95 protein-coding genes and 1 pseudogene are annotated in these 104,953 nt (G+C 73.2%); 61 read left to right on the forward strand and 35 right to left on the reverse strand.

Features of this window, described 5'->3' with window-relative positions:
- A partial coding sequence (locus CK505_RS09525) for a sigma factor-like helix-turn-helix DNA-binding protein (protein WP_141246801.1) occupies positions 1-170 on the reverse strand: 170 nt, incomplete at its 3' end.
- A gap of 323 nt (positions 171-493) precedes the next feature.
- Between CK505_RS09525 and CK505_RS09530 the strand changes: the two genes are divergently transcribed.
- The gene (locus CK505_RS09530; protein ID WP_095650914.1) at positions 494-856 is read left to right on the forward strand and encodes a Sec-independent protein translocase TatB; all 363 of its coding nucleotides are present in this window, start codon (positions 494-496) and stop codon (positions 854-856) included.
- Between the two features lie 323 nt (positions 857-1,179).
- Here CK505_RS09530 and tatA read toward each other — a convergent pair whose 3' ends face one another.
- Positions 1,180-1,452 (reverse strand): Sec-independent protein translocase subunit TatA, encoded by a 273-nt coding sequence (tatA, locus tag CK505_RS09535; RefSeq protein ID WP_095650915.1) that lies wholly within the window; start codon positions 1,450-1,452, stop codon positions 1,180-1,182.
- Between the two features lie 167 nt (positions 1,453-1,619).
- Complete coding sequence (locus tag CK505_RS09540) at positions 1,620-3,050, reverse strand: alkaline phosphatase PhoX (RefSeq protein WP_095650916.1); 1,431 nt, start codon at positions 3,048-3,050, stop codon at positions 1,620-1,622.
- 287 nt (positions 3,051-3,337) lie between these two features.
- Here CK505_RS09540 and CK505_RS09545 point away from each other — a divergent pair, with 287 nt between their 5' ends.
- Positions 3,338-4,183, forward strand: a complete 846-nt coding sequence (locus CK505_RS09545; RefSeq protein ID WP_095650917.1) for a phosphatidylinositol-specific phospholipase C/glycerophosphodiester phosphodiesterase family protein — start codon at positions 3,338-3,340, stop codon at positions 4,181-4,183.
- Between the two features lie 417 nt (positions 4,184-4,600).
- Here CK505_RS09545 and CK505_RS09550 read toward each other — a convergent pair whose 3' ends face one another.
- The 5 genes and pseudogenes from CK505_RS09550 to CK505_RS09565 form a co-directional block, all read right to left on the reverse strand.
- Positions 4,601-4,942, reverse strand: coding sequence for a TspO/MBR family protein (locus CK505_RS09550; RefSeq protein WP_095650918.1), 342 nt, complete (start codon positions 4,940-4,942; stop codon positions 4,601-4,603).
- Between the two features lie 98 nt (positions 4,943-5,040).
- Complete coding sequence (locus CK505_RS09555) at positions 5,041-5,469, reverse strand: MarR family winged helix-turn-helix transcriptional regulator (protein WP_095650919.1); 429 nt, start codon at positions 5,467-5,469, stop codon at positions 5,041-5,043.
- 679 nt (positions 5,470-6,148) lie between these two features.
- Positions 6,149-6,448 (reverse strand): low molecular weight phosphatase family protein, encoded by a 300-nt coding sequence (locus tag CK505_RS18870; RefSeq protein WP_369680087.1) that lies wholly within the window; start codon positions 6,446-6,448, stop codon positions 6,149-6,151.
- Between the two features lie 194 nt (positions 6,449-6,642).
- Positions 6,643-6,759 (reverse strand): annotated as a pseudogene (locus tag CK505_RS19060) (hypothetical protein); the annotation flags it as partial.
- The gene (locus CK505_RS09565; protein WP_095650920.1) at positions 6,756-7,415 is read right to left on the reverse strand and encodes a low molecular weight phosphatase family protein; all 660 of its coding nucleotides are present in this window, start codon (positions 7,413-7,415) and stop codon (positions 6,756-6,758) included. The gene CK505_RS09565 and the pseudogene CK505_RS19060, both read right to left, overlap by 4 nt.
- 1,209 nt (positions 7,416-8,624) lie before the next feature.
- On the opposite strand from CK505_RS09565, the gene CK505_RS09570 reads away from it, so the two are divergent.
- From CK505_RS09570 to CK505_RS09580, 3 genes are all read left to right on the forward strand, one after another.
- A complete protein-coding gene (locus CK505_RS09570; protein WP_095650921.1) occupies positions 8,625-9,938 on the forward strand; it encodes a heparan-alpha-glucosaminide N-acetyltransferase domain-containing protein in 1,314 nt (437 codons plus the stop codon).
- A 177-nt stretch (positions 9,939-10,115) separates the two neighbouring features.
- A complete protein-coding gene (locus CK505_RS09575; RefSeq protein WP_095650922.1) occupies positions 10,116-10,892 on the forward strand; it encodes an HAD-IIA family hydrolase in 777 nt (258 codons plus the stop codon).
- Between the two features lie 67 nt (positions 10,893-10,959).
- Positions 10,960-11,499, forward strand: a complete 540-nt coding sequence (locus CK505_RS09580) for a DinB family protein (protein ID WP_095650972.1) — start codon at positions 10,960-10,962, stop codon at positions 11,497-11,499.
- Between the two features lie 216 nt (positions 11,500-11,715).
- Here the strand turns inward: CK505_RS09580 and CK505_RS09585 are convergent, their stop codons facing one another.
- On the reverse strand, positions 11,716-12,837 hold the full coding sequence (locus CK505_RS09585; RefSeq protein ID WP_255250922.1) for an MFS transporter: 1,122 nt from the start codon (positions 12,835-12,837) through the stop codon (positions 11,716-11,718).
- Positions 12,838-13,140: 303 nt separating this feature from the next.
- Here CK505_RS09585 and CK505_RS09590 point away from each other — a divergent pair, with 303 nt between their 5' ends.
- Both CK505_RS09590 and CK505_RS09595 read left to right on the forward strand, forming a co-directional pair.
- A complete protein-coding gene (locus tag CK505_RS09590; RefSeq protein WP_095650924.1) occupies positions 13,141-13,887 on the forward strand; it encodes a B3/4 domain-containing protein in 747 nt (248 codons plus the stop codon).
- A gap of 71 nt (positions 13,888-13,958) precedes the next feature.
- Entirely contained in the window at positions 13,959-14,858 is a 900-nt protein-coding gene (locus CK505_RS09595; protein ID WP_095650925.1) for a dihydrodipicolinate synthase family protein, read from the forward strand.
- A gap of 313 nt (positions 14,859-15,171) precedes the next feature.
- Here the strand turns inward: CK505_RS09595 and CK505_RS09600 are convergent, their stop codons facing one another.
- The gene (locus CK505_RS09600; RefSeq protein WP_255250923.1) at positions 15,172-15,531 is read right to left on the reverse strand and encodes a PadR family transcriptional regulator; all 360 of its coding nucleotides are present in this window, start codon (positions 15,529-15,531) and stop codon (positions 15,172-15,174) included.
- Positions 15,528-16,529, reverse strand: a complete 1,002-nt coding sequence (locus CK505_RS09605; RefSeq protein ID WP_095650926.1) for a hypothetical protein — start codon at positions 16,527-16,529, stop codon at positions 15,528-15,530. Before CK505_RS09605 ends, CK505_RS09600 begins: the two co-directional genes overlap by 4 nt.
- Positions 16,530-16,889: 360 nt before the next feature.
- Between CK505_RS09605 and CK505_RS09610 the strand changes: the two genes are divergently transcribed.
- Both CK505_RS09610 and CK505_RS09615 read left to right on the forward strand, forming a co-directional pair.
- A complete protein-coding gene (locus tag CK505_RS09610; RefSeq protein ID WP_035928606.1) occupies positions 16,890-17,171 on the forward strand; it encodes a hypothetical protein in 282 nt (93 codons plus the stop codon).
- Positions 17,172-17,306: 135 nt separating this feature from the next.
- A complete protein-coding gene (locus tag CK505_RS09615; RefSeq protein WP_095650928.1) occupies positions 17,307-17,744 on the forward strand; it encodes a VOC family protein in 438 nt (145 codons plus the stop codon).
- Between the two features lie 122 nt (positions 17,745-17,866).
- Here the strand turns inward: CK505_RS09615 and CK505_RS09620 are convergent, their stop codons facing one another.
- Both CK505_RS09620 and CK505_RS09625 read right to left on the reverse strand, forming a co-directional pair.
- The gene (locus tag CK505_RS09620; RefSeq protein WP_095650929.1) at positions 17,867-20,413 is read right to left on the reverse strand and encodes a PEP/pyruvate-binding domain-containing protein; all 2,547 of its coding nucleotides are present in this window, start codon (positions 20,411-20,413) and stop codon (positions 17,867-17,869) included.
- 238 nt (positions 20,414-20,651) lie between these two features.
- Positions 20,652-21,344: a LysE family translocator gene (locus tag CK505_RS09625; RefSeq protein ID WP_176475318.1), complete on the reverse strand. Its 693-nt coding sequence runs from the start codon at positions 21,342-21,344 to the stop codon at positions 20,652-20,654.
- 112 nt (positions 21,345-21,456) lie between these two features.
- On the opposite strand from CK505_RS09625, the gene CK505_RS09630 reads away from it, so the two are divergent.
- Positions 21,457-22,377: a LysR family transcriptional regulator gene (locus CK505_RS09630; RefSeq protein WP_035928597.1), complete on the forward strand. Its 921-nt coding sequence runs from the start codon at positions 21,457-21,459 to the stop codon at positions 22,375-22,377.
- A gap of 74 nt (positions 22,378-22,451) precedes the next feature.
- Here the strand turns inward: CK505_RS09630 and CK505_RS09635 are convergent, their stop codons facing one another.
- The 5 genes from CK505_RS09635 to CK505_RS09655 form a co-directional block, all read right to left on the reverse strand.
- Positions 22,452-22,838, reverse strand: coding sequence for an MmcQ/YjbR family DNA-binding protein (locus tag CK505_RS09635; RefSeq protein WP_031282371.1), 387 nt, complete (start codon positions 22,836-22,838; stop codon positions 22,452-22,454).
- Positions 22,839-22,845: 7 nt separating this feature from the next.
- Positions 22,846-23,421: a dihydrofolate reductase family protein gene (locus CK505_RS09640; protein WP_095650931.1), complete on the reverse strand. Its 576-nt coding sequence runs from the start codon at positions 23,419-23,421 to the stop codon at positions 22,846-22,848.
- 82 nt (positions 23,422-23,503) lie between these two features.
- Entirely contained in the window at positions 23,504-23,833 is a 330-nt protein-coding gene (locus tag CK505_RS09645) for a hypothetical protein (RefSeq protein ID WP_095650932.1), read from the reverse strand.
- 295 nt (positions 23,834-24,128) lie between these two features.
- Positions 24,129-24,620 carry a carbonic anhydrase gene (locus CK505_RS09650; RefSeq protein ID WP_095650933.1) on the reverse strand — a complete coding sequence of 164 codons (492 nt, stop codon included), beginning with the start codon at positions 24,618-24,620 and terminating at the stop codon, positions 24,129-24,131.
- 210 nt (positions 24,621-24,830) lie between these two features.
- Positions 24,831-25,526 carry a hypothetical protein gene (locus CK505_RS09655; RefSeq protein ID WP_255250924.1) on the reverse strand — a complete coding sequence of 232 codons (696 nt, stop codon included), beginning with the start codon at positions 25,524-25,526 and terminating at the stop codon, positions 24,831-24,833.
- A gap of 243 nt (positions 25,527-25,769) precedes the next feature.
- Between CK505_RS09655 and CK505_RS09660 the strand changes: the two genes are divergently transcribed.
- The 4 genes from CK505_RS09660 to CK505_RS09675 all read left to right on the forward strand — a co-directional run bounded on the left by CK505_RS09660 (position 25,770) and on the right by CK505_RS09675 (position 30,752).
- Entirely contained in the window at positions 25,770-26,465 is a 696-nt protein-coding gene (locus CK505_RS09660) for a FadR/GntR family transcriptional regulator (protein ID WP_095650974.1), read from the forward strand.
- 184 nt (positions 26,466-26,649) lie between these two features.
- Positions 26,650-27,648 (forward strand): asparaginase, encoded by a 999-nt coding sequence (locus CK505_RS09665; protein ID WP_095650935.1) that lies wholly within the window; start codon positions 26,650-26,652, stop codon positions 27,646-27,648.
- A 125-nt stretch (positions 27,649-27,773) separates the two neighbouring features.
- Complete coding sequence (locus CK505_RS09670; protein WP_095650936.1) at positions 27,774-29,177, forward strand: aspartate ammonia-lyase; 1,404 nt, start codon at positions 27,774-27,776, stop codon at positions 29,175-29,177.
- 42 nt (positions 29,178-29,219) lie between these two features.
- Positions 29,220-30,752: an amino acid permease gene (locus CK505_RS09675; protein ID WP_255250925.1), complete on the forward strand. Its 1,533-nt coding sequence runs from the start codon at positions 29,220-29,222 to the stop codon at positions 30,750-30,752.
- A gap of 37 nt (positions 30,753-30,789) precedes the next feature.
- On the opposite strand, the gene CK505_RS09680 is transcribed toward CK505_RS09675, so the two are convergent.
- The 3 genes from CK505_RS09680 to CK505_RS09690 form a co-directional block, all read right to left on the reverse strand.
- Positions 30,790-31,386, reverse strand: coding sequence for a hypothetical protein (locus tag CK505_RS09680; RefSeq protein WP_141246799.1), 597 nt, complete (start codon positions 31,384-31,386; stop codon positions 30,790-30,792).
- A gap of 208 nt (positions 31,387-31,594) precedes the next feature.
- A complete protein-coding gene (locus CK505_RS09685) occupies positions 31,595-31,987 on the reverse strand; it encodes a glyoxalase/bleomycin resistance/extradiol dioxygenase family protein (protein WP_095650939.1) in 393 nt (130 codons plus the stop codon).
- Between the two features lie 354 nt (positions 31,988-32,341).
- Positions 32,342-32,644, reverse strand: a complete 303-nt coding sequence (locus CK505_RS09690) for a hypothetical protein (RefSeq protein WP_017832256.1) — start codon at positions 32,642-32,644, stop codon at positions 32,342-32,344.
- 162 nt (positions 32,645-32,806) lie between these two features.
- On the opposite strand from CK505_RS09690, the gene CK505_RS09695 reads away from it, so the two are divergent.
- The 10 genes from CK505_RS09695 (at position 32,807) to CK505_RS09740 (ending at position 44,280) form a co-directional block, all read left to right on the forward strand.
- Entirely contained in the window at positions 32,807-34,114 is a 1,308-nt protein-coding gene (locus tag CK505_RS09695; RefSeq protein ID WP_095650940.1) for a Mur ligase family protein, read from the forward strand.
- A gap of 11 nt (positions 34,115-34,125) precedes the next feature.
- Positions 34,126-34,848 carry a type 1 glutamine amidotransferase gene (locus CK505_RS09700; protein ID WP_172604865.1) on the forward strand — a complete coding sequence of 241 codons (723 nt, stop codon included), beginning with the start codon at positions 34,126-34,128 and terminating at the stop codon, positions 34,846-34,848.
- Between the two features lie 141 nt (positions 34,849-34,989).
- Positions 34,990-35,751 carry a YebC/PmpR family DNA-binding transcriptional regulator gene (locus CK505_RS09705; protein WP_017832259.1) on the forward strand — a complete coding sequence of 254 codons (762 nt, stop codon included), beginning with the start codon at positions 34,990-34,992 and terminating at the stop codon, positions 35,749-35,751.
- A 26-nt stretch (positions 35,752-35,777) separates the two neighbouring features.
- Complete coding sequence (ruvC, locus tag CK505_RS09710; protein ID WP_095650941.1) at positions 35,778-36,374, forward strand: crossover junction endodeoxyribonuclease RuvC; 597 nt, start codon at positions 35,778-35,780, stop codon at positions 36,372-36,374.
- 90 nt (positions 36,375-36,464) lie between these two features.
- Positions 36,465-37,109, forward strand: coding sequence for a Holliday junction branch migration protein RuvA (gene ruvA / locus CK505_RS09715; protein ID WP_017832261.1), 645 nt, complete (start codon positions 36,465-36,467; stop codon positions 37,107-37,109).
- A 2-nt stretch (positions 37,110-37,111) separates the two neighbouring features.
- On the forward strand, positions 37,112-38,233 hold the full coding sequence (ruvB, locus tag CK505_RS09720; protein ID WP_052133035.1) for a Holliday junction branch migration DNA helicase RuvB: 1,122 nt from the start codon (positions 37,112-37,114) through the stop codon (positions 38,231-38,233).
- Positions 38,234-38,339: 106 nt separating this feature from the next.
- Complete coding sequence (yajC, locus tag CK505_RS09725; RefSeq protein WP_095650942.1) at positions 38,340-38,792, forward strand: preprotein translocase subunit YajC; 453 nt, start codon at positions 38,340-38,342, stop codon at positions 38,790-38,792.
- 90 nt (positions 38,793-38,882) lie between these two features.
- Positions 38,883-40,724: a protein translocase subunit SecD gene (secD, locus tag CK505_RS09730; protein WP_095650943.1), complete on the forward strand. Its 1,842-nt coding sequence runs from the start codon at positions 38,883-38,885 to the stop codon at positions 40,722-40,724.
- Positions 40,724-41,743, forward strand: a complete 1,020-nt coding sequence (gene secF, locus CK505_RS09735) for a protein translocase subunit SecF (protein WP_170122830.1) — start codon at positions 40,724-40,726, stop codon at positions 41,741-41,743. The genes secD and secF overlap by 1 nt, the downstream gene beginning before the upstream one ends.
- A 251-nt stretch (positions 41,744-41,994) precedes the next feature.
- Positions 41,995-44,280, forward strand: coding sequence for a bifunctional (p)ppGpp synthetase/guanosine-3',5'-bis(diphosphate) 3'-pyrophosphohydrolase (locus tag CK505_RS09740; RefSeq protein WP_255250930.1), 2,286 nt, complete (start codon positions 41,995-41,997; stop codon positions 44,278-44,280).
- 18 nt (positions 44,281-44,298) lie between these two features.
- Here CK505_RS09740 and CK505_RS09745 read toward each other — a convergent pair whose 3' ends face one another.
- Together CK505_RS09745 and CK505_RS09750 are read right to left on the reverse strand one after the other, a co-directional pair.
- Positions 44,299-44,895, reverse strand: coding sequence for a type IV toxin-antitoxin system AbiEi family antitoxin (locus CK505_RS09745; RefSeq protein ID WP_095650945.1), 597 nt, complete (start codon positions 44,893-44,895; stop codon positions 44,299-44,301).
- A gap of 91 nt (positions 44,896-44,986) precedes the next feature.
- Entirely contained in the window at positions 44,987-46,414 is a 1,428-nt protein-coding gene (locus tag CK505_RS09750; protein WP_095650946.1) for a DUF349 domain-containing protein, read from the reverse strand.
- Positions 46,415-46,802: 388 nt separating this feature from the next.
- On the opposite strand from CK505_RS09750, the gene hisS reads away from it, so the two are divergent.
- Positions 46,803-48,161 (forward strand): histidine--tRNA ligase, encoded by a 1,359-nt coding sequence (gene hisS, locus CK505_RS09755; protein WP_095650947.1) that lies wholly within the window; start codon positions 46,803-46,805, stop codon positions 48,159-48,161.
- Positions 48,162-48,176: 15 nt separating this feature from the next.
- Here hisS and CK505_RS09760 read toward each other — a convergent pair whose 3' ends face one another.
- Positions 48,177-49,475 (reverse strand): APC family permease, encoded by a 1,299-nt coding sequence (locus tag CK505_RS09760; protein ID WP_095650948.1) that lies wholly within the window; start codon positions 49,473-49,475, stop codon positions 48,177-48,179.
- Positions 49,476-49,619: 144 nt separating this feature from the next.
- Between CK505_RS09760 and aspS the strand changes: the two genes are divergently transcribed.
- Positions 49,620-51,422: an aspartate--tRNA ligase gene (gene aspS, locus CK505_RS09765; protein ID WP_095650949.1), complete on the forward strand. Its 1,803-nt coding sequence runs from the start codon at positions 49,620-49,622 to the stop codon at positions 51,420-51,422.
- Between the two features lie 80 nt (positions 51,423-51,502).
- On the opposite strand, the gene CK505_RS09770 is transcribed toward aspS, so the two are convergent.
- From CK505_RS09770 to CK505_RS09785, 4 genes are all read right to left on the reverse strand, one after another.
- A complete protein-coding gene (locus CK505_RS09770; RefSeq protein ID WP_255250926.1) occupies positions 51,503-52,762 on the reverse strand; it encodes a winged helix-turn-helix domain-containing protein in 1,260 nt (419 codons plus the stop codon).
- Between the two features lie 123 nt (positions 52,763-52,885).
- On the reverse strand, positions 52,886-54,178 hold the full coding sequence (locus CK505_RS09775; protein WP_176475319.1) for an amino acid permease: 1,293 nt from the start codon (positions 54,176-54,178) through the stop codon (positions 52,886-52,888).
- Entirely contained in the window at positions 54,175-55,413 is a 1,239-nt protein-coding gene (locus CK505_RS09780; RefSeq protein WP_095650952.1) for a glutathionylspermidine synthase family protein, read from the reverse strand. The genes CK505_RS09775 and CK505_RS09780 overlap by 4 nt, the downstream gene beginning before the upstream one ends.
- Complete coding sequence (locus tag CK505_RS09785; RefSeq protein ID WP_126346302.1) at positions 55,413-55,841, reverse strand: hypothetical protein; 429 nt, start codon at positions 55,839-55,841, stop codon at positions 55,413-55,415. Before CK505_RS09785 ends, CK505_RS09780 begins: the two co-directional genes overlap by 1 nt.
- A 341-nt stretch (positions 55,842-56,182) precedes the next feature.
- Here CK505_RS09785 and CK505_RS09790 point away from each other — a divergent pair, with 341 nt between their 5' ends.
- Positions 56,183-56,809, forward strand: coding sequence for a maleylpyruvate isomerase N-terminal domain-containing protein (locus tag CK505_RS09790; RefSeq protein WP_095650953.1), 627 nt, complete (start codon positions 56,183-56,185; stop codon positions 56,807-56,809).
- 90 nt (positions 56,810-56,899) lie between these two features.
- On the opposite strand, the gene CK505_RS09795 is transcribed toward CK505_RS09790, so the two are convergent.
- Positions 56,900-57,499, reverse strand: a complete 600-nt coding sequence (locus CK505_RS09795; RefSeq protein WP_095650954.1) for a phosphoesterase PA-phosphatase — start codon at positions 57,497-57,499, stop codon at positions 56,900-56,902.
- A 55-nt stretch (positions 57,500-57,554) separates the two neighbouring features.
- Between CK505_RS09795 and dtd the strand changes: the two genes are divergently transcribed.
- Positions 57,555-58,007, forward strand: coding sequence for a D-aminoacyl-tRNA deacylase (gene dtd, locus CK505_RS09800; protein WP_095650955.1), 453 nt, complete (start codon positions 57,555-57,557; stop codon positions 58,005-58,007).
- A gap of 21 nt (positions 58,008-58,028) precedes the next feature.
- Here the strand turns inward: dtd and CK505_RS09805 are convergent, their stop codons facing one another.
- A complete protein-coding gene (locus CK505_RS09805; protein WP_095650956.1) occupies positions 58,029-59,333 on the reverse strand; it encodes a cation:proton antiporter in 1,305 nt (434 codons plus the stop codon).
- Positions 59,334-59,514: 181 nt separating this feature from the next.
- Here CK505_RS09805 and CK505_RS09810 point away from each other — a divergent pair, with 181 nt between their 5' ends.
- Positions 59,515-60,987 carry a replication-associated recombination protein A gene (locus tag CK505_RS09810; RefSeq protein ID WP_095650957.1) on the forward strand — a complete coding sequence of 491 codons (1,473 nt, stop codon included), beginning with the start codon at positions 59,515-59,517 and terminating at the stop codon, positions 60,985-60,987.
- 9 nt (positions 60,988-60,996) lie between these two features.
- On the opposite strand, the gene CK505_RS09815 is transcribed toward CK505_RS09810, so the two are convergent.
- Complete coding sequence (locus CK505_RS09815; protein ID WP_095650958.1) at positions 60,997-61,953, reverse strand: sugar-binding transcriptional regulator; 957 nt, start codon at positions 61,951-61,953, stop codon at positions 60,997-60,999.
- A 68-nt stretch (positions 61,954-62,021) separates the two neighbouring features.
- Here CK505_RS09815 and CK505_RS09820 point away from each other — a divergent pair, with 68 nt between their 5' ends.
- The 31 genes from CK505_RS09820 to CK505_RS09970 all read left to right on the forward strand — a co-directional run bounded on the left by CK505_RS09820 (position 62,022) and on the right by CK505_RS09970 (position 95,869).
- Complete coding sequence (locus CK505_RS09820; protein WP_095650959.1) at positions 62,022-63,821, forward strand: glycerol-3-phosphate dehydrogenase/oxidase; 1,800 nt, start codon at positions 62,022-62,024, stop codon at positions 63,819-63,821.
- Between the two features lie 112 nt (positions 63,822-63,933).
- Positions 63,934-64,716 carry an MIP/aquaporin family protein gene (locus CK505_RS09825; protein ID WP_095650977.1) on the forward strand — a complete coding sequence of 261 codons (783 nt, stop codon included), beginning with the start codon at positions 63,934-63,936 and terminating at the stop codon, positions 64,714-64,716.
- Between the two features lie 59 nt (positions 64,717-64,775).
- Positions 64,776-66,299, forward strand: a complete 1,524-nt coding sequence (gene glpK / locus CK505_RS09830; RefSeq protein ID WP_095650960.1) for a glycerol kinase GlpK — start codon at positions 64,776-64,778, stop codon at positions 66,297-66,299.
- 379 nt (positions 66,300-66,678) lie between these two features.
- A complete protein-coding gene (gene rpsD / locus CK505_RS09835) occupies positions 66,679-67,311 on the forward strand; it encodes a 30S ribosomal protein S4 (protein WP_017832285.1) in 633 nt (210 codons plus the stop codon).
- Between the two features lie 192 nt (positions 67,312-67,503).
- Positions 67,504-67,932, forward strand: a complete 429-nt coding sequence (locus CK505_RS09840) for a DUF948 domain-containing protein (RefSeq protein WP_095650961.1) — start codon at positions 67,504-67,506, stop codon at positions 67,930-67,932.
- Positions 67,929-68,300, forward strand: a complete 372-nt coding sequence (locus CK505_RS09845) for a hypothetical protein (RefSeq protein ID WP_052133033.1) — start codon at positions 67,929-67,931, stop codon at positions 68,298-68,300. The genes CK505_RS09840 and CK505_RS09845 overlap by 4 nt, the downstream gene beginning before the upstream one ends.
- Positions 68,300-70,996 carry an alanine--tRNA ligase gene (alaS, locus tag CK505_RS09850; protein WP_035928515.1) on the forward strand — a complete coding sequence of 899 codons (2,697 nt, stop codon included), beginning with the start codon at positions 68,300-68,302 and terminating at the stop codon, positions 70,994-70,996. Before CK505_RS09845 ends, alaS begins: the two co-directional genes overlap by 1 nt.
- Complete coding sequence (gene ruvX / locus CK505_RS09855) at positions 70,993-71,685, forward strand: Holliday junction resolvase RuvX (protein ID WP_229588678.1); 693 nt, start codon at positions 70,993-70,995, stop codon at positions 71,683-71,685. The genes alaS and ruvX overlap by 4 nt, the downstream gene beginning before the upstream one ends.
- The gene (mltG, locus tag CK505_RS09860) at positions 71,682-72,905 is read left to right on the forward strand and encodes an endolytic transglycosylase MltG (protein ID WP_052133031.1); all 1,224 of its coding nucleotides are present in this window, start codon (positions 71,682-71,684) and stop codon (positions 72,903-72,905) included. Before ruvX ends, mltG begins: the two co-directional genes overlap by 4 nt.
- Complete coding sequence (locus tag CK505_RS09865; protein ID WP_255250927.1) at positions 72,902-73,789, forward strand: shikimate dehydrogenase; 888 nt, start codon at positions 72,902-72,904, stop codon at positions 73,787-73,789. The genes mltG and CK505_RS09865 overlap by 4 nt, the downstream gene beginning before the upstream one ends.
- A 63-nt stretch (positions 73,790-73,852) precedes the next feature.
- Positions 73,853-75,181, forward strand: coding sequence for a chorismate synthase (gene aroC / locus CK505_RS09870; protein WP_095650963.1), 1,329 nt, complete (start codon positions 73,853-73,855; stop codon positions 75,179-75,181).
- Positions 75,178-75,789, forward strand: coding sequence for a shikimate kinase (locus tag CK505_RS09875; protein WP_017832293.1), 612 nt, complete (start codon positions 75,178-75,180; stop codon positions 75,787-75,789). Before aroC ends, CK505_RS09875 begins: the two co-directional genes overlap by 4 nt.
- On the forward strand, positions 75,786-76,901 hold the full coding sequence (gene aroB, locus CK505_RS09880) for a 3-dehydroquinate synthase (protein WP_095650964.1): 1,116 nt from the start codon (positions 75,786-75,788) through the stop codon (positions 76,899-76,901). The genes CK505_RS09875 and aroB overlap by 4 nt, the downstream gene beginning before the upstream one ends.
- A gap of 77 nt (positions 76,902-76,978) precedes the next feature.
- Positions 76,979-77,542, forward strand: coding sequence for an elongation factor P (gene efp, locus CK505_RS09885; protein ID WP_017832295.1), 564 nt, complete (start codon positions 76,979-76,981; stop codon positions 77,540-77,542).
- Entirely contained in the window at positions 77,539-77,949 is a 411-nt protein-coding gene (nusB, locus tag CK505_RS09890; RefSeq protein WP_031282389.1) for a transcription antitermination factor NusB, read from the forward strand. The genes efp and nusB overlap by 4 nt, the downstream gene beginning before the upstream one ends.
- A 71-nt stretch (positions 77,950-78,020) precedes the next feature.
- Positions 78,021-78,407, forward strand: coding sequence for an ATP-binding cassette domain-containing protein (locus tag CK505_RS09895; protein ID WP_095650965.1), 387 nt, complete (start codon positions 78,021-78,023; stop codon positions 78,405-78,407).
- Positions 78,397-78,690, forward strand: coding sequence for a hypothetical protein (locus CK505_RS18180; RefSeq protein WP_141246800.1), 294 nt, complete (start codon positions 78,397-78,399; stop codon positions 78,688-78,690). The genes CK505_RS09895 and CK505_RS18180 overlap by 11 nt, the downstream gene beginning before the upstream one ends.
- A gap of 127 nt (positions 78,691-78,817) precedes the next feature.
- On the forward strand, positions 78,818-79,441 hold the full coding sequence (pyrR, locus tag CK505_RS09905; RefSeq protein ID WP_017832300.1) for a bifunctional pyr operon transcriptional regulator/uracil phosphoribosyltransferase PyrR: 624 nt from the start codon (positions 78,818-78,820) through the stop codon (positions 79,439-79,441).
- On the forward strand, positions 79,438-80,436 hold the full coding sequence (locus CK505_RS09910) for an aspartate carbamoyltransferase catalytic subunit (RefSeq protein WP_017832301.1): 999 nt from the start codon (positions 79,438-79,440) through the stop codon (positions 80,434-80,436). Before pyrR ends, CK505_RS09910 begins: the two co-directional genes overlap by 4 nt.
- A 6-nt stretch (positions 80,437-80,442) precedes the next feature.
- A complete protein-coding gene (locus CK505_RS09915; RefSeq protein WP_017832302.1) occupies positions 80,443-81,759 on the forward strand; it encodes a dihydroorotase in 1,317 nt (438 codons plus the stop codon).
- A 40-nt stretch (positions 81,760-81,799) separates the two neighbouring features.
- The gene (locus tag CK505_RS09920; protein WP_017832303.1) at positions 81,800-82,303 is read left to right on the forward strand and encodes a hypothetical protein; all 504 of its coding nucleotides are present in this window, start codon (positions 81,800-81,802) and stop codon (positions 82,301-82,303) included.
- A 61-nt stretch (positions 82,304-82,364) separates the two neighbouring features.
- Positions 82,365-83,621 (forward strand): glutamine-hydrolyzing carbamoyl-phosphate synthase small subunit, encoded by a 1,257-nt coding sequence (gene carA, locus CK505_RS09925; RefSeq protein WP_017832304.1) that lies wholly within the window; start codon positions 82,365-82,367, stop codon positions 83,619-83,621.
- A 1-nt stretch (position 83,622) separates the two neighbouring features.
- Complete coding sequence (gene carB / locus CK505_RS09930) at positions 83,623-86,943, forward strand: carbamoyl-phosphate synthase large subunit (protein ID WP_095650967.1); 3,321 nt, start codon at positions 83,623-83,625, stop codon at positions 86,941-86,943.
- Positions 86,936-87,853 carry an orotidine-5'-phosphate decarboxylase gene (pyrF, locus tag CK505_RS09935; protein ID WP_017832306.1) on the forward strand — a complete coding sequence of 306 codons (918 nt, stop codon included), beginning with the start codon at positions 86,936-86,938 and terminating at the stop codon, positions 87,851-87,853. Before carB ends, pyrF begins: the two co-directional genes overlap by 8 nt.
- 176 nt (positions 87,854-88,029) lie before the next feature.
- Positions 88,030-88,344 (forward strand): integration host factor, actinobacterial type, encoded by a 315-nt coding sequence (mihF, locus tag CK505_RS09940; RefSeq protein WP_017832307.1) that lies wholly within the window; start codon positions 88,030-88,032, stop codon positions 88,342-88,344.
- Between the two features lie 68 nt (positions 88,345-88,412).
- On the forward strand, positions 88,413-89,012 hold the full coding sequence (gmk, locus tag CK505_RS09945; protein WP_031282390.1) for a guanylate kinase: 600 nt from the start codon (positions 88,413-88,415) through the stop codon (positions 89,010-89,012).
- Between the two features lie 29 nt (positions 89,013-89,041).
- Positions 89,042-89,599 carry a DNA-directed RNA polymerase subunit omega gene (rpoZ, locus tag CK505_RS18875; RefSeq protein ID WP_017832309.1) on the forward strand — a complete coding sequence of 186 codons (558 nt, stop codon included), beginning with the start codon at positions 89,042-89,044 and terminating at the stop codon, positions 89,597-89,599.
- 34 nt (positions 89,600-89,633) lie between these two features.
- Positions 89,634-90,866, forward strand: a complete 1,233-nt coding sequence (gene coaBC / locus CK505_RS09955) for a bifunctional phosphopantothenoylcysteine decarboxylase/phosphopantothenate--cysteine ligase CoaBC (RefSeq protein ID WP_017832310.1) — start codon at positions 89,634-89,636, stop codon at positions 90,864-90,866.
- A gap of 70 nt (positions 90,867-90,936) precedes the next feature.
- Positions 90,937-92,142 carry a methionine adenosyltransferase gene (gene metK / locus CK505_RS09960; RefSeq protein ID WP_035928490.1) on the forward strand — a complete coding sequence of 402 codons (1,206 nt, stop codon included), beginning with the start codon at positions 90,937-90,939 and terminating at the stop codon, positions 92,140-92,142.
- A gap of 2 nt (positions 92,143-92,144) precedes the next feature.
- On the forward strand, positions 92,145-94,259 hold the full coding sequence (locus CK505_RS09965) for a primosomal protein N' (RefSeq protein ID WP_095650968.1): 2,115 nt from the start codon (positions 92,145-92,147) through the stop codon (positions 94,257-94,259).
- 128 nt (positions 94,260-94,387) lie between these two features.
- A complete protein-coding gene (locus CK505_RS09970; protein ID WP_017832312.1) occupies positions 94,388-95,869 on the forward strand; it encodes a glutamate--cysteine ligase in 1,482 nt (493 codons plus the stop codon).
- A gap of 46 nt (positions 95,870-95,915) precedes the next feature.
- Here the strand turns inward: CK505_RS09970 and betT are convergent, their stop codons facing one another.
- The 4 genes from betT to CK505_RS09990 form a co-directional block, all read right to left on the reverse strand.
- Entirely contained in the window at positions 95,916-98,174 is a 2,259-nt protein-coding gene (gene betT / locus CK505_RS09975) for a choline BCCT transporter BetT (RefSeq protein WP_095650969.1), read from the reverse strand.
- A gap of 495 nt (positions 98,175-98,669) precedes the next feature.
- Entirely contained in the window at positions 98,670-99,566 is an 897-nt protein-coding gene (locus tag CK505_RS09980) for a LysR family transcriptional regulator (RefSeq protein ID WP_017832314.1), read from the reverse strand.
- Positions 99,567-99,631: 65 nt separating this feature from the next.
- Entirely contained in the window at positions 99,632-100,753 is a 1,122-nt protein-coding gene (locus CK505_RS09985) for a glycosyltransferase family 1 protein (protein WP_017832315.1), read from the reverse strand.
- Complete coding sequence (locus tag CK505_RS09990; protein ID WP_095650970.1) at positions 100,750-101,907, reverse strand: alpha/beta fold hydrolase; 1,158 nt, start codon at positions 101,905-101,907, stop codon at positions 100,750-100,752. The genes CK505_RS09985 and CK505_RS09990 overlap by 4 nt, the downstream gene beginning before the upstream one ends.
- A 221-nt stretch (positions 101,908-102,128) precedes the next feature.
- Here CK505_RS09990 and leuS point away from each other — a divergent pair, with 221 nt between their 5' ends.
- A complete protein-coding gene (gene leuS / locus CK505_RS09995) occupies positions 102,129-104,621 on the forward strand; it encodes a leucine--tRNA ligase (RefSeq protein ID WP_095650971.1) in 2,493 nt (830 codons plus the stop codon).
- The last annotated feature ends 332 nt before the right edge of the window (positions 104,622-104,953 follow it).

A 104,953-nucleotide genomic window follows, 5' to 3' on the forward strand; every position in this document is an offset into this window, starting at 1 on the left:
ACCTCGCTGAAGGCCCCCTCCACCGGCGGGCGCGGTGCGTAGGACGGCGGGTCCGTGGAACGGAGCGCCTTCGCGACCGTGTTCCGCGACAGCGACAACCTCCTGGCAATCGCCGCCTGCGACAAGCCCTCCACCCGATGCAGCTGACGGATCAGCGCCCAATCCTCCACAGTGATCACTCTCCAATCGTTGGACGAGCTGCTCACTTTTCGACCGGAACTTCAGCTACCTATTCGACCGGAACCGACAGGTGGTGATTGCCACGGGGACGCAGCACCCGTCGGCGCGCGAGCTCCACAACTACCTGTGCTGATTCCAGGGAAGAGACTGGCTCCATCGACCGGCCTGTGGTCTCCATCGCTGAAAGGAAGGTCTATGTCTGCCTGGATACTTCGCCACGGGATCAGGGCTGCGCGCCACGGCTCAGAGGTGTCGGGATCCCTCCGGCCGTGGCGGTACCGGATGAACTTGCCGATTGAGCGGGCCTGATTCCGTGTTCGGGATCAACGGTGTCGAAGCGATCGTGCTGGTGCTCGTGGTCTTGTTCCTGGTCGGACCGGAGCGGCTGCCGGAGTACGCGCAGAAGCTCAAGGACCTCGTCAAGGCAGCCAAGCGCTACGCCACCGGCGCCACGGAGGACTTCAAGGAGACTCTGGGCCCCGAGATCGCCGAGGTTGATTGGCGCAAGTTCGACCCCCGTCAGTACGACCCGCGCACCATTGTGCGCCAGGCGTTGCTCGAGGACGACGACGCGCCGGCAGCGTCTTCTGCCTCGATCCCTGACCGTCGTGACGAACTCGTGAGCGCCCGCCTGGCCCCGGGCGAGAGGGCGCCCTTCGACGGCGAATCCACCTAGCAGCTGCTGCGATGCTTCGCGGTCGGGTACGCGCCTGTCCGCACCACGAGCAGCAGGACAGCCATGCGGCTTCGACCCCTTCGGGACGAGTGATAAGCCCAGGGTTGCGTCAGGATCCCCTGGGACTTGATCGCGTCCACCCTCGACGGGAATCCCAGCATCGTAGGGTTCCGCTGCGATCGCTCCCGGGCCGCGCGATGGTGGGCTCCCTCCTCTTCCCTGGTGACCGCTCGGCAGTGTGGTCACAGGCCTCCGGGTGGACGGGTCGGCCACGCTGGACGGCAGCGGCTGGGGGTGCCGCGGGCCCTCAGCCTCGGGGGCGGTCAGGCAGACGCGGAGTGGGAAACACCGGAGCTATCGTGCGCGGGACGGTCGTGACCGTCGGGGTGGGAGCCTGTGATCTGGTGCTCCCCCTTGGCCTCCTCCTTGTGGCCGTGCTGGCCGTCCTTCTTCATTTCCTTGACCTCGGTCTTGAAGATGCGCATCGACTGGCCGAGGCTGCGAGCCATCCCCGGCAGTCTCGGCGCGCCGAACAGCAGCACGATCACCAGCAAGACGATCAGCAGCATCATGGGGTTGTCGAACAGTCGGGCCATGGGGGATTTCCTTTCGTTCAGCCAGTGGGCTCGGATCATCGAGGTGATGAGGTCGTGCCACCCACAGGGCAGGGCCTGGCCGGGCCGTTGTCCGGCGTGACCGGGATCATCCGCGGCGGTCCCTACCCACCGAGGTGGGCGGGGACCGCGGGCGGTCTCAACCCCGGTTACTGGGCCGCCGTGGTGGAGGCGTTGGAGGGGCGGGTCCAGGGGCCGGTGATGGCCAGGGTGAAGCCGGGGGACTGGATGTTGGCGAACAGCCACTTCCCGTCTTTGGAGAAGGCCGGGCCGCAGAATTCGGAGTTGTTGTACTCGTTGCGCGCCAGCGGGTAGGACTTGCCCTGATCGGTCACACCCACCAGGTGGGAGACCCCGGAGCCGTCCTCGGCCAGGATGAGCCCGCCCTGGGGGGCCACGGTGATGTTGTCGGGGCCGTCGAATTGCCCCTCCTGGGCTGGGTCGGGATTGACTCCGAAGATGGTGCTCAGCGTGATGGTCTCCGTGGCGGGGTCGTAGAGCCAGACCTGGCCGTCGTGCTCGTGGACAGACCCGTCGGAGGTGCGGGCGAAGCTGGAGACGAACCAGGCCCCGCCGTCGGCCCACCACTGGCCCTCGAGCTTGCGGGCCCGGGTGATCTCATCGTCCGTGAACTGCTTGCGCACCGAGGTGGTGCGCGCGTCGCGGTCGGCGACGTCGACCCACTGGACCTTGTAGCGGGTGCCCACCCGGGTGGCCTCGGAGAGGTCGCGGATGTGGGTGTTGCCCTGGAAGCACTTCATGGCCTGCAGCCGCCCGGCGGTGTCCCCGCCGGGGGCCTGGGCGAGGGTGCGCAGGGCGTCCTTGCCGGGGACGAAACCAGCCGGCGGCGTCCACCGCAGATAGAGGCCGTTGGGGTTCGAGGCGTCCTCGGTGAGGTAGATCTGGGTGGTGCCCGGGTCGATGGCCACGGCCTCGTGGGAGTAGCGTCCCAGGAACTTCAGCGGGACGGCGGACTTGCCGAGGTTGGCCTCACGGCTGGTGGGGTCGACCTCGAAGACGTAGCCGTGATCCTTGGTGTTGGTGCCTGTGCCGGCGCGGGCCTCGGTCTCCTCACACGTCAGCCAGGTGCCCCAGGGAGAGATCCCGCCGGCGCAGTTGTTGTTGGTGCCGGCCACTGAGGTGTACTGGCTGATCCGGTTGCCCTCAGCGTCCACCACGATCGTGGAGGTCCCGCCGATCGCTCCGGGGTCGTAGGTGAGGCCCTCCACGACCGGCACCGGGTGGGGCTCCTTGCCGCTGTTCTCGTGGTTGCAGATCAGCACGGACCCGCCATCGGGAGCCTCGAAAACACCCATACCATCAGGGTCGGAGGGATGGGTGCCCTCGGCCGTGGGCGTCTGCCCGGAACGGGCCAACAGCTTGTAGGAAAAGCCTTCGGGCAGGGCAAGGATGCCCTTGGGGTCGGACACCAGGGTGCCGTAGCCCACGGCGTTGCGGGTGGCGGCGTTGGCCGGGCGGGCGAAGGGGGCGAGACTGCCGGCGCCGGCGAAGGCGAAGCCCAGGGCGGCAGCACCGGCACCGGCGCCCAGGAAACCGCGGCGGGAAACAGGAGTGGACATGGAGGTGCACCTCAGAAATCAGTGGATCGTCGGGGGACGCCCCTACCGTCCGCCGGGCGGGTGAACAAAAACTAACGACAGGTCAACACGGAACTAATGGCACCGACCCGAACAACCGGCCGGGACGGGTATAGAACCGCACGGCACTCAGGAGCACTGCAGCCGAGAGAGCGTCCCTGGGGGCTTTGTTGAGTATTCGGCGCGTGGTCACGTATTCGCGGGGCGCCGGTTACCGGGAACCAGCACGGTGGGGCGGACTGCTCCCTGCGACGAAGGATCACACCCCCATGACGACGATTGCCCACACCCTGGCCACCGGCACCACGGTCCTCACCCTGCTGGCGGCCCCGCAGGCGGCCACCGCCGCTCCCGCTGCCGAGGTGGTGGAGCTGGGTGCCCCGTTGGCCCAGGCGCACGCCCACAACGACTACGAGCACGATCGGCCGCTGCTGGATGCCCTCGAGCACGGCTTCACCTCCGTGGAGGCCGATGTGTGGCTGGTCGAGGGGGAACTGCGGGTGGCCCACGACGCCTGGGAGCTGGCCGATGCCCCGACCCTGGAGGAGGCCTACCTGGACCCGCTGGCGGAACTGGTCTCGCCCAACGGCAAGCAGCTCTATCCCGGTTATGACGGGGACTTCCAGTTGCTGATCGACATCAAGAGCGAGGGTCCCGCCACGTGGGCGGCGATCGAGGAGGAGTTGGCCGAGCACAAGAAGTTCATGACCAGCTACCACCAGGGGCAGGTCAAGGACCGGGCCGTGGAAGCGGTGATCAGCGGCAACCGGCCCCTGGGCGACATGCAGGCCGCGAAGACCCGGTACTCCTTCTACGACGGGCGCTCCACCGACCTGGGCTCCGGGGCGGACCCGGAGTTCATGCCGCTGGTGAGCGAGAACTGGACCCAACTGTTCACCTGGCAGGGCGTAGGGGAGATGCCGGCCGCTGAGCGGGAGGCTCTGCACGACTACGTCGAGCAGGCCCATGCCGCCGGGTACCGGGTGCGGTTCTGGGCCACCAACGACATCGCCGGGCAGGCCCGGGAGAACCTGTGGTCCGAGCTGCAGGCGGCCGGGGTCGACCACATCAACACTGACGACCTTCCCGGCCTCCAGGAGTTCCTCGCCCGCTGAGGAAATTCGAGCACGACGTCCCCGACCAGGTTCTGCCGCTGCATGTGGCGAGCCTCTCGCGTGCGTGACGGCGGGCACGCACGGTGGCGCCGAGCGTTCATTTGCTGTTGGACGGAGGTCACAGCGTTTCCCTACGATGTCGGAGGCCGACAGGACCCCCCCCAAGTCCTGTCTGACCAGCACGGATGCACCCCCGGGCAACCGTGCCGAGTGCCCCAGGTGTGCAACCTCAGTCCAGCTGGGGCACTCCACTGTCACCGTCGCGGTCGGCCCCTCGTCCCGGGGGTGGGTTGCCGGCCTGCGGGGCGCGAGGCCGGTCATGCGCGGCCCGGCTCCCGGCCGAGGAACTCGTCCCGGTTGTGGGCGGCGCTGACGGTGGAGACGTAGGAGGCATGGGCCAGCCAGAGCAACCGGGGGTCAACGCCAGGCGGCACGGCGGTCAAGACCTGCCGTGACCACGACGCTGGCGGCGGTGACCCCCAGAGAGGCCACCGTCACGGTCGCTCCGAGCACGGGGCTGCGCAGACCGAAGTACAGCGCGGAGAAGGAGGCGAACAGGGCCCAGTCCAAGCCCTCCAGCACCAGGACCGTGGTGCGTCCCGGGGTGCCGGAGGGCAGATTGGCGATGCGCAGGCTGCTCCACAAGGTGGTGGCATTGTTGAACGCCCACACCGGGGGGAACAGCCAGCCGGGAGGAGCCCCCGGCGGGGTCTGGAGGTCGTTGTAGAAGGAGGAGTCACCGTTGAAGCCCGCCGGCAGGGCACTGGTGGCGTTGGCGGTGAGCCCGACCGCGGCGACGTGTCACCAGCGGTAGCGGCGGGCCGGGGCCGGTGCGGCGGCCCGGAGGGCAGTCGTGGTCATGGTGCGGGGTCCTTGCTCGTGCCCGGGGCGGGGTGCTCCTGCACCGGGGGTACGTGGGCGACATCGAAGAAGTGGCCGGTGGCCGCGCGCAGATAGCGCTCGATCACCGACTGCTCCTCGGGGGAGAACGTCTCCACGAGTCCGTCGAGACGTTCGAACAAGGACTGCAGGGCGCCCAGGGTGGCCTCGAGGGCGGCGTCGGGGGGTTCGAGCACCTTCCGCCGCCGATCTGAGGGGTGGGCACGGCGTTCCAGATGCCCGGCCTGCTCCAGCCGGTCCACGAGTTCGGTGGCCGATCCGGTGGAGATGCCCAGCCGCCCGCTGAGCTCGGCCGCACCGAGGCGGTCCTCGCTGCTCATCACGTGGTTCATAGCGGTGTAGTCCAGGGGCCGCAACCGGAGCCGGTGGGCCGGCTGCTGGTCCACCTCCGCGGTCGCGAGCGTCGAGCTCGCCGAGGACGTCCTGGAGCCGGTCGGTGGTGCAGGGGTGCGGCCCGTGCGGTTCGGTGAGATATTACTGGTCGAGCTGGCGGCACATGCAGGAGTGCAGCACTTGCAGCTCGGTCATGCTCAGCGCCCCCAGCTCAGCCGGGAACGCCTCGACCGGGCGGGGCTCAGGGGTCGGCACGGGTCTGCTCCGTGCTGGACGCGAAGTGAAGGTGCGCTCATGATCGTGTCCATGCGCGGGGCTCAACTGGGGGGCGGTCATTCGCGATGCGTAGGGCGCTGTGCAGAGACGGACAAGGAGCCGCCGTGGTTGATCTTCCAGGCCCTGATCCGAAGAAGGAACCGGGGTCGAAGGTGACACTCTGCGCCCTCTCGGTACCAACGCCTCCGGTGGTGGGGTCAGCGCAGGCGCAGGTCGTAGCTGAGTGTGTCGAGCATTTCGCGCTGACCGTTCCGGGGCCTGTACCGCGGCTGATGGGGTGCGGTTGCTCACACCGCACCGAGACCACAGAGATGTCGGCCTCCGGCCGCAGGCAGACCCCAGCTGGGGGTGGATCGCCCGCAAGGCCCAGTTGAGTTCCTCAACACCACCGACAACGACGATGGTGAACCGGTGCAGGCGCAGGCCTCCTCCCGCCGGAGCGGAGCCGTGGCCCCGCTATGGCACCGGTGGGTGGGCGCGGATCTGTTCGTAGAGAGCCTGGATCCGGTCGTCGAGCTCGTCGATGACGGCAGCCACCGCCGCCGGGCCGACCTCGAGCACGTCCACGACGTCCCAGTCCTGGTGGTTGGCCCCGGCCGGGACCGGGATCCCGTCGAGGGTGCCGAAGGTGATGACCCGGTCCGCCGCGGCCACCACGTCGTCGGTGACCGGTTTCGGGTACAGGTCCTCGGTGCTGACGCCGCGCTCTGCCAGCACCGTGACGACGTGCGGTTCCAGTGCCGTTCCGGGCAGCAGACCCGCCGAACGGACCGTGAGCGTGTCGCCGGCGTGGTGGCCAGCAGAGCCGCGGCGATCTGGGCGCGTCCGGTGTCGTGCTCGCCGACGAACAGCACCTGCGGCACCCCCGCATGCCCCGGGTCGGCCGTGCTGGTGGCCCGGGCGTGGGCCAGGGCCGCGTAGGACTCGAAGATCATCCGCTCCACCAGATCGGCGGAGAACACCCCGGCGTAACGCTGCGCCAGGTGCTCGGCGGTGCGCGCCAGCACATGGGCGTCCAGGGGCTGGGCCGACCCGGCAGGAACAACGGGGTCGGTGGGCTCGCTCATGTCCGCCCTCGGGCGGGTTCAGGGCCGGTGCCGGCGGTGATCTTCAACCACAGGGCCTGCACCCGGGTCTCGAGCTCGGCGATGGCCTCGGGGTCCCGGTCGGCACCCAGGGCTGGAGGTGTCGGCCAGTACTGACAGTGGGTGCCCTCGCCCACCGGCCCGAGTCGCTGGTCGCCGAAGACGATGACCCAGTCGGCGGCGGACAGGATCGGGTCGGTGAGCGGTTTCGGGGCTGCGGTGGCCGGGTCGACCCCGTGCTCGGCCAGCAGCCGCACCGCGTGCTGGTCCCGGGCGGCGCCCGGGCTGATCCCGGCCGAGCGGGTCACCACCGCCGCCCCGGCGTGTGCGGCCAGCAGGGCTGCGGCCACGGCGGCCGGACCGGTGTCGTCGTCGTCCACGAACAGCACCTGGCGCACCGACCGGCCCCGGTCCTCGTTCTCCCGGGCCAGGGCCCGCAGCCGGTCGGCGGCACCGTGCAGGGCCATCGGGGCCAAATACGTCGGGATCCTCGCCTGCCGGGCCAGATCCGTATGGCACTCGGCTACGCAGCGCTCGACCAGCTCCGGGAAGAAGACCCCGGCCCAGCGGTCGGTGAGGTGCTCGGCGGCCCGGTGCAGCACCCGCGGGTCCTGCAGATCCGTCTCCTGCTCGGTCATGGTGTCCCCCTGTGCTGATCGTCCCCCGACGTCTCGTTCCGGGTCGCGCGGCAGCTCCAGTGCACGGAGCCGCTGGTCCGATGTGGTCGTGGTGTGCCGGCACCTTGTGGTGATCGACCACAATCCGGTTCCCCGTGACAGCCTGTCCAGGACCACGAATGGCGCAGGCGGGCTCCGCCCGATGGACCCAGTCCTGGCACTGGCATCGTGCCGGCACCATCCCAGTGTGCGACGCGGCGATGACTTCCGGATGACCGGGGGATGGACAGAAGGTGACGCAGGTCACCCACGTGCCACCCCTGCTCGCCGAACCTCTTGTCCTTTCCGGTCGTCCCTCGGTGTGTCTCCGGGGCGGACGTGATCGACTGTCCGGGACCGGGCCGATCGGGTGGCCCCGGAACCGGGACGACAGGAGTGGGCTGGTCGGTGGCACTCCGGTGCTCCTGGTACAGCACGCCACCCACCACGGCCCCGGGAACCGCGATCAGGACCATGACCGCCGGGGTGTCGGTGGCCACCGCCAGGACCGCCACTGCAGTGGGGGTCGTGAACACGAACAGGCGGACCCCGGTCCGCAGACCCCGTGGATCGGTCTTCTGCTGGGTCATGGCATCCCCCCGTGCTGGCCGCCCACCAGCTTCTCGTTCGTCTCAGCACGGCAACGTCACCGCACAGGGCTGCCGGTGCGACAAGCTCGCGGTGCCCCCGCACCGTGCAGCAACGCGCCGCCAATCGGATCCCCCTGTGACAGCGGTGCCAGAGCCGCGAAAGGCGCAGACGGGTTTCACCCGGCGGGCCCCGTCCGGCACCGGCTCCGTGCCGGCACAACCCCAGTCTGCGACGCGTCGATGACCTCCCGGTGGCCACCGGATGGACAACAGGTGCCGTGCGTCACCCCGAAGTGTCCGGGGCGCCCATCCTTGCGGTCGCATCCGTGCGCCACGATGACGCTGCGCGGTAGTCGTCAGCCGGAGCGGAATGTCCATGACGGTCTGTCCACCCCCTGCGCCGACGCCGGAAGACCGACGGGGACGGGGGACTGTCCGCTCGATCCGCCCTGGTCAGCGACCGATTCCCAGCCCCGACACAGAGTTCTGATAACTGGGACATATCGGTGGCTGATCCAGTGGAGTTCGTCCTGGGCCCACCGGTCCGGGCCGGTGGGCAGGGGACTCACCGACACATCGCCCGGGGGAGCCCACACCTGTCATGACCGATTCCGACCGCCGTCCGGCCTCCGCATCCGGAGCAGTCTCCGCGGAGACCACACCGTGGGCAACCGCCCGTGCGGGGGCTCCCGCAGGCACAACCTCCGACGACGCCACGGAAGCTGCCGCCGCCGCCGGTGGCAAGCGGCGGCTGGTCGGGATCGACGCCGCCCGCGGCCTGGCACTGATCGGCATGGTCTCCATCCACATCCTGCCCGCCTGGGACCCGGAGACCTTCGCCCCCACCGCCCAGTGGACGCTCTTCGCCGGACGGTCCGCAGCCCTGTTCGCGCTGTTGGCCGGGGTGAGCCTGGCCTTCACCTCCGGAGGACGCACCGCCCACACCGGCCGGGCGATGACCGCCACCCGGGCCGGGATCCTGGTCCGGGCCGGGTTGATCACCGCCCTGGGCCTGGCGATCAACCCGCTGATCCCGGGCGCCACCGCCGAGGAGATCCCGGCGATCAACATCCTGATCTACTACGGGGCCTTCTTCGTCCTGGCCATCCCGTTCCTGAGCCTCTCCGCCAAGGCCCTCTTCGGCTGGGCGGCGGTGTTCGCCCTGGCCGCCCCGGTACTCATGCACGCCACCCGTGAGGCCCTGCCGGCCGCCGCGGCGCTCAACCCCGGCTTCGTCGACCTGGCCGCCGCCCCCGGGGCCACCCTCGCCCACCTGTTGCTGACCGGCACCTATCCGGCCCTGCCGTACCTGGCCTACCTGCTGGTCGGTCTGGGGATCGGGCGGCTGAACCTGGCCGGCCTCCAGGTGCAGGTCGGCCTGCTGCTGGTCGGCCTCGGGGTCGCCGTGGTGGCGTGGCTGGCCTACTGGGTGCTGATCCTCCAGGCCGGCGGCTACGACCAGCTCATGACCCACACCCCGGCCCTGACCGAGGACGGGATCGACGACATCATCGTCTTCGGCCCGGACCCGGTGCTGCCGACCACCACCTGGTGGTGGCTGGCGATTGCCGGGCCGCACACCAACACGCCCCTGGCCCTGGCGATGGGCCTGGGCTCGGGGGCGGCCGTGCTCGGGGGCTTCCTCCTGCTCACCCGCCGCTTCGGGAGCTGGGTGCTGCCGTTGAGCGCGATGGGCACCATGACCCTCACCCTGTACTCGGCTCATCTGCTCGCCCTGTCCGCCGAGGTGCACTACGACCAGCCCTACCTGTGGTTCTTTCTGCAGATCGGGGTGGCCGCGCTCTTCGCCACCGCCTGGCACCGCGCCCTCGGGCAGGGACCTCTCGAACGCGTCGTGGCCCGTGGCGCGGGCCTCACCCGTCGCCTGGTCCTCACCGGGCACCGCACGCGCTGACAGCACGGCATCTGAACGCCGACGGACACCGGTCGATCCGACAGGCCGGTTGCCCTCGGCGTCGATGACGGACGATGCCGGTCACCGTGCACAGGGCGTGGGAAGGACGCAGGGAGGGCATCCGGTGTCGGCAGTAGCATCGTCGACAGTTGATGACGAATCTCAGGAGGTGTGGTCATGGATCGTTCCCGCCCGGAGTGCTGGTTGACGGACATGGACGGGGTGCTCGTCCGTGAGGGCGAGGCCCTTCCGGGCGCCGCTGACTTCTTGCAGCGCCTCGTCGACCAGGAACGCCGTTTCCTGGTGCTGACCAACAACTCGATCTACACCCCCCGAGACCTCGCGGCCCGGCTGGCCAAGAGCGGCCTGACCGTGCCCGAGGAGTCGATCTGGACCTCGGCGCTGGCCACCGCCGGGTTCCTCGCCGACCAGGTCCCCGGTGGCTCGGCGTACGTGGTCGGTGAGGCAGGTCTGACCACCGCGCTGTACGAAGTGGGCTACACCCTCACCGATGTCAGCCCCGACTACGTGGTCCTGGGGGAGACCCGGACGTACTCCTTCGAGGCCATCACCAAGGCGATCCGGCTGATCGAGTCCGGGTCACGCTTCATCGCGACCAACCCGGACGCCACCGGACCCTCAGCCGAGGGGCCGCTGCCGGCGACCGGTGCGGTCGCGGCCCTGATCACTCGGGCCACCGGTGCCGTTCCGTACTTCGTCGGCAAGCCCAACCCGATGATGTTCCGCAGTGCGATGAACCGCATCGAGGCCCACTCCGAGACCACGGTGATGGTCGGTGACCGGATGGACACCGACGTCGTCGCGGGCATCGAAGCCGGGCTGGAGACGATCCTGGTGCTGAGCGGGTCCACCCGAGCCGCCGACATCACCACCTACCCGTACCGCCCCGGACGGGTCCGGGACTCGATCGCCGACGTCATCGAGCTCATCTGACCCGGCGCCGGATTCCTCCAGCCCGCGCCCTTCCAGATCCAGCACAGCGCACGAGGGGATGACCACGATGAGCAGCGATACATCGTCCACCCGTCAGGAGATCCACGACGAGCTCGAACGCGTGCGGGCCGACTTCCACGCCCTCGTGGCAGCAGCGACCCCAGCGGATCTGCGCCGGCCCTCGTCCGGCACCCGCTGGACCAACGGGCAGCTGCTGTTCCACATGTTCTTCGGCTACCTGATCGTTCGCCGTCTGATCCCACTGGCGCGCCTGATGGGTCGTCTCCCCGGGTCGGTCAGTCGCACCTTCGCCTGGGTGCTGGAGGCCGGGACCCGGCCCTTCCACCACATCAACTATCAGAGCGACCGTGGGGCGGCCCGGGTGATCCACGGTCCGCGGCTGCTCCGGTGGTTCGACCGCACCCTCGACGTCCTGCAGGCCCAGCTGGAGGCCGAGCCCGCGGCCGCATTGGCCCGTGGGATGCACATGCCCGTGTCCTGGGACCCGTACTTCCGGGAGTGGATGAGCCTGGCCGAGATCTACCACTACGGCACCCAGCACTACGACCATCACCGACAGCAGCTGACCATCGGCCGGCCATCATGAGGAGACCCTTGATGAGCTCGGTGTTGCGGTCGATGTAGCCCAGTCGGCGTTCTGCGTTCTGGGTGGGATCGCCAGTTCAGGATTGAGCCAGCTGATGCTGTGGGGTGAACACGAAGTCCGTCCCCTGCGCTTCATGTATGGCCGAGCTGCCGGCCACGGCCACGAGATTGACGTTGCAGTCGGGGTTCCTCGTCCGCGCCAGCAGTGTCTGAGGCATCAGTTCACCCGCGGCCCGGCGGTTCGACGCCGCAACGCGAGCGGCAGAGTCAGCAGTGAGATCGCTCCCGTGATCAGCAGCGCGGTGCTGAACGAGGTCCCTGCGGCGACCATGCCCACCAGGACCGACCCGAGACCGGTCCCGATGTCGAAGCCGATGTTCCACACCGCGCTGGCCGTGCCGTAGTGCGGCCGGCTGACGGCGTGGAAGGTCACGACCAGGGTGAGGTTCTGCAGGCCGCCGTAGCTGATGCCCACCATCGCTGCTCCGATCATCAACATCGGGGCCTCGGTGGCCTGGGGATCGCGGACCGCCCAGGCGATGGTCGTCATGCCGGCCGTGGTCAGCAGCACCAGCGGCGCGATGAACCGGCGTGGGCCGTACCTGTCGGACAGTGCGCCGATCCGCCAACGGGTGAGTGCGGCGGCGAGGTTCATCAGCAGCAGCGCCAGGGCGGTCAGCGCGGCACTGCTGCTCATCTGGGCCATGAAGGTGATCAGCGCGCCGCCGGCCAGGGTGACTCCGGTCAGCAGCGCCATCGGAGGGAGAAGGCGCAGGTAGGGCGCACGCTCTTCCTCCTCGTCCCCCTCCGGGACGCCGTCCAGCATCCGGGCCAGACCGATCGCGGGCACGACGGCGACAACGGGCAGGGCTGCCAGGGTGAACACGACCCAGAATCCGAGCTGTTCGGCGATCCAGGGTCCCGCCGACAGGAACAGGATCTGCGGTCCCGCGATCGCCAGGCCGTAGGCACCGATCGCCTTCCCGCGCCGCTGTGGCTCCACCAGCTCGGCCACCAGGGCACTGCCGGTCACGGTCAGTACGCCGAATCCGAGCCCGCGCACGGCGGAGAGCACCAGGGTCGGCCCCAGGGCGTCACTGACGCCGTGGGCCAGGGCGGGCAGTCCGAGCAGGAGCATGCCCGTCACGAGGACCGGCGCCCAGCCGAAGCGGCGCAGGGCCCTGGGGACGAACAGCTGGGTGAGTACGGTGAAGAGCATGAGCACGCCGTTGACCAGCCCCGCGCCGGCGGTGTCGGCGCCGCCGTGCACCGCCCACAGTGGCGCGACGGCCAGCAGCGCGGCATACCCCGAGAAGCCCAGGGCGGTCATCGTCAGCATCAGCGGCATCCCCGGCGCCCGCCAGACCGAGTTGTTCACCATCGATCGTGGCCCGTGACGACGGCCCCGCCCTCGTGGCGCGCCTCAGCGGGGGCTGTGCGGCGTAGCGGCCCTGCGGGTGACTGCTGGTCGCGGACAATGATGATCGACATGATGACGCCAGCCTATGTCCGGCATCCTTCGATCCCTCGACCTGGGGGATCGCGACAGGGCCGGTCGCCAGCACGGGTGCCGGGCCGGCCCGGTTCTCGCTGACCGTCTGCGAACCGGGCGTGGGCCCGGGACACCACCAGGAGGATTCCCGTGACTGAACCGAACACGCTGGAGCGGTTGCTCGAGGAGGCCTGGGTCGAGGCCGAGGTGTTCGCGCTGCGCCCGGACTACCGGGCCGTGCTGCTGGCCGTCGACGGGCTGATCCCGGGCCCCAGTGATGCGACCAGTGAGGCGTTGCTGCAGGAAGCCGAGGCCGCCACCGCCCGTGCCCTGGCCGACCGGCCGGTGGACCAGCTTCCGCACGTGGCCGCGTGGCGGGAGGCCTACCGGGCGTTCGGGGCGAAACCGCAGCGCACGCGCAACAGCCTGGAGGCCCTGACTCGCCGAGCGGCCTCCGGGTTGCCACGGGTGAACCGGCTGACCGATCTCTACAACGCGGTCTCGGTCCTGCACCAGATCCCACTCGGCGGGGAGGACCTGGCCGGCTACCGCGGGGCGCCGCGGCTGGTGCGCGCCACCGGGGCCGAGGCTTTCGACACGGTGGCCGGCGGTGAACCGGTGGTCGAGCACCCCGAAGCCGGCGAGGTGGTGTGGTGCGACGAGGCCGGGGTGACCTGCCGCCGCTGGAACTGGCGCCAGGGCCGGCGCACCGCACTGACCGAGGACACCACCACGGCCCTGTTCATCCTCGACGCCCTGGCGCCCATGACGGACGAGGCTCTGCACGCCGCCGCCGAGGACCTCGCCACCCGCCTGGCCGACCTCGGCCCCGACGTGCGGAGCGCCCGCCGCCTGCTCACTGCCGGCGACCGGCACACCCCAGGAGACCCGTCATGACCATTCGTCGCCCTTCCCCCACGGCGGTGCCGCCGCGATCCGCCATCCGTTCCACCGAAGGAGACAGCACCATGTTCACCGGTTTGAGCGCCTTCCCCCTGACCCCCCTGGCCGACGATGCGGTGGACGAGTCCGCTTTCGTGGGCCTGATCCGACGGCTGGCGGCGGCGCAGGTGGACTCCATCACCGCCCTGGGCTCCACCGGCTCCTACGCCTACCTCAGCACCGAGGAACGACGCCGTGTCGCCCACCTGGCCGTCGAGCACGCCGGGGACGTCCCGGTGTTCGTCGGCATCGGTGCCCTGCGCACCTCCCACGTCCTCACCCACCTCGAGCACGCCCAGCAGGCCGGAGCCGCCGCGGTGCTGCTGGCTCCGATGAGCTATCAGCCGCTGACCGACGACGACGTGGTCGGGCTCTTCGACACCGTCACCGCGCACTCCTCGGTGCCGGTGATCGTCTACGACAACCCGGGCACCACCCGCGTCACCTTCACCACCGAGCTCTACGGACGCGTCGCGGCTCTGCCCGGTATCGCCTCGATCAAGATCCCCGGCGTGCCCGCCGACCCCCAGCAGGCCCGGGCGCGGGTACGCGAGATCCGCGCGGTGGTCCCGGCCCACGTGAGCATCGGCATCTCCGGGGACGCCACGGCCGCCGCCGGACTGACCGCCGGCTGCGACGCCTGGTACTCGGTCCTCGCCGGCACCCTGCCGGACCCGGCCCTGCGCATCGCCCGGGCCGCCCTGGCCGGACGGACCGAGGAGGCCACGGCCGCCTCCGACCGGCTGGCACCGCTGTGGGAGTTGTTCGCCGAGTTCGGGAGCCTGCGGGTCGTGGCCGCGATCGCCGAGCAGCTGGGGCTGGCACCCAGATCCTGTCTTCCGCTGCCTCTGCAGGGCCTCGGCGAGGGGCAGCGCGAGCGGGTGGCCCGGGTGGTCGGCGACCTCGGACTCGACGATCAACCCTGACAACCGGCTTCTCCCAGGGCGAGATCGCCGGGGCGCAGCACTGGCACGATACGTCTTCGCCGCGACCCTGGTGCGCAGCGCCGACGGGGGAGCGGTGGTCGCCATCGTGCTCCTCACCCGGGGCGGCGGACCCCCTCATGTGCGCCCTCGCCGTCCTCGCTGCCACAGCCAGCATCGTCGATCGATCCCGCCCGCGCTGAACCAGGCCACAGCCCATGCCGCCCCCCGCTTCCCATAGGGCCCGCTGCCGGTCACTGCCCACGAGAACGACGTCACAGTCGAGGTCCCGGCATGGGCCCAGGTGTTGGCGTTGCTATGTCATGGCCTGGGGTGCGCGGTCCGAAGGAGCAGCCGGGGCGGGGCGGCCGAGGGTTTCGACCGCGGTCATGAAGGCTTCCCACTGGTCGTTCAGTTCGTGGAGCTGTTCATGTCCTGCGGGGGTCAGTTCGTAGACCTTCCGCGCGGGGCCCGGTCCGCTCTGCTCCCACCGTGCGGTGATCGCACCATCGTCCTCGAGCCGTCCGAGGGCGGGATAGAGCTGGGCCCCCTTGATGGGTTGAAGTCCTGCCGAAACGAGCGCCTGGGAGATCCCGTACCCGTGCCGTGGTGCCACCGCGAGCACGCGGAGGAGGAGCATCGGCAGGGATGCGCGTTGCCACGCGGGGAGGGTCATTGCCTCGCCCTCCAGGGTCGGTCGCCCCAAGCGGTGCCCAGCACCACGGCCGCGGACAGCACGAACGCCAGCGCGACCGGGATCGTCAGCGCCCCCCAGCTGTGGGCGTCGACGATGAGGGCGGCGATGACCAGGGGTGTGAGCGTGCCGGCGAATGTGAGGGCCCACCAGCGCCGTGTCCGAGCGATCCGATGGGTCGCGGCCAGATCGCGCGCCAGCACCAGCGGGTGCCCGAACTCGGCGTAGGCCGAGGTGCCGGACAGCTCCAGGGCCTGCTCGATCTCGGTGACGTGGTCCCGAACGGATCTGGAGGGCACCAGGCGGGTGCGCAGCCCGCTGGTGAAGCGACGCAGCCACTGCTCGTCGTTCCATTCCTGGCGAAGCACCTGTTGCGGCATCCGCTGGGAGACCGCCAGCAGGACCACCCCGGGGGTGAGCATCGCCGAGGCCAGCAGTACCACGGGGACATCGCGTGCCGCGTAGTGCCCGGATCCCAGGTTTGCCGCGAAGGCGATTCCCGCGACGACGACCGCGCCGAGGACGACAGAGACGCTGATCGTCACCCCCGCTCGGCCGGCAACGAATAGAGCTCGAAGCACCACCCACCCGAGGAAGGCCAGGAGCACACTGGCGGCGACGAGCACATGGGCGATGTCCACGTCGATGGACCACCCGTGGCGCAGGACCATGAGCAGCGCCGCGACAGCGCTGATGCCCGTCAGCCTGCCGCCGATCTCCTGCAGTACCGGCCGCAGCCCTGCGCCGAGGGAAGTTCGTACCTCTTCCTCGACTGTCGCAAGTTCAGCGGCATCTTCCGTGGCCAGTGCCGTGGGATCACCGAAGAGCTCGGCAGCAGAGACCTGGGCCACCCGGACCGCGTCGAGCAGCTCGTGCTCACGTTCCTGGAGCGAGGACTCCGGGACGTGCTTGCCCGTCATCACCGTTCGGTAGCGCGAAGCCCATCCCCGGTCCTGCGCCGACCACTGATCCGCATCCATGCTGGCCACCTTGTATCTAGGTCAAAAACGTATCTACATACAAGCACGAGGCGGCGATGTTGGCAACGTCCTGCCGGTCGGGTGTGGCGGATGGGTCTGTGGCAGGGCGTGCGCCCGATCTCCACCGACTCCCAGTTCCGCAGCGCCCTACAGTTGATCTAGAGGCGGGGAGCCGGCCACCCAGGTCGCCCGCCATCTGGACATCTCTGGAGCGGCCTTGTACCCCCGGATACTAGGATCGGCCATCTGGATGCCGCTGCGGACGCACGGCACTCCTGCGGGACCATGCCGTCCTGAGGGCCACGCACCGATTCCATCGAATACTCCACCCTCGGTGGAGCAGAGGAGGGACAACTCTTGGTGAAGGCTCCGGTTCGCGAGAAGCGGAAGCGCATCCTGGCGACGATCGCCTGGGCGTCTTTCCCGGTCTCCACCGCGCTGACGCTGATGCTCCTCGATTGGCAGGGCACGGGAGTGGCCAAGCCGCTGTGGACGTTCGCGCTGCCCCCGGTCAGTGGACTGGTGGGTGGCATTGCCGGATTCCGCGCGCAGAAGGAGATTCTGGGGGCTGTGGCTGTCGCCTTCGGTCTGCTCTGCGTTCCGGTGGCGATCTTCGTCGTCGGACTGGTCTACGGGCCCTGACCATGAGCACGATGGCGATCCGCAGCTCGGGTTCCCGACGGGTGCTGCACGGCAGTCGCCGTTGAGGGTCCGTCCTTCGGAACATGAAGACGCGTCGGCAGGACCGGATTGCCGCGGCTCGGTACGATGCACCACATGTCCATCAAGTTCGAGAACGTCGGTATCGCCGTCCGTGACCTCGACGCGGCGATCGCCTTCTTCACCGACCTCGGACTGACCGTCCTGGGCCGGGACACGGTCAGCGGGGAGTGGGCGGACACCGCCGTCGGCCTCGACGGCAACCACGTCAATATCGCCATGCTCCAGACCCCGGACGGCAACGGTCGCCTCGAGCTCTTCGAGTACATCCACCCGGAGGCGATCGAGACACAGCCCACCCGGCCTCACGAGATCGGCATGCACCGCGTCGCCTTTTCCGTCGACGACATCGACGACGCCCTCGAGATCGCTGCGAGGCACGGCTGTCACCCCCTGCGCGGGGTAGGGACCTACGGGGACGCCTACAAGCTCGCCTATGTCCGCGGCCCCAGCGGCATCATCGTGATGCTCGCCGAGGAACTGCACAGCCACTGACGACGGGTCGATCCGGACGTTGCCAGAGGTTCTCGCCCTGCAGTTCCCAGCCGGCTTCCTCGAGGGGGCCGATCGAGGGGTCCTCGATGCCGGGCACCTGCGCGAACCGTCCTGACATGCGCCTATTCTCCGGGTGCGGCCGGGCCCGGTCGCCCGGCCCGATGTGCTCGAGCGTCCGGGTCGTCCGGGTCGTCCAGGGGCTGCGCACCGCCGGCCGTGCCGTGCATCCGGATCAGACCCGTGGCGCCGTCGATGGTGACCACCTGCCCCTCGGTCAGCAGGGTGGTGGCGTCGGGCACGCAGATGACGGCCGGGATGCCGTACTCGCGGGCCACAGTCGGGCCGTGGGCGATCGTGGAGCCGGTCTCCGTGATGAGTCCGCCGAGGGTCAGGAACAGCGGGGTCCAGCCCGGGTCGGTGGTCGGGGCGACGAGGATGTCACCGGGCTGCAGCCTCGCCTCTGACGGGTGGTGGACGATCCGCACCGGCCCGGTCACGATCCCGGTGGCCGCCGGCTGGCCGACCAGCACGTCCGGCCCGTGCTCAGGCGCGGTGTCGTCGGGCAGGGCCTGGGGGTTCGTGCCGTCGGACAGCAGCAGGCCGGGGACCTGCCGCCGTCGGGCCTCGCGGTGGTGCTCCCTGCGCCGACCGGTCACCACCGCGCGCAGGTCCGCGCCGTGCGAGGCGTCGAGGGCCTCGTCCAGGGTCAGGAACATGATGTCCTCCGGCTGCTCCAGCAGGCCGCGCCCGGTGAGCTCGGCCCCCGCGGCGAGCAGCTGCCGGCGCACCTCGGCCAGCGGGGTCAGCCAGAGGAACTTCGGCAGCTCGCGCAGGCCGGCCAGCTCCCGGCTGCGGCGCAGCATGGACCCGGCAAGGCTGGCCCGCAGCGGCCGGGTGCGCCTGGCGCGTGCGACGAGGTCAGCCAGGGCGGCCTCGGCCTCGACGGCGGCGCGGGCGAACCGGGCCGGCGGGGCCTGGTCCGGGTCGGTCACCTGCAGGTACCCGGCCAGGGCGGCGAACACGGGAGTGGGGTCGTCGGCCCACCGGGGGGAGCCGACGTCGATCTCGGCGCTGCCGCGGATCCCGTACTCCGCCAGGAAGGCCGTCAGGCCGAACTCGGGCAGCTCGCCGCGCGAGAAGCGCGCGGCGAGCTCGTCCGGGGCGGCGCCGACCAGCAGATCGCGGTGCGGGCGGGCGGCCTCGGCCACGGACCAGAGCTTCAGGTCCATCTGGGTGGTGACGTTGTGGGGCATCCCGCGCAGGGTCGCGTTCAGCTCGCCGGGCTGCTGGATGCCGCCCAGCAGCCAGCCGGCCACCCCCTGGGCGATGAGCGCCGCCCACAGGGGCGGCAGGGAGCGCATCATCGGTCCGGTCATCGTCGCGTCCTGCAGACCGGCGGCGGAACGGACCCTTTCCGCCGTGTCCGCCGGTTCGGTCCGGGGCTGCCGGCGGACCTGTTCGAGCTCGTGGAACGCGCGCTCGCGGGCGGCGGCGGGCCGGGCCAGGGCCCGCAGCGCGCCGAGCAGCGAGGCGGGCACGGTGGCCAGGAGCAGCCGCGCGGTCACACCGGCGGAGAACACGCGCTGGCCGGGACGGGCGGGACGGGGCGCGTAGCGGGGGTCGTCCAGGACGCGCCGCACGCCCCGCGCCACGGCCGGACCGTAGACCTGCACCATCTCGGGGACGCGGGAGTGCAGGCGCGGGCTGCGGACGAGGCCGGTGAGGTCCATGAACAGCCGGCCGCCGATCTCGACGAGGAACGGATCCACCACGGCGTCGTCGACGCCGATGATCTGCAGCCAGCGGCGGGTCGTCTCCCGCAGCACGGACACGCCCATGGGGGTGACCGGGCGCCGCAGGCCCTGCATGTGGCCGACCTCCATGTAGACCCGCGGGTCGCCCTGCACCGGGTCGGTCCCGGCCGGGAGCGGGAAGAGCGTGGTGATGGGCCGGGACTGCAGCAGCCAGAGCGTGCCCTCGGCGTCGTAGGCGAACTCGATGTCCTGCGGGCTGCCGAGGGCGCGCTGGACCCGCTGCCCGGTCGCCTGGAGCTCGCGGAGCTGGTCGGGGGAGAGGCAGCCGTGCTCCTGTGTCCCGGGGAGCGGACCCTGGCCGGGCAGGACGTAGTGGTCGGTGTCCATGGTGCCGTCCACGACTCCGGTGCCCAGCCCCGGGACCGCGTCGATGACGGTCTCCGTGCGGGTGCCGGTCAGCGGGTTGGCCGTGAACATCACCCCGGCGGCCGCCGGGGTGATCATGCGCTGCACGACGACGGCCATCGCGAGGTCGCCGGTCTCCAGCCCCTGACCGGCCCGGTAGGCGACGGCGCGCTCGCTGTGCACGGAGTCCCAGCAGTGCCGGACGGCCTCGAGCAGTGCGTCCCCGCCCTCGACGTCGAGGACGGTGTCCTGCTGGCCCGCGAAGCTGGCGTCCGGCAGGTCCTCGGCCGTGGCGCTGGAGCGGACGGCGACGGGACCACCGCCGAGGTGCTCGTAGGCCGTCAGCACCGCCCGCTCGGGGACGGCGCCCGAGCGGTAGGCCTCGGTGGTCAGGCAGAACCCGTCCGGCACGCGCTCGTCCGCGGACAGGAGGGCTCCGAGACCGACGGCCTTGCCCCCGACGAGCGCGGTGGTCGCCGAGGTGATGTGGGCCAGGTCGATCACGTCCATGGGATGCCTCTCTGGTGCCCCGGGGCCGGCGGGAGGTGTTGAACGGGCCGCGCCATGGGGCGTCCGGTGGCCCGTTCACAGCCGATGATCCGGTCCGCCGATCGGCAGGTCAACCTCCCCGTGCCGTGAGGCACGAGCGTGACGGCGCGGCGGTGCCGGTGGTCGACACGGACCGGTTCCGCCGGCGTGGCCGGTCTGTCCGCGGGGGTCGTCCCGGTCGGCCGCGCGGGGAGCCCGCTCAGATCCAGGAGGCGAGCACGGGGACGGTGGTCATCAGTCCCAGCGCCACGAAGACCGCCCCGGAGGTGAGCTCGATCCTGCGGGCCACGGTGGGACGGTTGAGCCAGGTGCCGGCGGTGTGGGCGGCCAGGGCCACGAGCAGCAGGTAGACCCCGATGGTGGCCGCCACCGTCCCGCCCATCACCACCACGACGAACAGCGCCCCGGCCCCGGGCGGGGTGAACTGGGGCAGCAGGGCCAGGAAGAACAGCCCGGTCTTCGGGTTGGTGAGGCAGCACACCAGCCCTGCGGCGAACGCCGATCGCGCCCTCGGCTCGGAGGGCTCCCGGCGGTCCGGGGCGGCGGTGACGGTCGACCCCGCGGTCCGTGCCACGCCGACGGTCATCGGCACGGCGGCGGCCGGGGCGGGAGCGTGGGCTGTGATCGCCCGGTAGCCCAGGTAGAACAGGTAGGCGCCCCCGAGGATCCGCAGAGCCTGGAAGGCGGCCGGGGAGCTGTCCAGGAAGGCGGCCACGCCCACCGCGACCAGCCCCGCCCAGGCGAAGACCCCCACCGCGGACCCGGCGGCGGCCAGCATCCCGGCCCGGCGCTGCCGCAGGGCGTAGCCCAGGGTCAGGACGGTGTCGGGTCCCGGGGTGAGGGCCAGGACCACGGCCACGCCCAGCAGGGCCAGATAGCTCGAGGTGTCCACGGCAGCTCCTTGTCGGTCAGTGGTCTGCAGACCTCTACCGTGCCACCGCGTCACCCTTCAGCACCAGCAATGATTTCCGTGGCATTGGCAGGTGAAAGCGTACGATCGGGGCATGCTCGATCCACACCGGCTCACCATCCTGCGCGCGGTCATCGCCGCCGGCTCGATCCACGCCGCCGCCCGGAACCTCCACCTGGCCCCGGCCACCGTCAGCCAGCACCTCCGCGCCCTGGCCCGGCAGACCGGGCTGGTGCTGTTCGAGAAGAGCGGCCGGGGCATCGAGGCCACCCCGGCCGCCCGGCACCTGTGCGAGGCCAGCGCGGAGACCCTCAGCAGCCTGGAACGCCTCGAGCGCACCGTGGAGGATCTGCGGCAGGGCCGGGCCGAGCAGATCGCCGTCGCCTGCTTCGCGTCCCTGGCCCAGGCCTGGATGCCCGGGGTGGTGCTCGCCCTGCGCGCTCGGTCCCCGGACGTGGTGGTGGAAATCAGCATCAACGAGCTGCACTCCACCGGAGGCCGCCGGGCCCCCGACGTCGACGTGCGCAACGAGTCCCTCGACGGGCCCCTCGTCCACCTGGAGGGATACCAGCGCCATGCCCTGCACGAGGAGGACTTCTGCGTGGTGCTGCCGGTCGACCACCCGCTGGCCGCACGCCCCGCGGTGACGATGGCCCAGCTGCGCGACGAGCCCTGGATCGACCACGACATCCACGACGGCCCCACCGGGCGCATCATCACCCGCGCCTGTCACGCCGCCGGCTACACCCCGCACTACGTCGCCCGTCTCGACGACCACCATGCGGCCACCAGCCTCGCCGCGGCCGGGCTGGGCATCACGGTGCTGCCCCGGATCGCGCTCGCCGGGCTGCCGGCGGCTCTCACCTCGAGGCCGCTGGTCGACCCGGCCGTGCACCGGCGCATCGTCGCCCACACCCGCACCCACCCCACCCGGGCGCGGCTGATCCACACGGCCCTGACGGCGCTGCGCGAAGCCGCTCGACGGAGCCGCCCGGCACCACCGGACGAGCACTGACTTCGCGACCGCTCGGACGGACCCCGTGCTCGCATCGCGCCCCCGACGCCGGACGCGGACGGCAGGACGCCCGCTCAGGGCTGTGCTCCGGTGCGCGTGTGGCGCAGCACCGGGCGCTTGGCCCGGGGGAGTCCTTCGACGACGAGCTCGTAGGCGTTCAGCACCAGCTCCTCGACGAGGTCCGGGGTGATCCCCGGGCCGGCGGCGAGGGAGATCCAGTGCTGCTTGTTCATGTGGTAGCCGGGGGTGATCGTGGGGAACTCCTGGCGCAGCGCCATCGCGTGCGGGGGCTCGCACTTGAGCGTCACGATCGGCTTCCCGGGTGCTTCCGTGGTCATCAGGAAGATCTTGCCCACGACCTTGAACACCTCGTGGTCCGGGCCGAAGGGGCAGGTGTGCGTCACGGCCGGCAGTCCGGCGGCCGCCTCCATGGCGATCTGCTGAAGTCTCGTCCCGTCCACGCCGCTGCTATCCGCGGGACCGGGGGTGGCGGACCTCGTAGCCGACCTGGACCATGCCGTTGTCGAAGCGGCGCTCCCGGAGGAGGCGCAGCTCCAGGGACAGCCCGTCGGGGAAGACCGGGGTGCCGCCGCCCACCGCGACCGGGCACAGCAGGAGCTCGACCACGTCGACCAGCCCCAGCCGCAGGGCGCTGCCGGCCAGGGTCGGGCCCTCGATCGTGAGGTCGCCGGACGCCTCGGACCTCGCGCGCTCGAGAGCCGCGGCGCTGAACTCCCGCTCGAGCCGGGTGCGCTCGGTCCAGGTCCGGCCGAGGGAGGAGGAGAAGACGATCTTCTCGGCGCGCTTCCAGGTCTCCGCGAAGCGCGCCGACTCCGGGGACCACGTCGCCGCGGACGGGTCGGTCTCCCAGACGGCCATGGTCTCGTACATGCGCCGCCCGTAGAGGTAGGTGCTGACCGGTGCCAGGTCCGTGGTCAGGGCGGCGACGACGGCCTCGTCGGGCACGGCCCAGGAGAAGCTGCCCTGCTCGTCCGAGTTGTAGCCGTCCAGCGAGGAGGCGACGGAGTAGATCACTTTCCCCATGCCCCCACTCAACCCGCCGGAGCCGCCCGGGCACAAGAGGGGCAGCGGATCCGAGGTCCGTCGTGCGTCCAGCGGCGGGTCGTCAGCCGTGCCCGTCCCGGTCCTCGCCGCGTCGGGTCGCCTCCGCTTGCGCGGCAGCACGCACGTGCGGGTCGGTGGCGTTCTCTGCCGCGTGGCGACGGTCGGCGGCGCTCAGGTGGTCGCTGCCGAGCGCGGCAGCCGCCACGTCGACGTCGCTGTGGTGCAGGGCGATGTCGAGCAGCTCCGCCGTGTCCGTCAGCTCCTCGACCCCGTCGGTGGTCCAGGCCTGGACCCGGCGTCGGTGGTCGGCCTCCTTCTGCGCCAGCTGCCGCATCAGCTCGCCCGTGTTGATCACAGAGGTGATGGGCTGGGAGTCGTCGTGCTTCGTCACCGTGTCCTCCTGGGGGTCCGTCCGTGGTCCTTCCATTCATAGCCCACGACGCCGTCCCCTGTGCTGAATCGGCCGTCACCGGAGGCGGAAAGCAGCCCCGCGGGCCCGGGTCCGCCGCGTCGCGGAGCTCTGGGCTGCGGCTTCTGCGAGATCAGCCGCTCCCGCGTGTCGCGCCCTGGCCCGGCGATCTCCCGCCGCCGCGTCACGGTCGCCCACTGATCGCCGGACCCAGAACAGGGGCCCTCCGCCCGCTCCGGGTGGCGGGGCCCTCGGGGTGGGAGGACGGGTGCAGGAGTCAGCGGACTTCGCGGAGGGAGCCGTCGGTGACGTCGTAGACGAAGCCCCGCACGCTGTCCCGGTGCGGGACGAAGGGGTTCTCGGTGATGCGCGCCATGGACCGGCGGACGTCGTCGTCGGGATCGGTGAAGGACTCCGGTGACCACGGCGGGCGCATCCCGGTGTCGGCCTCGATCTGTGCCGTGAGGGTGTCGTCGGTGAAGGTGAGCATGCCGCAGTCGGTGTGGTGGATGAGGATGATCTCCCGGGTGCCCAGCAGTCGCTGGCTGATGACCAGGGACCGGATCTCGTCGTCGGTGATCACCCCGCCCGCGTTGCGGATGACGTGGGCGTCGCCCTCGCTCAGCCCCAGCAGTCCGTAGGGGTTGAGCCGGGCGTCCATGCAGGCCACCACGGCCACCGGCAGGGCCGGGGGCATGGGCAGATCGCCCTTGGTGAAGGCGGCGGCGTAGGCCTCGGCGTGGTGCAGGAGGTCGTCGGTGGCGCTCATGGCGGGTCCTTTCCTCGACGGGTGCGGCGGACCGCGTCCCGGGGGGCCGGCTTCGGTCCCCGGTGTCCCCGGGCGCTGCGGTCCGACCCGTCCGGAGCCGCCCGGTCCGCTCCTCACCCTAGGACCGGGCGTCGCCCGTGCACACCCCTCCCGTGGTCATCGTTCGCGACGCGGGGGCCGGTTCCGGGGCCCGGCGCTGCGACCGGCTCCTCACTCCCTACCGCCCCGCAGCACGTCCACGTGCACGTGGTCGAGGTGGCGCAGGATCTCGTTGCCGGGCTCGGGCGCGTCGTAGTCCCGCCACCGCCCCCGCGAGCTGTGCGCGCTCCAGAAGCGGTCGTCGAAGATGACGTACTGGACGTCCAGGTCCTCGGCGTGCGCGACCAGCCAGTGGGCCAGCAGCCACCCCTCGCGCCGGTTCTCCTCGGTCACGGGGCGGAAGAAGACGTCGACGGCGCGGCCGTCGTAGTGCGTCGACTCCTCGCCGTGGCCCTGGCCGACGCCGCCGGGGGCGAACCCGCCCAGACTCTGCTCTCCGAACACCTCGGTCATCGCTGCGCGCACCCGCTCGGCGCGCGGGGTCAGGCCGGTTGCGGTCAGCTGCTGCTGCGGCAGGTCGTCGGCCGCTGAGCCCCGGCAGCTCAGGCTCGCGCCGGCGTCCTCGGGTGGTCCGTCGGCCAGGCGCCGCAGCACCGCCGGGTCGAGGCCGGAGGTGTCCGGGGCCTCCACCCCGCGGGCGGCGAGCGCCACCGCGGTCGTGGCCCGCTTCGCCTCCTCGCGGTCGAGCCCGACCGCTCCGTCCGCGGTCTCGACGACGCACTCGGCACCCCAGGTCAGCCCGCCGTCTCCGGTGCGCAGGCCGCTGATCAGGCCGGGCCCGAGGAACACCAGTGCTCCCGCCAGCATCCCGAGCACGAGAAGCAGTGCGAGGAGCGAGCGCAGGGGGCGGCTCCGGTCCCGGTGCGCGGTGCCGGCGGTTCTGGCGGTTCTGGCGGTTCTGGCGGCGATGATGCACCTGCTTCCGCTCGGGGTGTGGGGATGCCTGCTCCAGCACAGCAGGCGGACCTGGCGGGAACCTGCACGAGACGTGCAGGAAACCGGCTCGTGATCCCTTGACAGCCCGGTGTGATCCGTATCATGCTGGACCCCATGAACCTGTCAGACAGCCGGACAGCCGGACAGCCGGTGGAGCGCTTCAGTGCGGCGGAGGCCGTCTTCAAGGACCTGCTCGCGCAGATCCGGGAGGGGCGCCTCGCCGTGGGGGAGAAGCTGCCCTCGGAGGCTGCGCTGGCCCAGGGGTACGGCGTGAGCCGGTCCGTGATCCGCGAGGCGCTGCGCTCCTGCGCGGCGCTGGGCCTGACCGTCAGCCGCACCGGCAAGGGGACGTTCGTCGTCTCCCAGCGGGTGGCCGAGGACCTGGCCCTGGGCGCGTACTCGGCCCGGGACCTGCACGAGGCCCGGCCGCACATCGAGGTCCCCGCGGCCGGTCTCGCCGCGCGCCGCCGCACCGAGGAGGACGTGCGCTTCCTGCAGGACGTCGTGGCGGCGATGGCGGCCGAGGACGACCCCCAGGCCTGGGTCGAGCTCGACACCAGCTTCCACGCCGCCGTCGCCCGGATCAGCCACAACCGGGTGTTCGAGAAGGTCATCGCCGACATCCGCGAGGCGCTCTTCCACCAGTCCGAGACCCTCAACGTGGTGGCGGCCCGCCAGAAGCGCTCGGACGAGGAGCACCTGCGCATCTTCCACGCGATCCGCGACGGCGCGGCCGACGAGGCGGAAGCCGCCATGCAGGGCCACCTCGCGGCCGTGCGCGGCGCCCTCGGCGCCATCACCGGCGAGTAGCCCGCCGGCCGTCCCGGCCACTGTTCCGGCCTCCCCGGCCTCCGCCCGGGCAGCCGCGGTCCTCGCCCTGCTCGCCCGTCCTCCTGCCCTCGACCCTGCCCTCCGTTCCGCGCGGGGCGCCCTCCGGCGCCTCCCTCCGGCGCGCGCCCCCGCCCGCACCGATCACCTCCAGCAAGGACCCAGCATGACCACCGCAGCCCTCGGGGCACCCCTGTCCACCGCCCGCCCGCAGCACGTGCCCGTCGCCGAACAGGTCCGCGACGGCGTCGTCGAGAGCGTCCACCACGGCTCGCTCGTGGCCACGGACGCCGCCGGGCGGATCCTGCTCGAGGCCGGAGACCCCCTGGCCCTCTTCTACCCCCGCTCCTCCCTCAAGCCGCTGCAGGCGGTGGCCATGCTCCGCGCCGGCCTCGAGCTGCCCGGGTCCCTGCTGGCACTGGCCGCGGCCAGCCACTCCGGGGCGCCCCGGCACCGGGACGGCGCGCGCCGCATCCTCGCCGGCCACGGCGCGGACGAGACCGCCCTGGAGAACGTGCCCGACCTGCCGTACGGGCCCGCCGAACGGGCCGCCGCCCTGCGCGCCGGCGAAGGGCCCACCCGCTTGGCCCAGAACTGCTCCGGCAAGCACGCCGCCATGGTCGCCACCTGCCGGGTCAACGGCTGGCCCGTGGCCGGCTACACCGACCCCGGCCACCCGCTGCAGCTGCTGATCGGCGAGGTCGTGGCGGAGCTGACCGGCGAACCGCTGGGGCCCGGCAGCACCGACGGCTGCGGCACCCCCCTGCACGCCGTCACCCTCCGGGGCATGGCCACCGCCTTCGCCCGGCTGGCCTCCGCCGCCCCGGGCACGCCCGAGGCCTGGGTCGCGTCCGCCATGACCGGGCACCCCGAGCAGGTGGCCGGCGAGGGCCGTGACGTCACGGAGCTCATGCGCAGGGTCCCCGGTCTGCTCGCCAAGGACGGCTTCGAGGGCCTTCAGCTCGTGGGCCTGCCGGACGGGCGCGGTCTGGCCGTGAAGATCGCCGACGGCGCCGACCGCGCCCGGATGCCGGTGACCGTGCAGGCCCTGCAGCGGCTCGGGGTGGACCCCGCGGCGCTCGCCGGCCTGGGCCGGGTCCCCGTGCTCGGCGGGGGCCGCACCGTGGGGTCGCTGCACGCCGTCGCCCTCGCCGCCGCCCCCTGAGCCACTGCTCGCTGTCCCTCCCGCTCCATGAGAGACCGCCCTCGACCCGCTGAACCACCGTCCCGCTGAACCACCGTCCCGCTGCCGTCCACCACCTCGTGACACCCGAGAGAACCGAGAGAACCATGACCGCTCCCGCCTTCCGCACCGAGCACGACCTGCTCGGCGACCGCCAGGTCCCCGCCGACGCCTACTGGGGCGTGCAGACCCTGCGCGCCGTGGAGAACTTCCCCATCACCGGCCTGCCCCTGGGCGGCCACGCCCACCTGGTGCGGGGACTGGCGGCCGTCAAGCTCGCCGCCGCCCGCGCCAACCACGAGCTCGGGCTGCTCGACACCGCCCGGGCCGACGCCGTCGTGGGGGCCTGCCAGGAGATCCTGGACGGGCGCCTCCACGAGCAGTTCCGCGTGGACGTGATCCAGGGCGGCGCCGGCACCTCCTCCAACATGAACGCCAACGAGGTGATCGCCAACCGGGCCCTGGAGCTGCTGGGCGCCGGGAAGGGGGAGTACACCCGGCTGCACCCCAACGACCACGTCAACCTGTCGCAGTCCACCAACGACGCCTACCCCACGGCCGTGAAGATCGCCACGATCACCGGCGTGCAGGAGCTGCTGGCGGCCCTGGAGGTGCTGGAGGACGCCTTCGCGGCGAAGTCCCGCGAGTTCCGCACCGTTGTGAAGATGGGCCGCACCCAGCTGCAGGACGCCGTGCCCATGACCCTGGGCCAGGAGTTCGGCACCTACGCCGTGATGATCCGGGAGGACCGCCAGCGCCTCGCCGAGGCGAGCCTGCTGGTCCACGAGATCAACCTCGGGGCGACGGCGATCGGCACCGGGCTCAACGCCCCGGACGGCTACGCCGCCGCGGCCTGCCGCCACCTGGCCGCCGTGACCGGCCTGCCGCTGGTCACCGCCGTCGACCTCGTGGAGGCCACCCAGGACGTCGGGTCCTTCGTGCACCTGTCCGGGGTGCTCAAGCGGGTGGCCGTGAAGCTGTCCAAGATCTGCAACGACCTGCGGCTGCTCTCCTCCGGGCCCCGGGCCGGGCTGGGCGAGATCACCCTGCCCGCCGTGCAGTCCGGCTCCTCGATCATGCCGGGCAAGATCAACCCGGTGATCCCCGAGGTCGTCAGCCAGGTCGCCTACGAGGTCATCGGCAACGACGTCACGATCACCATGGCCGCCGAGAGCGGACAGCTGCAGCTCAACGCCTTCGAGCCGATCATCGTCCACAGCCTGCACAAGAGCGTCGCCCACCTCCGGGCGGCCTGCACCACGCTCACGGAGCGCTGCGTGCGCGGCATCACCGCCAACGAGGAGCACCTGCGCGCGTCGGTGGAGCACTCCATCGGCCTGGTGACCGCGCTGAACCCCCACCTGGGCTACGCCACGGCCACCGCGATCGCCCAGGAGGCCCTGGTCACGGGCGCCGGCGTCGCGGAGCTGGTGCGCGAGCGCGGTCTGCTGACCGCCGAGGAGCTGGGCCGCATCCTGCGCCCGGAGCGCCTCGCCAACCTCACCGTCTGACCCGTCCACGAGCTCTTCCGCCACCACCCAGGAGACCGAGCCATGCCCCCTGTGTCCGTCCACCACCCGGACCGGCGCCACGCCACCCCGGCCCAGCCACCGACCGCCGCCCTCGACGTGCTCCACGCGGAGGACGAGGGCTACCACAAGGGGCTCAAGCCCCGGCAGATCCAGATGATCGCGATCGGCGGCGCCATCGGCACCGGCCTGTTCATGGGCGCCGGCGGGCGGCTGGCCAGCGCCGGGCCCGCCCTCGTGCTCGTCTACGCGGTCTGCGGCTTCTTCGCGTTCCTCATCCTGCGCGCCCTGGGCGAGCTCGTCGTGCGCCGCCCGTCCTCGGGCTCCTTCGTCTCCTACGCCCGGGAGTTCTACGGCGAGAAGGCGGCCTTCTTCACCGGCTGGCTGTACTGGCTCAACTGGGCCATGACCGCGATCGTGGACATCACCGCCGTGGCGCTGTACATGAAGTTCTTCGCCCGGTACTGGGCTCCCATCGGGGACGTCCCCCAGTGGCAGTACGCCCTGGCCGCCCTGCTGCTCGTCCTCGGGCTGAACCTCGTCTCGGTCAAGGTCTTCGGCGAGCTCGAGTTCTGGTTCGCCCTCATCAAGGTGGCCGCGCTCTCCGCCTTCCTGGTGGTCGGGATCTGGCTGGTGCTCTTCGGCACCCCGGCCGACGGCCAGGAGGTGGGCCTGTCCCTCATCGGCCAGAACGGCGGGCTCCTGCCCAACGGTCTGCTGCCGGCGGTCGTCGTGATCCAGGGCGTGGTCTTCGCCTACGCGTCCATCGAGCTGATCGGCACCGCGGCCGGTGAGACGGAGCACCCCGAGAAGGTCATGCCGCGCGCCGTGAACACGGTGATCGTGCGCATCGCGGTCTTCTACGTCGGGTCGCTGACCCTGCTGTCCCTGCTCCTGCCCTACACCGCCTACAAGGCGGGGGAGAGCCCGTTCGTGACGTTCTTCGGCTCCATCGGCGTGGCCGGCATGGACACCGTGATGAACCTCGTGGTGCTCACCGCGGCCCTGTCCTCGCTCAACGCCGGGCTCTACTCCACGGGCCGGATCCTGCGCTCGATGTCCCTGGCCGGATCGGCCCCCCGCTTCGCGGGCCGGATGAACCGGGCCGGCGTCCCGTACGGCGGCATCGTGCTGACGGCGGCGGTGGCCGTGCTGGGCGTGGTGCTCAACGCCCTGGTGCCGGCCCAGGCCTTCGAGATCGTGCTGAACCTCGCCTCGGTCGGCATCATCAGCGCCTGGGCGATGATCATGCTCTGCCACCTCCGGCTCGTCTCCTGGTCCCGGCAGGGCAGGGCGGAGCGCCCCGGCTTCCGGCTCCCCGGCGCGCCCTTCACCGGCTGGCTGACCCTGGCGTTCCTCGTGAGCGTCGTCGTGCTGATGGCCTTCGACTCCCCGATCGGGACCTGGACCGTCGCCTCCCTGCTGCTGCTCGTGCCGCTGCTGGTCCTCGGCTGGTACCGGTGCCGGGACCGGGTGCACGCGATCGCCGCGGCCCACGCCGCCGTCGCCCGGACCGCCCCGGCGACCACCGCGGAGACGGGGCCGCCCGTCCGGTAGGGCCCCGCCCCGGGAGCGCGGCACCCGCGCACCCGGCTCACGGACGTCCGGACCCCCGGCTCGCCTCCGCCCGGCCGGCGGCGATCTGGGCGGCCCAGCGCACCCGGAAGGGCCGCCGATCCGGGTCCGTCGTCCCCGGCGGCCCGACGGCCGGCTCCGCGGCCCCGGTGTCCGCCCCGGCGGTCTGCCGCCGGGGCTCAGGGGAGGCGTGGCGTCGGGCGGCCGCCACCGCCTCTGCCCGGCGCTGCTCGGCCTCCGCCGCGGCGCGCTGGTCCGGCGAGCGCATCGGAGTGCCGTCCTGGTGGGTCCAGGTGCGCAGGCGGGCGGCGAACCAGGCCCCGGGGTTCTCGATCCCGGTGACCGAGTCGTGGGTGTAGCGCACGCCCTGCGGGGTCCAGTCCAGGGCGTGCAGGACGTCTGCGACGGTCCACCCGGCCTCGAAGTGCGGCCCGGCCACGGCCACGACGTAGGCGGTGGTGATCCGGCGCAGCACCAGCGCGTGGTGCTGCAGCTCCAGTCCGGCCCGCCGCAGCACCTGTTGCCAGTCCCGCCGGGTCGGCGCCGTCGTCGTCGGCCGCACTGCCGCGTGGGCCGGCCACAGCGGAGCTGTCCGCCGGCCCAGGGCGGCCTTCACCTCCCGCCGCTGCGCGTCGGCTCCGGCAGCGGGCCGGGGCGCCGCGGGAGCCCTCGAGGCAGGCGCCGCGCGCGCGTGCGGGGGAGGGCCCGACCCCTCCGGGGGAACCGGGTCGACGTCGCGATCCACTGGCGTTGCCTCCTCTGCCGGCTCGTCGGTGGTGTTCTCCGGACCCGGGGCCGGCCCGTGGGCAGGAGCCCGGGGTCCCTCAGCCCGCGCCGGACTGGATAACCAGCAGCATCGTGCCCTCGGGATCACGGACGTAGGCGACGGTCTCGCCCCACGGCATGGCCTCCGCATCGACAGGCACGGCCGCACCGGCCCGGCGGGCGGCGTCGAGGACGGCCGGAAGGTCCTCGACGTAGACGCACAGGTCCACCGCGTGGCCGGTCGCGGGCAGCGGGGTGTCGCCGTACAGCGCCGCCGTGGTGCCGACGCCCAGGCCCAGCTGACCGTCTCCCACGCGCAGGACGAGGAAGGCCGGCTCTCCCGTCCCGGGGAACCGGTACGTCTGCTCGGCGTGGAACACCTCTTCGTAGAAGGCCCGGGTGCCGACCAGATCCGCACAGTTGACGATGGGGAACAGCTCCTGCCCGGTCATGGTCCGACAGTACCGACGGACCGTGCCCGAACGCACGCGGGTCCGTGGAGCCGGCTCCGGGATGTGCTCTACTCAGTCGCATGAGCGGCGACCTCCGCCCGGCATCCCCGCACCGCCGGCGCACTGCCGTATCCACTGGAGCAGGGACCGGAGCAGCCGGGCCGCCGCCCGCGGGCGTCAGGAGCACCGGCATGACCCACCCCTCCCTCGCACCCCCCCCCCCTGCGCAGTAGGACCGCCCTGGTCGCCGGGGTCTCCCGTCGCCGCGGCATCGGGGACGCGGCCGCCGTCGAGGACCTCGTGGACCGGGCCTGACCTGAGGGCACGGCGCGGCCGAGGTCCTCGACCCTCCGCTCACCGCCGCGAGGCGCGCCGGCCCACGAGCCAGCCGGCGCAGAAGGCCCACAGGACGAGCCCGGCCACCACACCGGCCCACCCCGCCGTGGCCTCCGGGGTCACCAGGGTCATGGCCGGGAACGCCGCGTCGCCCGGCGGGGCGTCCGCGAACCACCCGAACGACGCCTCCGCCGGGTGGAGCAGCACCAGCAGTGCCCCGCCCAGCACCAGGAGACCGCCGAGACACGCCAGGACCACCCACCAGGGCGGCATCCGGCGAGGCGGGACGGACGGAGGGGCGGCGGGGCCGGCGGCGTTCATGGTCCGACCCTACGGCCGGTGCGCCGCCCGTCCACAGCACCCCGCGGCGACACCGTGTCGTGCGTCGTCGTCGCCCGTCCCCCCTGCGGCCTGGAGGGACGCGCGGACCGCCCGCCCTCGGGGCACCCGGGTGCCCGCCGCCGCCGGGGCGCAGACCATAGGATGGAGCGCATGTCCAGACCCCACGTGCGCCTGCTCGGCCAAGGCATCCGGTACCTGACCACCCTGCGCGGCGGAGGCTCCGCCTTCCCCGGCCTCGTCATGGAGCGGCTGCACCCCGGGTTCGTGGCCGAGGAGCTCGCGAAGCTGCCGCACGGCGTGGTGCTCATCAGCGGCACCAACGGCAAGACGACCACCACCAAGATGGCCGTCCAGCTGCTGCGCTCGCAGGGCTACAAGGTCTTCACCAACCGCACCGGCTCCAACTTCGTGCGCGGCGTGGCCGCCGCCCTGCTCGGGGAGATGAGCCTCACCGGACGCCTCGACGCGGACGTCGCCGTGCTCGAGCTCGACGAGGCGCACGCCGTGCACTTCGTCAAGCAGGTCAAGCCCCGCCACGCGCTGCTGCTCAACGTGATGCGCGACCAGCTCGACCGCTTCGGCGAGATCGACACCACCCGGCGGATGCTCGCCCAGATCGCGGCGGCCACCACGGGCACCGTGGTCCTCAATCGGGAGGACCCCCGGATCGTGTCCCTCGCGGAGCACGTCCCCGAGGGCACGCAGACCCGCTGGTTCGGACTGTCCGCCCCGCTGCGGCCCATGTTCCCCTCCGACGACGACATGCGCTCGGCCGGCGGACCCGACGCCGAGGCCGACCACGAGGCGGAGCTGGCGCCCCGGCCGGCCGCCGACGTGGAGCTGACGTCCTTCGAGGCGAACCGGGTCCGGCTCACGGTGGGCGGGGAGGCCGTCGAGACCACCGTGGAGCTCTACGGCGTCTACAACATGTACAACGCGGCGGCCGCGCTGGCGCTGGCGCTCGCCGTGGCCGGCCCCGACGCGGACCGCGCCGCGCTGGTGGACGAGCTCTCCCGCGTCACCCCCGCCTTCGGCCGCGGGGAGACCATCACCGTGGACGGCCGGCCGCTGCAGCTGCTGCTCGTGAAGAACCCCGCCGGCTTCCGCCTCTCCCTGGCCTCGGCCCGGCCGGGCGACTACGCCACGATGGTCGCCATCAACGACGAGTACGCCGACGGCCGCGACGTCTCCTGGCTGTGGGACGTGGACTTCCACTCCCTGCGCTCCGGCGGCGTGGACGTGGTCTCCGGCACCCGGGCGTGGGACATGGCCCTGCGCCTGGACTACGACGAGGTCGCGGTGCGCGAGGTGGTCCCGGGCCTCGGCGACGCCCTGCGGCGCTTCGTCGCCGGGGCCGGGGACCGGCCGATGCGCGTCTTCTGCACCTACACGTCCATGCTCGAGCTGCGCCGGGAGCTGTCCCGCGTGGCCGAGGTCGCCGAGATCTGAGCGGAGCCCCCGTGACCGACCGCACCGTCCACCTCGTCCAGCTCTACCCCCGGGACATGAACATCTACGGGGACTGGGGCAACACCCTCACCCTCAAGCGCCGGCTGGAGAAGTACGGCTTCGCCGTGCGGCTGAGCGACCACAACCCCGGGGACCCCTTCCCGCCCGACGCCGACCTGCTGGTGGGCGGCGGGGGCCAGGACTCGGGGCAGTTCCGGGTCCAGGAGGACCTGCAGCGGATCGCCCCCGAGCTGCGGGCCATGGCCGCCGACGGCGTGCCGATGCTCGCGATCTGCGGCCTCTACCAGCTCTTCGGCCACGAGTTCCGCACCGGCGCCGGCGAGACCCTGCCCGGCATCGGCATCCTCGACCTGACCACCGTGGGCGGACCCACGCGCCTGATCGGCAACATCGTGCTGGAGTCCCCGGAGTTCGGGACCGTCGTCGGCTACGAGAACCACTCCGGGGTCACCCGGCTCGGCCCGGACCAGACGCCGCTGGGACGGGTGGTGAAGGGCGCGGGCAACAACGGGGAGGACGGTACCGAGGGCGCCCGCGTGCACCACGTGGTGGGCTCCTACCTGCACGGGTCGATGCTGCCCAAGAACCCCGCCGTGGCCGACCACCTGATCCGCGCCGCGGTGGAGCGCCGGTGCGGCGTCTTCGACGCCGCACCGCTGGACGACACCCTGGCTGAGCGGGCCCGGGAGGTTGCGCAGGCCCGGCCCCGCTAGGCCCCCGGCCGGGGCGGCGCGCACCCGGTAGAATGGACCGGGACTTCTCCGGCCCGTCCCGGCCATCGCCGGGGCGGGCCGTGCCGGGACCACGCACCACGCGTCCCGGCCGACCGCGAACGACTTCCCGAGGAGGGACGCATGTCAGGACACTCCAAGTGGGCCACGACCAAGCACAAGAAGGCCGCGATCGACGCCAAGCGGGCGAAGGCCTTCGCCAAGTACATCAAGGGCATCGAGGTGGCCGCGCGCATGGGCGGGCCCGACACCGCGGGCAACCCGGCGCTGGACCTCGCCGTGTCCAAGGCCAAGAAGAACTCGGTGCCGGTCGCGAACATCGACCGCGCCGTCAAGCGCGGCGCCGGCCTGACCGGTGAGGTCGTCGACTACACCGAGATCCTCTACGAGGCCCGTGGGCCGCAGGGCACGGCGCTGTACATCGAGTGCCTCACCGACAACAAGAACCGCGCCGCCTCCGAGGTGCGCGTGGCCGTGACCCGCAACGGCGGCACCATGGCCGACTCCGGCTCCGTGGCGTTCCTCTTCGAGCGCAAGGGCGTCGTGGAGGTCACCCGCACCGAGGGGCTGACCGAGGACGACGTCCTCATGGCCGTCCTGGACGCCGGCGCCGACGAGGTCGTGGAGCAGGAGGACGTCTTCGAGGTCGTCTCCGAGGCCACCGACCTGCCCGCGATCCGCGCGGCCCTCGACGAGGCCGGGCTCGAGTACAACAACGACGACCCGCAGTTCCGCCCGAGCATGCTCGTGGAGCTCGACGCCGAGGGCGCCCGGAAGTTCCTGCGCCTGGTCGACGCCGTCGAGGAGCTCGACGACGTGCAGAACGTCTACGCCAACGCGGACATCCCCGCCGAGGTCCTGGCCCAGCTCGACTCCGAGGACTGACCACGGCGACGCAGCGGATCCTCGGGGTGGACCCCGGACTGACGCGGTGCGGGTTCGGCCTGATCGACATGGCCGGCAACCGCACCGCGTCCTTCGTGGACGTCGGGGTGGCCGGCACGGACGCCGCCGACCCGCTGGACGTGCGCGTGCTGCGGATCTGGGAGGCCACCGAGCGGTGGATCGAGCGCTACCGGCCCGACGCCCTCGCCCTGGAGCGGGTGTTCGCCCAGACCAACGTGAACACCGTCATCGGCACGGCCCACGCCTCCGGCGCCGTGATCGCCTCGGCCTCCCGCCACGGCGTGCCGGTGGCCTGGCACACCCCGTCCGAGGTCAAGGCCGCGGTGACGGGGGAGGGGCGGGCCGACAAGGCGTCCGTGGCCCGCATGGTGGTGCGCATCCTCCGGCTCGACGAGGCGCCCCGGCCCGCCGACGCGGCCGACGCCCTGGCCATCGCCATCTGCCACGGCTGGCGCGGCGGCGGCACGGGCGTGGACGCCACCGCCCGGACCGAGACGCACCAGGGCGCCCGCCCCCTGGCCGCCGCCCGCTCCGGCATGACCCCCGCCCAGCGGGCCTGGGCCGAGGCGGAGCACCGTGCCAAGCGGGGCGGGCGCCGCTGAGCCGGCGCCCACTGCTAGAGTGGTCGTCATTCGTAGATCTGTTCGATCGACCGTGCACGGCCCCCGCCGGGCACGGGAAGGAGTTGCGCGGTGATCGCGTCCATCACGGGACAGGTCGAGCACGTCGGCCTCACCACCGCCGTCGTGGCGGTGGGCGGGTTCGGCGTCCAGGTGCAGGCGACGCCGGAGACCCTGTCCGGCCTGCGGATCGGCGGGGAGGTCCGGCTCGACACGGCGTACGTGGCGCGCAAGGACGAGTCCCCGCTGCTCTTCGGCTTCCGCAGCCCCGCCGAGCGCGAGGTCTTCGAGATCATGCTCGGCGTGAGCGGCGTGGGCCCCCGCACGGCGCTGGCGGTGCTCTCCGTGCTCGGCCCGGACGCCGTCCACCGCGCCATCGCGCAGGGGGACGCCAAGGCGTTCACCACCGTCCCCGGCATCGGCCCCAAGGGCGCCCGCCGGATCGTGCTGGAGCTGGCCGACAAGCTCATCGTCCCGGACCGTCCCGCCCAGCCGGCCGCCGCCGCTCCGATGGAGCCGTGGCGGGAGCAGGTGCTCGAGGCCCTCGTGGGCCTGGGCTGGAACGAGAAGGACGCCGCCCGGGGCATCGCCGACGCCCTCTCCGGCCGGGAGGAGCTCGCCGCCTCCGGTGACGTGCCCGCGATCCTGCGCACCGTGCTCGGGTGGCTCGGCGCGGCCAAGGCCGGGCCCCGGGTCCCGGCGGAGCGAGGGGCCTGAGCGTGGCCCGCGACGACGGCGCCGCCGTGAACTCCCGGGACCGGCTGGTCTCGGGGGAGGACGAGCCCGACGAGAAGCAGCTCGAGTCGGCGCTGCGGCCCGCGAACCTCGACGAGTTCGTGGGGCAGAAGCGGGTGCGCCAGCAGCTGTCCCTGGTGCTCGAGGCCTCGCGGCTGCGGGGCCGCTCCGCCGACCACGTCCTGCTCTCCGGTCCTCCCGGGCTGGGCAAGACGACCCTGGCCATGATCATCGCCGAGGAGATGGGCGCGCCCCTGCGGATCTCCTCCGGCCCGGCCATCCAGCACGCCGGCGACCTCGCCGCGATCCTGTCCTCCCTGACCGAGGGGGAGGTGCTGTTCCTCGACGAGATCCACCGCATGTCCCGGCCCGCCGAGGAGATGCTCTACATGGCCATGGAGGACTTCCGGGTGGACATCGTGGTGGGCAAGGGCGCCGGCGCCACCTCCATCCCGCTGGACCTGCCGCCGTTCACCCTGGTGGGCGCCACCACGCGGGCCGGCCTGCTGCCGGGCCCGCTGCGCGACCGCTTCGGCTTCACCGGCCACCTCGAGTTCTACTCCGTGGAGGAGCTCGAGCTCGTGCTGCGCCGCTCCGCCGGTCTCATGGACCTCGCGATGACCGCGGAGGGCTTCGCCGAGGTCGCCTCCCGCTCCCGGGGCACCCCGCGCATCGCCAACCGGCTGCTGCGCCGGGTGCGGGACTGGGCGCTGGTGCACGGCATCCAGCGGATCGACGCCCGCACCTCCTCCGCGGCCCTCGACATGTACGAGGTGGACACCCGCGGCCTCGACCGGCTGGACCGCTCGGTGCTCGAGGCGCTCGTGACGAAGTTCGGCGGCGGGCCGGTGGGCCTGTCCACCCTGGCGATCGCCGTGGGGGAGGAGACGGAGACGGTCGAGACCGTGGCCGAGCCCTACCTGGTCCGCGAGGGCCTGCTCGGCCGGACCCCCCGGGGCCGGATCGCGATGGCCGCCGCCTGGGACCACCTGGGCCTGCGCCCGCCCGAGCACGCGGCGTTCAAGGACCCCGGGCTGCGGGCCGCCTTCGGCGGCACGGCCGCGGCCCCGGCCGCCGAGGACGTCCCGCCGCTGTTCGAGGACTGAGCGCGGCCGCAGACCCGGGGGCTGCCTCCCGGGTGCCGTCCAGGACGCTGACGGGCCGGATCACCTACCATGGTGAGGACACCCACCACCGATCGAACGGAAGTCCGTGAGCCCGCTCCTCCTCGTCCAGTCCCTCCCCGCCCAGGCCGCCCAGCCCACGGGAGGCAGCACGGCCTGGCTGCTGCCCCTGATGCTCGTGGCCATGGTGCTCCTGCTCTGGCTGCCCATGCGCCGACAGAAGAAGGCCGTGGCCCAGGTCAAGGAGAAGCAGGCGGCCATGGGCCCCGGCACCGAGGTCATGACGAACTACGGCCTCTACGGCACCGTGCGCTCGATCGACCGGGACACCAACAAGGTGGTCCTCGAGATCGCCCCGGGCACCGCCGTGACCGTGCACCTGCAGACCGTCACCACAGTCGTCGAGGACGAGGCGGCCCCCGCCGCCGAGACCGAGGCGGCGCCGTCGGTGGTCGAGCCCGACGCCCCCGGCGCGGGATCGACCCCGGTCGAACCCCTCGACGACGACGCCCGGCGCGAGCCCGGGCAGCGCAACGACTGACCCCCCACACGGGACGACGGGCCGACCACTGGTCGGCCCGTTCCCATGCACAGGCCCGGCCTCACCGGGCCGTCGTTCGTAAGGAAGACCATGGCACTGACCACACGCAAGACCCCCGCTGACCCGGGGCCCGCCGCCCCGGACGGCCCGTCCGGGCGGGGCGGCTCGACCGCGCCGGCGCGCTCGGGGGTGCGGGCCGCCCTCTCGACCGCCCGGCGGTCCCTGATCGGGCTGGCCGTGCTGCTCGCCCTGCTGGCCGGGCTCCTGGCCTGGGGCGCGGGCACCGACCGCACCGGCTGGGGCCCCAAGCTGGCCCTGGACCTGGAGGGCGGGACGCAGATGATCCTCTCCCCCTCCCTGCAGGGGGAGGACGCCGGCCAGGAGATCACCGCCGAGCAGCTGGACCAGGCCGTCGAGATCATCCGCCAGCGCGTCGACGGCTCGGGCGTGGCGGAGGCGGAGATCGCCACCCAGTCCGGCAACAACATCGTGGTCTCCATGCCCGGCGTGCCCTCCGCCCAGACCCGCGAGCTCATCCAGACCTCGGCGCAGATGAACTTCCGCCCCGTGCTCACCACCGCCGCGGCGGAGCCGGTGCCCGAGGACCAGCGCGTCGCCGACGACGAGGTGCCCGAGCCCACGGCCGAGCCCACCGACGCCTCCGACCCGAACTGGATCACCCCGGACCTGTTCCGGGAGTTCGAGGAGGCCGACTGCACCGTGCCGCAGTCCCCCGAGGAGCGGGAGGCCCAGGACGCCGACGCCCCGACCATCGCCTGCGAGCCCGAGACCGGCACCAAGTACCTCCTGGGCCCGGTCGAGATCCAAGGCACCGGGATCGAGGACGCGTCCTACGGGACGGCGCAGAACTCCACCGGGGTCTCCCTGAACCAGTTCGCCGTGAACCTGCAGTTCGGCCCCGAGGCCACGGACACCTTCCGGGAGCTCTCCGAGCGGCTCTACGGCATCGGCACCGCCACGCCCGGCGACCCCCGCAGCCAGTTCGCGATCCTGCTCGACGGCCAGGTGGTCTCCGCCCCGTCGATGAACGCCGTGATCTCCGACGGCCAGGCCCAGATCACTGGTCAGTTCACCGAGGAGCAGGCGCAGTTCCTGGCCGAACAGCTCAAGTACGGCGCGCTGCCCATGAGCTTCGACATCCAGTCCGAGCAGCAGATCTCCGCGACCCTGGGCGCCGACCAGCTGCGGATGGGCATCATCGCCGGGATCATCGGCCTGGTGCTCGTGTGCGTGTACTCGCTCTTCCAGTACCGGCTGCTGGGACTGGTGACCATCAGCTCGCTCGTGGTCGCGGGCGTGCTCACCTGGCTGGCGATCACGCTGCTGGGCTGGTCCGCGAACTATCGGCTGTCCCTGGCCGGCGTGGCGGGCCTGATCGTGGCGATCGGCCAGACCGCCGACTCGTTCATCGTCTACTTCGAGCGCATCCGCGACGAGATCCGCAGCGGCCGCTCCATCCCCGCGGCGGTCGACCACGGCTGGCAGCGCGCCCGCCAGACCGTGCTCGCGTCCAAGGCCGTGAACCTGCTGGCCGCGGCGGTGCTGTACTTCGTGGCCGTGGGCAACGTGCGCGGCTTCGCCTTCACCCTCGGGCTGACCGCGATCGCCGACCTCCTCGTCGTCTTCCTCTTCACGCACCCGGTGATGGTCATGCTCGCCCGCACCCGCTACTTCGGCGGCGGCGGGAAGCACTCGGGGCTCAGCCCCGAGGCCCTCGACGCGGTGCCCCTGTACCGGGGTGCCGGACGGCTGCGCGAGCCCTCCGCGGAGCACGACGGGCTGACCATCGCCGAGCGGCGCCGGCGCGCGGGACGGACCGCGCCGCAGGACCCCCCGCCCGCGGCGGCACCGGACGGCGCGCCGGTCGGCGCGCCGTCGTCCGCCGCCCGCACCCCCGAGGAGAACGCCTGATGTCCCGGTTCGCAGATTTCGGCAACGCCCTGCACAGCGGGCGCACCTCCTACCCCTTCGTGGGCCGGGCCGAGCGGTGGCTCGCGATCGTGGGCGTCCTCGTGCTGCTCTCCCTGCTCGTGCCCGTCGCCAAGGGCGGCTTCAACCTCGGCATCGACTTCACCGGCGGGTCCGAGTTCACCGTGTCCGCCGTGGCCGACCCGGACATCGAGACCGGCCAGCAGGCCGTCGCCGATTCCTCGGACGCCGCGGAGGTCGAGGTCACCAACATCGCCCCGGAGACCGTCCGGGTGCGCACCGAGCAGCTCGACGACGACCAGACGCTCGCCGTCAAGGACGCCCTGGTCGAGGCCTACGGCGTGAGCGAGCAGGAGGTCACCTCCAACTTCGTGGGGCCCACCTGGGGCGCCGGCGTCACCAGCCAGGCACTGCAGGGCCTGGTGGTCTTCGTGGTCCTGGCCACCGCCCTGATGGCCCTGTACTTCCGCACCTGGAAGATGTCCGTCTCGGCGATCGCCGGCATGCTCGCCTCGGTCGCGATCACCGCCGGGATCTACTCGCTCGTGGGCTTCGAGGTCACCCCCTCGGCGGTGATCGGCTTCCTCACGGTGCTCAGCTACTCGCTCTACGACTCCGTGGTGGTCTTCGACAAGGTCCGGGAGAACACCGAGGGCCTGCTCGACGGCACGGCCCCGCCGGAGCGGGCCGGACGGAAGTACTCCGACCAGGTGAACCTCGCCGTCAACCAGACGCTCGTGCGCTCGATCAACACCTCCGTGGTCGGCATCCTGCCGGTGGGCTCGATCCTGTTCATCGGCTGGCTCGTCCTGGGCGCGGGCACCCTCAAGGACCTGTCCCTGTCCCTGTTCGTCGGGATCATCGTGGGCACCGCCGCCACCCTGTTCGTGGCCGCGCCCCTCTACGCGCTGCTGCGCCGCGGGGAGCCCGCCATCCAGGAGCAGGAGGCCCGTGCGGGGGCGTCCGCCGAGCGTGCCGCCGAGGAGGCGCTCGCGCACTAGACTGTAGCCACCGTAGGGCGGGCCGTGCAGGTGCGGACCGCCACAGCAGCACACGTCGGACCCGGACCGGGGACGAGGACAGGGGCGGCGGCCGCACGGCCGCCGCCCCGCGTGCATCGATTGGGAAGGAAGTCCCGGCCATGAGCTCGTCCGACGACGGGGCCGTCCCCACGGGCCAGAGCGCCGCACCGACGCCGCCGCGCCGCTCGGACATGGCCGGCACCCACTACGTGGTGCCCGCGTCCCGGCCGATGCTGGGCCGGGCCGTGTTCCCGGGCCGCAGCGACCGCACCCGCTCGAGCCTGTCCTACCTCTCCGGCCGGCCCATGGACCACTCGCCGATCCTCGAGCCGCTGCTGCACACCGTGCGCGCCACCCACCCCGAGGAGGACCTCGAGGTCCTCCAGCGCGCCTTCAAGGTCGCCGAGAAGTGCCACGAGGGCCAGAAGCGCAAGAGCGGCGACCCCTACATCACCCACCCCGTGGCCGTGACCACGATCCTCGCGGAGCTCGGCATGACGGGCGCCACCCTGGTGGCCGCCCTGCTCCACGACACGGTCGAGGACACGGACTACACCCTGGAGCAGCTGCGCGCCGAGTTCGGCGACGAGGTCGCCGCCCTCGTGGACGGCGTGACGAAGCTGGACAAGGTCCAGTACGGGGACGCCGCGCAGGCCGAGACCGTGCGCAAGATGATCGTGGCGATGGCCAAGGACATCCGCGTGCTCGTCATCAAGCTCGCCGACCGCCTGCACAACGCCCGCACCTGGCGCTTCGTCTCCCAGACCTCCTCCTCGAAGAAGGCGCGCGAGACCCTCGAGATCTTCGCCCCGCTGGCCCACCGGCTCGGGATGAACACCATCAAGTGGGAGCTCGAGGACCTCGCCTTCGCGGCGCTCTACCCCAAGGTCTACGAGGAGATCGTGCGGATGGTGGGGGAGCGCCAGCCCCAGCGCGAGCGGTCGCTGGCCAAGATCCGCGAGCGGATCGCCCTGGACCTCTCCGAGGCCGGCATCGAGGCGACCATCACCGGCCGCCCCAAGCACTACTACTCGATCTACCAGAAGATGATCGTGCGCGGCAAGGACTTCGACGAGATCCAGGACCTGCAGGCGGTCCGGGTCCTGGTGAGCACGGTGCGCGAGTGCTACGCGGCCCTGGGCGCCCTGCACGCGCGGTGGCGGCCGCTGCCGGGGCGGTTCAAGGACTACATCGCCATGCCGAAGTTCAACATGTACCAGTCACTGCACACCACGGTGATCGGCCCGGACGGGCGCCCCGTGGAGATCCAGATCCGCACCCACGAGATGCACCGCCGCGCCGAGTACGGCGTGGCCGCGCACTGGAAGTACAAGGACCAGGCCAACCAGGCGAACTCCGCGACCCCGAAGGCCATGGAGGGGGACCTCGCCTGGCTGAGCTCGCTCGTGTCCTGGCAGGAGGAGACCCAGGACTCCTCCGAGTTCCTGGACTCCCTGCGCTACCAGATCAACACGTCCGAGGTGTACGTCTTCACCCCCAAGGGCGAGGTCATGGCCCTGCCCGCCGGCTCCACGCCCGTGGACTTCGCCTACGCCGTGCACACCGAGGTGGGGCACAAGACCATCGGGGCCCGGGTCAACGGCAAGCTCGTGCCGCTGTCCTCGGAGCTCCAGCACGGGGACTGGGTGGAGGTGCTGACCTCCAAGTCCGAGCACGCCGGACCGTCCCAGGACTGGCTGAAGTTCGTGCAGTCCCCGCGGGCGCGCAACAAGATCCGCCAGTGGTTCTCCAAGGAGCGCCGCGAGGAGGCCATCGAGAAGGGCAAGGACGCCCTCACCCGCGCCCTGCGCAAGCACCACCTGCCCCTGCAGCGCACGCTCACCCAGGAGTCCCTGCTCGCGGTGGCGCAGGACTTCCACCGCACCGACATCAGCTCCCTCTACGAGGCGATCGGCTCCGACGTGGTCAGCGCCCAGGACGTGGTCGCGAAGATCGTGGGCGACCTCGGCGGGGCCGACGGCGCGGAGGAGGACTTCGCGGAGACCACCATCGCCACCCAGCCGGTGCGCCCGCGCGTGTCCGACTCGGGGGTGACGGTCCAGGGCGCCTCGGACGTCTACGTCAAGCTGGCCCGCTGCTGCACCCCGGTGCCGCCGGACGAGATCATGGGCTTCGTCACCCGCGGCACCGGGATCTCCGTGCACCGCAAGGACTGCGCCAACATGCTCGCCCTCACCTCCACCGAGCGGGTGGTCGAGGTCGAGTGGGCGCCCACCCAGTCCAGCGTGTTCCTGGTCGAGATCCAGGTGGAGGCCCTGGATCGCAAGTCCCTGCTCTCGGACGTGACCCGGGTGCTCTCCGAGAACCACGTCAACATCCTCTCCGCGTCCGTGCACACCTCGAAGTCGCGGCTGGCGATCTCCCGCTTCGCCTTCGAGATGGGCGACCCCCGCTACCTGGACCACGTGCTCAACCAGGTCCGTCGGATCGACGGGGTCTACGACGTCTACCGCACCTCGGGCAACCGCCCCATCTCGGAGCCCTCCGGTCGGTGAGCCGCCCGGCCGCCCCTGTCAGCGCAGGGGGCGGCCGACGGCGCGGGCGGCGCGGCGGACCCGCAGCAGCGCCGCCTGCCGGCCGGGCATCCGCTCGAAGCTCTCGAGCGCGGCCTGCACCAGCGGGGGCGGGCAGTGCAGGTGCGGGGCGTGCATGAGCTTCTCCAGGGCCGCGGTCCCCTCTTTTCCCGGCACGTGCAGGGCCAGGTCCACCGCGGTGCGCAGCGGCGTGGTGACGTGCACCGGCCCGGCGTCGTGGACGTCGTAGCCGCCCAGCGTGACCTGGTGCAGCGCCAGGCCCTCCGGCACGGGGGACATCGTGGTGCGGCGCAGCTTGTCCAGCAGCACCGGCAGGATGCTGGGGCGCCCGGCGCAGTCGTAGAACCACGCGGCGGAGAGCCGCCCGAGCACCCCGCGCCGCAGCAGGTGCGGCGGCAGCTGCGCCTCGAGCGCCGCGACCTTCACCGCCCGGGTCACCGGGCGCCCGCGCAGCACGTGCGCCTCCAGCACCACGGGCACGAGCACTCCGTCCGTGACGAGGGCCGAGAGCTCGGCGCGCGAGAACGGCCGTGCGGGCAGGTACAGGGTGTCGGGGTGCCAGGGCGGGGCGTCCATGGGCCCACTCTCGTCCACGGCCGCGGCACGGGAAAGGCCCCGCGGCGCGCTGTGGACAGCGCGGCCGCGGGGCCTTCCGGGGCGTCCCCGGTCAGCGCAGGTCGGCCGCCGATCGGCGCAGCGTCTCGAGCCACTGGCGGCTGGTGGCGAGCTCGCCCTCCAGCTTGGCCGCGCGCTTGGTGTCCCCGGTGGCCTGCGCCCGGGCCAGCGCGTCCTCCTGGTCCTCGATCTTCGACTCGAGCTGGGTGAGCATCGAGTTGGACCGTGCCTTCGTCTCCGGGTTGGAGCGCTGCCACTTCTCGTCCTCGACCTGGCGCACGGCGTCCTCCACGGTGCGCAGCTCGGCCTCGACCCGGCGCATGTGGGCGCGCGGGACCTTCCCCGCCTGCTCCCACCGGTCCAGGATGTCGCCCAGGGCGTGCTTGGCGGCCTTGAGGTCCGTGACCGGCAGCAGCGCCTTCGCCTCGGCGAGCAGCTGCTCCTTCACGGCGAGGTTTCCCTCGAACTCCTCGTCGATCCGGTCGTTGTCGGCCTTGCGCGCCGCGAAGAAGGTGTCCTGGGCGGCGCGGAACCGCGCCCACAGGGCGTCGTCGTCCTTCTTGGAGGCACGCTTGGACTCCTTCCATCGGTCCATCAGACGGCGGTACTCCGCGGCCGTGGCGCCCCAGTCGGTGGAGCCGGACAGGGCCTCCGCCTCGGCGATGAGGGCCTCCTTGGCCTTCTTCGCCTCGGAGTTGTCGGCGTCCAGCTGCGAGAAGAACGCACGGCGGTGCCGGTCGAACGTGGTGCGCGCCGTGCGGAACCGCTTCCACAGGGCGTCCTCCGCGGCCCGGCCCAGACGGATGCCGGACTTCTGGTGGGTCTTCCACTGGTCGAAGAGCTCCGCCATCCGGGCCGAGGACTGCTTCCACTGCGTGCGCTGCGGGTCCTGGGCGGCGATCTGCTCCGCCTCCGCCACGATCGCCTCCCGCGCCGCGACGTTCTGGGCGCGCTGCGCCTCGTGGGCGGCCCGCTCGGCGGCCTCGAGCTCCCGGATCGCCGGGCGCAGGGCCTCCAGCCGGGACTCGAGGGCCTTGACGTCCCCGAGCATCTTGCGCTGGCCGACCTGCTCGGCGAGGTGGTCCACGGTGCTCTGCATGTCGGCCGAGGGCGCGCCCGCGGCCACGCGCTGCTCGAGCAGCGCCACCTGCGCCTCGACGTCGTCGAACTTCCGGGCGAAGTAGCCCAGCGCCTCGTCCTCGGTCGCGTCCGGGAACTGGCCGCAGAGGACCTCCTCGCCGTCGACGACCACGTAGACGTGCCCGTCTTCCGTGACCCGCCCGAAGGCCCGGGCGCGGGCCACGGACTCCGGGGAGGCGAGGGCCGGCGCCGCCGCCGACGGGGCTGCGCCCGGGGTCACCGACGGGGTCGCCGCCGGGGCCGCGGACGGCGGGACCGCCGCGGGGGTGGGGGCCGGGCCGGGGGAGGCCTGCGCCGGCGCCGCGGGGGCGCCCGGCCGGGGGACCCCCGGCTTCGGCACGGGTCCCGGGGCGGGGACGGGGCGGGGCGTGGGCTGGTCGTCGGATTCGAGACGTTCTGTCACCGCTGGAACTCTTTCGCTCTCGCCGGGTGCCGACCCCGGGAGCGTGCCCCGCGTCGTCGCCCGGCTTCGGACAATCGTCCTGCCCATACTACCGAGGCCGCCTGCTCCGGCCGCCGGGCGCTCCCCGGTGCCCCTGCGCCGCGCCCGGCGGGGCTCCGGACGGGGGCAGAGCGCGGGGCCGGGTCCAGGGCCGGTCCGGGTCCGGTCCGGGCGGGGCTTTGGGCCGGGCGCGCGGGGATCCCTAGGATGAGTGCGGAACCGTCGGGCCCGTCCGGGCCGGCCGTCCACCCGTCCCGCCGCCGATCCACCCGAGGAGCACGTCCCCATGGCCCGCAAGACCTCCCTGTCCGGTTTCCCCGAATGGCTTCCGGAGGAGCGTCTGGTCGAGCTGCACGTCCTCGACGTCCTGCGGGAGAGCTTCGAACTGCACGGCTTCTCCTCGATCGAGACCCGCGCCGTCGAGACGGTCGGCCAGCTGCTGCGCAAGGGCGAGATCGACAAGGAGGTCTACGTCGTCTCCCGGCTGCAGGAGGACGAGGACGCCGCCCCCGCCGAGCGCGGTGACGACCAGCTGGCGCTGCACTTCGACCTCACCGTTCCCTTCGCCCGGTACGTGGTGGAGAACGGCGGGCACCTCGCCTTCCCGTTCCGCCGCTACCAGATCCAGAAGGTGTGGCGCGGCGAGCGCCCCCAGGAGGGCCGGGCCCGCGAGTTCACCCAGGCGGACATCGACGTGGTGGGCGACGGCGCGCTGCCGTTCCGCTACGACGTGGAGCTCGCGCTCGTGATGATCGACGCCCTGTCCAAGCTTCCCATCCCGCCGTTCGTGCTACGGGTCAACAACCGCAAGCTCGCCGAGGGGTTCTACCAGGGCATCGGGCTGCAGGACACCGCCGGGGTGCTGCGCAACATCGACAAGCTCGAGAAGATCGGCCCCGAGCGGGTGGCCCAGGCCCTGTGCGACGAGGTCGGCGCCACCCCCGAGCAGGCGCAGGCCGCGCTGCAGCTGGCGGCGATCCGCACCGAGGACACGTCCTTCGTGGAGCAGGTCCGCGCGCTGGGGGTGAACACCCAGCTGCTCGAGGAGGGGCTGCGCGAGCTCGCCGAGGTCGTGGGGGAGGCCTCCCGGCGCGCCCCCGGCACGGTGGTCGCCGACCTCTCGATCGCCCGCGGCCTCGACTACTACACCGGCACCGTCTACGAGACCGTGCTGGTGGGCCACGAGCAGCTGGGCTCCGTGTGCTCCGGCGGGCGCTACGAGTCCCTCGCGTCCACCGGCAAGAAGACCTACCCCGGCGTGGGCCTGTCCGTGGGCGTCACCCGGCTGGTCACCCGCATGCTGTCCCAGGGGATGGCCGCGCCCTCCCGCAAGGTCCCCACCGCGGTGCTGATCTCCCTGGCGGACGAGGAGTCCTGGTCCCCGGCCCAAGACGTGGCCCAGCAGCTGCGCGAGCGCGGCATCGCGTGCGAGGTCTCGGCGAGCGCCGCCAAGTTCGGCAAGCAGATCAAGTACGCCGAGCGCCGCGGCATCCCCTACGTGTGGTTCACGGTCCGCGGCGAGGACGGCTCGCTCGCCCACGAGGTCAAGGACATCCGCTCCGGCGAGCAGGTCTCCGCCGACCCGGCCTCCTGGTCCCCGCCGGCCGAGGACCTGCGCCCGGTCGTGCGCGCCGCGGGCTCCTGACCGGCGCGGGGGAGGTCAGGGCCGCCGGGACAGGACCAGGGCGCGTCCGGCCAGGCCCACGGCGAAGACGCCGAGCATCGTGAGCACGGACTGCCACGGCAGCGTGAACGCCAGCACCAGGCAGCCGGCCAGGCCGAGCGCGTTGACCGCCCGGGGCGCCCACCCCGGGCGCTGCCGGAGGGTGAGCGCGGAGAGGTTCGCCAGCGCGTAGTAGACGAGCACGCCGAAGCTCGAGAAGCCGATGACCGTGCGGACGTCGCCGACCAGCACGAGCACCACCACGAGCCCGGCCACGGCCAGCTCCGCCGCCCACGGCACCCGGTGCCGCTGCGACACCGCGCCCAGCGGCCCCGGGAGGTCCCGCTCGCGGGCCATGGCCAGGGCCGTGCGCGAGATCCCGGCGACCAGCGCCAGCAGCGCCCCCAGCGTGGCCAGGGCGGCGGCCGCGGTGACGACGACGGCGCCCGCGGTCGTCGGCCCCGCCGCCCAGCCGGCCTCGCGCACCACCGTCAGGAGCGGGGCGGCCGACACCGCGAGCCGGTCGACGCCGAGGAAGCGCAGCAGCCCGAGGCCGAGCAGCCCGTAGAGGAGCAGCGTGAACGCCAGCGCCCCCAGGACGGCCCGGGGGATGGTGCGGGCCGGGTCCCGGACCTCCTCGCCCATGGTGGCGACCCGGGCGTAGCCGGCGAAGGCGAAGAACAGGGTGCCCGCCGCCGGCAGCACGCCCCAGCCGGTCCCGTCCCACCCGGGGCCGTCCCCCGCAGGGGCCCCGCCCGCAGTGGGGCCGGTGCCCGAGAACAGCAGCACGACCACGGCCAGCAGGACCACCAGCACCGGGGCGACCAGCAGCTTCGTCAGCCGGGCGGTGCGGGTGACCCCGCCCAGGTTCACCGCCGTGAGACCGAGGACGGCGGCCACGGCGAGCAGCCGCGCCCCGGCGTCGTCGGCCCCTGTGAGCTCCGCGGCGTAGAGGCCGAAGGTCAGCGCCATCGCCGCCGCGGACGCGGTCTTGCCGGTCACGAAGCCCCAGCCGGCCACGAAGCCCGGCCACGGGCCCAGCTGCCGGTTCGCGTACACGTACGTGCCGCCGGAGGCGGGGTGGACGGCGGCCAGCTGGGCGGTGGACGTCGCGTTGCACCAGGCGACCACCGCGGCCAGCAGCAGCGCCAGCGGCAGCCACTGGCCGGCGAACCCCGCGGCCGGGGCGAAGGCCACGAACACCCCGGCGCCGACCATCGAGCCCACCCCGATCACCGTCGCGTCGAGGCTGCCCAGGCGGCGGGCGAGGGCCGGGTGGCCGGGGGAGGTGCTCATGGTCGTCCTGTCGTCGTCCTGGCGGCGGAGGCCCGGGCTGTAAACTCGTGCACGGAACGAGAGTAGGGGTCCCCGGTGAATCCTGGGGAAACGCGCCGCGGGCGCGGCCCCGTCCGCACCTCCCGAACAACGAAGGGTTTTTCAGTGCTGCGCACCCACAACCTCGGCGCCCTGCGCGCCGAGCACATCGGAGAGACCGTCACGCTGGCCGGCTGGGTCGGCCGGCGCCGCGACCACGGAGGGGTGGCCTTCCTGGACCTGCGCGACGCCTCCGGGGTCGCCCAGATCGTGGTGCGCGACGAGGCGGACTTCCACCACCTGCGCAACGAGTTCGTCCTGCAGATCACCGGCACCGTGGAGCGCCGCCCCGAGGGCAACGAGAACCCGGCGCTGGCCACCGGCGAGGTCGAGGTCATGGCCGAGACCGTGACCGTGCTCAACACCGCCGCCGCGCTGCCCTTCCAGATCGACGAGCACGTGGAGGTCGGCGAGGACGCCCGCCTGCGGCACCGCTACCTGGACCTGCGCCGTCCGGAGCCGGCCCGCATCATGCGCCTGCGCTCCGACGCCAACCGGGTGGCCCGCGAGATGCTGCACCAGGACGGGTTCACCGAGGTGGAGACGCCCACCCTGACCCGCTCCACCCCCGAGGGCGCCCGCGACTTCGTGGTCCCGGCCCGTCTGGCCCCGGGCTCCTGGTACGCCCTGCCGCAGTCCCCGCAGCTGTTCAAGCAGCTGCTGCAGGTCGGCGGGATCGAGAAGTACTACCAGATTGCCCGCTGCTACCGGGACGAGGACTTCCGCGCCGACCGCCAGCCCGAGTTCACCCAGCTCGACATCGAGGCCTCCTTCGTGGAGCAGGACGACGTCATCGCCCTCGGCGAGCGGATCGTGGCCGCGCTGTGGAAGCTCATCGACGTGGAGATTCCCACGCCCATCCGCCGGATGACCTACGCCGAGGCGATGGCGAAGTACGGCTCCGACAAGCCGGACCTGCGCTTCGGCCTCGAGCTCACCGAGCTGACCGAGTACTTCCAGGACACCACTTTCCGCGTGTTCAAGGCCCCCTACGTGGGCGCCGTGGTCATGCCCGGCGGGGCGTCCCAGCCGCGCCGCACCTTGGACGCCTGGCAGGAGTGGGCCAAGCAGCGCGGGGCCAAGGGTCTGGCCTACGTCCTCGTCGGCGAGGACGGCACCCTGACGGGGCCGGTGGCCAAGAACATCACCGAGGCCGAGCGCGAGGGCCTCGCCGCCGCGACCGGCGCGCAGCCCGGGGACTGCATCTTCTTCGCCGCCGGCGAGAAGAAGTCCTCCCGCGCGCTACTCGGCGCGGCCCGCGTGGAGATCGGCCACCGCACCGGGCTGATCGACGAGGACGCCTGGGCGTTCGTGTGGATCGTGGACGCGCCCCTGTTCGAGTCCGCGGCCGAGGCCGTCGAGTCCGGCGACGTCGCCGTGGGCGCCGGCCAGTGGACCGCCGTGCACCACGCGTTCACCTCGCCCAAGCCCGAGTTCCTGGACACCTTCGACCAGGACCCCGAGCACGCCCTGGCCTACGCCTACGACATCGTGTGCAACGGCAACGAGATCGGCGGCGGCTCGATCCGCATCCACCAGCAGGACGTGCAGCGGCGGGTCTTCGAGGTCATGGGCATCGGCCGGGAGGAGGCCGACGAGAAGTTCGGGTTCCTGCTCGAGGGCTTCAAGTACGGCGCGCCCCCGCACGGCGGCATCGCCTTCGGCTGGGACCGCGTGGTCGCCCTGCTGGCCGGGACCGACTCCATCCGCGAGGTCATCGCGTTCCCGAAGACCGGCAACGGGTTCGACCCGCTGACCGCCGCCCCGGCGCCGATCACCCCGCAGCAGCGCCGGGAGGCCGGGGTGGACGCCAAGCCGGGGGCAAAGCAGGACGAGGACCTGAAGGCCGAGAAGGCGGCCGCGCACTAGGCCAGGCCCCCATTGGGCCGGGTCCGCCCGCTCCGGGCGGACCCGGCCCGATGTGCTCCCGGTGCGCCGGTGCTCGGGCCTCAGCGCGGACACGGTCGTCGGAGCTCTCCCCGCAGCGGACCGGTCAGATCCCCTCTCGCGTCCTCGTCCACGGCGACGGTGTCCGCGCCCAGCCACGTCGCGGTCGTCGCCAGCTCGGCCGCCAGCTCCCCGACGACGACGGAGCGCGTCGGCCACCTCGTTGCCGCGGCGGCGTCGGGACCCGGCTCCTCGGCGAAGGCGGAGCGGACCAGGAGGACGCCGCGGTCCCGGTCGTACTTGAGGTCGACCCGGGCGACGAGGGACTCGCCGAGCAGGAACGGCAGCACGTAGTAGCCGTGGGTGCGCCGGGAGGCCGGGGTGTAGATCCCGATGCGGTAGTGCATCCCGAACAGCTCCAGGAGCCGACGACGCTCGAAGACGAGCGGATCGAAGGGGGCCAGCAGGGCACGGGCGCCCGTGCGGCGCGGGACGCCGGCGTCGACGTGCAGCCACGCCGGGCGGTCCCAGCCGGCGACCGTGACGGGCAGCAGCTCGCCGCTGTCGACGAGCTCGTCGACAGCGCGGCGGGTGACGCGCTGCCCGAGGCGGAAGTAGTCGGCGAAGCACCGGACGGTGCCGATGCCGTGGGCGCGGGCGGAGATGCGGACGAGCTCGCGGACGGCGTCGTCCGGGTCCGGCGGCGGCTGCCCACGGACGTGCGGGGGCAGGACGCGCTCGGCGAGGTCGTAGACCCGCTCGAACTGTGCGTTGCGGCGCGCGGCGCCGAGCTGCCCGGCGTCGAAGAGGATCTCCAGGGCTGTCCTGGCGGGACTCCACCGCCAGCCCCACCCTTCCTCGGCGCGCTGCGCGTGGCGGGCGTCGACGAACGCCTCGACCTCCCGGCCCGTGAGCGGGCCGCGCTCGGCGACGACGTCACGGACGAGCTCGAGCACGCCCGGGTGGCGGGCCTCCAGCGCGTCGGGGTCCATGCCGGCCCAGCGCCGGCGGGTCCGGGCGACGAGCGGGAAGGTGGCGACGGGCAGGTAGCAGGCCTCATGCGCCCAGGCCTCGACGAGGCGGCGCGGCGCCCGGCCCGCTGCCCGATCGAGCAGGGCGGTGTCGTACGGCCCGAGCCGGGCGAGCAGCGGCAGCAGGTGCGCCCGGGCGAGGACGTTGACCGAGTCGATCTGCAGCAGCCCGATGCGCTCCACGGTGCTCGTGACGTGCCGCATCGTCACCACCGGGGGCCGGGTGCGGTCCAGGCCCTGGGCGGCGATCGCGACGCGGCGCGCCTGGGCCGAGCTGATCGTGCGGGTCACCCGGACGACGATACCGAGACCGGCGTGCGGAGTCGACGGCATTCGCGGCCGCGCGCACGACTGCGGCCGGGGCATGGTGGTCCGGGCACCAGCGGTCCGGCAGGGCAGCAGCCGGCGAGGGGGTCAGTCGAGCAGGCTCTCCAGGTGCGGGGTGCGCTCGTGGGCGCCCGGCAGCGGCTCGCGGCCCCGGCCCAGGAGGAACCACAGCGGGACCACGAGCAGCGCGAGCACCAGGCCCACCCACACCCACGAGGCGGTCAGCGCGTACTCCGCGCCCGTCAGCACGAGGGCGACGGCCATGAGCGCGGCGCCCAGCACGCCGAGCGCCCGCGCCGCGGCGGTCCGCCCGAGCTTCGCCACCGCGGCGCAGGCCAGGCCGTAGTAGAGGGCCACGAGCACCGAGATGATGCCGATCGAGTCGTCGAAGAGCGGCCCGGAGAACGCCATCCAGGCGGCGGCGACGGCGGCGGTGGTCCAGGTGGCGAAGGACAGGGACCGGAAGCGGCGCGGCAGGTGCCCTCCGCGCGCCATGGACATCAGGCCGCGGGAGGTGGGGATCATCGTGGTGCCGATGGACGCCCCCGCCGAGACCGCCACGAGCGCGGCCAGCAGCGGGGAGGCCACCGAGGACTCCGGGGCGTAGGCCCAGCCGATGGCGGCGTAGGCGGCCGCCACCACGCCCAGCGCGACCCACGCCGAGACCCGCGGGGCCCGCTGCGTGGTGGACTCCTCGGTGAGCGAGAACGTGGAGTCCCACCCCCAGTACAGGAACAGGGCCAGCAGCACGGCGGCCGCCACGTCCCCGGCCGAGACCCCGGTGCCGGTGGCGAGCTCCGCGGTGCCGTAGAAGCCGGTCCACTCCCCGTCCTCGCCCGTGCCGGGCGGCAGGGCCGGCGCGGTGCGCACGGCCCACACCAGCACGCCCACCCCGATCAGCTGCAGGACGGCCAGGACCCACTGCACGGCGGCCGAGACCCTGATCCCCGTGGCGGACACCGCCGCGAAGGCCGCCATGAGCAGGGCGGCCACGGCGGTGGTGGTCCAGGGCCCGGCGCCGATCCCGAGGGCGAACAGGGCGGAGTCGGCCGTGACCCAGGCGAGGGAGGCGAGCACGAGGGTCGCCGAGAGCCACAGCCCCCACCCGCCCAGGAACCCGGCGAACGCGCCGTAGGCCTCCCGGGCCCACCGGTAGACGGTGCCCTGGTCCTCGTAGAGGGCGTCCAGGCGGGCGAAGCAGACCGAGACGACCACCATGGGGAGCACGGCGCCGACCAGCACCACGGGCGTCCAGACGCCGACCAGGGCGTGGATCAGGCCCACCGTGACCACGGCCGAGTACAGCGGGGCGATCGAGGTGGACCCGATGACCGCGGAGGTCGTGGTGGAGATCGACCGGGGGAGCAGGTGGGCGGTCACAGCAGACCCTTCTTGTCGATGACGTTGGGCACGAACCGGCAGTAGTAGTCGGTCAGCGGGCCGTCCGACTCGCGGATGCCGATGCCGGCCGCGCCCGCCTCGCCCACCACCCACGAGCCGATGACCGGGTGGTTGGGGGCGCCGTCGGAGCCCGGGAAGTTCCGGATGGGCGTGTAGGCCTGCCACACGTCCAGCGGGGACGGGTGGGGGTGCTCGGAGCGGATCCGCACGTTGCGGGCGTGCATCTCGATGCCGTCCCCCTCGCGGCCGAACACGGGCTTGCGCACCCACTCCCGCAGCTCGCCGGGCCCGTCCGGGTGGGCGGCCAGCAGGTTCTCGTGCCCGGGGAAGCACCGCCACAGGGCCACGAGCAGGAGCTTGTTGGACTGGAACATCTTCCACGCCGGCTCGTACCAGTGGTGCATCCGGGTGGGGTCGTCGAGCACGAACGCCCCGGGGCCGTCGTCGACCATGTGCTCCCACGGGTGCAGGGCGAAGATCTCCTCGATCGGGCCGACCACCACGGGGTCGTCCACGTCCCCGGTCGCGTGCACCCAGCCGCCGGACCCGGTGTCGTAGCGGACGTCCTCGACGGGCAGCAGGACGGCCCGGTAGCCGGCCTCGACCGCGGTGTTCGCGATGACGGCGGCGTTGGCCGCGTCCTCCCCGGACTCCTCCTCCCGGGTGTAGGCCACGTGCAGGGTCTTCGTGGCCGAGTACGGCAGCCGCTGCCGCCACCGGTCCACGAGCATGGGCCACAGCCCGTTGAGCTGGTCGAACTCCGGGTGGTCCTCGCCCAGGCCCGGGAACAGCGCCTCCATGCGGCTCCACTGGCAGATCGCCCCCTCGACCAGCCCGGTGGGGGTGTCGCCGTTGAGCTCGAGCATCTTCGGCGGGCCCGTCCCGTCCCAGGCCAGGTCGAAGCGGCCGTAGACCGAGGGCTCCCGCAGCCGGAGGGAGTGCTGGGCCAGCTCGAAGGCCGCCTCCGACAGGCCCAGCGTGCCCAGCGCGCCGGTGGCCAGGTACCGGGCGGCCTCGGCGCACATCCGGTGCAGCTCGTCCGTGACGGACTCCAGCTCGTCCACCTCGTCGGGGGAGAAGACGTAGGCGGCCGTCTCGTTCCAGTACGAGAAGGACCGGCCGTCGGGCCGCTCGGTGCGGGCGTAGGTGAGCCCCTCGGCGCGGACGGTGCGCTCCCAGCCGGGGCGCGGCGCCAGGCCGTCGATGCGCCGCATCAGGAGCCCCAGCCGCTCTTGGACCCGCCGAAGCCGCGCGAGACGCCGCTCTTGCCCACGGCGGCCCCGTCGCGGGGCAGACCGCGGGCCACGGTGGCCGAGCCCGGCGGCCGGCCGGTGCTCCAGCCCGCCGCGGACGACACCGGCGAGCCCACGGCGGGGACGGCCGTGGCCCGGGCGGAGCTCATGAGCACCCACATCGGGAAGAAGCCGCCCACCCGCGGCCCGCGGTCGTCGTCGCACTCGTCGTCGTCGACCCGCACGGGCTCGGCGCCGCCCTCCCCGTCCGGGTCCTCGACGCAGATCTGGGCGTAGTCCGAGTCCACCTCCTGCACGTCCTGGGCCTCCTGCCCGCAGCCGGTCAGGGCGATCGTCAGGGCGCCGATCGAGGCGGCGGCCATGGTCCGTGAGGAGGGGCGGGGCGGCATGCGGGGCCTTCCGGGACGAGGACGGGACGGGGCGGTCGAGGACTGCGGTGGCGCCGGTCGGGGCGCGGGGCCGGCCGGCACGGTCCGCACGGCGGCGCCGGTGCACCCGGCCCGCCCGTGCGGGGTCCTCCGAGCGTACGACGTCCCGGCCCCGTCCGGGCGCCCCGCCCCGGCCCGTGTCCCGGACCCCGCGCGCCGCCGGCGCCCCGCCGCCGGATGTGCGGGCGCAACCAGGCGCAACATCGGCCCTTCCGCCGTCGCCGCGCAGTAGGCTTCGGGCACCTCCGGGGCCGGATCCCGCCGACCGGACCCGCCCCCGCGCCGAGCACCCAGGGGAGCCCATGAGCCGTGATCCCGCCGCCGCCCGCACCGCCCTCCTCGACGCCGGGGCCTGGTTCGCCGACCTCGTCGGGGAGATCCGCCCGCACCACTGGACCCGGCCGGGCCTGGGCGCCTGGGACGTCCGGGCGCTCGTGGGGCACACCCACCGCGCGCTCGTCACGCTCGGCACCTATCTCACGGTCCCCGCCGACGACGAGACCTGCACCGGCACGGCCCAGTACTACGCGCTCTCCGCCGCGGCCACGGACCCCGCTGAGGTCGAGGCCCGGGGCGTCGCCGCCGGCCGCGAGCTCGGCCGGCATCCGTCCGCCACCGTCCGGGCCTCGCTGGACCGGGCCCGGGACGCCCTGGCGCAGGTGCCCGTCGACGAGGACCCGCTGATCCGCACCCTGGTGGGCGGCACCCGGCTGCGCGCCTACGTGCCCACCCGCACGTTCGAGCTGGCGGTCCACGGCCTGGACGTCGCCGGGGCCTGCGGGCTGGACCGGAGACTCCCCGAGCACGTCCTGGCCGACGCCGGACGGACGGCGCTGGAGCTCGCCGCCCACGGCGGGCACCTGCCCGGGGTCCTGCTGGCGCTCACGGGCCGGCGGCCGCTGCCCCCGGGCTTCTCGGTCCTGGGCTGAACCGGCCCGGGCTGCACCGATCCGGGCTGCACCGACCGGGGCCGCACCGACCGGGGCGCCGGTCCTGGGCGGAAGCGGCCCGGGCGCCGGTCAGAGCACCGTGCGCGCGGCCGACGCCCAGACCAGCGCGACGAGCACGCCGATCAGGGCCCCGACGACCGTCTGCGCCGGGGTGTGGTCCCCGGTGCGCACCCGCGAGACGGCCACCGCGACCGGCACCGGCGCCGCGGCCAGCGCCGCCCACGGGGCGCTGAGGACGCCGAGCCCCACGGCCCAGCACGCGGCCATCGCCACGTGGGCGGAGACCTTCCACCACAGGGTCACGACCAGCAGCACCAGCAGGCCCAGCAGCACGAACGCCGTGGTCACCGGCACCACCGGAGGGGCGCCCAGCGCGAGCTCGGCGACCACCACGAGCGCCGTGAGCACCCCCGTGGCGGCGTAGACCGGCAGCCGCTGGGCCCGGGCGCGCACGAAGTGCCCGTCCACCCGCCCGCGCCGGGCCAGCACCCGCAGCACGAGCATCGGCAGCGACGCCACGACCACCGCCGTCCCCAGACCCCACAGGGCCCCGGACCACCCGGCCCCCGACCAGCCGGCGAGCACCAGCAGGGACAGCACCAGCGGGGCGGGCGCGAACACCTCGGCCACCAGGGTGCTCGGTCGGGGCGTGCTGCGCGCGGTGGTCATGGGACGAGGCTAGCGGGGCCCCGGGTGCGCCCGGTCCTGTGGTGGACTGGGGCCCATGCGCATCGTTCTGCAGAGAGTGTCCCGGGCCGCCGTGACCGTCGGAGGAGAGGTCGTGGGGGCCGTCGAGGAGCCGGGGCTGCTGGCCCTGGTGGGCGTGACCCACGACGACGACGCCGCGACGGCCGCGAAGCTCGCCGAGAAGACCTGGACGCTGCGGCTGCTGGAGGGCGAGCGGTCCTGCGCCGACCTCGGCGCCCCGGTGCTCGCCGTCAGCCAGTTCACCCTCTACGGCGACGCCCGCCGGGGCCGGCGCCCCTCGTGGTCGGCCGCCGCCCCCGGCCCCGTCTCGGAGCCCGTGTTCGAGGCGTACGTCGCCGCGCTGCGGGAGCTCGGCGCGCGCGTGGCGACCGGCCGCTTCGGGGCGGCGATGCAGGTGGAGCTCGTCAACGACGGCCCGTTCACCCTGGTCCTGGACAGCGCCGAGCTGGAACGGCCCCGGCGGGGCTGAGACCGGGGCCGGCGCGGGCCGTCAGATCGCCGTGCGGGGAGCGGCCTCCTCGGAGCCCGTCTCCTCGCGGGCCTTCCGCTCCCGGGCGCGGTCGAGGGCCGCGATGACGGGCCCCGCGGTGACCCCGTGCAGCAGGACCGAGCCGACGACCACCAGCCCCACGATGCGCCACAGGGCCTGGTCCTCGGCGGCGAACTCGCCCTCGGACAGGGCGTAGGCGAGGTAGTAGATCGAGCCGATGCCGCGCACGCCGAAGAAGGCGAGCACGCCGCGCTCCCACGGTCCCGTCCGGCCGCCGAGCAGACTGATCCAGCCGGCGAGGGGGCGCACCAGCAGCAGGAAGGCCGCCGCGACGAGCACCTCCCGCCAGCTGAGCCCGGCGAACAGCCCCCGGGCCACGGCGCCGCCCAGGAGCACGAGCACCACCACGGTGAGCAGCCGCTCGAGCTGCTCGATGTAGCTGTGCAGCACGCCGTGGGCGCCGTGCACCCGCTCGCCCGCCCGGATGGTCACGGCGCACACGAACACGGCGATGAACCCGTAGCCCTCGACCATCTCGGTCAGACCGTAGGTGAGGAAGGTGGCGGCCAGGGCCACGAACCCCTCGGTCTGCGCGGTCGTGCGGACGCTGTCGAGCCGGGAGTGGAAGAAGAGCCGCCGCAGGAGCAGGCCCACGAGGACCCCGGCGAGACAGCCGACCGCGATCCGCCAGGCCACGTCCACGCTCAGGAAGTGCGGCAGCCACGCGCCGGGAGCGGTGCCCACCACGCTCAGGGCGATGGCGAGGTAGACGAACGGGAAGGCCAGGCCGTCGTTGAGCCCCGCCTCGGAGGTGAGCCCGAAACGGACCTCGTCCTCGCCCTCGAGGTCCTCCTGCGACTCCGAGGGCTCCCCGACCTGCACCTCGGAGGCCAGGACCGGATCGGTGGGGGCCAGCGCCGCGGCCACGAGCACGGCCCCGGCCGCGCTCAGCCCCAGCACCGACCAGCCCAGCAGGGCCGCCCCGAGCAGGCTCAGGGGCATGGCGATCCCCAGCAGCCGCCAGGTCGTGGCCCAGCGCCGGAAGCCCAGCGGTCGGTCCAGGGCCAGCCCGGCGCCCATCAGCGAGACGATCACGCAGATCTCGCTCAGGTGCAGGGTGACGGCGCTGTGGGCCACCGGGTCCGGGTCGGGCAGGGTGTCGGCCAGGGCGAAGATCACCGCCCCGGCGGCCAGGAACACCATGGGCATCGACACGGGGGCCCGCACGAGCAGGCGGGGCAGCAGGGCGGCCGCGAACACGGCGAGCCCGGCGGCGGCGAAGAGCAGACTCGGGGCCTCGAACACCGGTACCTCATTCCTGGAACGGCCGGGCGGGATCCCCGGTGGACCCCGCGCCGCAGCGGTCGTGGCCGTCGCCGGGCGGAGCGCGCCCGCCGCCGGCACCGACGTGATCAGCGTGCTGATCGTACGCCCTGTGCCCCCTCGTCCGACAGGCCGCGACGGGTGCAGCCGCTAGCCTGAGGGGGTGACCGGCTCCCTCTTCGACGACCTCGACGCCCCCGACCCCGGTCCCCGCGCCGCCGGGGACGGGGCGGACCGTGCCGCCCGCCCGGCCGGCCGGGCGCGGCGCTCCCGGGCGCCGCTGGCGGTGCGGATGCGCCCGCGCCGCCTCGACGAGATCGTGGGCCAGCAGCACCTGCTCAAGCCCGGCTCCCCGCTGCAGGTGCTGGCGGGGGAGGACCGGGGCCCGGCGGGACCGTCGTCGATCATCCTGTGGGGCCCCCCGGGCACGGGCAAGACCACCCTGGCCCACGTGATCGCCCGGGGCGTGTCCCGGAAGTTCGTGGAGCTCTCCGCGATCACCGCCGGCGTCAAGGACGTGCGGAAGGTGATGGACGAGGCGCTCACGGACCGGGACCTGCACGGGCGCACCACGGTGCTGTTCCTCGACGAGATCCACCGCTTCACCAAGGCCCAGCAGGACGCGCTGCTGCCCGGGGTGGAGAACCAGTGGGTGGTGCTGGTCGCGGCCACCACGGAGAACCCGTCCTTCTCGGTGATCTCGCCGCTGCTCTCGCGCTCGCTGCTGCTCACGCTGCAGCCGCTGGAGCGCGCCGACATCGGGGCGCTGCTGGACCGGGCCGTCGCCGACCCCCGGGGACTGAACGGCGAGGTGGAGCTCACCGCGGAGGCCCGCGAGCACCTCCTGGACCTGTGCGGCGGGGACGCCCGCAAGGCCCTGACCTCCCTCGAGGCCGCCGCCGGGGTCGCGTTCTCGGAGCAGCCGGACGACCACGACACGGACGGGGACACCGGCGGGGATACGGACGGGGACGACGGCGGGGACCGCGCGCGGCCGGTGCCGGTGATCACCCGGGAGCACGCCGAGGAGGCCCTCGACCGGGCGGCGTTGCGCTACGACAAGAACGGCGACCAGCACTACGACGTGGTCAGCGCGTTCATCAAGTCGATCCGCGGCTCCGACGTCGACGCCGCGATGCACTACCTGGCCCGGATGATCGAGGCGGGGGAGGACCCGCGGTTCATCGCCCGCCGGCTCATCATCTCCGCCTCCGAGGACATCGGCACCGCCGACCCGACCGCCCTGCAGACCGCGGTGGCGGCCGCCGACGCCGTGCAGCTCATCGGCATGCCCGAGGGGCGGATCCCGCTGGCCCAGGCCGTGGCGCACCTGGCGACCGCCCCGAAGTCCAACGCCGCCTACACGGCGATCAACGAGGCGATCGCCGACGTCCGCGCCGGCCGGGCCGGACCCGTCCCGCTCCACCTGCGCGACGCCCACTACCCCGGCGCGGGCCAGCTCGGTCACGGCCGGGGCTACGTCTACTCCCACGACGAGCCCAACGGCGTGGCCGCCCAGCAGTACCCGCCCGACGAGCTCGTGGGCACCGACTACTACCGGCCCACCGAGCACGGCCGCGAGCGCGAGATCGCCCACCGCCTCGAGATCCTGCGGGGCATCGTCCGGGGCCGGTGACCGCCGGGCTCAGCGGCCGAACAGGTGGCGCACCACCGACGCGGCCGTGCGCTCGTCGATGAGCAGGTCCGTGACTACGCCCGCCCGCAGGGCGCCCACCACGCCCGGCACCTTGTGGTCCCCCGCCACCACGCACAGCCGGCGCGGGATCCGCCGCAGCTCCATGGGCGTGGGCCCGCTCGCCCGCCGGTTGTAGTCGATGTCGGCGTAGGTTCCGTCCTCCCGCAGGAAGACCGTGCACACGTCGCCGACCACCCGGTGCGCGGACAGCTCCCGGAGCGCGTCCTCCGGCAGGTAGCCGCTGGTGTACACCTGGGAGATCATCGGACCGCGGAAGGCCCCCACGCTGAACACCGCCAAGTCCGCCGCGTTGCGCACCGCCAGCACCCGCCGCACCGAGGACTCCTGCCACATCAGCCGCCGCGTCTCCTCCTGGTCGAAGAACGCGGGGGCGGGGAAGGGCAGCAGCGCGGCCCCGAAGGCCGCCGACATCTGCCCGAGCAGCGCCGAGGACTGCGCCGCCCCCGTGGAACGGGCGCTGACCGCGCCGTTCATCTGCACGACCACCGCGTCCCGCGTGGCCTTCGGCTGCAGGTGGCCCCCGATCGCGGAGGTCGTGATCCCCCAGGCGACCGCCAGCGTCATCCCGTCCCCGAACCAGTCGCCCAGCAGTCCCGCCGCGGCCCGGGCCACGGACTCCAGCCGCTGCGGCTCCGTGGCCGTGCGCGGCGTGCCCGCCACGTGCACCGTCACCCCGAAGGCCTCCCGGAGCCGGTGGGACAGGTCGTGTCCCGCGTCCGGGGGAGCCGCGAGGCTGATCCGCACGATGCCCCGCTCCCGGGCGGCCTGCAGCATCCGCGAGACCGTGGGGCGGGAGACCCCGAAGCGGTCCGCCACCGCCTCCATCGTCATGCCCTGCACGTAGTACAGCTCCGCCGCGTGGTGGAGCTCGGCATCACCGTGCATGTGACCCTCCCTTCCCTGCACGTCCGTTCATTTGCTTTGAGCATAGGTGCAACCCAGGACAGAGTGTGATGCAGAGCACCTTCCCGACCGCAACCACCCGCCCCGAGGAGTTCCCCACCATGGCCCACCCCACCCTCTCCAGCGCCGAACGGGACCGCGCACTCGCCGAGTTCTCCGACGGCCCCGAGCTCGACGTCCTCGTGGTCGGTGGCGGCATCACCGGCGCCGGCATCGCCCTGGACGCCGTGACCCGCGGACTGCGCACCGGCATCGTCGAGGCCCAGGACTGGGCCGGCGGCACCTCGCAGTGGTCCTCCAAGCTCGTCCACGGCGGCCTGCGCTACCTCCAGCAGCTCGACTTCAAGCTCGTCTCCGAGGCGCTGCGCGAGCGCGAGCTGCTCCTGGACTTCCTCGCCCCCCACCTCGTCAAGCCCGTGCCCTTCCTCTACCCGCTGACCCACCGCTTCTGGGAGCGGCCCTACGTCACCGCCGGGATCGGCCTCTACGATGCCCTCGCCCACATCGGCGCCAAGGTCGCGACCCTGCCCTACCAGCGGCACTACAGCTTCAAGGGCGTCCAGCGGGTCTTCCCGGACATCAAGCCCGGCTCCATGGTCGGCGCCGTCAAGTACTGGGACGGCCAGGTCGACGACGCCCGCCTCGTCGTCACCATCGTGCGCACCGCCGTGCGCTACGGCGCGCTCGCCGCGAACCGCACGCGGGCCGTGTCCTTCCCCACGGACGAGACCGGCCGGGTGGTCGGCGCCACCGTGCGCGACCTCGAGACGGGGGCGGAGCACACGGTGCGGGCGAAGACCGTCATCGCCGCCACCGGGGTCTGGACCGAGCAGACCCAGGACCTGGCCCACGCCGAGGGCGGGCTGAAGGTGCTCGCCTCCAAGGGCATCCACATCATCGTGCCCCGCGAGCGGATCCGCGGCGAGAGCGGGCTGATCCTGCAGACCGAGAAGTCCGTGCTCTTCATCATCCCGTGGGCGCGGTACTGGATCATCGGCACCACCGACACCCCCTACCACCAGGACCTCGTCAACCCGGTGGCCACCGCGGAGGACATCGACTACGTCATCGACCACGCCAACGTGGTCCTCGACCGGCCGCTCACCCGCGAGGACGTGATCGGCACGTACGCCGGGCTGCGTCCGCTGCTGCAGCCCGGGACGAAGAAGGGCGGCGGGGACGCGCAGTCCACGAAGATCTCCCGCGAGCACACCGTGACCGAGGTCGCCCCCGGGCTGATCACGATCGCCGGGGGCAAGCTCACCACCTACCGGGTGATGGCCGAGGACGCCGTGGATCTCGCCCTGGGGGAGGAGCGGGCCAAGGCCGTGCCCTCGGTCACCGACCGCACTCCGCTGCTGGGCGCGGAGGGCTATCTCGCGCTCAGCCACCAGGCCGGCAGCCTGGGCGCCCGGCACGACTGGAACGAGGAGCGGGTGCAGCACCTGCTCGGCCGCTACGGGTCGGCGATCACCGAGATCGCCGAGCTCGTGGAGGACCGCCCCGACCTGGGCCGCCCCCTGGAGGGGGCCCCGGCCTACCTGCGGGCGGAGATCGTGCACGCCTGCACCCACGAGGGCGCGCTGCACCTCGAGGACATCTTCGACACGCGCACCCGGCTCACGTGGGAGCAGGCCCGCCACGGTCTCGACGCGGTCGAGGAGATCGCGGACCTCGCGGCCGAGGCCCTCGGCTGGGACGACCGGCGGCGGGGGGCCGAGGTCGAGGCCTACCGGCTCCGCTGCGCGGCGGAGGACGAGGCCGCGAGGACCCCGGACGACACCGCGGCCGCCGCCGCACGGGCGGCGGCCCCCGACGTCCTGGAGCTCGTGCGCCCCTCCGAGGCCTGAGCGCCCACCCGTCCCACCGAGCCCCGTCCCCCGACCCCACCCCCCACCGGCCGTCCCCGACGGGCGGCCGGTCCATCCAATCCGCACCACCTGAGGAGTCGCAGTGCTGTCGATGTCGAACGCAGTGGTACAGGCCGTCGCGCCCACCGTGCCCATCTCCCTGTCCACCGTCTTCTGGTCCGAGGTCGCGGGCACCGCGATGCTGATCCTGCTCGGCGCCGGCGTGGTCGCCAACGTCGCACTGCCGAGGTCCAAGGGACTCGGCGGCGGGTTCCTGATGGTCAACTTCGGCTGGGGCCTGGCGGTGTTCGCCGGCGTCTACGTCGCCTGGCAGTCCGGTGCGCACATCAACCCCGCCGTGACCGTGGGGCTGTGGGCCAGCGGCGCCGAGGAGTACGCCCCCGGGGTGGCCGTCACCCTCGTCAGCACGCTCGTCTACTTCGCCGGTGAGCTGATCGGCGCCTTCCTGGGCGCCGTGCTGGCCTTCCTCGCCTACAAGAAGCACTTCGACGAGGACATCGACGCGGAGACCAAGCTGGCCGTGTTCTCCACCGGCCCGGCCGTGCGCTCCTACGGCTGGAACGTGGTCACCGAGGTGATCGGCACGTTCGTCCTCGTCATCGTGATCCTGCTCTTCGGCAACACGCCCTCGGAGATCGGGCCGCTGGCCGTGGCGCTGCTCGTGGTCGGCATCGGCGCGAGCCTCGGCGGGCCCACGGGCTACGCCATCAACCCCGCCCGTGACCTCGGTCCGCGCATCGCCCACGCCGTGCTGCCCATCCGCGGGAAGGGCTCCAGCGACTGGGCCTACGCCTGGGTCCCGGTCGTGGGCCCGCTCATCGGCGCCGTGCTCGCCGGCGGCTTCTACCAGCTGTACGCCAACGTTCCCGCCTGACGCCCGCACCACCACCGACCGACCCGTCCACGACACCACAACGAAGTGAGGGACCACCCATGAGCACCGACACCAAGTACGTCATGGCCATCGACCAGGGCACCACGAGCTCCCGCGCGATCATCTTCGACCACCGGGGCACGATCGTCAGCACCGGCCAGCTCGAGCACGAGCAGATCTTCCCGCGCGCCGGCTGGGTGGAGCACGACCCCATGGAGATCTGGCGCAACGTCCGCAAGGTCGTCGCCGACGCCGAGGCCTCCGCCGAGATCAACGCCCGGGACCTGGCCGCCGTGGGCATCACCAACCAGCGCGAGACCACCGTGGTCTGGGACCGCACCACCGGGGAGCCCGTCTACAACGCCATCGTCTGGCAGGACACCCGCACCCAGAAGATCGCCGAGGAGCTCGGCGGGGAGGTCGGCCCGGACCGGTACAAGGACCGGGTGGGCCTGCCGCTGGCCAGCTATTTCTCGGGCCCGAAGGTCAAGTGGATCCTGGACAACGTGGACGGCGCCCGGGAGCGGGCCGAGCACGGGGACCTGCTCATGGGCAACACCGACTCCTGGCTGGTGTGGAACATGACGGGCGGCGTGGACGGCGGGGTGCACGTCACCGACGTCACCAACGCCTCGCGCACCATGCTGATGAACCTGGCGACCCTCGACTGGAACGAGGAGATCTGCGCCGACATGGGCATCCCCACGTCGATGCTGCCCGAGATCCGCTCCTCCTCCGAGGTCTACGGCAAGGGCCGCACCCGCGGCTTCCTCAAGGACGTGCCGATCGCCGGCATCCTCGGCGACCAGCAGGCCGCGATGTTCGGGCAGGCGTGCTTCGAGAAGGGCATGGGCAAGAACACCTACGGCACGGGCAGCTTCGTGCTGATGAACGTGGGCACCGAGGTGGTGCACTCGGAGAACGGGCTGCTGAGCACGGTGTGCTACAAGATCGGCGACCAGGACGCCGTCTACGCCCTGGAGGGCTCCATCGCCGTGACCGGGTCCCTGGTCCAGTGGCTGCGCGACAACCTGGGTATCCTCTCCTCAGCACCGCAGGTCGAGTCCCTGGCCGCGTCGGTCGAGGACAACGGCGGGGCCTACTTCGTCCCGGCCTTCAGCGGCCTGTTCGCCCCGTACTGGCGCTCGGACGCCCGCGGCGCCCTGGTGGGCCTGACCCGCTACGTCAACAAGGCCCACATCGCCCGGGCCGCCCTGGAGGCCACGGCCTACCAGTCCCGCGAGGTGGTCGAGGCGATGAACGCCGACGCCGGGGTGGACATCACCGAGCTCAAGGTGGACGGCGGGATGACCGCCAACGAGCTGCTCATGCAGTTCCAGGCGGACCAGCTCGGGGTCCCGGTGATCCGCCCGGAGGTCACCGAGACCACGGCCCTCGGCGCCGCCTACGCCGCGGGCATCGCCGTCGGCTTCTGGTCCGGGACGGAGGAGGTCACCGCGAACTGGGCCGAGAACAAGCGCTGGGAGCCGCAGATGGAGGACGCCGAGCGCGGCCGGCTGTTCCGCAACTGGCAGAAGGCCGTCACCAAGACCTTCGACTGGGTGGACGAGGACGTCGACTGACCGCGTCCGCGCCGAGGGCTCGTGCGCCGGAGCGCCGTCCGAGGGCTCGTGCGCCGGAGCGCCGTCCGGGACTCCCGGGCGGCGCTCCGGCGCGCCGGGACCGGGACGGGGGCCGGCCCGCACCCCGGGGCGCGCCACGGCCCCGCACACGCTATAGTGGGACGTCGGCCGGCAAGGCCCGTGCTCCCGCACGCCCGGCGCACCGCCTCAACCACGGTGCGCGGCGCGCGGCCACGGCGCTTGCAGGACAGGAGGATTGCGGCTGATCCTCACCTCTCCGGCGGGACCGATCCCGTCCTCGGAGGCCGGACCGAACAGAACACGCTCCCCCCGCACCGCACGCCGGACGGGGGAGGGCACCGCATTGTGAAAGGTAAACGTGGCTAACAACACGCGTGCGCGCCGCCAGGTGCGCAAGTCCCGCGCCCTCGGGATCGCCCTGACCCCGAAGGCCGAGAAGTACTTCGAGCGCCGTCCCTACGGCCCCGGCGAGCACGGCCGTGCCCGCCGGAAGGCAGACTCGGACTACGCCGTCCGGCTGCGCGAGAAGCAGCGTCTCCGGGCGCAGTACAACATCCGCGAGAAGCAGATGCACATCGCCTACGTCGAGGCCAAGCGCCAGGAGGGGCAGACCGGTGAGAACCTGGTCGCCCTGCTGGAGTCCCGCCTGGACGCCCTGGTCCTGCGCTCCGGCTTCGCCCGGACCATGGCCCAGGCCCGCCAGATGGTCGTGCACCGCCACATCCTGGTGGACGGTGAGCGGGTGGACCGCCCCTCCTACCAGGTCAAGGAGGGTCAGCTGATCCACGTGCACGCCAAGTCGGAGAAGATGGTGCCCTTCCAGGTCGCCGCCGCCGGCGCGCACCAGGCCGTGCTGCCCGACACCCCGGGCTACCTCGACGTGCAGATCGAGAAGCTGCAGGCCAAGCTGGTCCGCAAGCCCAAGCGCGCCGAGGTCCCCGTGACCTGCGAGGAGCAGCTCGTGGTGGAGTACTACGCCCGCATGGCCTGATCCTGCGGGCTCCTGCCGCCGGGACCCCCCGGGGCAGGGCCTTCCCTGCGGAGAGCCCGCGGCGCCTGCGCCGCGGGCTCTTCCGTTCGGTACAGTTGATCCCCGGGCACCGCGCCGGTGCCCGTCCCCGCACGCCCGGGCGGTCCTGCCGCCCCGGCCCCCCGACCCGACCAGCAAGGAGCGCGCCGCCCCATGACCGGTGGAGAAATCGCAGGACTGCTCGCCGTGGGGGTGTTCGCCGTGCTGGTGCTCCTGCTCGCGGTGCCGATCCTCAAGCTCGGCAAGGTCTTCGACGAGCTGCGGCTGACGATCCGCTCGCTCAACAACGAGACCGTCCCCCTCATCGACGAGGTCACCCGCACCGTCTCGACCACCAACTCGCAGCTCGAGAAGGTGGACGGGATCACGACCAACGTCTCCGACGCCTCCGCGAACGTCTCCGCGCTGTCCTCCCTGGTGGCCTCCACCGTGGGCCAGCCGCTGATCAAGGTCGCCGCGTTCTCGCACGGCGTCCGCCGGGCGTTCACGGGCGACACCGCGCCGCACGGCTCCCACCGGGCCGACCGCTTCGGGGCCGCCGACGAGCAGGCCCCCGGCGCCCCGGGGGAGGACCGGCCATGAGCTTCTGGGGCCGGCTCGCCCTCGTGGCCGCCGGCGGCGTGCTCGGCGCCGCCGCCACCCGCCTCGCCCGATCACCCGGCCAGGACCTCTCCGTGCCGGGCGGGGCCGGCGCCGCGCGCACCCCCCGCCCCGGGGACTGGCGCTCCCGGCTCTACCGCTTCGCCGCCACCGTGCGCGCGGGCATGGACGAGCGCGAGGCCGAGCTGCGCGAGTCCTTCGGCGTCGCCGCCCCCCGGCCGCAGACCGGCCGTCTCGACGCCGGTCGCACCGCCCCGCCGGTGCTCGACGGCACCGCCGCCCCCCGCGCGGCCGGGGCCGCGGCGGAGCCCACCGACCCCTCGACCGAACGCGAAGGAAAGCACCGGTAATGCTCTCTCAGGAAATCACCAAGCGCTGGCTGGACTACTTCGAAGGCCAGGGCCACACCGTGGTGCCCTCCGCCTCGCTGATCTCCTCCCAGCCGGGTGCCATGTTCACGATCGCGGGCATGGTCCCGTTCATCCCGTACTTCCTCGGCCAGGAGACCGCCCCCTACCGGCGCGCCACGTCCATCCAGAAGTGCATCCGCACCCTCGACATCGACGAGGTGGGCAAGACCGCCCGGCACGGCACGTTCTTCCAGATGGCCGGCAACTTCTCCTTCGGCGACTACTTCAAGGAGCGCGCCATCCCCATGGCGTGGGAGCTGCTCACCAGCCCGCTCGAGAAGGGCGGCTTCGGCCTGGACCCGGACCGGCTGTGGGTGACCGTCTACGAGGGCGACGAGGAGTCCTACACGCTCTGGAAGGACACCGTGGGGGTGCCTGCCGAGCGGATCCAGCGGCTGGGCCGGGACGAGAACTACTGGGACACCGGCCAGCCCGGTCCCGCGGGCCCCGACTCCGAGATCTTCTACGACCGCGGCCCCCGGTACGGCCGGGAGGGCGGCCCGGCCGTCGACGACGACCGGTACATCGAGATCTGGAACCTCGTCTTCATGCAGTACCAGCGCGGTGAGGGCTCGGGCAAGGACTACGAGATCCTGGGCGACCTCCCCGAGCAGAACATCGACACCGGCCTCGGCGTCGAGCGCCTGGCCATGCTGCTCCAGGGCGTCGAGAACTTCTACGAGACCGACCAGGTCCGCCCCGTCCTGGACCGGGCGTCCGAGCTCTCGGGGAAGCGCTACCACGGCTCCGAGAAGCCGGGGGAGGAGGGCTACGACGACGACGTGCGGATGCGCGTGGTCGCCGACCACGTCCGCTCCTCGCTGATGCTCATCGCGGACGGCGTGAGCCCGTCCAACGAGGGCCGCGGGTACATCCTGCGCCGCCTGCTGCGCCGCGCGATCCGCGCGATGCGCCTGATGGGCGTCACCGAGCCCTGCCTGCCCGTGCTGCTGCCCGCCTCCCGGGACGCCATGCGCGGCGTCTACCCCTACGTGGCCGAGGACTTCGAGCGGATCTCCCGGATCGCCTACGCCGAGGAGCGGGCGTTCCTGAAGACCATCGAGTCCGGCACCACCCGGCTCAACGAGGCCGTGGCCGGCGCCCGGCGCCAGGGCCAGGCCGTCTCCGGCGCGGAGGCCTTCGCCCTGCACGACACCTACGGCTTCCCCATCGACCTGACCCTCGAGATGGCCGCGGAGGCCGGGGTCGCGGTCGACGAGACGGCCTTCCGCGGTCTCATGGAGGAGCAGCGCCACCGCGCGCAGCAGGACGCCCGCGCCAAGAAGGGCGCCCACGCCGACCTCTCGGTGTTCCGCCGGCTCGTCGACGAGGGCGGCTCGGTGTTCACCGGCTACACCCGGCTCGGCCACGAGACCGTGCTGCGCGCCCTGCTGCAGGACGGCGTGACCGTCCCTGCAGCCTCGGCCGGGGAGCACGTCGAGGTCGTCCTCGACGAGACGCCGTTCTACGCCGAGGCCGGCGGCCAGGCCGCCGACCGGGGCACCATCAGCGGCGACGGCTTCGTGCTCGAGGTCACCGACGTCCAGCAGCCCGTGAAGGGGCTGTCCGTGCACCAGGCGGTCGTGCGCGAGGGCGAGGCCCTTTCCGGGGCCACGGTGCTCGCCCAGGTGGACGTCGCCCGCCGGCGCGCCGCCGAGGCCGCCCACACCGGCACCCACATCGTCCACGCGGCCCTGCACGACATCCTCGGCCCCGAGGCCGTCCAGCGCGGTTCCTTCAACAAGGAGGGGTACCTGCGCTTCGACTTCGCGTGGGGCGAGGGGCTCGCCGAGGCCCAGCGCCGGGAGATCGAGGAGGTCTCCAACGCGGCGATCCACGCCAACCACGAGGTCGTCACGCAGGAGATGGCCCTCGACGAGGCCAAGGCCATGGGCGCCATGTCCCTGTTCGGCGAGAAGTACGGGGACCGGGTGCGCGTGGTCGAGCTGAACGGACCCTGGTCCCGGGAGCTGTGCGGCGGCACGCACGTGGGCGGCACCGCCCAGATCGGCTCCCTCACCCTGCTCACCGAGCAGTCCGTGGGCTCGGGCAACCGCCGCGTCGAGGCGCTCGTGGGCCTGGACTCGTTCCGCCACCTCGCGGCCGAGCGGACCCTCGTGCACCAGCTCACCGGCATGCTCAAGGTGCAGTCCTCCGCGGAGCTGCCCGAGCGCCTGGCGGGCACCCTCGAGAAGCTGAAGTCGGCCGAGAAGGAGCTCGCGGTCCTGCGCCGGGAGAAGCTCCAGGCGCAGGCCGGCGCCCTGCTCGACGGCGTGCGGGAGGTCGGCGCCGTAAAGGTCCTGACCCACGACATGGGCGAGGTCTCCGGGGCCGACGACGTCCGCTCGCTCGCCCTCGACCTGCGCGGCCGGATGACGGCGGAGCCGTTCGTCGTCGCCGTCACGGGCACGGCCAAGGGCCGTCCCCTGGTCCTCGTGGCGACCACCGAGGGCGCCCGCGCGGCCGGGGTGCAGGCCGGCCGGCTCGTGCGCACGGCCGCCAAGGTCCTCGGCGGCGGCGGCGGCGGCAAGGACGACATCGCCCAGGGCGGCGGGCAGGACCCGGCCAAAACGGGGGCCGCCCTGGACGCGGTGCTGGCCGACATCGCCCGGGCGACGGGCGGCGCCGCCGCGTGAGCGACGCCTACGCCCGGGGACGGCGGATGGGGGTCGACGTCGGCCTCGTCCGCGTCGGGGTCGCCCTGTGCGACCCCGACGGCATCCTCGCCACGCCGCTTACCACGCTGCGGCGCGACCCCGACCCCCGGAAGGGCTTCGACGTGAAGCTGCTGGCCGGTCTGGTCCAGGAGCACGACGTCGTCGCCGTCTACGTGGGGCTGCCCCGCAGCCTCGACGGCGGGGAGAACGCCTCGACCGCGATGGCGCGCGACTACGCGGAGGCCCTCGTGCGGCGGCTGCGCGTGAAGGGCCGCGACGTGCCGGTGCGGCTGGTCGACGAGCGCCTCAGCACCGTGGACGCCCACCGGGCGCTGCTGGAGGCCGGGGTCGCCCGCCGCGACCACATGGACAAGGTCGACCAGGTGGCCGCGGCCACCATCCTGCAGAGCGCCGTGGACCGGGCCAGGGCGACCGGGGCGGAGCCCGGCGCGCCGGTGGAACCGCCGGTCCCCGGCGCCGCGGCACCCGCCGTCCCGCATAATGGGGGTGACCGCGACGGGCAGGGTCCGGCCGCGGCCCGCCGCGGGGAGTCGTCCACCGGAGCCGGGAACACGGCCGAGGACACCGCCGAGGACACCGCCGGAGCGCCCGACCGGGCGCGGACGGCACCGTTGACGACCACCGATCCGGACGGAGAGCATTCGTGAGCGACGATCCGTACGACCAGTCGGCGCCCCGCCGACCCGAGGCGCCCCGGGAGTCGTCCGGCGGCGGTCTGGGCAGCCTCCTGGACGCCCCGTCCTCGAGGGAGCCCTCCACGGGCCTGCGCGGCGTCTTCGAGCACGAGGAGCTCACCCCCGAGCAGGTCAAGCGGCGCCGGCGCCGCGGCCGCGTCTCACTGACCACGGCCATCGCCCTGTTCCTGCTCGCCGCGCTGATCACGGTGTCCGTGCTCGGCTCCACCTTCCGGTGGTTCGAGGTCCGCGACTACCGCGGCGACGGCAAGGACCCCGTGACCTTCTCCGTGGCCGACGGCGCCACCACCGGCCAGATCGCCGTGGCCCTCGAGGCGCAGGGGATCGTGGCGGACGCCGAGACGTTCGTCGAGACCTACCAGGAGGAGCACGCCGAGCAGTTCATCCAGCCGGGCGAGTACGAGCTGCGCACGGAGATGAGCTCGGAGGCCGCCGTGGACGCGCTCATGGAGGAGGACGAGGCCACCCACTACGCGGCGGTCAACCGGACCCTGCGCATGACCGACGTGTTCGGGGTCCTCAGCGAGTCCACCGGCATCCCCGTCTCCGAGTTCGAGGCCTACCGGGAGGACACGGCGACGTTCGGGATCCCGGACCGCTTCCCCACCCTCGAGGGCTGGCTGCACCCGGGCGAGTACCGGTTCCCGCTGGACGCCACGGCGGAGCAGATCCTGCAGACGATGGTGGACCGCACCCGCACGACCCTCGACGACAACGGCATCAGCGACGAGGACCAGATCTTCGAGGTGCTCACCATCGGCTCGATCATCGAGTTCGAGGTCCAGCCCGAGCACTACGACGTGGTGGCCGGCGCGATCGAGAACCGGCTCGAGAACCCCGACGGCGAGACCTCCGGTTTCATCCAGTCCGACGCGTCCGTGACCTACGGCCTCGACCGCCGCAGCTACGACTTCTCGGAGGAGGAGCGCCGCGACGAGTCCAACCGGTACAACACCTTCGCCAACCCCGGCCTGCCGGTGGGCCCCATCGGCTCCCCGGGCGACGCCGCCATCGCGGCGGCCGCCGACCCGCAGGACAACGACTACTACTTCTGGGTGACCGTGGACCTGGACACGGGCGAGACGAAGTTCGCCGAGACCTACGCGGAGCACCTGGGGTACGTGGAGGAGTACAACCAGTGGTGCAGCGAGAACGAGGGCCGGTGCGGGTGAGTCCCGCCCGCGCCGCCGTGGTGGGCCACCCCATCGGCCACTCGAGGTCCCCGGACCTGCACCGCGCCGCGTACGCGGTGCTGGGCGAGGACGTGCACTACGACGCCCACGACCTGGTCGAGGAGCAGCTCCCGCCGTTCGTCGACGCCTGCCGGTCCGATCCCGCCTGGCGCGGGCTGTCGGTGACGATGCCCCTGAAGTCGGTGGCCGCCGCGTGCGCGGACGAGCTCACGGTCCTCGGGGCGGCGGTGGGCGCGGTCAACACCCTGCTCTTCCGCCCGGACGGGACGGTGCTCGGCCACAACACCGACGTCACCGGCATCGTGGGCGCGGTGCTCGCGGCGGGCACCGTGCCGGCCGTCCCCCGGGCCGCCGTCCTCGGCGGGGGCGGCACGGCCACGGCCGCCGTCGCCGCCGCGCAGCGGCTCGGGGCCGCCTCCGTGGACGTCTTCGTGCGCTCCGCCACCCGCGCCGGGCGCGCCGTCGAGGCGGGGCGCCGGCTCGGGATCCCCGTGCACCTGCGGGCGTGGGACGAGGCGCCGGGCCTCCTGGCCGCGTACGACGTGGTCGTCTCCACCCTCCCGCCGCACGGCGCGGACGAGCTGGCGGCGCAGCTGGAGGCCGCCGCCCCGACCACCACGGGCGTCCTCCTGGACGCCGCCTACGACCCGTGGCCGTCGGCGGTGGCCGCGGCCTGGTCCCGGGCCGGGGGAGCGGTGGCCCCGGGACTCGATATGCTGATCTTCCAGGCGGTGGACCAGATCCGCCTGTTCACCGGCCGCGATCCGGGCACACCCCTGCCCCGCGAGCAGGACGTGGTCGCCGCGATGTGCGCGGCCGTGGGGCGGCCCATCCTCGCCGCCCCGTCCCTGCCCCGCACCTGAGACCTGTCGGCGGCCGCGCCCCGCGGGGCCCTGTCGCCGAGACCCCGAACGGAAAGAGTTGTTATGTTGCGTTGGCTCACGGCCGGCGAGTCGCACGGCGAGGCGCTCGTCGGGATCATCGAGGGCGTCCCGGCTGGGGTGAGCCTGACCAGCCAGGACGTCCGCGACGCCCTGGCCCGCCGCCGGCTCGGCTACGGGCGCGGCGCGCGGATGAAGTTCGAGCAGGATCAGGTGCGCCTGCTCGGCGGCGTGCGCCACGGCGTGACCCAGGGCGGGCCGGTGGCGATCGAGATCGCCAACACCGAGTGGCCCAAGTGGCGCGAGGTGATGTCCGCGGACCCCGTGGACCCGGAGGTGCTCGCGGGCCGCGCCCGCAACGCCCCCCTCACCCGCCCCCGCCCCGGCCACGCGGACCTCACCGGCATGCAGAAGTACGGCTTCGACGAGGCGCGGCCCGTGCTCGAGCGCGCCAGCGCCCGGGAGACGGCCACGCGCGTGGCCCTCGGCGCCGTCGCCGCGAAGATCCTCGAGGCCGTGGGCGTGCAGCTCGTCTCCCACACCACGGCCGTGGGCGCCGTCAGCGCCCCGGTGGACGCCGCGCGCCCGCTGCCCTCCGACGTCCCCGGCCTCGACGCCGACCCCCTGCGCTGCTTCGACCCCGCCACGGCGGAGGCCATGGTGACGGCGGTGGACGCCGCCCACAAGGACGGGGAGACCCTCGGCGGCGTCGTCGAGGTCCTCGCCTACGGGCTGCCCCCGGGGCTCGGCTCGTACGTGCACTGGGACCGGCGGCTCGACTCGCGCCTGGCCGGGGCCCTGATGGGCATCCAGGCCATCAAGGGCGTCGAGGTCGGGGACGGCTTCCTGACCGCCGCCCGGCCCGGCTCCGAGGCCCACGACGAGATCTCCCGCGGCGCCGACGGCGCGGTGCGCCGCGTGAGCAACCGCGCCGGCGGGATCGAGGGCGGCATGTCCATCGGTGACGTCCTGCGCGTGCGCGCGGCCATGAAGCCCATCGCCACCGTGCCGAAGGCGCTGCGCACCGTCGACGTCGCCACCGGCGAGGCCGCCCGCGCCCACCACCAGCGCTCGGACGTCTGCGCCGTGCCCGCCGCCGGGGTGGTCGCCGAGGCGATGGTCGCCCTCGTGCTCGCCGACGCCGTGACGGAGAAGTTCGGCGGGGACTCGATCACCGAGACCGCCCGCAACAAGGACGCCTACCTCGCCGCGATCCCGGAGTCCCTGCACTCCGCCGGCGAGCTCGGGGCCTTCGGGGACGCCGCCGCCGCGGCGCGCGACGACCACATGGGCGACCCCCTCGTGGCCCCCGCCGAGACCGGGGCCCCCGCAGATGCGGCCGCGCCCGCCGAGCCCGGGGAGGCCCAGGCGTGAACGCGCAGTTCCCCGCCCCGGCCGACGCCGCCGAGACCCCGCAGCGGCCCGTGGTGCTCATCGGGCCCATGGCCGCCGGGAAGTCCTTCCTGGCCCTGCACATGTCCAAGTTCTACGGCTACGACTTCGTGGACGCCGACCAGGTCATCGTCTCCCGGTACGGGGTGATCTCGAAGATCTTCGCGGAGCACGGCGAGAAGTACTTCCGCGACCTCGAGGCGGACACCGTGGCCGAGATCCTGCGGGACCCGGACCACGCCAACGCGATCTTCTCCGTGGGCGGCGGCGCCCCCATGACACCGTCCACCCGCGAGCTGCTGCGCCACGAGCTCGTCGCCTACCTCGAGGTGGACACCGAGACCGTGCTGCCCCGGATCAGCGGCAACCGGACCCGCCCCATGCTCCAGCCGGACCCGGAGCGGCGCTGGCAGGAGCTCTACGAGTCCCGGCGCGCCTGCTACGAGGAGCTCGCCGACATCACCCTCGACGGCCGCGGCAACCGGCCCGTCGCCGAGATCGGCGCTGACCTCGAGGCGGAGCTCACCCGCCTGCGCTCCGCGCGGAGCGCCGGCGGCACCACCGACAGCACCCAGGAGGCCCAGGCATGAGCGAGTCCGCTCCCCGCACCGTCACGACCATCCCCGTCACCGGGGAGCGCCCGGCCGAGAACTACGACGTCCTCGTCGGCCACGGGCTGCTCGACGAGGTCCCCCGCGTGCTCGGCGACCGGGTCCAGCGCGTGCTCGTCATCCACCCGCGGGCGCTGCGCAGCACCGGCGACGTGGTCATGGAGGAGCTGCGCGGACAGGGCTACCAGGCGTTCACCGCCGAGATCCCCGACGCCGAGGAGGGCAAGCACGTCCAGGTGGCGTCCTTCTGCTGGCAGGTCCTCGGGCAGAACGACTTCACCCGCTCGGACGCGATCGTGTCCGTGGGCGGGGGAGCGGTCTCCGACCTCGCGGGGTTCGTGGCCGCCACGTGGCTGCGCGGCGTGCGCGTGGTGCACGTGCCCACCACCCTGCTCGGCATGGTCGACGCCGCCGTGGGCGGCAAGACCGGGATCAACACGGCCGAGGGCAAGAACCTCGTGGGCGCCTTCCACCCGCCCGCGGCCGTGCTGTGCGACCTCGACACGCTGCGGACGCTGCCCGAAAACGAGCTGCTCACCGGCATGGCGGAGGTCGTCAAGTGCGGCTTCATCGCCGACGAGCGGATCCTCGAGCTGATCGAGGCCCACCCGGAGGCGGTGCGCGACTCGCAGTCCGAGGTGGTCCGGGAGCTCGTGGAGCGCAGCATCCGGGTCAAGGCCGAGATCGTCTCCGGCGACCTGCGCGAGGCCGGCCGCCGGGAGATGCTCAACTACGGGCACACCCTCGGCCACGCGATCGAGCACAACGAGCGCTACCAGTGGCGCCACGGCGCCGCGGTCTCGGTGGGGCTGGTCTTCGCCGCCGAGCTCGCCCGCACGGCCGGGAACCTGGCCGACGACGTCGTCGAGCGCCACCGCAGCATCCTCGCCTCCCTCGGCCTGCCGACCGCGTACCGGTGGGACCAGTGGCCGCGGCTGCTCGAGGTCATGAAGCGGGACAAGAAGACGCGCGGGAACCTGCTGCGCTTCGTCGTCCTCGACGCCGTCGGCCGGCCCCGCGTGCTCGAGGTCCCCGACCCCGCGATCCTCTTCGCGAGCTACCAGGAGATCGCCGAGGGCGCGCCCAGCTAGACTGGTCCGCGGTCCGGGACGACACCCCCCTGTCCGCGCCGACCTGCCGACTTCGCAGACAACCAGAGAGAGAACCTGTGGCTACGACCAACGACATCAAGAACGGCACCGTCCTGAAGCTGGAGGGCAACCTCTGGAACGTGATCGAGTTCCAGCACGTGAAGCCGGGCAAGGGCGGGGCGTTCGTGCGCACCAAGATGCGCAACATCACCTCCGGGAAGGTCGTCGACAAGACCTTCAACGCCGGCGCGAAGATCGAGACCGCCACGGTGGACCGCAGCGAGTACCAGTACCTGTACCAGGACGGCGCCGACTACGTCTTCATGGACAACAAGACCTACGACCAGATCACCGTCCCCGGTGAGGTGGTGGGCGACGCCGCCAACTTCATGCTCGAGAACCTCAACGTGACCATCGCGCTGCACGAGGGGGCCCCGCTCTACATCGAGCTGCCCGCGTCCGTGGTCCTCGAGATCACCTACACCGAGCCGGGCCTGCAGGGCGACCGCTCCACCGGCGGCACCAAGCCCGCCACCGTGGAGACCGGCTACCAGATCCAGGTGCCGCTGTTCCTCGAGCAGGGCACCAAGGTCAAGGTCGACACCCGCACGGGTGACTACCTGGGCCGCGTCAACGAGTGAGCGCCCGGGGCAAGGCGCGCCGGCGCGCCGTGGAGATCCTCTTCGAGGCCGAGCAGCGTTCCGAGGACGCCCGCGAGGTCATGGAGCGGCGCCGGATGCACAGCGACTCGCAGGTCTCCCCGTACGCCGAGGAGCTCGTCCTCGGCGTCACGATGCGCCGCGGTGAGCTCGACGAGTACCTCGAGACGTACTCCCAGGGCTGGACCCTCGAGCGGATGCCCGCGGTGGACCGCAACGTCCTGCGCGTGGGGGCCTGGGAGCTGCTGTTCAACGACGACGTCCCGGACGGGGTCGCCGTGGCCGAGGCCGTGAGCCTCGCCAAGGAGCTCGCGGGCGACGACTCCCCGCGCTTCGTCAACGGTCTGCTGGGCCGGCTGCAGCAGATGAAGCCGACCCTGCTCGGCTGACGGGGCCGGCGGACCCCGCCCGGGGCGCTACCATTTCCGGGACCACGACCGTGCGTCCCGGGGACGTCCGCATGACAGCTCCCGCGCTGCGCCTGCAGGGCGTCTCGAAGCACTACGGGACCGTGCGCGCGGTCGACCGCGTCACCCTCGAGGTCAGCCCGGGGGAGGTCTACGCGCTGCTGGGCCTCAACGGCGCCGGCAAGACCACCGTCATGCGGACGGTCCTCGGCATGGTCCGGCCCTCGGCCGCGGGTGCGGCGACGCGCACCGCGAGGGGCCCGCAGTCGTGCTCGGCGACGCCGGCGCCGCGGACCGCCCGGACGCCGTGGCCGCCGCCCTCGTCCACGGCGGCGTGCCCCCCCCCCACCGGCCTCGCGGTGGTCCGCGAGGACCTCGAGGCCTACTTCCTGCGCCTGGTGGGCGCGCAGCACCGGCAGGAGCGCCCCGGTGACCGGTGAGCCGGCGGCCGCCCTCGGGGCGGAGGGGCTGAAGCTGCGCCGCTCCAGCGTGCCCTGGGCCACCGCCGGGGCCGTGGCCCTCACCGTCCTCGTGGCTCAGGTGCTCGCCGCGGTCGGCCACGGCGCGTGGTTCCCCTGGGCCGTGCCCGCCCTCCTCGCCGGGACGGCCGGCCCGGACGCCGCCGGCGCCGGTCCGGGCGGCGTCCTGGGCGTCGCGCTCGTCGCCCTCGGCTCGGCCGCGGCCACCGCCGCCTGGTGGGAGCGGGCCGACCACAGCGCCTAGCCCGGGCGGGGTCGCCGGGGGAGGCGGGCGTCACACCGGGCCCGGGGCGTCAGGGCCGCTGTGCTAGTTTGGGGCGAGCAAGCAACCTTTAAGTCCGTCCTGTGAGGCGGGGAAGGAGGCGGCACCCATGAACGACGACACCTCCGCGGCCGGTCCCTCGACGGGACCCGCCGCCGCGCGCGTCATCCTCTCGGCAGCCGACATCGACCGCGCCCTGACGCGCATCGCCCACGAGATCCTCGAGGCCAACAGGGGCAGCTCGGACCTCGTCCTGCTCGGCATCCCGCGCCGCGGCTACCCGCTGGCCCAGCGGATCGCCGCCAAGATCGCAGCCTCCGACACCGGCTTCGACGCCGCCGCGAGCCTCGGCCAGCTCGACGTCACGATGTTCCGCGACGACCTGCGCAAGAATCCCGCCCGCGCCCCCCAGCCGACCCGCATCCCCGTGCAGGGCATCGACGGGCGCACCGTGGTCCTCGTCGACGACGTCCTGTACTCCGGGCGCACCGTGCGCGCCGCCCTCGACGCCCTCGTGGACGTCGGCCGGCCCCGCGTGGTCCGCCTTGCCGTGCTCGTCGACCGCGGCCACCGGGAGCTGCCCATCCGCGCCGACCACGTGGGCAAGAACCTGCCGACCTCCTCCCAGGAGAAGGTCCGGGTCCGGCTGGCCGAGACCGACCCCGAGCCCCGCGCGGCGGAGAACGCCGACTGCGTGGTCATCGAGACCACCGTGCCGGGAACCGGCGCATGAGGCACCTGCTGTCCACGAAGGACCTCTCCTACGACGCCGCCCTGACGTTCCTGGACACCGCGGACCAGATGGCCGCCGTGGGCCAGCGCTCCGTCAAGAAGCTCCCCGCGCTGCGGGGCCGCACCGTGGTCAACCTCTTCTTCGAGGACTCGACCCGCACCCGCATCTCCTTCGAGACGGCCGCCAAGCGCCTGTCCGCGGACGTCCTCAACTTCTCCGCCAAGGGCTCCTCGGTCTCGAAGGGGGAGTCCCTCAAGGACACCGCCCAGACCCTCGCGGCGATGAGCGCCGACGCCGTGGTGATCCGGCACTCGGCCTCCGGCTCCCCGCAGCAGCTCGCGGAGTCCGACTGGATCGACGCCGCGGTGGTCAACGCCGGCGACGGCACCCACGAGCACCCCACGCAGGCCCTGCTCGACGCCATGACCCTGCGCCAGCACCGTGCCCGCACCGAGGGCCGCGAGAGCACCCGCGGGCTCGACCTCGAGGGCATGCACGTGGTGATCGTCGGCGACGTCCTGCACTCCCGGGTGGCCCGCTCCGACCTGTGGCTGTTCACCACCCTGGGCGCCCGGGTCACGTTCGTGGCCCCGCCCACCCTGCTGCCCGTCGGCATCGCGGACTGGCCTTGCCGGGTGGTCTTCTCCCTCGACGAGGCCCTGGACCCCGCCCCGGACGCGGTGATGATGCTGCGCGTGCAGCGGGAGCGGATGCACGCCGCGTTCTTCCCGACCGCCCAGGAGTACGCCCGGGAGTGGGGGCTGACCCCCGAGCGGGTCGCCGCCCTCGACGCCGCCGGGGCCGCCACGGCGATCATGCACCCGGGACCCATGAACCGCGGGCTGGAGATCTCCTCCGCCGCGGCGGACTCCCCGCGCTCCACGGTCCTGGACCAGGTGCGCAACGGCGTCTCCGTGCGGATGTCGGTGCTCTACCTGCTGCTCTCCGGCGACGACCTCGACCCCACCTCCACCCCGCACCCCCAGGAGCGCTGACCTCTCGTGACCTCGTACCTCATCCAGGGCGCCCAGCTGCTCGGCGAGCAGACCGCCGACATCCTCGTCGAGGACGGCGTGATCCGGCGCATCGGCCCCGACCTCGCCGCGGACGCGGGCGACGCCCGGATCCTCGACGCCGCCGGGCTCGTGGCCCTGCCCGGGCTCGTGGACATCCACACGCACCTGCGCGAGCCCGGCCGGGAGGACGCCGAGACCGTCGAGACCGGCACCCGGGCGGCCGCGCTCGGCGGCTACACCGCGGTCTTCGCGATGGCCAACTCCGATCCCGTGGCGGACACCGCCGGTGTGGTGGAGCAGGTGCACGAGCTGGGCCGCTCCGCGGGCTGGGTCGAGGTCCGTCCCGTGGGCGCCGTGACCGTGGGTCTGAAGGGCGAGCGGCTGTCCGAGATCATGGCGATGGCCGAGTCCCGCGCGGGCGTGCGGATGTTCTCCGACGACGGCATGTGCGTGCACGACCCGGTGCTCATGCGCCGGGCCCTGGAGTACGTCAAGGGCTTCGACGGCGTCGTGGCCCAGCACGCCCAGGAGCCGCGGCTGACGGAGGGCGCCCAGATGAACGAGGGCGCCGTGTCCGCCGAGCTCGGGCTGACGGGCTGGCCCGCCGTCGCGGAGGAGGCCATCATCGCCCGCGACGTGCTGCTCGCCGAGCACGTCGGCTCCCGCGTGCACATCTGCCACCTCTCGACCAGGGGCTCCGTGGACATCGTCCGCTGGGCCAAGCAGCGCGGCATCGACGTCACCGCCGAGGCCACCCCGCACCACCTGCTGCTCACCGACGAGCGGGTCCGCAGCTTCGACCCGGTGTTCAAGGTCAACCCGCCGCTGCGCACGGACGAGGACGTGCACGCCCTGCGCGCGGCCGTGGCCGACGGCACCATCGACGTGATCGGCACCGACCACGCCCCGCACCCCGCCGAGGACAAGGAGTGCGAGTGGTCCTGCGCGGCCAACGGGATGACCGGGCTCGAGACCGCGCTGTCCGTGGTCCAGCTCAGCCTCGTCGACACCGGCCTGCTGACCTGGCGCGACGTCGCCCGGATCACCTCGGCGACCCCCGCCCGGATCGGGCGCCTCGCCGGCCAGGGCCGGCCGCTCGAGGAGGGCGAGCCCGCTCACCTCACCCTGTGGGACCCGGCCGCGACCACCGTGGTGGACCCCGCCCGGCACGCGTCCAAGGGCCGCAACAGCCCCTACCGCGGCATGGAGCTGCCCGGCGCGGTCCGCGCCACCTTCTTCCGCGGCCACCCCACCGTCCTCGACGGGGCCCTCAACACCCCCGCCCCGACCCCCGCCGCCTGACCGCGCCGACCCCCTTCCACCGCCCGGAGGCCCCCGTCCCATGGACCAGCTCAGCACCGTGCTCGTCACGGTCATCGTCCTCGCCGTGCTCTTCGCCCTGCTCCGCCGGGGCTGGCGCACGCGCGTGCGACGCCAGTCGGGGATCGCGGCGCCGGCCGCGCCGCCCGAGGGGATCGAGGAGCGCGAGCCCCGGCTCGTGGTCCCGGGCATGTACGTGAGCACCACGGAGACCGGCGCCCCGCTCGAGCGGATCGCGGCCCACGGACTGGGCGTGCGCGCCCGGGCGACGGCCCTGGTCCACGACGACGGCGTGCTCCTGGACCGGCAGGGCGCCCCGGGCCTGTTCGTCCCCGCCGCCGACCTCGTGGCCGTGGGCACCAGCTCCGGCATGGTCGGCAAGTTCGTGGAGCGGGACGGGCTCGCCGTGCTGACCTGGCGGCTGGGCTCCACCGTGGTGGACACCGGCTTCCGCACCCAGCGGGCCGAGGACAAGCAGCGCCTCCTCGACGCCGTGGAGGCGATCGTCCCGGCACCGCACTCCTGACCCGCCGGCGGCACCCGCCGCCCCGCCTTCCCGACCCACAGACCCGAACGTGAGGACGACCTTGAGCTCGATCACCACTGACCCCGCCGTGCTCGTGCTGGAGGACGGCCGCGTCTTCCGCGGCCGCGCCTACGGCGCCCTCGGCACCGCCCTCGGCGAGGCCGTGTTCTCCACCGGCATGACCGGCTACCAGGAGACCATCACCGACCCGTCCTACGCCGGCCAGCTCGTCGTGCAGACCGCCCCGCACATCGGCAACACCGGCGTCAACGCCGCCGACGCCGAGTCCCGGCGGATCTGGGTGTCCGGCTACGTCGTGCGCGACGCCGCCCGCCGCCCGTCCAACTGGCGCTCCGAGGGGTCCCTCGACGAGCAGCTGGTGGCCCAGGGCGTCGTCGGCATCCAGGACGTCGACACCCGGGCCATCACCCGCCACCTGCGGGACCGCGGCGCGATGCGCGGCGGGATCTTCTCCGGGGACGCCGCGCTGCGCCCCGACGCCGAGCTCGTCGCCGAGGTCGGCGCCGCCGAGCGGATGGAGGGCCGCCGGCTCGCCGAGACCGTCTCCGCCCCCGAGGCCTACGTCGTGGAGCCCGCCGAGCACGGCTGGACCGGCGAGGTCCTGCACGAGCTGGTGGCGGTGGACCTCGGCATCAAGTCGATGACCCCGCACCGCTTCGCCGAGCGCGGGGTGCGGGTGCACGTGGTGCCCGCCGACACCGGCTTCGAGCAGATCCGGGCCCTGGCCCCGCGCGGGGTGTTCTTCTCCAACGGCCCCGGCGACCCCGCCACCGCCGAGCGGCAGATCGAGACGCTGCGGGAGGTGCTGCGCGCCGGGATCCCGTTCTTCGGCATCTGCTTCGGCAACCAGCTGCTCGGCCGGGCCCTGGGCTTCGGCACCTACAAGCTGGTCTTCGGCCACCGCGGGATCAACCAGCCGGTCCTGGACCGGCGGACCGGGCGCGTGGAGATCACCGCCCACAACCACGGCTTCGCCGTGGACGCGCCCCTCGACGGCCCGGTCGAGGCGCCCCTGGGCGAGTTCGGCCGCGTCGAGGTCAGCCACGTGTGCCTCAACGACGACGTGGTGGAGGGCCTCAACTGCCTCGACCTGCCCGCGTTCTCGGTGCAGTACCACCCGGAGGCCGCCGCCGGCCCGCACGACGCCTCCTACCTCTTCGGCCGGTTCATCGAGCTGATGGACAGCCACCGGGACGGCCGCGCCGACCCGACCGTCGACAACGCCGTCCCCGGCGGCGCCCAGGGCGCCCAGAGCCCCGAGGACACCCCGAACGCACAGGAAGAAGGGCAGAACTGACATGCCGCGCAGGACAGATCTCACCAGCGTTCTGGTCATCGGCTCCGGGCCGATCGTCATCGGACAGGCCGCCGAGTTCGACTACTCGGGCACGCAGGCCCTCCGGGTGCTCAAGGAGGAGGGCCTGCGGGTCATCCTCGTGAACTCCAACCCGGCGACCATCATGACCGACCCCGAGTTCGCCGACGCGACCTACGTGGAGCCCATCACCCCCGAGGTGGTGGAGAAGATCATCGCCAAGGAGCGGCCCGACGCCCTGCTGCCCACCCTGGGCGGGCAGACGGCGCTCAACACGGCGATCGCCCTCGACGCCAACGGCGTGCTCGACAAGTACGGGGTGGAGCTGATCGGCGCCAACGTCGAGGCCATCAACCTGGGCGAGGACCGCGAGAAGTTCAAGGGCGTGGTGGAGCGCTGCGGCGCCGAGTCCGCCCGCTCCGTCATCGTGCACTCCATGCCCGAGGCCCTGGCCGCCGCCCAGGAGCTGGGCTACCCCATGGTGGTCCGCCCGTCCTTCACGATGGGCGGCCTCGGCTCGGGCCTGGCCTACGACGAGGAGGACCTGCACCGCATCGCCGGCGCCGGCATCCAGTACAGCCCCACCTCCGAGGTGCTCCTCGAGGAGTCCATCCTCGGCTGGAAGGAGTACGAACTGGAGATGATGCGCGACAAGAACGACAACGTCGTGGTCGTGTGCTCCATCGAGAACTTCGACCCCGTGGGCGTGCACACCGGGGACTCGATCACCGTGGCCCCGGCCATGACGCTGACCGACCGCGAGTACCAGAACCTGCGGGACATCGCGATCGCCGTGATCCGCGAGGTCGGCGTGGACACCGGTGGGTGCAACATCCAGTTCGCGATCGAGCCGGACACCGGCCGCGTCGTCGTCATCGAGATGAACCCGCGCGTCTCCCGCTCCTCGGCCCTCGCCTCCAAGGCCACGGGCTTCCCGATCGCCAAGATCGCCACGAAGCTGTCGCTGGGCTACACCCTCGACGAGATCCCCAACGACATCACCCGCAAGACCCCCGCGTCCTTCGAGCCGACGCTGGACTACGTCGTCGTGAAGATCCCGCGCTTCGCGTTCGAGAAGTTCCCCGCCGCGGACCCCACGCTGACCACCACCATGAAGTCGGTCGGCGAGGCCATGGCGATCGGGCGCAACTTCACCGAGGCGCTGCAGAAGGCCATGCGCTCCCTCGAGCAGAAGGGCTCCAGCTTCTCGTTCGTGCGCCCCGAGCTCGACGACGACGCCCTGGCGCGGCTCGTCGACGCCACCCGCACGCCCACCACCGAGCGGATCCAGCAGGTCCAGCAGGCCCTGCTGGCCGGCGCGTCCGTGGAGCGGCTCTACGAGGCCACGGGCATCGACCCCTGGTTCCTCGACCAGCTGGTGCTGCTCAACGAGGTCGCGGACGTGGTGCGCCAGGACGCCGACCTCACGGTGCGCACCCTGCGCCTGGCCAAGCGGCACGGCTTCTCCGACGCCCAGATCGGCGAGCTCGCCCACCTGGCCGAGGACGTGGTCCGCGGCGTGCGCCACGCGCTGGGCATCCGCCCCGTGTTCAAGACCGTCGACACGTGCGCGGCGGAGTTCGAGGCGTTCACCCCGTACCACTACTCCTCCTACGACGAGGAGAGCGAGGTCGGCCGGCACGAGCGCCCCTCCATCATGATCCTCGGCTCCGGGCCGAACCGGATTGGGCAGGGCATCGAGTTCGACTACTCGTGCGTGCACGCCTCCATGGTGCTGCGCGAGGCCGGGCACGAGACCGTGATGGTCAACTGCAACCCGGAGACCGTCTCCACCGACTACGACGTCTCCACGCGGCTGTACTTCGAACCGCTGACCTTCGAGGACGTCATGGAGGTCGTCGAGACGGAGCGGCGCACCGGCGGGCTGCTCGGGGTGTTCGTGCAGCTGGGCGGGCAGACCCCGCTCAAGCTCGCCGCCCAGCTCAAGGCCGCGGGCGTGCCGATCCTCGGCACCACCCCGGAGGCCATCGACCTCGCCGAGGACCGCGGGGAGTTCGCCCGGGTGCTCGCCGAGGCCGGGCTGCGCCAGCCGAAGAACGGCACGGCGTCCACCTTCGAGGCCGCCAAGCGGATCGCGGACGACATCGGCTACCCGGTGCTCGTGCGCCCCTCGTACGTGCTCGGCGGCCGCGGCATGGAGATCGTCTACGACGAGCCGGCCCTGGCCCGCTACCTGCAGAACGCCACCGAGGTCTCCGCCTCGCGGCCCGCGCTGATCGACAAGTTCCTCGAGGACGCCATCGAGATCGACGTGGACGCCCTCTACGACGGGACGGACCTCTACGTGGGCGGCGTGATGGAGCACCTCGAGGAGGCCGGCATCCACTCCGGGGACTCCGCGTGCACCCTGCCGTCCATCACCCTCGGCCCGGACGTGGTCGAGCGCGTGCGCGAGGCCACCCTGGCCATCGCCCGCGGCGTGGGCGTGTGCGGGCTCATCAACATCCAGTTCGCCGTGGCCTCCGACATCCTCTACGTCATCGAGGCCAACCCGCGGGCCTCCCGCACCGTGCCGTTCGTCTCCAAGGCCACGGGCGTGCAGCTGGCCAAGGCCGCCGCCCTCATCGGCACCGGCACCACCATCGCCCAGCTGCGGGCCCAGGGCCACCTGCCGCAGCGGATCGACGGGTCCACGCTGCCCGCCTCGGCCCCCGTGGCCGTGAAGGAGGCCGTCCTGCCCTTCGCGCGCTTCCGCACCGCCGAGGGGGCGGTGGTCGACTCCCTGCTCGGCCCGGAGATGCGCTCCACCGGCGAGGTCATGGGCCTGGACAAGTACTTCGACACCGCCTTCGCCAAGGCGCAGGCGGCGGCGAACGTGTCCCTGCCCACGTCCGGGCGGATGTTCGTGTCCGTGGCCAACAAGGACAAGCGCTCCTCGATCGCCTACGTGCGGATGTTCCGCGACCTCGGCTTCGAGATCCTCGCCACCGGCGGCACCGCGGACGTGCTGCGCCGCAACGGCATCGAGTCCACCGTGGTCCGCAAGATCCGCGAGACGGCACCCGGGGAGCGGACCATCGTGGACCTCATCGCCGACGGGGAGATCGACCTGATCTTCAACACCCCGGCCGGCGGTGCCGCCCGCGGCGACGGCTACGAGATCCGCGCCGCGGCCACCAGCGTGGGCGTGCCCCTGATGACCACGGTCTCCGTGCTGGGCGCCGCCCTGCAGGCCGTCACCGCGCTGCGCTCCTACTCGTGGGACGTGACGAGCCTGCAGGAGCACGAGCAGCGCCTGGAGGTCCTCCTGCGCGCTGGCGAGCCCGAGGTCGTGCGTGCCTGAGGACACCGCCCCGGCGCCCGGCCCCGTGACCCCGGCGCCCGGCCGGGCGCCCTTCGGCGCGCGGCTGGGCGCCGCGATGGACGAGCACGGGCCCCTGTGCGTGGGCATCGACCCGCACCCCGGCCTGCTGGACGCGTGGGGCCTGCCCCGCTCCGCCGAGGGCCTGCGCCGGTTCGCGCTCACGGTCCTGGAGGCCGCCGCCGGGCACGCCGCCGCGATCAAGCCCCAGGTGGCGCTGTTCGAGCCCTACGGCGCCGCCGGCTTCGCCGTGCTCGAGGAGCTGCTCGCGCAGGCGCGCTCGGCGGAGCTGCTGACGGTCGCCGACGCCAAGCGCGGGGACATCGGCTCCACGATGGAGGCCTACGCGGCCGCGTGGCTGGGGGAGGGGTCCCCGCTCGCGGCGGACGCCGTGACCCTGAGCCCCTACCTCGGCTTCGAGTCGCTGCGCCCGGCCCTCGACCTGGCGGCCCGCACCGGCCGCGGCACGTTCGTGCTGGCGCTGACCTCCAACCCCGAGGGTCGCTCCGTCCAGCACGTCGGGGGCCGGGAGTCCGTCGCCGGCTCCGTGTGCGCCGCGGCGGCCGCCGAGAACGACCGGCTCCGCGGTTCCGGGGGAGAGCCGGCCGCCCGGGCCGGTCTCGGCTCCTGCGGGCTCGTGGTGGGCGCCACGGTCGGCAGCGCGCTGACCGAGCTCGGCATCGACCTGACGGCGGTGCGCGGGCCGCTGCTCGCCCCCGGCTACGGCGCGCAGGGCGCCCGCGCCGAGGAGCTCCCGGCCGTGTTCGGCGCCGCGGCCGGGCAGGTGCTCGCGGCCTCGAGCCGGGCGATCCTGCGCCGGGGACCGGAGGTGCCGGCGCTGCGGGAGGCGGTCCTGCGCTCGGCAGGGGAGCTGGCGGCAGCCCTGGACTGAGCCCCCGCGGTGGTCCCGCGCCTCCTCCCGCCGGCTCCCCGGCGACGACACCCCTGGTCACACCACGGTCGTGTCGCCTTGCGAAGCATCGTTCTTCATGTAGTTTCTTTAGCAAACGGGCTGTCCGTCCTCTCGTGGGACGGGGGCTGCAGTCCGTGGCGACGAGGAGGAACCACATGGCACTGCGTCCGTTGACCGACGAGGAGCGAGCCGCCGCGAGGGAGAAGGCGACCCGGGCACGGACGGCGCGCGCCGACGTGAAGAAGGGGCTGCGCGAGCGCCGCATGACGGTCGCCGAGATCCTCGACCGCGCGGACCGGGACGAGGCCGTGAGCCGGCTGAAGGTCTCGGACCTGCTCGAGGCCACCCCCGGCATCGGCAAGGTCCGCTCCGCGGCCATCATGGACGAGATCGGCATCGCCCGCACCCGGCGGCTGCGCGGGCTCGGCGTGCACCAGCGCAGGGCGCTCATCGAGCACCTGGACCGCTGAGCCGGGCGGGGCGCGGAGGCCCCGGGCGCGATCCGCTAGATTGGGGGAAACACCCCAGTCCCAGGAGGATGCCCGTGAGCCTCGACGCGCCCCGCGCCGCGCGCCCGTCCCTGACCGTGCTCGCCGGACCCACGGCCGTGGGCAAGGGCACGGTCTCGACCTACGTCCGGGACCACTACCCGCAGGTGTGGCTGTCCGTGTCCGCGACCACCCGGGACCCCCGCCCCGGGGAGGTCGACGGCACCCACTACTTCTTCGTCTCCGACGAGGAGTTCGACGCCATGGCCCGCGACGGGCAGCTGCTGGAGTGGGCCGTGGTGCACAACTCGCACCGCTACGGCACGCTGCGCTCCACCGTGGAGCGGGCCCTCGAGCGCGGGCTCAGCGTCCTGCTCGAGATCGACCTGCAGGGCGCCCGCCAGATCCGCAACACCATGCCGGAGGCCAACTTCGTGTTCCTCGCCCCGCCCAGCTGGGACGAGATGGTCGCCCGGCTCGTCGGCCGGGGCACCGAGACGGCGGCCGAACAGCGGGTCCGGCTGGAAACCGCTAAACTGGAGCTCGCGGCAGAGCCGGAGTTCGACCACACCGTGATCAACGACCGGGTCGAGCGCGCCGCCGCCGAACTCGTGCAGCTCATGGGGGTCGACCCCGAGCCGGCATCCTGAGACCCGTCCACCCCGTCTGGAGCAATCGCTTGTCTACCCACACCGAAGGCATCATCAACCCGCCGATCGACGCCCTGCTGAAGAAGTCCGACTCCAAGTACGGACTCGTGATCTTCGGCGCCCGGCGGGCCCGGCAGATCAATGCCTACTACTCGCAGCTGCACGAGGGCCTCTTCGAGTACGTCGGTCCCCTCGTGGACACCCAGCTCAACGAGAAGCCGCTGTCGATCGCCTTCCGCGAGATCGACGAGGGCCTCATCGAGGGTCGCCCGGTCGAGCACGCCGGGTTCGCCGAGAACGGCCAGCTCACCACGGAGGCCGACCTCGCCGCCGACGTCTTCGGCGCCGACTTCTTCGCCCAGGGCACCGAGGAGAGCGCCGTGGACTTCTCCGCGGACGCCGCCTTCTCCGGCGGCACCTCGGTGGACTTCTCCTCGGGCGACGACAGCCCCGCCGAGCCGCTGGGCGACCTGCCCGGCAGCGGCGCGGCCATCGCCGCCGACAACGCCTCCGACGGCGCCGGCGACGCGGCGGACGCCGCTCCGGAGGAGCCGGGGCGCGAGCCCGGGGACCTCCAGGACCTGTGAGCCGGCCGGCACCCCGACGACGGGGCGCGGCGGCGTGAGGATCGTCCTCGGCATCGGCGGGGGCATCGCCGCGTACAAGGCGGCGCTGCTCCTGCGCCTGTTCACCGAGAGCGGCCACACGGTGGTGCCCGTCCCCACCGAGGCCGCGCTGCGCTTCGTCGGCGCCCCCACCTGGGAGGCGCTCTCGGGCCAGCGGGTCAGCACGGACGTCTTCGACCGCGTGGACGAGGTCAACCACGTCCACCAGGGCCAGGCCGCCGACCTCGTCGTCGTCGCCCCGGCGACCGCCGACCTGCTGGCGCGCGCCGCCCACGGGCACGCCGACGACCTGCTGACCACCACGCTGCTCGCCACGCGCGCCCCGGTGCTGTTCGCCCCGGCGATGCACACCGAGATGTGGCTCAACCCGGCCGTGCAGGCCAACGTCGCGCAGCTGCGCGCCCACGGGCACACCGTCCTGGAGCCCGCCGACGGCCGGCTCACCGGCCCCGACTCGGGCCCCGGCCGGCTGCCCGAGCCCGAGGTCGTCCGCGACGCCGCGCTTCGCCTGGCCGGGGACGGCGGCGCCCCCGACGGCCCGCTGGCCGGCACGCGGGTGCTCGTGAGCGCGGGCGGCACCCGCGAGCCGCTGGACCCCGTCCGTTTCCTGGGCAACCGCTCCTCCGGCAAGCAGGGCGTGGCGATCGCCGCCGCCGCCCGGGACGCCGGTGCCGCGGTCACCCTCGTGGCCGCCCACCTCGAGACGCCGGTGCCCGCCGGCGTCGAGGTCGTGCACGCCGGCACCGCCGAGCAGCTGCGCCGCGCCTGCGTGCGCGCCGCGGCGCGGGCCGACGTCGTGGTGATGGCCGCCGCGGTGGCCGACTACCGCCCGGCCCGGATCGCCGACGCCAAGCTGAAGAAGGCCGAGGACGGGTCCAACCCCGTGCTCGAGCTGGTGCGCAACCCCGACATCCTCAAGGAGCTCGTGGACCTGCGCAACACCGCCCGGCGCCGCCAGCTCCTCGTCGGCTTCGCCGCCGAGACCGGGGACGCCGAGACCGACCCCCTGACGTTCGGGCGCCGGAAGCTCGTGCGCAAGGGCTGCGACCTGCTGGCCGTCAACCACGTGGGCGAGAACCTCGTCTTCGGCCAGGACACCACCACCCTGACCGTGCTCAGCGCGGCCGGGGCCCCCGAGCAGGTGCTCGAGGGCTCCAAGACGGACGTGGCCCGCGGGCTCGTGGCGCGGATCGCCCAGGAACTGGCCGGCGTCCGCGCCGGAGCCTGACCCGCCCGGGCCGGCGGCGCCGACCGGTGCGGCGCTGCGCCGTCCGGGGCGCCCGGTAGTGTGGTCTCCCGTGAGCGAGACGACCCAGCACCTGAGACTGTTCACCTCCGAGTCCGTCACGGAGGGACACCCCGACAAGATCTGCGACCAGATCAGCGACTCCATCCTGGACGACCTCCTGCGCCAGGACCCCGAGTCCTCCGTGGCGGTCGAGACCATGGTGACCACCGGGCTGGTGCACGTCGCCGGCGAGGTGAAGACCCGCGGCTACGTGGAGATCCCCAACGTGGTGCGCAAGACGCTGCTCGACATCGGCTACAACTCCTCGGTGCACGGCTTCGACGGCGAGTTCTGCGGGGTGTCCATCAGCGTCGGGGAGCAGTCCCCGGAGATCTACGAGGGCGTGTTCCAGTCCCTCGAGGTCCGCGAGGGCACCGCCCGCGACGCCCGCGACGCCCAGGGCGCCGGGGACCAGGGCATCATGTTCGGCTACGCCTCCAACGAGACCGAGGTGCTGATGCCGGCGCCGATCCACATCGCCCACCGCCTCTCCGAGCAGCTCACCCGCGTGCGCAAGACCGCCGTGCTGCCGGGTCTGCGCCCCGACGGCAAGACCCAGGTCACCCTCGGCTACGACGGCGACCGCCCCGTGGCCGTGGACACCGTGGTGGTCTCCGCCCAGCACGTCGAGGGCTACGACCTCGACCAGCTCGCCTCCGACCTGCGCCGCAGCGTGATCAGCCCCGTGCTCGAGGAGTCCGGGCTGGACCTCTCCGGCACCCAGGTGATCATCAACCCGGCCGGCAACTTCGTGCGCGGCGGGCCCGTGGGGGACGCCGGCCTGACCGGCCGCAAGATCATCGTGGACACCTACGGCGGCATGGCCCGCCACGGCGGGGGCGCCTTCTCCGGCAAGGACCCCTCGAAGGTGGACCGCTCCGCCGCCTACGCGATGCGCTGGGTGGCCAAGAACGTGGTGGCGGCCGGTCTCGCCGACCGCGTGGAGGTCCAGGTCGCGTACGCGATCGGGCGCGCCGCCCCCGTCGGGCTCTACGTCGAGACCTTCGGCACCGAGAAGGTCGCCCCCACCCGGATCGAGCACGCCATCCGTGAGGTCTTCGACCTGCGGCCGCTGGCCATCATCGAGGACCTGGACCTCAAGCGCCCCATCTACGCGCGCACCGCCGCGCACGGGCACTTCGGCCGCTCCGAGCCCGAGTTCACCTGGGAGCGCACCGACCGCGTCGCGGACCTGCGGTCGGCCGCCGGGGTCTGACCGTGGACCCGGAGGGCGCCGGGGACGCCGCGGAGGGCCCGCGGCAGCTGTCGCTCCTCTCGGGCTTCCCGCCCCGGCCCCCGCGCGAGGACGCCAAGGGCGTGGGCGCGGTGCTGCCGGCCGAGCACGACCCCGTGGCCCGGGTGCTGCTGGACACCCACGTCCCGCACCTGGACCGCCCGTTCGACTACCTCGTGCCGGCCGAGCTGGCCGGGGCGGCGGTGCCGGGCGCCCGCGTCAAAGTCGGTTTCGGCGGGCAGGAGCTGACGGGCTTCGTGCTCGAGCGCACGGGCGAGTCCGAGGTCATGCACCGGATCCAGCCCCTGCGCCGGGTGCTGTCCCCGCTGCCCGTGCTCGCCCCGGAGATCGCGCGGCTGGCCGAGGACGTCGCCGCCCGCTCGGCCGGCACGGCCGCGGACGTCGTCCGGGTGGCCGTCCCGCCCCGCGTCGCCCGCGTGGAGAAGGAGGTCGAGCAGCGGCTGGCCGAGGTGCCCGGCCACTCGACCGGGCTGTCCCCGCACGCCCCGGGTCCCTCCCACGACGCCGCGCTGGCGGACTACGCCGGCGGTGCGCAGTTCCTGGCGGAGCTGGCGGCGGGGGCCTCCCCGCGGGCCGTCGTCGAGGTGCTGCCCGCCCATCCCGCCCACGACTGGACGGACGTCCTGGCCGCCGCGATCGGCGCGGCGTGGCGGGCCGGGCGCGGGGCGGTCGCCGTCGTCGCGGACCAGAAGGCGCTGGCGCGGCTCGAGCGCTCGGTCGCGGACGAGATCGGCGGGGAGCACCTGGTGCGCCTGCACGCCGAGGACGGGCCCACGCCCCGCTACCGGGCGTTCCTGGCCGCGGCCACCGGGCAGGTGCGGGTGGTCCTCGGCACCCGCTCCGCCGCGTACGCCCCCGTGGACGACCTCGGCCTCGTGGCGTGCTTCGACGACGGCGACGAGAACCTCGTGGAGCAGCGCGCCCCCTACCAGCACGTCCGGGACGTGCTGCTGCTGCGCGCCGGGCGCAGCGGGTGCGCGGCGCTGTTCGCCGGTCACGCGGTCAGCCCCGAGGCCCAGCGCCTCGTCGTCTCCGGGTGGGCCCGCCGGATCGCTCCCGCGCGGGACGTGCTGCGCGTCCACGCCCCGCGGATCGTCTCCACCGCCGACTCCTTCCACGCCGCCCGGGACCCGCTGGCCTCCCGGGCCCGGCTGCCCGAGACGGCCTACCGGGCGGCCCGCGAGGCCCTCGAGCGGGGCCCCGTCCTGGTCCAGGTCGCCCGCGCCGGCTACGCCCCGCACCTGGCGTGCGAGCGCTGCCGGGAGCCCGCCCGCTGCACCGCCTGCGACGGGCCTCTCGGGGTCGTGTCCCGGCGCGGGGTGCCCCGGTGCGGCTGGTGCGGCCGCTCGGCGCACGCCTGGTCCTGCGCCGCCTGCGGGTCCCCCCGGATGCGCCTGGTCACCGTCGGGGCGCTGCGCACCGCCGAGGAGCTGGGGCGGGCGTTCCCGAAGGTGCCCGTCGTGGCGTCCTCGGGCGACTCGGTGCGCGCGGACGTCCCCGGCACGCCCGCTCTCGTCGTGGCCACCCCGGGCGCCGAGCCGGTCGCGGAGGGCGGCTACGCGGCCGCCCTGCTGCTGGACGGCAACCGGATGCTGATGCGCCCCGCCCTGCGCGCCGCGGAGCAGACGCTGCGCCGGTGGTTCAACGCCGCCGCGCTGGTGCGCCGCGCCCGGGACGGCGGGATCGTGGTGGTCACCGCGGAGCACGAGGCCGCCGTGGGCGCGCTCGTGCGGTGGGACCCGGCCGGGTACGCCGAGCGCGAGCTGGTGGAGCGCCAGTCCCTGGGCCTGCCCCCGGCCGTGCGCTCGGCGGCCGTGACGGGCCCGGCCGCGGCGGTCGCGGCGTTCCTGGCCGACCTCGAGCTGCCGCCCGCCGTGCGGGTCATCGGGCCCGCCCCCCTGGAGGACCACGAGCCCGGGCCTGAGGGGGAGCCGGCCCCGCACCGGGCGCTGCTGTTCTTCGGCTACGGCGTGGCCGGGGAGGTCACCCGCCGGCTGCGGGCCGCCCGGTCGAAGGCCTCCGCGCTGCGCAAGCACGCCCCGGTGCACGTGCGCTGCGACGTCACCGACCTGCTCTGAGGACCGCGCCGGCCCAGGCGCACCCGCGGACGGCGCAGCGGCGGGTGCGCCCGGGTGTTGGCGCACGGGCCGCGGTGTGGTTGGTTGGTGTCCTGGGGCCGCGCCGCGGCCGGGAGTCGGAGGCCACCGTGGGCGAAGAGGTCAGTTCCCGCAGCTACACGCGCGAGCAGCGCCAGCGCTACCGGGAGAAGGTCCGTGCGGACCTCGACGTGTTCGAGCAGATGCTCGCCCGCGCCTCGTTCGAGTTCGACCGGCCCATGACGGGGCTGGAGATCGAGCTCAACCTCGTCGACGGGAGCTTCGACCCGCACTTCCACAACGACGAGGTGCTCGCCGCGATCGCCGACCCCGGGTACCAGACCGAGCTGGCGCGGTACAACATCGAGCTCAACGTGCCTCCCCGCCCGCTGCCCGGACGGGCCGCCCTCGAGCTCGAGGAGGACCTGCGCGCCTCGCTCAACGCCGCGGACGCCGCGGCCCGCGGGGTCGGCTCACGGATCGTGACGATCGGCATCCTGCCCACCCTGCGCCCCGAGCACTACGAGCAGGAGTGGATCAGCGACAACAACCGCTACACGGCGCTCAACGACTCCATCTTCGTGGCGCGCGGGGAGGACATCCGCCTCGAGATCGAGGGGCCCACCGGCGAGCGGGTCGACACCTGGTGCGACTCGATCGCCCCCGAGTCGGCGTGCACCAGCGTCCAGCTGCACCTGCAGGTCGCCCCCGCCCAGTTCGCGGCGCACTGGAACGCCGCCCAGGCGCTGTCCGCCCCGCAGATCGCCCTCGGCGCGAACAGCCCGTTCTTCTACGGCCGGCGGCTGCACGCCGAGACCCGGATCGCGCTGTTCACCCAGGCCACGGACACCCGCCCGGTGGAGCTGAAGAACCAGGGGGTGCGTCCCCGGGTGTTCTTCGGCGAGCGGTGGATCACCTCGATCTTCGACCTGTTCGAGGAGAACGTCCGCTGGTTCCCGGCGCTGCTGGCCGAGAGCTCCGAGGAGGACCCGGCCGCGAAGCTGCGGGCCGGGATCGCCCCGGACCTCTCGGAGCTGCGGCTGCACAACGGGACGGTCTACCGCTGGAACCGGCCGATCTACGACGTCGTGGGCGGCCGGCCGCACCTGCGGGTGGAGAACCGGGTGCTGCCCGCGGGCCCGACGATCACCGACGTGATGGCCAACGCCGCGTTCTACTACGGGGCCGCGCGCGTGCTGGCCCGGCAGGAGCGGCCGGTGTGGACCCGGATGAGCTTCCCGGCCTGCGCCGAGAACTTCACCCGCGCCGCCCGGGACGGCATCGACGCCCGGCTGTACTGGCCCGGCTACGGGGAGGTCAGCGCCGACGAGCTCGTCCTGCGCCACCTCCTCCCGCTGGCCCACCAGGGCCTCGAGGAGTGGGGGGTGGCTCCGGAGGTGCGCGAGCGCTACCTGGGGATCATCGAGGGCCGGTGCGTCTCGGGGGTCAACGGCGCGGTGTGGCAGACCCGGGCGGTCGAACACTTCGAGCGCCACGGCGCGGACCGGCCCACCGCCCTGCGCCGGATGCTGGAGGCCTACGCCGAGCACATGGACGAGAACGAGCCGGTGCACACCTGGTCGGTGCCCTAGGGGCCACGCGGGCGCCGCGGGGCGGGCCCCTGCGCCGGTGCGGGGCTCAGGTGCCGATGGGCTCCACGTCCTCGGCCCGCGCAGGGACCGGTGGCGGGACCGCATCGGCCGCGGCGGGCTGCGGGGGCGTCAGGACCGAGGCGTAGGCGTGCTCCGTGGAGTACCGCAGGAACGACAGGTGGGCCTCGTAGCGGTCCAGGACGTCGTTGATCAGCTGCTGCTGGGTCAGCCCCATCAGGTCGTAGCCCTCGCTGCCGGTCTGGGTGAACACCTCGAGCCGGTAGTAGACGTCCGTCTCCCGGGACATGCTGCGGGCCCCGATCATCGGCACCGGCGCCCGGACGGCCGCCACCTGGTAGTGGAAGTCCCGGTGGTCGGCCATGTTCACGACGAGCGCGTGCTCGTCGATGCCGGTCCCGGCGTTCGGGGTCGTGCGCAGCTCCGCCTGGTGGCCCAGGTCGCGGAACTCGTCGGCGACGTCCTGGAGCGCGGGTCGCACGACGCGCCCGACGAACTGGGCGACGGCCTTCTGCGAGGGATAGGACCGCAGGCGGGCCAGGCGCTGCCGCCACGTCTTCTCGGGGACCAGGCCGCCGTGGACCGCGTCGAAGCGCCGGCGCAGGGTCCGGCCCTCGCGCTCGGCCCGCTCCATCCGCAGCACCTTCGAGAAGGAGGCCATCACGAGGAAGGCGATGACCGTCACCGGCAGCGCGAAGATCAGCGTGGCGTGCTCCATGGTGGTGACGCCCCCGGCCACGAGCATGGCGATGGTGAGCACCGCGGTCAGCAGCGCCCAGAAGATCCGCAGCCACTTCGCCCCGTCCTGCGCCGGGTCGGGGATGGTCGAGGAGAAGTTCGACATCACCATCGCACCCGAGTTGGCGCTCGTCAGGTAGAACAGCAGCCCGGACAGGGTCGCCAGCCCGATCAGGAACGCCGCGCCGGGGAACATCTCGAGCAGTGCGTACCAGCCCTGCTCCGGGCTCTCCACGGCCAGCCGGGCGAACTCGGTGTTGCCGCTGAGCACCTCGTGCATGGCGGAGTTGCCGAAGACGGTCACGATGAAGAAGTCGCAGAGCACGGGTGCGGTGATGGCCGCGACGACGAACTCCCGCAGCGTCCTGCCCCGTGAGATGCGGGCGAGGAACAGTCCGACGAACGGTCCCCACGCCAGCCAGAAGGCCCAGAAGAACAGCGTCCAGCCGCCCATCCACTCCGAGCCGCCCTCCACGTAGGCGAACGTCTGCACCGTGCGCTCGGGCAGGGTGAAGACGAAGCGGCCGATGTTCTCGACCATGGCGTTGAGCAGGAAGGCGGTCTCGCCGGTGACGAGGATGTAGAGCATCATCGCGCCCGCGCTCCAGAGGTTGAGCTCGGAGATGACCCGGATGCCCCGGTCCACCCCGGAGGTGCAGGCCGCGACCGTCATGACGACGGCCACCAGCACGAGGGCGATCTGCAGCGCCAGGCCTTCCGGTAGCCCGAAGAGCCAGGCAAAACCGACGTTCAGGAGCACGACCCCGATGCCCATCGAGGTCGCCACGCCGAACACGGTGCCCACCAGGGCAAAGACGTCGATGACGTCGCCGGTGGTCCCGCGGACGCGCCGGCCGAGCAGCGGGTACAGGGCGGCCCGGATGGAGAGCGGCATGCCCCAGCGGTAGGCGAAGTAGCCCATGGCCATGCCCAGCAGGGCGTACATCGACCACCCGGCCACGCCGTAGTGGAACATCGTCCAGACCACGGCGTCCTGGGCGGCCTCGGCGGAGCGGGGGTCGGCCGCGGGGGGAGCGACGAACTGGGTGATCGGTCCGGTCACCGAGTAGAAGAGCATGTCGATGCCCACGCCGGCGGCGAAGAGCATCGCGACCCAGGTGAAGAGCCCGTACTGCGGGCGGGAGTGGTCCGGGCCCAGCCGGACGCTGCCCTCCTTGGAGAAGGCGACCCAGAGGACGAAGAGGATCACCAGGGTCACCGTGAGGACGTAGAACCAGCCGAGATTGGTCGCGATCCAGCCGACGACGTCCCGCATGGCGCTCGCGGCGTGGTGCGGGGCGGCCATCGCCCAGACCGAGAACGCGAGGACGACCAGGGAGGACGTGACGAAGACCCGCCAGTTGACGCGGGGCTCGCGGTCCTCGGCGAGCTCGGCCGGGCCCTTGCTCAGCTCGGTGCTGGAGATCGGGGGGAGCTCCTCGTGGGGAAGGCGTGAACGGCGGCGCACGGCCGCGCCGACCCGGTCCCGCTCGACCATCGCCCTCGACGGCTCGGGCTCCGGCCGCTGGTCGTCGTCTGCTTCCGTCACTCGATCGGTCCTTTCCTCGGGTGGGGCTGTCCGGGTGGCGCGGCGCGGTGCGCCGGCGACCGGGCGAGGACCTCTCGGAGACGACGCACCGGCCTGCTGCGCTCCTTGCCGCTGGTGGCCGTGCTCGTGCGGCGGCGGTGGCAGGCCCCCGGGTTCCGGGTCCGCCGGCTGCGGAGGGTGCCCGGTCCGGCGTGGTGCCGTGGCCGGCAACGGTGCGGGCCGTGGCGCCGTCGTCGTGCCGGGTCGCCGCGGGAGGTGCGCTCAGAGGCCACGGGGCGCTTCCCGTCCGCCGGGGCCGCCCGGGGTCGGTCGGGGCGGCGCGCCGGAGCACGGCGAGGGGAGCGGGCCCGGGAGGTCCTCCGGGTCGGCATGGGGCGTGCCCCCAGGATGCCCGCCGAGGTCCCCGCGCGTCCAACGATCAGAGGCGATCGACATCATCGGCAACCGCGATGGAACGACGGCGGGCCCCTGGATCCGCGCGGCGGCCCGGAAGGGTCAGGCGGGAGCGGGGTGCTGCAGGCTGTGGTCCCAGAACCGTTGGGCGACCTGGGAGATCCGGCCCCGGCGGTGGACCAGGACCGTGCTCCACTCCAGGCGGGGACCGGTGTAGTCCACGATCCGCACGTCCGATCGGCCGGTCACGACGAAGCGGGGAACCATGGCGATGCCGCTGCCGGAGGCCACGAAGTCCGGCACGGCCGTCAGGTCCGAGAGCTCCACCGCCCGCCGGCGGACCAGTCCCGCGGCGGAGAAGGCGCTGTCGACGATGTGCCGCACGGCCTGGCCCGCCGCAGTGTCGATCCAGGGGTGCTCGCTCAGCTCGGCCAGGGTGGGCGGGGAGGCGGCGTCCGCGGCCAGGGGGTGCCCGGAGGGCGTGATGAGCACGAGCGCGCCCGAGGCCAGCGGGGCGGTCACCAGGTCGTGCACCACGGCACGGGCGGGCAGGGACACCACGGCGAGGTCCAGCTCGTGGGCCCGCAGCCGCGTCAGCAGCCCCTCGGAGCCGGCCGGATCGGTTCTCAGCGAGACCTGAACGTGCGGGTGCTCGGCGGAGAACCCGGCCAGCATCCCCGGCAGGTCCAGATGGCTGATGGGGTTGATCGTGCCGATCCGCAAGGAGCCGCGCCGGCCGCCGTCGGCCTCGAGCACGTGCTGGCGCAGGTCCTGTCCGAGGTGCAGCCAGGCCGGCGCCTCCTCGGCGAGCACCAGCCCGGCCGTGGTCAGCCGGGCGGTGCGGCGGGACCGGTCGAACAGCCGGACGCCGAGATCCTGCTCCAGGGCCCGGACCCTGGTGCTGACGCTCGACTGCACCGTGCCCAGCTCGTCGGCCGCACCGGCGAAGGTGCCGGTCCCCACCACCGCGAGGAAGGCCTCCAGCTGTCTCGTCTCCACCGGTCCAGCGTAGCCGCGTGACGGAGGACCCGCAGGGGCTCGTGGACTCCGTTAGGACGGTCCGGTCAGGGGGAGCGGTGCCGGGAGCGGGACTCGTGGACGCCGCGGGCGACCGCCAGCAGCTCGCGCGCGGAGTCATCCCACGAGTAGGCCCGGGCCCGCTCGAGCCCGGCCAGCACCCGGGCGCGGGCCCGGTCCGGGTCCTCGAGGGCGCGCACGGCGGCGGCGAACCCGGCGTCGTCGTCGGGCGCGGCGTAGCCGGCGGCGCCCCCGGCGACCTCCCGGAAGATCGGCAGGTCGCTGCACACCACGGGCGTGCCCGCCGCGAGCGCCTCCACGAGCGGCAGCCCGTAGCCCTCGGCCCGGGACGCGTGCACCAGGGCGGCCGCCTCGGCGAGCAGGGCGGCGTACTCGGTCTCGTCCACCCCGTCGTGGAAGACGACCCGCGCCCCGTCCGGGACGAGGGCCTCCAGCTGGGCGCGGCGGGCCGGGGAGATCCGGGAGAGCAGGTGCAGCTCGTGGTCCGGGAGCCGGCCGGCCGCGCGCAGCAGGGTCTCCACGTTCTTGTACGGCAGGAAGGAGCCCATGTAGAGCAGCTTCCGGCCGCGCCGGGGCAGCCGTGCCAGGGCCTGCCCGGTGGGGAGCACGGACCCGGGCTGGGGGGCGTTGGGCACCACGTGCACGGGGCGGCGGGTGAGCCGGTGGGCGGCGATCAGCTCGCGGGTGGTGTCCGAGACGGTCACCACGGCGTCGGCGCGGTCCAGCAGGACCCGCTGGGGCCACCAGGCCCGGTGGTAGAGCCGCCAGCCCGCGCGCACGGCGGCGGGCAGGTCCCCGGGCGGCTGGGGGTGGTCGTAGTAGATGAGGTCGTGCAGGGTGAGGATCAGCCCGTGCCGGCGGCCCGCGGAGCCCATGGTCTGCATGGGGGAGAACACGACGTCGGGCGCGTACCGGTTGAGCACCAGCGCCGTGGCGGCCTCGGCGGCCGACACGGGGGAGGGCCCGGTGACGTGGGGGAGCCCCGGCAGCAGGGCGAGCTGGCGGGGGTCGCTGACGAGCAGGGCCACGTCCAGCCCTGGGGTCGCGCCGGCGAGACCGGCCACGGCCTCGGCCAGGCTCGCCCCGTAGCGGCTGATCCCGTCGTGGCGGTCGAGACGGGTGTAGCGGGCGTCCAGGAGCAGTCTCACCGGCGGCGTCCTGCCTGCTGGTCCCGGCGGGCCCGGTGCCCGCGGCGCACGATGCGCTGCAGACCGGTGAACGGGGCGGTGTCGGGGGCGGGGGCGTCGGCGGGGGGCGCCTGCGCGTGCAGCGCGGGCGGCCCGCCGTCCGGTCCGGGGGGCGGGCCGGGGACCGGCTCGGGGGCGGGGGAGGAGAGGAAGTCGTGGACGAGCTCGGCGGTGCGCCCGGGGGCCTCGTAGTGGATGAGGTGGCCCACGCCGTCGAGGACCTCGAGGCGGTGCCGGGGGATCCAGGAGGCCATGGTCCGCTGCGCGGCGAGCGAGCCCAGCTCGTCCTGGGCGCCCACGACCAGCAGGGTCGGCATGCTCAGCTGCATCGCGACCTCCGCGACGGTGTGCGAGACGGAGGCCTCGTAGGCCTCCAGCAGCACGTCCCGGTCCGCGAAGGACGAGAAGTAGGCGCGGTGCTGGTGGCGCACGTAGCCGCGCACCCGGGGGTCCTGCGACTTGGTCATCACCCCGCTCATCGCGTCCGTGACGAGCCAGCTGGAGAGCAGCCGCCGGCCCAGCCGCCGGGGCAGGGCCCGGCCCAGCCGGTAGTAGCCCACCGTCAGGCGGCTCAGCAGCGCCTGCTCGCCCTCCAGCGCGGGTTCGCAGATCGGGTTGACGAGCACCAGCCGCTCGACCATCGCCGGGTGCGCGGCGGAGAAGTGCGCGGCGACCACCGAGCCGAAGGAGTGGCCCAGCACGGCGACCCCGTGCGGGGCGCCGTCGTGCACCGCGCCGTCGGTGAGGGTCTCCACGAAGCCGCGCAGGAACTCCGCGTACCCGGCGATGTCGTGGGGCCGGTCGGGGAAGGGCTCGGAGCGGCCGAAGCCGGGCAGATCGGGGACGACCACGTGGTAGCGCTCGCGGAGCCGGTCGGCGACCAGCTGCAGGCCGTGGTGGTCGCCGCGGAAGCCGTGGACCAGCACGAGCAGCGGCTTGGGGGTCCGGTCGACGTCGTAGAACCAGTAGCGCACCTTGTGCCCGTCCAGGACCATGCTGCGCCGCTCGGCCCAGGGGTTCTGCACCGCGCTGTCCGGGACGTCGGCGTCGCGGCCCGTGCCGGTGGGCCCGCCGCCGTCCGTCGCGCCGTGCCGTGCGCCGGCCGCTGCCGCCATGGTTCCTCCCTGCGGGCCCGGCAGGCGCCCGGTGCGTCCCGGCCCGCTGTCGATGCTAGCCCCTGCGGGCCGGGGGGCCGGGCGGCGCTGGGCTAGGATGGGACGGATTCCACCACCGTCGGCGCACCGCCGGGCATCCGTGATGCCCGGGTGCCGCACACGCGACCGCGCGCCGCCCGTTCCGGGGCCGGCGGCGGTCCACGACCGCGAAGGCGAGGACCGTGACCGAACAGCAGCACACGACCGAGACCACCGGGTACGACTTCCGTGCCATCGAGGCGGCGTGGCCGTCGTTCTGGGCGGAGCAGCAGGTCTACGCGCCCGTCGACGACGGCTCGCGGGAGCGCCGCTACGTCCTGGACATGTTCCCCTACCCCTCGGGCGACCTGCACATGGGGCACGCGGAGGCCTTCGCGATGGGGGACGTGGTGGCCCGGTACTGGCGCCAGCGCGGCTACGACGTGCTGCACCCGATCGGCTGGGACTCCTTCGGGCTGCCGGCGGAGAACGCGGCGATCAAGCGCGACGCCCACCCGGCGGAGTGGACCTACGCCAACATCGAGACGCAGAAGGCCTCCTTCCAGCGCTACGCGATCAGCGCGGACTGGTCCCGGGAGATCCACACCTCCGACCCCGAGTACTACCGGTGGACGCAGTGGCTGTTCCTGCAGTTCCACCGCAAGGGCCTGGCGTACCGGAAGAACTCGCCGGTCAACTGGTGCCCCAAGGACCAGACGGTGCTGGCCAACGAGCAGGTCGTCAACGGGGCGTGCGAGCGCTGCCACACCCCGGTGACGAAGAAGGCCCTGAACCAGTGGTACTTCAAGATCACCGACTACGCCGACCGGCTGCTCGACGACATGGCCGCGCTCGAGGGCCACTGGCCCGAGCGGGTGCTGGCCATGCAGCGCAACTGGATCGGGCGCTCCGAGGGAGCCCACGTGCGCTTCGCCATCGAGGGCGCCGGCGAGGGCGGCACGGACCGCGAGGTCACCGTGTTCACGACCCGCCCCGACACGCTCTACGGCGCCACGTTCTTCGTGGTCGCCGCGGACGCCGAGCTGGCCGGGCAGATCGTCGCCCCGGAGCACGCGGCGGAGCTGGCCGCCTACCGGGAGCAGGTCAAGGCGCTGTCCGACATCGAGCGCCAGGCCACCGACCGGCAGAAGACCGGGGTGTTCCTGGGCCGCCACGCCGTCAACCCGCTCAACGGCGAGAAGCTGCCCGTGTGGGCCGCGGACTACGTGCTGGCCGACTACGGCACGGGCGCGATCATGGCCGTGCCCGCCCACGACCAGCGCGACCTCGACTTCGCCCGCACCTTCGACCTGCCCGTGCGCGCGGTGCTCGACACCGGCGAGGAGGACCCCGCCGTCACCGGGACCGCCACCACGGGCGAGGGCACCCTGATCAACTCGGGCGAGCTCTCCGGGCTGGAGAAGACCGAGGCCATCGAGCGCGCCATCGGCCTGGTCGAGGCCGCCGGGACGGGCAACCGCCAGGTCAACTTCCGGCTGCGCGACTGGCTGCTGTCCCGCCAGCGCTTCTGGGGGGCGCCCATCCCGATCGTGCACTGCGGGGCCTGCGGCGAGGTGCCGGTGCCCGAGGAGCAGCTGCCGGTGCGGCTGCCCGACGACCTGCGCGGCGAGCAGCTCGCGCCCAAGGGCCGGTCCCCTCTCGCGGCGGCCGAGTCCTGGGTGCACGTGAACTGCCCCTCCTGCGACGGCCCCGCCCTGCGCGACACCGACACCATGGACACGTTCGTGGACTCCTCCTGGTACTACCTGCGCTTCGCCTCCCCGAACGACGAGACCGCGGCGTTCGACCTCGAGCAGACCCGCAAGTGGCTGCCCGTGGACCAGTACGTGGGCGGCGTGGAGCACGCGATCCTGCACCTGCTCTACTCCCGGTTCTTCACCAAGGTGCTCTTCGACCTGGGGCTCGTGGACTTCACCGAGCCGTTCAAGGCGCTGCTGAACCAGGGCCAGGTGCTCAACGGGGGCCGGGCGATGTCCAAGTCCCTGGGCAACGGCGTGGACCTGGGCGAGCAGCTCGACCGGTTCGGCGTGGACGCCGTGCGCCTGACCATGGTCTTCGCCTCCCCGCCGGAGGACGACGTGGACTGGGCCGACGTCTCCCCGCAGGGCTCCCAGAAGTTCCTGGCCCGGGCCTGGCGCCTGGCCCAGGACGTGACCGGCGACCCCGGGGCCGACCCGGCCGACGGGGACCTGACCGTGCGCCGGGCCACCCACCGGGCCGTCGACGACGCCGCCCAGCTGCTCGACGCCGCGAAGTTCAACGTGGTGATCGCCAAGACCATGGAGCTGGTGAACGTGGTCCGCAAGGCCATCGACTCCGGCTGCGGGCCCGCCGACCCCGCCGTGCGCGAGGCCGTCGAGGCGGTCGCGGTCCTGCTGTCGCTGGTCGCCCCGTACACGGCCGAGGACATGTGGCACGCGCTGGGCCACGAGGGCTCCGTCGTCGTCGCCGGCTGGCCCGCGGTCGACCCGGAGCTGCTGGTGGACGACACCGTCACCGCCGTGGTGCAGATCAAGGGCAAGGTCCGGGACCGGCTCGAGGTGCCCGCCGACATCGGCGAGGACGCCCTGCGCGAGCTCGCCCTGGGCTCGGAGACGATCCGCCGCCAGCTGGGTGACGCCGAGATCCGCAAGGTGATCGTGCGCGCGCCCAAGCTCGTCAACATCGTGGCCTGAGCCGCCGCTCCCGCACGGGAGCACGACGACGCCCCGCCGCTCCCGGCCCCCGGCCCGAGCCCCCGCCCCGCACCCGGGGGCCGGTGCCCGGACCGGGGGCCGGGCCGGTGTTCAGGCCGGTGTCCGGGCTCCACAGTCCTGCTCCGGGCCCGCGCGCGTCCCCAGCGGGGCCCCGTTCGGCGCGTGGGACCGGCCGGCCGGGGTGGGCTGGGGCCATGACCGGTACCGTGCCGCGCGCCCGACGGCGAGCGAACCCCACCCCGCCCGCGCCCGTCGTCCCGCCCGCGCCTTCCGCGCCCGGCGCGCCTGGTGCCGGTGCCGGGCCCGGCCGT

Source organism: Kocuria sp. WN036 (assembly GCF_002287015.1).
Classification (GTDB): Bacteria; Actinomycetota; Actinomycetes; order Actinomycetales; family Micrococcaceae; genus Kocuria; species Kocuria rosea.

Coding starts and splice junctions, on each gene's coding strand:
- CK505_RS09630 (WP_035928597.1), top strand. CDS start 21,457: ATGCTCGATCCACACCGGCTCACCATCCTGCGCGCGGTCATCGCCGCC.
- CK505_RS09605 (WP_095650926.1), bottom strand. CDS start 16,529: ATGGATGCGGATCAGTGGTCGGCGCAGGACCGGGGATGGGCTTCGCGC.
- CK505_RS09570 (WP_095650921.1), top strand. CDS start 8,625: ATGACCGATTCCGACCGCCGTCCGGCCTCCGCATCCGGAGCAGTCTCC.
- CK505_RS09665 (WP_095650935.1), top strand. CDS start 26,650: ATGACCACCGCAGCCCTCGGGGCACCCCTGTCCACCGCCCGCCCGCAG.
- CK505_RS09790 (WP_095650953.1), top strand. CDS start 56,183: ATGAGCCGTGATCCCGCCGCCGCCCGCACCGCCCTCCTCGACGCCGGG.
- aroC (WP_095650963.1), top strand. CDS start 73,853: ATGTTGCGTTGGCTCACGGCCGGCGAGTCGCACGGCGAGGCGCTCGTC.
- CK505_RS09675 (WP_255250925.1), top strand. CDS start 29,220: ATGCCCCCTGTGTCCGTCCACCACCCGGACCGGCGCCACGCCACCCCG.
- CK505_RS09820 (WP_095650959.1), top strand. CDS start 62,022: ATGCAGAGCACCTTCCCGACCGCAACCACCCGCCCCGAGGAGTTCCCC.
- carB (WP_095650967.1), top strand. CDS start 83,623: ATGCCGCGCAGGACAGATCTCACCAGCGTTCTGGTCATCGGCTCCGGG.
- CK505_RS09920 (WP_017832303.1), top strand. CDS start 81,800: ATGGACCAGCTCAGCACCGTGCTCGTCACGGTCATCGTCCTCGCCGTG.
- CK505_RS09815 (WP_095650958.1), bottom strand. CDS start 61,953: ATGCACGGTGATGCCGAGCTCCACCACGCGGCGGAGCTGTACTACGTG.
- CK505_RS09705 (WP_017832259.1), top strand. CDS start 34,990: ATGTCAGGACACTCCAAGTGGGCCACGACCAAGCACAAGAAGGCCGCG.
- CK505_RS09655 (WP_255250924.1), bottom strand. CDS start 25,526: ATGCTGGCGGGAGCACTGGTGTTCCTCGGGCCCGGCCTGATCAGCGGC.
- gmk (WP_031282390.1), top strand. CDS start 88,413: ATGCCCGTGAGCCTCGACGCGCCCCGCGCCGCGCGCCCGTCCCTGACC.
- alaS (WP_035928515.1), top strand. CDS start 68,300: ATGCTCTCTCAGGAAATCACCAAGCGCTGGCTGGACTACTTCGAAGGC.
- CK505_RS09780 (WP_095650952.1), bottom strand. CDS start 55,413: ATGCGGCGCATCGACGGCCTGGCGCCGCGCCCCGGCTGGGAGCGCACC.
- CK505_RS09600 (WP_255250923.1), bottom strand. CDS start 15,531: ATGACCCTCCCCGCGTGGCAACGCGCATCCCTGCCGATGCTCCTCCTC.
- mihF (WP_017832307.1), top strand. CDS start 88,030: ATGGCACTGCGTCCGTTGACCGACGAGGAGCGAGCCGCCGCGAGGGAG.
- pyrR (WP_017832300.1), top strand. CDS start 78,818: ATGAACGACGACACCTCCGCGGCCGGTCCCTCGACGGGACCCGCCGCC.
- dtd (WP_095650955.1), top strand. CDS start 57,555: ATGCGCATCGTTCTGCAGAGAGTGTCCCGGGCCGCCGTGACCGTCGGA.
- CK505_RS09595 (WP_095650925.1), top strand. CDS start 13,959: ATGTTCACCGGTTTGAGCGCCTTCCCCCTGACCCCCCTGGCCGACGAT.
- CK505_RS09540 (WP_095650916.1), bottom strand. CDS start 3,050: ATGTCCACTCCTGTTTCCCGCCGCGGTTTCCTGGGCGCCGGTGCCGGT.
- CK505_RS09845 (WP_052133033.1), top strand. CDS start 67,929: ATGAGCTTCTGGGGCCGGCTCGCCCTCGTGGCCGCCGGCGGCGTGCTC.
- hisS (WP_095650947.1), top strand. CDS start 46,803: ATGGCCCGCAAGACCTCCCTGTCCGGTTTCCCCGAATGGCTTCCGGAG.
- CK505_RS09670 (WP_095650936.1), top strand. CDS start 27,774: ATGACCGCTCCCGCCTTCCGCACCGAGCACGACCTGCTCGGCGACCGC.
- aroB (WP_095650964.1), top strand. CDS start 75,786: ATGAGCGAGTCCGCTCCCCGCACCGTCACGACCATCCCCGTCACCGGG.
- CK505_RS09660 (WP_095650974.1), top strand. CDS start 25,770: ATGAACCTGTCAGACAGCCGGACAGCCGGACAGCCGGTGGAGCGCTTC.
- CK505_RS09640 (WP_095650931.1), bottom strand. CDS start 23,421: ATGGGGAAAGTGATCTACTCCGTCGCCTCCTCGCTGGACGGCTACAAC.
- CK505_RS09620 (WP_095650929.1), bottom strand. CDS start 20,413: ATGGACGTGATCGACCTGGCCCACATCACCTCGGCGACCACCGCGCTC.
- CK505_RS09615 (WP_095650928.1), top strand. CDS start 17,307: ATGTCCATCAAGTTCGAGAACGTCGGTATCGCCGTCCGTGACCTCGAC.
- tatA (WP_095650915.1), bottom strand. CDS start 1,452: ATGGCCCGACTGTTCGACAACCCCATGATGCTGCTGATCGTCTTGCTG.
- CK505_RS09575 (WP_095650922.1), top strand. CDS start 10,116: ATGGATCGTTCCCGCCCGGAGTGCTGGTTGACGGACATGGACGGGGTG.
- CK505_RS09745 (WP_095650945.1), bottom strand. CDS start 44,895: ATGGACGCCCCGCCCTGGCACCCCGACACCCTGTACCTGCCCGCACGG.
- CK505_RS09685 (WP_095650939.1), bottom strand. CDS start 31,987: ATGACCGGGCAGGAGCTGTTCCCCATCGTCAACTGTGCGGATCTGGTC.
- CK505_RS09690 (WP_017832256.1), bottom strand. CDS start 32,644: ATGAACGCCGCCGGCCCCGCCGCCCCTCCGTCCGTCCCGCCTCGCCGG.
- CK505_RS09990 (WP_095650970.1), bottom strand. CDS start 101,907: ATGGCGGCAGCGGCCGGCGCACGGCACGGCGCGACGGACGGCGGCGGG.
- CK505_RS09785 (WP_126346302.1), bottom strand. CDS start 55,841: ATGCCGCCCCGCCCCTCCTCACGGACCATGGCCGCCGCCTCGATCGGC.
- CK505_RS09825 (WP_095650977.1), top strand. CDS start 63,934: ATGTCGAACGCAGTGGTACAGGCCGTCGCGCCCACCGTGCCCATCTCC.
- CK505_RS09740 (WP_255250930.1), top strand. CDS start 41,995: ATGCTGGGCCGGGCCGTGTTCCCGGGCCGCAGCGACCGCACCCGCTCG.
- CK505_RS09585 (WP_255250922.1), bottom strand. CDS start 12,837: ATGCTGACGATGACCGCCCTGGGCTTCTCGGGGTATGCCGCGCTGCTG.
- CK505_RS09895 (WP_095650965.1), top strand. CDS start 78,021: ATGACAGCTCCCGCGCTGCGCCTGCAGGGCGTCTCGAAGCACTACGGG.
- CK505_RS09760 (WP_095650948.1), bottom strand. CDS start 49,475: ATGAGCACCTCCCCCGGCCACCCGGCCCTCGCCCGCCGCCTGGGCAGC.
- CK505_RS09695 (WP_095650940.1), top strand. CDS start 32,807: ATGGAGCGCATGTCCAGACCCCACGTGCGCCTGCTCGGCCAAGGCATC.
- glpK (WP_095650960.1), top strand. CDS start 64,776: ATGAGCACCGACACCAAGTACGTCATGGCCATCGACCAGGGCACCACG.
- CK505_RS09565 (WP_095650920.1), bottom strand. CDS start 7,415: ATGACCGAGCAGGAGACGGATCTGCAGGACCCGCGGGTGCTGCACCGG.
- secF (WP_170122830.1), top strand. CDS start 40,724: ATGTCCCGGTTCGCAGATTTCGGCAACGCCCTGCACAGCGGGCGCACC.
- secD (WP_095650943.1), top strand. CDS start 38,883: ATGGCACTGACCACACGCAAGACCCCCGCTGACCCGGGGCCCGCCGCC.
- CK505_RS09580 (WP_095650972.1), top strand. CDS start 10,960: ATGAGCAGCGATACATCGTCCACCCGTCAGGAGATCCACGACGAGCTC.
- CK505_RS09650 (WP_095650933.1), bottom strand. CDS start 24,620: ATGAGCGCCACCGACGACCTCCTGCACCACGCCGAGGCCTACGCCGCC.
- CK505_RS09545 (WP_095650917.1), top strand. CDS start 3,338: ATGACGACGATTGCCCACACCCTGGCCACCGGCACCACGGTCCTCACC.
- CK505_RS09795 (WP_095650954.1), bottom strand. CDS start 57,499: ATGACCACCGCGCGCAGCACGCCCCGACCGAGCACCCTGGTGGCCGAG.
- CK505_RS09910 (WP_017832301.1), top strand. CDS start 79,438: ATGAGGCACCTGCTGTCCACGAAGGACCTCTCCTACGACGCCGCCCTG.
- CK505_RS09840 (WP_095650961.1), top strand. CDS start 67,504: ATGACCGGTGGAGAAATCGCAGGACTGCTCGCCGTGGGGGTGTTCGCC.